The organism is Sinorhizobium prairiense, assembly GCF_029201645.2.
GTDB classification, from domain to species: Bacteria; Pseudomonadota; Alphaproteobacteria; order Rhizobiales; family Rhizobiaceae; genus Sinorhizobium; species Sinorhizobium meliloti_A.
In genome coordinates, this window is sequence record NZ_CP104131.1 from 2,865,785 (window position 1) to 2,978,463 (window position 112,679).

The following is a 112,679-nucleotide window of genomic DNA, read 5'->3' on the forward strand; positions in this document are numbered from 1 at the left end:
ATCTTACCGATGCCGAAAGGACCTCGCTCGCCGAACGGGGTTATTTCGAAGAGCCATCGGAATACAGCCCCGAACCCAATGTTTTCACCCGCGCGCTGATCGAGGATGGCCGCAACAACCTCGTCATGAAAGGGCCGATCGAAACCGGCTGCCCGGTGCACATTCTCCAGGGCATGCGCGATCCGGACGTCCCCTACACGCATGCCCTCAAGCTGATGGAGCACATGCCGGCTGACGACGTCGTCATGACCCTGATCCGCGATGGCGACCACCGGTTGTCCCGCGAGGAGGACATTGCCAAATTGAAACAGGCGATCGACGCCATGCTGACCAAGGCCTGAGCGCACGACTAGTCCATCCGGCCTAATCAAAATTTCCTGAAATTGCTTCGCAAGGCACAGCCAAACCCCTGCGCTGGCGGGCTTCTGTGTCCGTCTGCCGCGAGCCTTAACCATAAAACGGACTAGTCCGAAACAGGCGATTGACTCCGACAAGCGGAGTATATTAACTCTTTATTAACGATTAGAGCAGCGCAGGGGAAATTCCTAATAAAGCTGTCGACAACTTTTGATTGCGCGGATCGATCCGGAAGGTACGGATGCGGGCGCGTTGCAGGGGATCTGTATGCAGTCTTGGACCGGGGTTAAGGCAAGTTTCGCGGCGCTGTGTGCGCTTTTCATCTCCACGAACACGGCAATTCCCGCACAGGCGGGAGCTACTCCCTGGATGCAGACCGGCGCGGTGACCTCGCAGCCGATCGGGCATTACGAGTTCTGTCAGAAGCACAGGGGCGAGTGCAGCGTCCGTTCGAAGGCGACGGTGCCGCCGCGTGTCACCGCCGGCGGCTGGGCAGCCATTCGCCAGGTCAACGCTTCCGTCAACCGGCAGATCGCGCCGGTAACAGACATCGAGCTTACCGGCCGGGACGAGGTGTGGTCCTATCCGGGGAGACAGGGCGATTGCGAGGACTTCGCGCTCGAAAAGCGCAGACGCCTCATGCAGAAGGGCTTCTCCGCCGGCAACCTGTTGATGACGGTGGTGCGCAAGCCGGATGGCGAGGGCCATGCGGTGCTGACGGTACGCACAGCGCAGGGCGACTTCGTTCTCGACAATCTCGACGATGGGGTGAAGCTGTGGACGCACACGCCCTACCGCTTCCTCAAGCGGCAGGCGACGACCCACAGCGGCCGTTGGGTCACCATCGACAATGGCGGGGAAGTGCTCGTCGGTTCCGTTGGAAACTGATCCCGTCGAACGGTTCCTTTCAAGAAGGCCGCGTCCTGCGGCCTTTTTTTGCGTGTCGGTGAAATCGCTCGGATACCCAAAGCGGGCGTCGTGGTAACGCGTACGCGTCCCCAAAACTCCTCCCTCCTGTGCTCGTCACAATAAACCAGCCAGACCATGTCCTTGGGCTGAAAGAGCTCATCCCCGCACCGCAGGCGCGGTGCCACTGCTCGCTCTAACGAGCACGATCTAGAGCACTTCCGGGAAAAGTGTCTAACGGTTCTCCGTCCGGAAGTGCGTTGGTTCAAATGATAGAGCGCTTCAGTGTTTCTACGAAACATTGAAATGCTCTAAGCATTCCCGATGACGATGCCGGCGGCAAGAACCAGGCCGCCACCGAGCACCACCTGGAAGGCGGCCCTCAGGAAGGGCGTTTCCATGTAGCGATTCTGGATGAAGGCGATTGCCCATAGTTCGAAGAAGACGATTGCCGCTGCCGTCATTGTCGCGGTCCAGAAATGCGGAATGAGATAGGGCAGAGCGTGGCCGAGACCGCCGAGTGCCGTCATGATGCCCGAGGCAAGCCCGCGCTTGACCGGCGAGCCGCGGCCGGAAAGCTTGCCGTCATCATGCGCCGCCTCGGTGAAACCCATCGATATGCCTGCGCCGACGGAGGCCGACAGACCGACGAGAAAGGTCTGCCACGTATCCTGCGTGGCGAAGGCTGCGGCGAAGATCGGCGCGAGCGTCGAAACGGAGCCATCCATCAGTCCCGCGAGGCCCGGCTGCACGTAGGTGAGTATGAACTGGCGGCGTGAGGTCTCATCTTCCTCGTCGCGCACGTCCACCGGCGTATGCTCCTCACCGAGCCGGCGGGCGAGCGATTCATGCGACTTCTCGGCAATCGCCAGATCGCCCAAGAGCTTGCGCGTCGCCGCGTCCCGCGTGCGCGCCGCAGCCTCGACGTAAAACCGGTGCGCCGCCTCCTCCATCGCCTCGGCTTCGGCGCGCGCCTTCTCGATCGGCATCTCGGCGATCAGCCAATCGGGCTTGCGCTCCGGAAAATCGCGCACGTGTTCGCGCCGAACGAGCGGGATGCGGTTGCCGAAACGGGCGACGTGCAGGTCGATCAAGGCCTGGCGGTGGTGGCTCTCCTCCTCCGCCATTTCCTCGAAGACCCTTGCGGAATGGGGATATTTTTGGCGCAGAGCGTCGGCATAGGCGAGATAGATGCGTCCATCGTCCTCTTCCGAGGATATGGCGAGGGCAAGGATTTCCTGTTCGCTCAAGGACAGGAACGGACGTTTGTAACGGGAGAAAAGCCGGGAGAGCATCGCAAGACCTTCTTTAGAATAATTCTAAATAAGCGCCGATGCGTGAGGCGTCAAGGCGGTGGATCGGCGGCAACGCGTCCATCTTCGCGGCGCGCACTCGCCCCCTCCCCTTGGGGGAGGGATTGGAAGGGGCAACCCTGAGATTGAGTCAGACCGCCAGATCGAGCGCCTTTTCCTTCTCGATATAGGTGCGCTGCAGATCGGTGATGTAATCACGAACGATCGGCGCCGCGTCGCGTGATCGCGACAGCTGCATATGGAAGACGAGCTGGCTGCCGGTGCGGAACATCATTTCCGCGCTGATCAGGTAGAACTCCCACATGCGGGCGAAGCGCTCGTCGTACATCGCCACCACCTTGTCGCGATTCTCGTCGAAACGCGCGCCCCAATGGGCGAGCGTCGTAGCATAATGCACGCGCAGGAATTCGAGATCGGTCACCCAAAGGCTGTTGCGTTCGACCACCTCGAAGACCTCCGACAATGCCGGGGAATAGGCGCCGGGGAAGATGTATTTGCGGAGCCAGGCGCTCGCCATGCCGGGCGGGCTCATATGGCCGATCGAATGGAGCACGGCCAGCCCGTCATCCGGCATCAACGCATTCAGTTTCTTGAAGAACTCGTCATAGTGATGGACGCCGACATGCTCGAACATGCCGACCGAAACGATCCGGTCGAACGGCCCCTCGACGTCGCGGTAGTCCTTGAGTTCGAAGCGCACGCGGTCCGCCATTCCAGCCGCACGTGCCCGCTCGGAGGCGAGCGCCTGCTGTTCCTTGGAAAGGGTCACACCCAGCACCTCGACGTCTTCGAGCGAGGCGAGATAGAGGGCGAGATCTCCCCAGCCGCAGCCGATGTCGAGTACCCTCATGCCCGGCTTCAGACAGAGCTTTGCCGCAAGCAGCCTCAGCTTATTTCGTTGCGCAGCCTCTAAAGTCTCGCGCGGCTCGCGGAAATAGGCGCAGGAATAGAGCATGTTTTCGTCGAGGAAGAGCTTGTAGAAATCATTGCCGAGATCGTAATGATGCGCGACGTTCTGCTGCGCCTTGCCCTTGGGGTTGGCCTGCTGGCGCTTGCGAAAGCGCATCTTCACCGCCCGTAGCAGCTTCTGAATAGGATAGGAGCCGAGTGACAGGCGGTTGATCGAAAAGAGCGTCAGGAAGTCCCGCAGCGTCGAGCCTTCCTCGAACCGCATGGTCCCGTTCATATAGGCTTCGCCGGCGGCGAGCTCGGCATTGAAGACGAGGCTGCGATAGAGCCGCTTGTCGGTGAGCCGCATCGTCACGCTCGGCCCCGGCTCGCCGGCAAAGACGTGCCGCTTGCCGTCGGCATCGATTACCGTGAGCGTCCCCTTGCGAATGAACGACTTCATCATATGCGATAATGGAAACATGCAGTGCCGCGCCTCTCATCCCGATCCGGAGGGCGGCATCCTAAGCACTTCCAGAAAAAATGTGTAACGGTTTTCCGTGCGGAAGCGCTCGGTTTCACAGGCTTCGAGCGTTTCGCCGCTTCAAGCGAACGGTGAAACGAGAACGGGGACGGCAGTCATTGACTACCGTCCCCGTTTCGATCTCCGTCAGGACAGATCAGTCCTTGGCGCGCTCGACATAGGACCCGTCTTCCGTCGCAATGACGACGGGGGTGCCGGCCTGGATGTGCGGCGGCACCAGGGTACGAACCCCGTTCGAAAGCACGGCGGGCTTGTAGGAGGAGGAGGCCGTCTGGCCCTTGACGACCGGCTCCGTCTCGGTGATTTCGAGAGTGACGTGGCGCGGCAGGTCGATGGCGATGGCAATGCCTTCGTGGATCGACAGCATCACGGCCATGCCTTCCTGAAGATAGGCCTTCAAGTCGCCGATGTCTTCGGAGCTCATGACGAGCTGGTCGTAGCTTTCCGGGTTCATGAAGTGGAAGCCTTCGCCATCTTCATAAAGGAAGGTGTGCTCGCGGTCTTCGACGAAGGCGCGCTCGACCTGCTCGGTCGTGCGGTAGCGCTCGGAGACCTTCACGCCGTCGGAGATGCGGCGCATGTCGACCTGCGTGACCGGCGTACCCTTGCCCGGATGGAAGTTCTGCGCGGTGAGCACGACATAAAGCTTGCCGTCGACGTCGAGAACGTTGCCCTTGCGGACCGAAGAAGCGATGACCTTGACCATTAGTCTTCCTTGTAACAGAGGTATCAGCGACACGAGCGGGCCGGAGATCGGCCCGGAAGGGACGCGAAAATTCAGTTTTCGCGCCGCCACTACCCTAATTTCGCGCAAATAGCCAGCCTGAGCGGGCATTCGCGCGGAAGAAAGCCTGGACCGAACCGACCATGCCGCATGCTTCTCCCTGGTGGACACCCGATGTCCATGCCGACCGGCGCCCCTTCCTGATCGGGCGCAATCGCATCCAGTCGACGCTCCGCCGGTTCTTCGACGAACGCGGTTTCGTCGAGGTCGACACGGCAGCGCTGCAGGTATCGCCGGGCAACGAGGCGCATCTGCATGCCTTTGCGACCCAGGCGCTTGGGCTCGACGGCTCCGTCCAGCCGCTCTATCTCCACACCTCTCCCGAATTCGCCTGCAAGAAGCTCATTGCCGCCGGCGAACGGCGCATCGCCTGTTTCGCCCATGTCTACCGCAACCGCGAGCGCGGCCCGCTGCATCATCCGGAATTCACCATGCTCGAATGGTACCGCGCCGAGGAGAGCTACGAGACGCTGATGAATGACTGCGCCGGAATTCTCGCGCTCGCCGCCGAGACAGTCGCCGCGCGGTCCCTCGTCTATCAGGGAAGAGCGTGCGATCCTTTCGCCGAGCCGGAGCGGCTCTCGGTCGCCGAGGCCTTCGCGCGCTTCGCGGGGATCGACCTTCTCGCCTCGATCCGGGAAGACGGCTCCACCGACCGCGACAGCCTCGCGGCGGCCATGCGCGAGGTGGGCCTGCGTGTCGCCGGAGACGATAGCTGGGCCGATCTCTTCAGCCGCGTGCTCGTCGAAAGGGTCGAGCCCAATCTCGGCTTCGGGCGCGCCACGATTCTCGACGAATATCCGGTCGCCGAGGCAGCACTTGCCCGGCCCGCAGCCGGCGACCCTCGCGTGGCAGAGCGTTTCGAGCTCTATGCCTGCGGCGTCGAACTCGCAAATGCCTTCGGTGAATTGACCGATGCCGCCGAGCAGCGCCGCCGGTTCGAGCTGGAAATGGCGGAAAAGGCGCGGGTCTACGGCGAGACCTACCCGATCGACGAGGATTTCCTCGCGGCGCTCGCCGGCATGCCCGAGGCGAGCGGCATCGCGCTCGGCTTCGACCGTCTGGTCATGCTGGCAACGGGCGCATCCCGCATCGACCAGGTTCTTTGGGCCCCGGTCGCGGAGGCCAGGCCATGACCGCGGAACGCGCCATCAGAACAGCGCGTGAGCTCGCCGACGCCGGTCTCGTTGGGCCAGAGCAGGAAGAGGCGATTTCCCGTGTCGCGTCCCGCTACGCCGTAGCCATCAGCCCGGCAATCGCGCGCCTTGTGAACCGGGACGATCCGAACGACCCGATTGCGCGGCAGTTCGTGCCCGACATGGCCGAACTCACGCTCATGCCGGAAGAGCGTGCCGATCCGATCGGCGACGGCACGCACAGCCCGGTTGCCGGCATCGTCCACCGTTATCCGGACCGGGTGCTCCTGAAGGCGGTTCATGTCTGCCCGGTCTACTGCCGCTTCTGCTTCCGCCGCGAGATGGTCGGCCCCGAGGGTCTCGGCACGCTCACGCCCGCGGAACTCGATGCGGCGCTCGCCTATATCGCCGGGCGCCCGGAAATCTGGGAGGTGATCCTGACCGGCGGCGATCCGCTGGTGCTCTCGCCCCGGCGGCTTGGCGAAATCATGGTGCGGCTCGCAGAAATCGAGCACGTCAAGGTCGTGCGCTTCCACACGCGCGTGCCGGTGGTCGAGCCCGAACGGGTGGATGCGGGGCTGATCGCCGCCTTGAGGAGCAGCGGCAAGGCGACCTATGTGGCGCTTCATGCCAACCATCCGCGGGAACTCACCGCCGAGGCGCGCGCCGCCGCCGCGCGGCTGATCGATGCGGGCATCGTCATGGTGAGCCAGTCGGTGCTGCTGAAGGGCGTCAACGACGACCCGGACGTGCTCGCCGCGCTGATGCGCGCCTTCGTCGAGACGCGGATCAAGCCCTATTACCTGCACCATCCGGATCTTGCGCCCGGCACCGGCCATTTCCGGCTGTCCATCGAGGAGGGCCAGGCGCTCGTCGCCTCGCTGCGTGGACGCGTCTCGGGCCTTTGCCAACCCGCCTACATCCTCGACATCCCCGGCGGCTACGGCAAGGCCATCGTCAGTGCAAGCGCGATCGAGGCGGAAGGCGGCGGCTGCTACACGGTCACCGACTTCCGCGGGAACAGGCACGACTATCCGCCGAAGGGGTGAGGCCGTATCGGAACGTGAAAAGGCCGCCCGGACGATCCGTGCGGCCCTTCCCCATAACGCTGAAGCCGTTCAGCCCTGTTTGATCGGCGCGATCGAGATTTCGACGCGGCGGTTCTGGGCGCGGCCGACCTCGGTGGCGTTCGACGCAATCGGCCGCTCCAGGCCGTAGCCCACTGCCGACATGCGGCGCTGGTCGACGCCGCGGCTGGCGAGATAGTTGGCGACCGAGGCCGCGCGCCGCTCCGAAAGTCCCTGGTTATAGGAGGCGCTGCCGGTCGAGTCGGTGTGACCGTCGACGTCGATCAGCGTCTTGTTGAACTTGCGCAGCACGATCGCAACCGAGTCGAGGGTCGGGTAGAAGGCCGGAATCACCTGGTCGCGGTCGGTCGCGAAGGTGATGTTCGACGGCATGTTCAGGATGATGCGGTCGCCGGCGCGGGTGACCGAAACGCCGGTGCCCTGCAGCTGCGCCCGCAGTTCCGATTCCTGCTGATCCATGTAGTTTCCGACCAGGCCGCCGCCGAGAGCGCCGATGCCTGCGCCGACAAGAGCGGCATCACGCCGGCCCGCTGCGCTGCCGCCCACCAGAAGACCGGTCGCAGCGCCGAGACCCGCGCCGATCAAAGCGCCTCCGGCCGTGTTCGACATCTTCTGTTCTCCCGTATAGGGATCGGTGGTGGTGCATCCGGAAAGATAGACGGCCACGACAGCCAGGATGGCGCATTTCTTGATCATCGAATCAATTGTCCCCATTGGTGCTCAGGATCGGTTCATACTATCGATTGCGGCAGGAAGATGAAGGGGCCTTCTACTTTCCCCGATCGGGAGTATTGCGGTGCACCATTTCTGCCGGACCTCGCCATATTGCTGACCAGAGGGCCCGCTAACCGAAGGTTCACGCGCTTGGCGCTATGGTCTGCCGGGCCCGGTTCGGCGTAAAGAATGCGAGTCGTGGACGCCGCATGGAGCGCCCGCAAATCGTGAAGGGAAAAAATCATGGCGGTCGAGTTCGGCGATTCGCAACGCAGCCTCAGCGACACGCTCACCGGCATGATCGCGTCGATCAGAGGCAATACGATCACGCTGCGCGAGCTGATGATCGAGATCGGCGAGCAGGGCTTCCTCCTTCTTTGCGCGCTGCTGACCCTGCCGTTCCTGATCCCTGTTTCCATTCCGGGTGTCAGCACCGTCTTCGGGGCGGCCATCATTCTCATTTCGCTCGCGATCACCCTCAACCGCATGCCCTGGCTGCCGAAGCGCATCCTCGATCGGGAGATCGACACGGAAAAGCTCGTGCCGACGCTCCGCAAAGGTGCGGCACTGGTCTCGAAGCTCGACCGCTATGTGCGCCCGCGGGTCAATTTTTTGACCGAAGGCGCCCTGATGAACCGTTTCAACGGGTTGATGATCATGGCCGGCGGCGTGCTTCTCATGTTTCCGCTCGGGCTGATTCCGCTGTCGAACACGCTGCCCGGCATCGCCATCCTGCTCCTGTCGCTCGGCATCATCCAACGCGACGGGCTGATGGTGGCCGGCGGCTATTTCTTCCTGTTCGCGACCACCGTCTATTTCGCAGTTCTCGGCTATGCCGCTTTCGCCGCCGGCCAGGGGCTCTCGCACTTCTTCGTTTCGTGATTGCGACGGCAGCCGGACGGGTCCATCCGAGCCGCCCTATGTGGCAAGGTGCTTGTAGAAGAACGTCGTCGCGCAATAGCGGCCGTCCGGCATCAGCGCGTAGTCGGGAACGACACCGGCGCGCGTCCAGCCGAAGCGCTCGTAGATCGCTTCGGCCGGCTCTCCGGTCGCCGTGTCGAGGACCAGGACTCTTCTGCCGCGCCTGAGGGCTTCCGCCTCGGCTGCGTCCATCAGGCGACGCGACAGGCCGAGACCGCGGGCGTCGCGGTGCACGAGCAGTTTCCTGACATCGGCGCGATGCGGCTGGTTCGGCATGGTGCCGACGCCGAGCTGCACGGTGCCCGCCATCCGGCCATCGACTTCGGCCGCGAGGAGAACCGTTTCGCCGCGCCCGACGGCGGCGGCGACGCCCTCCCAGAATTGAACGGCGGCGTGCGGCGAAAAGGGATGCATGAAGCCGACCGAAGCGCCGCCTTCGACGCAATCGGAGAGGATTTCGGCCAGAGCCGGCAGGGCGGCCAGGGTTTCTTCTGCGGTGAGCACGCGTATATCGGCGTCGGGCATGTCAGACCTTGTTGCGGCAGAGGATGACGGCGTAATGCGCCGGTTCCTCATGGGGATTGTAAAAATGTGGGCCTCTTCAAGTCCCATGAAGAGGCAATCGCCCGGCTCCAAGAGCTGCCGTCCGCCTTCCATCGTCAGTTCGAGGCGGCCGGAAAAAAGCCAGAGGTGCTGGGTGATGCCGCGGTCCATCGGCTGTCGCTCGAAGACGACGCGGGCGCCGGGCGGAAACTCGACCTCGACGATGTCGACCGGCGAACCGACGCCTTCGGGTGAAACGGAACGGCGCAGGTAGCCGCTTTCTGGATCGCGCCACAGCCGCTGCTCCGCGCGCCGCGCCAAGGGCGAGGCTTCGCTCCTCTCGGAAGCAAAAAGCGCCGAAAGCGTCGTGCCCAACGCGCTGCATAGCTTCGCCAGAAGCTGCGCCGTCGGGCTCGCCTCGCCGCGCTCGATGCGCGAGATCATGGCGCGGCTGACGCCGGAGCGGCCGGCCAGGTCGTCAAGCGTCAGATCCCCCGCCATGCGCAGCTCGCGAAGCCGCATGCCGATGGTCTCTTCGAGAGGGGCGAGTACCTTTTCCATTATCTGAGAGTGCATTTCTCATATAATGGAGTCAAGATGATCGAAGCGAGAAATAAATTCACGCATGCCGCTTTGACGACAGCGCCGGTCCGCGTCCTGCTTTATCGTCCGGACTCTGCGCCGATTCTTAAAAAACATCCAACTTCAATAATTTAGATCATCTTCATACGATCGGCAGAAGGACAGGCAGATGCATCGATCTCCTTCGTCGCTGCTGTCGATCGCGAGCATAGTCGCCTCCATGACATCGGTCGCGGTCGGCAACGGCATGATGCTCGCCTATGTGCCCTTCGTGCTGACGCGCTCGGCGGCGCCGGATTGGGTCCCGGGAGCCGCCGTGACGGCGATTGCCTTCGGCGGGCTGATCGGCTGCCTCATGGGCGGCTCCCTCATTCGCCGCGTCGGCCACGCCCGCGCCTTTTCCTGCTCGATGGCGCTGGTCATTCTCGCGGCGCTGACGATCAGCCTCGGCGTCCACCCGCTGCTTTGGGTCGTCGCACGCGGCCTCTACGGCATTGCCGCCAACATGAATTTCATCATCACGCAGAGCTGGCTCAACCATGCCAGCGAGAACCACTGGCGCGGCCGGGCGATGGCGCTCTTCTACATGGCCTACGTCATCGGGCTCGGCGCCGGCGCCTGGCTCTTCGGGCAAATCCCGGTCGAGGGCAATCTCGCCCCGATCGTCACGATCTTCTTCACCGCGGTCGCCATCCTGCCGATCGGCCTCACGCGCCTGCCCACGCCGCCCGCCCCTGCCCGGGTCAGCATCGACATTCCCATGGTCTGGCGGATTTCTCCGGTCGCCTTCATCGGCGTGCTTGCATCCGGCGGCCTCTCCATGCTGGTGCAGGGCTTTACGCCGATCTATGCCGCCGCCAATTCCGTCAGTCAGAAAGACGTAGCGGCATTGATGTTCGTCATGCAGTTCGGCCTGCTCTTCATCCAGTATCCGATGGGCGCCCTTTCAGACCGCACCGACCGCCGGATTGTCCTCATCGCCACCTGTATGCTCGTCATCGCGGCGGGCATCGCTGCGCTCGCCGTCTCCTTCGACAACCTGCTCCTGCTCATGCTGGTTTTCGCGATGTTCGCGGGGGCGGTCGAGACGGTTTATTCGATCGCCAATGCGCATGCCAACGATCGCACCGATCCGGCAGATTTCGTGCCGCTCGCCAGCACCATGCTGGTCGCCTGGTCGGCAGCGGCGACCCTCGTTCCGATGCTCGTGACCTTGCTGACGCCGGCCTTCGGCCAACGGACCTTCATCTATGCGACGATGACGGTGGCGCTCCTCTACGCCCTTTTCGTGCTCGTTCGCCTCCGCTCTCGCGAACGCGTCCCGCCCGAGCACTGCGACAGCTTCGAATTCAAAAGCGCCCAGGTGCCGAATGCCGCGGCACTCGCCGAGACGGAAGCGCGAGCGGAACGGCCGGTCAGACGCCCGGATTTATAGTGAACGAAGCCTTCATTTCCCGCTTTGCGCCGCCTGATCGCGCTGCTATATGCGGCCCATGAGCACACCATCTTCCAAGACGCCCCTGTCGCATATCCGCAACTTCTCGATCGTGGCGCATATCGATCACGGCAAATCGACGCTTGCCGACCGGCTGATCCAGTCGACCGGCGGCCTCGCCGAACGAGAAATGTCCGAGCAAGTCCTGGACAGCATGGACATCGAGCGCGAGCGCGGCATCACCATCAAGGCCCAGACCGTGCGCCTGCACTACAAGGCGAACGACGGCGAGACCTATGTGCTGAACCTCATCGACACGCCCGGCCACGTCGACTTCGCCTACGAGGTCTCGCGCTCGCTTTCAGCCTGCGAAGGTTCGCTGCTCGTCGTCGACGCCAGCCAGGGCGTCGAAGCCCAGACGCTCGCCAATGTCTACCAGGCGATCGACAACAATCACGAGCTCGTCACCGTTCTGAACAAGATCGACCTGCCTGCGGCCGAGCCGGAGCGGATCAAGGAGCAGATCGAGGAAGTGATCGGCATCGACGCCTCCGACGCCGTGCTGATCTCCGCCAAGACCGGTCTCGGCATTCCGGATGTGCTGGAGGCGATCGTCCATAGGCTGCCCGCCCCGAAGAGCGAGGGCGGCGACGCCGCGCCCTTGAAGGCGCTGCTCGTCGACAGCTGGTACGACGCTTATCTCGGCGTCATGGTTCTGGTGCGCGTCATCGACGGAACGCTGAAAAAGGGCATGACCATCCGCATGATGGGGACGGATGCGAAGTACCAGGTGGAGCGCGTCGGCGTGCTGACGCCGAAGATGGTTGCCATGGAGGCGCTCGGCCCCGGCGAAATCGGGTTCATCACGGCTTCTATCAAGGAAGTGGCGGACACCCGCGTCGGCGATACGATCACCGAGGACAAGCGGCCGACGGCCAAGGCGCTGCCCGGCTTCAAGCCGGCCCAGCCGGTCGTGTTCTGCGGCCTCTTCCCGGTCGACGCCGCCGACTTCGAGGACCTGCGCTCGGCCATGGGCAAGCTGCGCCTCAACGACGCCTCCTTCTCCTTCGAAATGGAATCCTCCGCAGCGCTCGGCTTCGGTTTCCGCTGCGGCTTCCTCGGCCTCCTGCATCTCGAAATCATCCAGGAGCGTCTGGAGCGCGAATTCGATCTCGATCTGATCGCGACGGCACCCTCGGTGGTCTACAAGCTGTTTATGACCGATGGCACGGAGCGCGAGCTTCACAACCCTGCCGACATGCCGGACGTGGTCAAGATCGCCGAAATCCACGAGCCGTGGATCCGCGCGACGATCCTGACGCCCGACGAATATCTCGGCGGCATCCTGAAGCTCTGCCAGGACCGTCGCGGCATCCAGATCGAGCTGACCTATGTCGGCACCCGCGCGATGCTCACCTATGACCTGCCGCTGAACGAAGTCGTGTTCGATTTCTACGATCGGCTGAAGTCGATCTCCAAGGGATACGCCTCCTTCGACTACCAGATCACCGAGCACAAGGAAGGCAACCTCGTGAAGATGTCGATCCTCGTCAACGGCGAGCCGGTGGACGCGCTGTCGATGATGGTGCACCGGATGGCGGCGGAAAAGCGCGGCCGCGAAATGTGCGAAAAGCTGAAGGAACTGATCCCGAAGCACATGTTCAAGATCCCGATCCAGGCCGCCATCGGCGGCAACGTGATCGCCCGCGAAACCATCTCGGCTCTGCGCAAGGACGTGACCGCAAAGTGCTACGGCGGCGACGCCACCCGAAAGCGCAAGCTGCTGGAGAAGCAGAAGGCCGGCAAGAAGCGGATGCGCCAGTTCGGCAAGGTGGAAATCCCGCAGGAAGCCTTCATCGCCGCGCTGAAGATGAGCGACGAGTGATTTCCAATCAGGTCGACGCGCATAGAATATGCGCATCGGCCTGAAGCAAGGCGAAACGCGCGTCGTCGACCTGCGGGCCGCGTGACGAAAAGCGCCGCCGCCACGGACTTTGCGTTTCAAGGCTTCCGATCTTCTTGCGCGATCCGCCATGATCGCCACGGGCGCTGCGGTGTCTCAAGTGGCGACGCGGGCTTGACTTCGTTGGCGAAGTTTCCGACCTTCAGACCATGCCAGTGCTCGCGATCCATTTCCGCTGTTCTTTCCGGGTCTGCCCCATCGCAGGAACCTGACCCCGGCCCGGATGCGTGCGCTCTCCGGGTAAGGGGGCCTGCGCATCGGCGAGCGGAGGGCCAAGCCTCCACCCCCGAGCGGCGAGCGTAAATCATCCTCGACATTTCACTTTCGGCGCAAGCAGAGCGGTGCGCCCAGGCACAGGTATCATCATGGCGGACAAGACAACCCGCAAGAAGCTCCCCTCGATCGTCATCAATGCCGAAGACCATGCACGTCTGACGGCGATCGCCTCCTCGGCGCTCGACCGTGTCCCGGAAGTCGCGGAGGCGCTGCTTTCCGAACTCGACCGCGCGCGAATTGCCGCGCCCGGCAAGCTGCCCAAAGACAGCGTGCAGATGGGCTCGACCGTCGCCTTTGACGCCGACAACGGTTTTGCGAAGGAAGTGAGGCTCGTCTATCCGGGGGAGGCCGACATCGAAGCCGGCAAGATTTCCGTACTGACGCCGATCGGAGCGGCGCTTATCGGCCTTTCCGTCGGACAGTCGATCGACTGGGTCGACAGGGCCGGCAAGGTACACCGTATGACGATCCGCAGCGTGATGCCGCAGGCGGGCTGAGCGTGCCGCCGGTGCAATTGCTCGAAGCGGCCGGCTCGAGCCGGCCGCTTTCAAAGCGCTTCCAGGCAAAATGTGTCGTCGCCCGGAAGCGCTCCAATTCAAAGAGTGAGATCAGAATTGGCGGCCGAGCTTGGCATCGACGGACTGGCTGTTGGCGCCGCGAACGGCAAAGAAGAGCGTGATCGCCGCCCAGAGGATGGACTTCTCCGCCCCGCCAAGGCCCTGCCCCTGGACGATGCCGTGGAAATAGACGGTGACGAGCAGCACGATCGTCGCCGCGAAGGCAGCAGGCCGCGTCAGGAAGCCGATGGCAATGAAGATGCCGCCGAAGAACTCGGTCGCCGAAAGCAGGGGCGACCAGAAAACGCCCGGATAGAACCCAAGCCCCTCCACCATGCCGGCCGCGCCGAAGGGATTGAGGATCTTGCCGTAGCCGTGGGTGACGAGCAGCAGGCCTGCCACGACGCGCAGCAACGTCTCGGCGAAAGTATCGAGCGGCAGATAAATCTTTTCGAGCACCGGCAGGATCGCGCGCGGTCGATTGTTGGCAGCGGTATCGGTCATGAAATCCCTTTCGTATCCATTGCAAATCAGGGGTTTCTCTTGCCTCAGGCCTTTTGGAAAACAAGGGCTCAGCGTCAAAAACATGACCGCTCAAGCTGACATTTATGTGAGACATGCGTGAAGGCATGGATTGCGGCGCTTGCGCGACGACGCTGCTCCATGTTTGCTGTGGCGCGGAAGCCAAGTGAACAGGACATGCGAGATGAGCGAAAAGCCACGCGTCACCATCCTCTATTGCACGCAGTGCAACTGGCTGCTGCGCGCCGGATGGATGGCGCAGGAATTGCTGTCGACCTTCGCCGACACGCTTGGGGAAGTGGCGCTCATCCCCGGGACCGGCGGCAATTTCGAGATTCGCGTCGATGGCGCGTTGATCTGGGAACGCAAGCGCGACGGCGGCTTTCCCGGGCCCAAGGAGCTGAAGCAACGCGTTCGCGACGTGATCGAGCCCGAGCGCGATCTCGGCCACACGGACAGGAGCTAGAGCACTTCCAGGAAAAGTGTGTAACGGTTTTCCGTCCGGAAATGCGTTAGAGCAAATGGTTAGAGCATTTCAGTGTTTCTATGAAACATTGAAATGCTCCAGGCTATCGCAACCGGCGCCTGCTCCCGCACCGGTGGGCGCCGTAGAACTCAGCTATGGGCGAAAATGTCCGTTTCCTCCCAGCCGAGCAGATCGAGCTTGGCACGCGTCGGGAGAAACGAAAAGCAGGCCTCGGCGAGTTCCATCCGGCCATCGCGCAGGAGCCGCGCCGTCAGTTTGTCGCGCAACGCATGCAGGTGGAGCACGTCGGAGGCGGCATATTCGAGCTGCGCCGGCGAAAGAATGTCGGCGGCCCAATCGGAAGACTGCTGCTGCTTGGAAATGTCGATGTCGAGCAGTTCCTTGAGATTGTCCTTGAGGCCATGCCGGTCCGTATAGGTGCGGGCGAGGCGCGAGGCGATCTTGGTACAGAAGACCGGCGACGCGGTGACGCCGAAGGTATGGAACAGCACGGCGATGTCGAAGCGGCCGAAATGGAAGATCTTCTGGCGCGTCGGATCGGCGAGCATCGAGACGAGATTCGGCGCCTGCTTCTGGCCGGCGGCGATGCGGATCACATCCGCAGTCCCGTCGCCCGACGAGAGCTGCACGACGCAGAGGCGGTCGCGACGCGGGACCAGGCCGAGCGTTTCCGTATCGATCGCGATCGCGCCCGTATAACGGGCGGCGTCGGTCTCGGAAATGTCCCCCTCGTGGAACCTTATTGTATTCGCCATCGAAAATCCCCAGATCGTTACTTGCATGATTCCCGGAGAACGGTTCAGGAAACCTGCTGAGATACAAGTGCTGCAGCGACCCGGCCAGTCTGATCAGGCGCGCGGCGCTGTGGAGCGTAGCTGGCCTATAGCGCATGTTGGCCGGCCGCGATACCTTGTCCTTCGGCAGACGTTCCGTTTGCCGGCACCCCGAGAAAGTTCGTATATGACCTGGTTCCGTTTCGCCCTGGCGGCTCCCCTCGTCGCCCTGATGTCGACCCTCTCGCCCGGTATCGGCCTCGCCGCCGGGGCGACATTCGAGCTGGCGCAGGCCTTTCACGACCTGCCGGGCGTGCGGCCGGCGAACCCGCTGGGCGACGATAAGAACATCGTTTGCCGGCAGGTTTTCATCGACCGCTACGGCCCCTTCGAGTCGTCTCACGGCCGTCCCCGTTACGATATGGTCTACCGCTGCCGCGAGGGCAGCGGCCCGATCTTCCAGAGCGGCGAGCTGCCGCCGTCGCTCGAGCGGCAGAAGCGCGGCCTCAACTACTGAGTTCGAACCAGACAAAGGCACGCTTGCATTGCGCGCTCGGGACAGGCGAAACTGCGTCCCGGACGGCACTGACTGGAGGAAACCATGCCCGAAACCGACAGGCCGCAAAGCGACAGGCCAATTGTCATCAGCGCGCCCGCGCCGCGTACGCTCGATCTGATCTTCACGCCCGACGCGCTCGAGCGTCTTCACAGGCGCTACCGCGTGATCGAAGCCGATCCGGAGAACATCGCCGGGCTCGGCTCCGCCGTCCTCTCCGAGGTCCGCTATATCGTCGGACAGCCGCCGCTTTCCGCAGAAACGCTCGAACGCATGCCGCGGCTGCGGGCCGTTCTCAACGTCGAAAGCAATCTCATCGACAACATGCCCTACGACGTGGTTTTCCAGCGCGGCATCCACGTGCTCACCACCGGCCAGGTCTTCGCCGAACCGGTGGCGGAGATGGGGCTCGCCATGGCGCTCAACCTCGCCCGCGGCATCGTCGATGCGGATGTCGATTTCCGCGAGGGCCGCGAACGCTGGGGCGGTGAGGGCAACAAGTCCGCCCGGCTCCTCTCGGGTTCGGAGATCGGCATCATCGGCTTCGGCGATCTCGGCAAGGCGCTTAACCGCGTCCTTTCGGGATTTCGTGCGAAGATCCGCGTCCATGATCCCTGGCTGCCGGCCTCCGTTCTTCTCGACGCCGGCGTCGAACCGGCGTCGCTCGAAACGGTCCTCGCCGAGAGCGACTTCCTATTTGTTGTCGCAGCGGTCACCAGTGACAATGAGGGCTTCCTCGACGCCAGGGCCTTCGCGGCCATGCGTCCGGGCGCCGCCTTCATTCTCCTGAGCCGCGCCGGCGTCGTGGATTTCGATGCATTGATCGCAGCCGTGGAAAGCGGCCATATCCGCGCGGCAAGCGACGTCTTCCCGGAGGAGCCCCTGCCCCCTGGACATCCCGTCCGCCGGCTGGCCGGCTTCCTGCGCTCGGCGCACCGGGCCGGTGCGCTCGACATCGCCTTCAAGAGGATGGGCGAGATGGTGCTCGAGGATATGGAACTGATGGACCGCAGCCTGCCGCCGATGCGCTGCAAGCGGGCGGAGCGGGAGACGGTGGCCCGAATGCGCTCGAAGCCCGTCACCGTCAACTGAAGAGTGATGGGCCGCAAAACTGTCGTAGCCGACCAACGACAAAACACGCAGCAGATCGAAGTGCTGCAGCGATCTTTGCGCGTCCGACCGGACGCGCGGCGCTGTAGCGCAGGTCGTATACGGCCGGTGGTGCTATGAAAATGCGTTGCAATGCTGCAAAGATCGGAATCCGGATTCGAGGACATCGAAAGCATGCAAGATTCCAACGCGGACAAGCCTTCCCGGACCTGGACCAGCTCTCTGCGGTCGCTGCTCGGTCTCGTGATGGTTGCTATGCTCATCGTCGTGTCCGCGACGCTGGTGGGACTTGACTACCACCGCGCACGCAGCGCTTCGATCGCCGATGCCGAAGGCAATATGGACGCTTTCGTCGGCCGCCTGGTCGATCGGCTCGGCGCCCTTTCCGGGGACACCTCCGCGCTCGTCAGTCTCGTCGCATCGGTCGCCAATGCCTTTCTCGTGCCGCCGCCGGAGCGCATGAACGACAAGGTGGCGGTGCTGCGCGAAGGCATCGCCCGCTCGCCGCACATCGACGGCGTCTATGTCGGTTATCCGAGCGGTGCGTTCTTTCATGTGGTCGATCTGGACTCGGCCGCCTGGCGCATGGCGCTCGACGCACCGCGGGGAGCGGCCATCGCCGTGCGCTCGATGGAGAGAGACGACCGGGGCAAGCCGTTCGACCGGATCCTGTTCCTGGACGCGAGCGGCCTGCAGTTCGCCGAACGCCGCGCTGCTTCCAACGGCTTCGACCCGAGGACGCGGCCCTGGTATCGCGCAGCCGTCAACGGCAAGGCACCGGTGGCGATCGGTCCCTATGAGATGGCCACGACAGGCAATCTCGGAATGACCATATCGCAAGCGCACCGCGGCAACCCGCAGATCGTCATCGGTGCCGATGTGGTGCTCGATACGATCACGGACTTCCTCTCCCGCGAGCGGCTGACGGACGAATCCGTCTCCTTCATTCTCGATGCGGTCGGACGGCCGATCATCCATTCCGACACCGTGATGATGCGACGCATCATGGCATCGAAGGGCCGGGACCGGCCGGTGGCCACGCCGCAGGAAGATGGACTGATCGAAAGCATCCGGCGCAACCCGCCACCGGCCGGGAAGGCAACTCTCGTCGAAGTCGGAAACCGCACCTATCTCGTCACGGTGGCGCCGCTCGAATCGGCATTGCTTCTGTCCGGGCACCGGGTGGTCGTCGCGGCCCCGCTCGACGAACTGCTGGCGGCCGCAAACGAGACCCTCGTCCAGGGACTTGCCGTCTCGGGCGCCGTGGTGGTGGTCGCCGTTCTCCTGGCCCTCGTGCTTGCGCATCTGATCACGAAGTCGCTCAACCAGCTCACCGACAGCGCCAACCGCCTGCAGGACCTGGACTTCGCCACTCCGATCGACGTTTCATCGCATGTGGCGGAAATCTCGACGCTCAACGGCGCAATGAACAGAGCTCGCGACGCGATCTTCACCTTCGCGCTCTATGTCCCGAAGGAACTGGTGCGCAAGGGCATCGAATCCGGCCATTTCGGCGGCCGCGCCGCATGGCGGCAGGAAGTGACGGCGATGTTCACCGACATCTACGACTTCACCACCATCAGCGAGGGCCGTTCGCCGGAAGAAGTGGTCGCGATGCTCTCGGAGTATTTCGATCTGTTCAGCGAGGTCGTCGCCGCCCACGACGGAACCATCATCCAGTTCCATGGAGACTCGGTCTTCGCCATGTGGAACGCGCCGGTCGCCGATACCAGGCATGCCGAGCATGCCTGTCGCTGCGCACTCGCGGTCGAGGAGAGGCTCCAGGCCTTCAATTCCGCGCAACGCGCCAAGGGATTACCGGAGTTCCGCACGCGCTTCGGCATCCACACCGGAACGGCCGTCGTCGGCAGCGTCGGCGCCAGGGAACGGCTGCAATATACGGCGATGGGCGACACGGTGAACGTCGCCTCCCGGCTCGAGGGCATGAACAAGGATTACGGCACGAGCGTTCTTGCAAGCGGCGCGGTGGTCGCCCAATGCAGGGACATGGTGAAGTTCCGCCCGCTCGGCACCGCCAAGGCAAAGGGCCGTTCGACGGCGCTCGACATTTACGAAGTCGTGGGCGTCATCCGTACGGTTGACACTACCGAAGCCGGAACGGCCGCCTGAAGAAGGAAAGGCAGATGCCGCGGCAAACGACGGCCCCGGCGAATTTGCCTCGGAACTCTGAAAGCAAAAAAGCCCGGAAACCGGGCTTTTTTTGACTTCCGAACCGCAAAAGCGGTTACTGGAAAAAGGAATGGTGCCCAGAAGAGGACTCGAACCTCCACACCCTTTCGAGTACCAGCACCTGAAGCTGGCGCGTCTACCAATTCCGCCATCTGGGCGACGGACCGGCATGTAAAAGGCCGTGACCGAAGTGTCAACAGGCATTTTGAAGTTTTCGTCTCGCATCGCGAAAAAGCGCGGTAAAGCGCGTTCGGCTCCTCGATGATAGGGTAAGAATTCCAGTGACATGGGGGCCGGAGAGGCGCATTCTAGAGCAACGGCGAAGGAGCGGAATCCGGAACGCGCCCGCGCCGACACGTGGAGCGCACGCCCACGAATAAACATGCGGCGCCAAACGCCTACTGCATGTTTCGTCGGTCGACCCGATCGACGCCAAAACATGCAGCAACTTGAAGAGTTACAGCGATCTTTGCGCGTCTGATAAGTCGCGCCGCGCTGAAAGGAGCAGGGACAAAAACCGGAAAGCAACGGCTTTCGGAAAGTGAGGAGAAAATGACGAAATTTCGGAATTTCGTTGTGAGCTGCGCACTCGCCGCCGTCTCCGCGGTTCCCCCTGTAACGTCCGTTCAGGCCATGCCGCGCCCGGCGCTCGACATTGCGATCAAAGCGCCGGCCGGCATAGAGAATGCCACGCATCGCGGCCGTTACGGGTGGCGCGGCGGCTATTCTCGCCGCGGTTATTACGGAGGGTCCGGCTTCTATCCGGGCTGGAGCCCCTATTACCGACGGTCCGGGATCAGCTTCTATTTCGGACCCAGCTACCGCTACCGGCCGTATTACGGGAACCGCTATTACTACGGGCCGCGCTACTATGGCCCCGGCTATTACAGCTATCCCGGGCCCGGATATTACGGTTATCGCTCCTATAGACCACGCTACTATGGCGGCGGCTATGTCCGGAGCGGCGGCAACAGCCATGTCGGCTGGTGCCTGTCGCGCTATCGGTCCTATAACCCGGCCACCAACCGGTACCTGACCTATGGCGGGGTTTATCGGGTGTGCTATTCGCCCTATCGGTAGGGGAGCGTACCCTTTGGATTCATCGAGTTCCGCGCGTTCGATCCGACGCGCGGCTCTCCCGTCGGTCAGCGCTTTCTGACGATCCCGACGCGCGCCATGACTTCCTTCGGAATGCCGTAGCGGCGCACGGCATCGCGGCTGTCGCGAAGGCCGCAGGTCTCGCGCTGGATGAGGAAGGCCCAAACCGCGTCGGCTGCCTCGTCGAGCAGTCGCTCGCGTTCGGAAGGCGGGTGCCTGTTGCCGTCATAGGCATTCAGGGCGGCCATTGCCTTCTCGACCTTCAGGCCATTGCGCCCCAGAGCGTCGGCGCGCTCGGCCATCAGCTCGTATTCGAGAACGTTCACCCCGTTACCGGTGAGATCGAAACGGCGCAGCGATTGCGGCGGGCGAAATGTCATCGGCGGCTCCATCAAGCTCATGGCAGGATGGGCCGTGAATGAGCTTCCCGCAAGGGGCCGCGCAAGACTGCGGCGTGGCACCACGTCATCGTCATGGTTAACACTCCCTAAACTCGTTTGGCCTAAGCATTTCATCGTTTCATGGAAACACTGAAATGCTCTAACCCTTTGGTCCAACGCACTTCCGGTCGGAAAACCGTTAGATACTCTTCCCGGAAGTGCTCTAGGCTTGCGGATCATGCCCGAACTGCCCGCCTTCATCGCCATCAGGACAGCCGTCGGAACTGCCGAGGAGACGACGCAGGGCCTGCGCCGCCCGCTGCCGGCGACGGAGCGGAGCGAGGCGATCCGGAAGATCGTCGATGCGCTGACCCGCCATCTCTCCGGCAGGGAGGTCCTATCCAAGGACGCGCTGGTGAAGTTGGTCGAAGACTTGGCGCTCATCCTCAAATTTCCACCCCTGCCGCAGGAGACCGGACGCGCCTTCATTCGGCGGTTGACCAGCTTCATCGAGGCATTGCCAATGCCGGAACGCCAGCTTCTGGAGAAGCAGCTGGCAGCGCGCAACCTTGCGCAACGCGTCGCCGTCGCGGCGGCGATAACGGCCGACCGCCGGGGCGCGATGCCGCCCGATCGGACCCCGCTCCGCAGCCTGCCCCTGCCTGCACACGCCCCGCCGGCGCTTCCGGGCGCCAAGGCACCGATCCCTGGCGACCTCGCGCTCCTGCAAGCGATGCTCAGGAAGACCTACGGCGCCGATACGGATAGCGTCCGGATCGAGACGCCATCCGCAGGCGCGGCAATCGAAGCGGCGCACGAGGAGGCTCCGGCCGGCCCGCAACGTTCGCCGAAGACGCCCGTGAACGCTCCTGCAGCGCCGCGAGGTGCGGAAGTTGCAGCGAGAGATGCTTCGGCAAGCCCGCTTGAGAGCGAGATGGCGGAGATGGCGGAAACGCCGGCCGTCACGCCGGAAGGCTCCGATAAGCAGCTCCCGGATAGCGAAGCGGATTCTGCGCAACCATCGGCGCCACGCGCCAGTCAGGCGGAGGACCTGAACGGGAGTGCGCGCGCTGTGCTGAAGGATGCAAAACCTGCGACAGCCGAGAACAAGGCTGCAGCCGAGGACAAGGCTGCAGCCGCAGAAGCCGGCGCTGAAAAACTCCCTGGCGGCGAAGTCTCGGAGGGCACCGACGGCCCGTCGCGCTCCGCGAGGGACGACGACAGGCCACGCGTGCGGATGCAAAGCGCCGCGCGCATGGCGCAACCGCCGGCGGAGGCCTTGAGAACGATCATACGCGACAGCCTTGCGTTGCCGGGGACGATCAAGAGCTGGCAACCTCGGGATACGGGAGACACAGCACCGGCCGTGCCCCTGACGCCGAAAAACGAGACGCCGGCGCGGCCACGGGAGACCACCGGCGCGATCAGAAGCGCAGCAGCAGCCGGCGAACCGCCGGTGGATATCGCACCCGACGCCGAAACGGGCGCACCGCTTCGCGACCTGCCTCCTCCTCAGGCAGAACGTCGGACCGGCGAGGACGCGATGGCGCCGCAGGGCTTCGCCCGTGTCCCCGAAAGCGGACTTCCGCGCGAAATGTTTCCCTTCGCCCTGGTTCCCTACCCGCCGGCCGAAGAAAGCGATGCCGACGAGGTGAACCGGCGCAAGCGGGAAAGCGAGAGCGAGCCGGAGAAAGACGCAAGGGACGACGAGGGAGAAACGGAAAGCGACGACCGGCAGCAGGGACATGGCGCCGGCGGCGAAGGGGATCAGACCGAAGAGCCACCGGCAGCCGACGCCTATGACCTCTACCGAAAGCTCGGCGGCCTGGCTTAGATCAAGATGTCTTCAGGTCGGGTCGACCTAAGGCCTGTTGAGATTCGGGCACCTGCCGCCGCTTGTGTGATTCCCTCATTCCTGTGCTCGTCACAGGGATGAGAGCAGCGCCGCGTCTGCGGCGCGGGAAGCGTTCTTTCAGCCCAAGGACTTGGTCTGGCTGGATTCCTGTGACGAGCACAGGAATGAGGGACCGGGATGTGCGGCTACTACAACTTCCGTTGCGAATATGGGATTGGTCAAACCTGTCACGCAATGAAAGGTTACGTCTACATTCTCGCGTCCAAACGAAGCGGGACGTCGTATACGGGCGTGCCCCGGGGCCTGCCGCGCCGCCTAACTATCTTATCTTCACGGTTTATGAAGCGCGCCGAGGGACCGCACCCTCTCCGCCCTCATTCCTGTGCTCGTCACAGGAATCCAGCAGCGCCGCGTCTGCGGCGCGGGAGAGCCTTTCCAGCCCAAGGACTTGGTCTGGCTGGATTCCTGTGACGAGCCAGGAATGAGGAATCAAACAAGCGGCGGCGGGTGGCCCGAATCTCAACAGGCCGTAGAGCACAAAGTGTAACGGTTTTTCCCACTGCGCCGCGCGTCTCATAAGACGCGCAGAGGTCGCGGTAGCCCACAAAAAAGCCCGCGGAGATCGCTCTCCGCGGGCTTATCATTTCAAGTCCGTCAACGATTACTCGTTGTTCTGGCGGTTCTTGAGCGCAGCGCCCAGAATGTCGCCGAGCGAAGCACCCGAGTCGGAAGAGCCGAACTGAGCGACGGCTTCCTTCTCTTCCGCGATTTCCAGAGCCTTGATCGACAGCTGGATCTTGCGGTCCTTCTTGGAGAAGTTGGTGACCCGCGCGTCGACGGTCTGGCCGACCGAGAAACGCTCCGGACGCTGTTCGTCGCGATCGCGCGAGAGATCGGCGCGACGGATGAAGGCGGTGACGTCCTCGTGGTTGACGAGCCGCACTTCGATGCCGCCATCGTTGACGCCGATGACTTCTGCCGAAACGACGGCGTTCTTGCGCAGTTCGCCGGAAGCGGCAGCTTCACCGACCGCATCGCGACCGAGCTGCTTGATGCCGAGCGAGATGCGCTCCTTGTCGACGTCCACGTCGAGAACGACAGCACGAACGACGTCGCCCTTGTTGAACTCTTCGATGACCTGTTCGCCCGGACGGTTCCAGTCGAGGTCGGAGAGGTGGACCATGCCGTCGACATCGCCATCGAGGCCGATGAACAGACCGAATTCGGTCTTGTTCTTGACTTCGCCTTCGACTTCCGTGCCAGCCGGATGGCTATGCGCGAAGGCCTGCCACGGGTTCTCGAGCGTCTGCTTGAGGCCGAGCGAGATGCGGCGCTTGGTCGGGTCGACTTCGAGAACGACCACGTCGACTTCCTGGCTCGTGGACAGGATCTTGCCGGGGTGAACGTTCTTCTTCGTCCAGGACATTTCGGAGATGTGTATCAGGCCTTCGATGCCCGGCTCCAGCTCGACGAAGGCACCGTAGTCGGTGATGTTCGTGACGGTACCGGAGATCTTCTTGCCGACCGGATACTTCGCACCGATGCCGTCCCACGGATCGGACTCGAGCTGCTTCATGCCGAGCGAGATGCGGTGGGTTTCCTGGTTGATGCGGATGATCTGAACCTTGACCTGCTGGCCGATGTTCAGGATTTCCGACGGATGGTTGACGCGGCGCCACGCCATGTCGGTGACGTGCAGCAGGCCATCGATGCCGCCGAGGTCGACGAACGCACCGTAATCGGTGATGTTCTTGACGACACCCTCGACAACCTGGCCTTCCTCGAGGTTCTGAACGATTTCAGAACGCTGCTCGGCGCGGGACTCTTCGAGAACCGTGCGGCGCGAAACGACGATGTTGCCGCGGCGCTTGTCCATCTTGAGGATTTCGAAGGGCTGCGGGTTGTGCATCAGCGGCGTCACGTCGCGGATCGGACGGATGTCGACCTGCGAACGCGGCAGGAAGGCTACGGCGCCGTCGAGATCGACGGTGAAGCCGCCCTTGACCTGGTTGAATATGATGCCTTCGACGCGTTCGCCGGCTTCAAACTTGACTTCCAGGCGCTGCCAGCTCTCTTCGCGGCGGGCCTTCTCGCGCGAAAGGACTGCTTCGCCGAGTGCGTTTTCAATGCGCTCGACATAGACTTCGACTTCGTCGCCGACCTTCAGCGTGCCGTCCTTGGCCTTGGCGCCGAATTCCTTCAGCGGTACGCGGCCTTCGACCTTGAGGCCGACGTCGACGATTGCGACGTCTTTTTCGATCGCCGTGACGATGCCCTTGGCGACATAGCCTTCGGCGAGGTCCGTCTTGGCGAAGGACTCTTCCAGAAGCGCTGCGAAATCATCACGGGTGGGGTTGGTTGCAGACATATAATCTCCTGCTGCGTCTCCTGCCGGAAACGCATGTGCGCCGGGGGTTGGTGTTAGACAGGCCTGAACCCAGTCCGCTCCTGTCATGGAGCAATCCGGCGCGTGGACGGAATTTCAGGCTATTTTCAAGAAGGAGACCGGCTGGGCCGGATCAGGCCTTCTTCAAATCTTCTCTTTCAGGGCGGCGTCGACCAGCGTCTTCGCCGCCTGGAATGCCGCCTCTATACTCATTTCGGAAGTATCAAGCAAGTGCGCGTCCTCGGCAGGTCTCAAAGGACTGTCGGCACGGCCCATGTCGCGCTCGTCGCGCTTCTTCACGTCCTCGAAAACCGCGGCGTAGTCAGCCTTTCCGCCGCCGGCGATGATCTCGTCATGGCGCCGTTTCGCCCGCACTTCGGGGGAAGCGGTCACATAGAGCTTCACCGCCGCATCAGGGCAGACGACCGTGCCGATGTCGCGTCCGTCGAGGACGGTACCCGGCTCCTTGCGCGCGAAGGCCCGCTGCGCCTCGACCAGTGCCCTGCGCACGGCCGGCATGACGGCGATCTTCGAGGCCGCCTCGCCGATCGAATGCTCCGAAAGCACGGCGCGATCGAGCCCGGAAAGGTCCACCTCGCGCGCCATCGTCTCGGCCACCGCCTCGTCGCCGAGCGGCAGTCCGGCATCCATGAGCGCCTTGGCGGTGGCGCGGTAGGTGAGCCCCGTGTCGAGATGGTGGAAGCCGTATTGCTCGGCGATCCGGCGCGAGAGCGTTCCCTTGCCGGCGGCCGCAGGCCCATCGATGGCGATTACGAAGGTCATCAGGCTGCCTTGTTCTCTGCCTCTTCGATTTTCGCGCCCAGTCCGGTCATCAGGCCCATGAATTCGGGGAAGGACGTCGCGATCATCGTCGCATCGTCGACCGTCACCGGATGCTCCGAGACAAGTCCCATGACAAGGAAGCTCATGGCGATGCGGTGGTCGAGATGGGTCTTCACCTGGCCGCCCGAGTTATTGCCCAGGCCCTTGCCGCCGGGCCGGCCGCGCACGACCAGCGAGGCCTCGCCCTCGTCGCAATCCACCCCGTTGAGCTTCAGGCCGTCCGCAACGGCGGACAGGCGGTCGGACTCCTTGACGCGGAGCTCTTCCAGCCCGTTCATCACGGTTGTGCCCTCGGCGAAGGCGGCGGCGACGGCGAGCACCGGATATTCGTCGATCATCGACGGGGCGCGCTCCTCCGGCACGGTGACGCCCTTCAGCTCCGAATAGCAAACGCGCAGATCGGCGACATCCTCGCCGCCGGCAAGCCGCTTGTTCATGACCTCGATATTGGCGCCCATCTCCTGCAGCGTCAGGATGAGACCGGTACGGGTCGGGTTCATCAGCACGTTGAGGATGGTGATGTCCGAGCCCGGAACGATGAGCGCCGCCACCAGCGGAAAGGCCGTGGAGGACGGATCGCCCGGCACGTCGATCACCTGGCCCGTCAGCTTGCCGCGGCCCTCGAGGCGAATGGTGCGCACACCCTCGGCATCGGTCTCGACCGTCAGCTTGGCACCGAAGCCCTGCAGCATCTTTTCCGTATGGTCGCGGGTCATCACCGGCTCGACGACGGTCGTGATTCCGGGCGTGTTGAGGCCGGCGAGCAGCACGGCGGATTTCACCTGGGCAGACGCCATCGGCACGCGATAGGTGATCGGGTTCGGAGTCTTCGGCCCGCGCAGGGTCACCGGCAGCCGGTCGCCCTCCGCCGAGTTCACCTGAACGCCCATTTCGCGGAGCGGATCGAGCACGCGGCCCATCGGGCGCTTGGTCAGCGAGGCATCGCCGATGAAAGTGGAATCGAAATCATAGACGCCGACAAGGCCCATCGTCAGCCGGCAGCCGGTGCCGGCATTGCCGAAGTCGAGCGGCGCCTCCGGCGCGAGCAGCGCGCCGTTCCCGACACCGTCGATGAGCCAGGTGTCGCCCTCCTTGCGGATCCTGGCGCCCATCGCCTGCATGGCCTTGCCGGTATTGATCACGTCTTCGCCTTCGAGGAGACCGGTGATGCGCGTCTCGCCCGCGGCAAGGCCGCCGAACATGAAGGAGCGGTGCGAGATCGACTTGTCGCCCGGAATGCGCAAAGTACCCTTGAGGTCGGAAGACTTGCGTGCGGTGGCGGGCCGCGGGTTCGAGCCGTGAGACATCGTGGTTTTCCTCTGACAATCCGGCTGACGGCTGGCGCGGAAGGTGGTGCTTTCCGGCGCGTTGGTGGCGGACCGCCGGTCTCGCCGGCTCCCTAACACAATGCGCGAAAAGGGTCATCCTCCTGCTGTGAAGAAAATGACGGCCGGAGCTCGCGGAAGTTTATCTTTGACAGAACTCGCCAAGATGATTATGGGGACCGGCTAATCATCATAAGCTTGATACGTTTCTAACCGCCGGCTTTCCGGCAAGAGCCGGCTCGCCGGCCATTCAAGAGGCTTTGACTGTGGCAAAACCGGAACTTGGAACAAAGCGCATCGACCCGGAAACGGGGCGCAAATTCTACGATCTGAACCGTGATCCGATCGTCTCCCCCTACACGGGCAAGTCCTATCCGCTGTCCTTCTTCGAGGAAACCTCCGTCGCCAAGGTGCTCGAGAAGGAAGAAGAGGAAGACGTCAAGGAAGTCGATACCGAGAACACGGAAGTCGAACTCGTCTCGCTCGAGGAAGCGGACGACGAAGCCTCGGGCGGCGACGATCTGCCGGATCTCGGCGACGACGATGTCGAGATCGAGGGTGACGACGACGACACCTTCCTCCAGACCGACGACGAAGACGATGACGACGACATGAGCGACATCATCGGCGTTTCCGACGAGGACGACGACGTCTGAACAGACTGGCGGCGCGGGCGGATCAGCGCCCGCATGCCTGCCCGCAAGCGTTTCGAAAGGCGCACGAAACCGCCCCATCCGTCGAACGTGATCGGCATCGAAGCATCCGGCCGGAACCAAAAATAATTCGTCCCGGCCCTCACTTTTCGGCTTGCCATCTGCACCGAGCAGAAGTAATAAGCCGCCACTCGCCGGGCGCAACGCGCCTCGCGATCTTCCCGGACCGGCAAAGCCGGACCCTGATGGGGCTATAGCTCAGCTGGGAGAGCGCTTGCATGGCATGCAAGAGGTCAGCGGTTCGATCCCGCTTAGCTCCACCAAAATCTTTTCGATCCCCGACGTAAAGAATTCAGGCGCTTGAAGCCTGCCTCGCAATCCGCGCCGTAGAAAAGCCTTGCCGTGCAGCAACCGGCGCGGCGCACCGGGCTATCGTCCTGTACTGTGGACGCCGATAGACGCGGCGCCGTCATTCATGAAATCTTTACCGGCCGAGGCCGAAGAACGATCTGCCCATGTTTCTCGTCTCGAAAATCTTCTGGCTCGTAGCCCAGCCGCTGTCCCTCGCCTTCCTCGCCCTGTTCGCCGGCGTGCTGCTTATGCTCGGCCGTTTCCGCCGCAGCGGCGGTACTTTGAGCACCTTCGGGCTCGCCATCCTCTTCGTCACTCTCTTCACCACCGCCGGCTCCTATTTCCTGCAGATCCTCGAGGACCGGTTTCCCCGCCCCGCGACGGAGCCCACGGAGCTTGCCTGCATCATCGTGCTCGGGGGCGCCTTCGAGAATGTGGTAATGGCGAGCCGTGGCGGCATGGAGCTGAACCAGGCGGCCGAACGCTTCGTCGAAACCTTGAGGCTCGCGCGGGCCTATCCGCAGGCCCGCATCCTTGTCTCGGGCGGAGACGGGTCGCTCAGCGGCATCTACGAGGGCGACGCGCATGCCTCGCAGAAATTCTTCGGGAGCTTCGGCATCGGTTCCGACCGGCTGATCCGCGAGGGAGAATCGCGGACGACCTTCGAAAACGCACGCTATACCAGGGATTTGCTGGCCAGGAACGGGCTTGAGCGTTGTGCGCTCGTGACCTCCGCCTACCACATGCCGCGCTCGATCGGCCTTTTTCGGGCAAACGGCATGGAAGTCACGCCCTGGCCGACGGATTATCGCACGAGCGGCAAGGTGCGGCTCGGCTTCGATTTCACCCAGCCCTCGCTCAACGCCCAATTGGCGACGACGGCCGCCAAGGAGTGGACAGGGCTCGTTGCCTATTATCTCCTCGGCCGGACTGAGACGCTGCTGCCGCGGTAGCCTACCGCATGTTTTCTTTAATAGGTTACGATTAGAGGAGACTTGCAGCCAAGCGGAGCAGCCATGCCGATCCTCGAATTCCTCGACTATGCGGGCGTCGCAATCTTTGCGGCGACCGGCGCGCTGTCGGCCTCCCGCAAGCAGCTCGACATCATCGGCTATCTGTTTCTCGCTTCCGCGACGGGCATTGGCGGCGGCACCATCCGCGACCTCGTTCTCGGCGCGACGCCGGTGTTCTGGGTGGTGAACCCTAATTTCATCATCGTCTGCGCGGCAGTGGCGGTGGCCGTCTTCCTCACGTCCCATTTGCTCGAATCGCGCTACCGGATGCTCGTATGGCTCGACGCGCTCGGCCTCTCGGCCTATTGCGTGATGGGCGCGGCAAAGGGGCTGGCGGCGACCGGCTCGCCTATCGTCGCCCTGGTCACGGGCGCCCTGACGGCGACCTTCGGCGGGGTTCTGCGCGATCTTCTGGCCGGCGAGCCCTCTGTCCTCCTGAGGCCGGAGATCTACGTCAGCGCCGCCCTCATCGGCGCCGGCGCCTTCGTCCTGGCCAGCCTGGTCGGATTGCCGCTCGTCGCAGCGTCCGCACTCGGCGTCGTCACGGCCTTCGCCGTGCGGGGCGGCGCGCTTCGATACGGCTGGACGCTGCCGACGGGCAAGGCCGGGCCCGGCCGTGACCCGAAGGACGTGATGTGACGAAACTTCGTGGCGCGAGAGCGACGACGCTCAGCGCTCGCTCTTGTGACGCAGCCGGATTACCACGTCGACATGGGAGATTTCCATGCCTTCCGGCGGTTCGGGGAGATTGTCTATCTGAATATTGCTCACCGGAATGTCGAGGACTTCGTTTTCGCCCTCGATGAAGAAATGGTGGTGATCCGAGACATTCGTATCGAAATAGGTCCTGGCGCTCTCGACGGCGAGGACGCGGATCATGCCGGCTTCGGTGAACTGGTGGAGCGTGTTGTAGACGGTCGCGAGCGAAACGGGAACGCCGGCCGTGACGGCCTCTTCATGGAGTTCCTCCACCGTCAGGTGACGGTCGCCCTTGGCGAAGATCAGATCGGCAAGCGCAACGCGCTGGCGCGTCGGGCGCAAACCCGAACTGCGCAGCCTCTCCTGTGAGGACATGTGCGTTGCTTTCGTCATCGACAGCCGTTCCGATATACCTGCGGGATCCGTGGATTATCAATTTGCGATATAACTTCTGGCGCCGCGGCTTTCAATAGATTCCGCACGTGCGAAGGCCGCAAACGCCTGAAAATCGGCCCAAAGCGGGGGAAGGCGGGCATTTAACTCTGGCCGCCGCCACATTCATACTGTAAGCGACGGCGGAATGATGTCACCATTCCGAGCGGTTCGGCGACGATGAGAGAGCTTTCCTACACCCGCATGCCGCCCTATTTGGAACGTCACGAGCCGTAGCCCGCATCGCAGCCGCGGATGACAGGTTGCGCTTCAAATCAGACCGAACTTGCACTAAAGCAGGTCGGAGAACACATAATAGACTCGGGAAGCAACCATTCATGACCACCAGACAATCCAGCTTCAGCTATGAGGAAATCCTGATCTGCGGCCGAGGCGAAATGTTTGGCCCCGGCAATGCGCAGCTGCCGCTGCCGCCGATGCTGATGTTCAACCGCATCACCGACATTTCGGAAACGGGCGGACCAAACGACAAGGGTTATGTCCGCGCCGAATTCGACATTACGCCGGATCTCTGGTTCTTTCCCTGCCACTTCATGGGCGATCCGGTCATGCCCGGCTGCCTCGGTCTCGACGCAATGTGGCAATTGACCGGTTTCTTCCTCGGCTGGCTCGGCGAGGCCGGCAAGGGCCGCGCCATCTCGACCGGGGAGGTGAAGTTCACCGGCATGGTGACGCCGAAGACCAAGCTGGTAGAATACGGCATCGACTTCAAGCGCGTCATGCGCGGCCGTCTGGTTCTTGGCATCGCCGACGGCTGGATGAAGGCCGATGGCGAAACGATCTACAAGGCCACCGATCTCAGGGTCGGCCTCTTCCAGGAAAAGGCCGACTGAACTGCGGGCAATCCCCGCACGGTTCCAATCGAAGAAAAGGTCATCTGACATGAGACGGGTTGTTGTAACGGGCCTCGGCATCGTTTCCTCGATCGGCAGCGATGCCGACGAAGTCACCGCGTCGCTCCGCGATGCGCGGTCGGGCATCACGTTTTCTCCGGATTTTGCCGAGCACGGCTTCAAGTGCCAGGTCTGGGGAGCGCCGACGCTCGATCCGAGCGACCTCGTCGACCGCCGCGCCATGCGCTTCCTGTCCCAGGGCGGCGCCTGGAACCATGTGGCGATGAAGCAGGCGATCGCCGATTCCGGGCTCGAGGCCGGCGACATCACCAATGAGCGCACCGGCATCATCATGGGTTCGGGCGGCCCTTCTACCCGCGCGATCGTCGAAGCGGCGGAGATCACCCGCAAGAACAACAGCCCGAAGCGGATCGGCCCCTTCGTGGTGCCGAAGGCGATGTCGTCTACGGCTTCGGCGACGCTTGCGACCTGGTTCCAGATCCACGGCGTCAACTACTCGATCTCGTCGGCCTGCTCGACTTCGGCGCATTGCATCGGCAATGCCGCGGAAATGATCCAGTGGGGCAAGCAGGACGTCATGTTCGCGGGCGGCCACGAGGATCTCGACTGGACCATGTCCAATCTCTTCGACGCCATGGGCGCCATGTCGTCGAAGTACAACGACACGCCATCCGTCGCCTCACGTGCCTATGACGCGAACCGCGACGGCTTCGTCATCGCCGGCGGTGCCGGCGTTCTCGTTCTGGAAGAACTGGAGCGCGCCAAGGCGCGCGGCGCCAAGATCTATGCGGAAATCGTCGGTTACGGCGCCACTTCGGACGGCTACGACATGGTCGCGCCTTCCGGCGAGGGCGCGGTGCGCTGCATGCGCCAGGCGCTGGCCACGGTGAAGGGCGAGGTCGACTACATCAATACCCACGGCACTTCGACGCCGGTCGGCGATCAGAAGGAGATCGGCGCCATCCGCGAGGTCTTCGGCGAAAAGATGCCGCATGTGCAGTCCACGAAATCGCTGACCGGCCACTCGCTCGGCGCCGCCGGCGTGCAGGAATCGATCTACGGTCTCCTGATGATGCAGGCCGGCTTCATCGGCGAAAGCGCTCACATCACCGAGCTCGACCCCGAATTCGAAGGCGTGCCGATCGTCCGCAAGCGCATCGACAATGCCAAGATCGACACGGTTCTTTCGAACTCCTTCGGCTTCGGCGGCACGAACGCGACGCTCGTCTTCCAGCGCTATAACGGATAACACGATGAACGGACTGATGAACGGAAAGCGCGGCCTCATCATGGGCGTCGCCAACAACCATTCTATTGCCTGGGGTATCGCCAAGTCTCTCGCCGCTCAGGGCGCCGAGCTCGCCTTCACCTATCAGGGCGAAGCTCTCGGCAAGCGCGTCAAGCCGCTGGCTGCGGAGGTCAATTCCGACTTCCTGCTCCCCTGCGACGTCGAGGACCTCGACTCCGTCGACGCAGTCGTCGACGCCATAAGGGAGCGCTGGGGCAAGCTCGATTTCGTCGTCCACGCCATCGGCTTCTCGGACAAGAACGAGCTAAAGGGTCTCTATGCCGACACGACGCGGGACAATTTCAGCCGCACCATGGTGATCTCCTGCTTCTCCTTTACCGAGATTGCCAAGCGTGCAGCGGAGCTGATGAGCGAGGGCGGCACCATGCTGACGCTCACCTATGGCGGCTCGATGCGGGTCATGCCGAACTACAACGTCATGGGCGTCGCCAAAGCCGCGCTCGAAGCTTCGGTCCGCTACCTTGCCGCCGACTACGGAGCGCGCGGCATCCGCGTCAATGCGATCTCGGCCGGTCCGATCCGGACGCTTGCAGGCGCCGGCATTTCCGACGCGCGCGCGATGCTCTCCTGGCAGCAGAAGAACTCGCCCCTGCGCCGGACCGTCACCATAGAAGACGTCGGCAGTTCCGCACTTTATCTGCTCTCGGACCTCTCGCGCGGCGTCACCGGGGAAATTCACTATGTGGATTCCGGCTACAACATCACTTCGATGCCGACGCTCGAAGCCTTGCGGGTCGCAGACGCGGATTAAGCAGGGATTGCCCCTTACCTAACCCTCTCCCCGCTTTCGGAGACGGGCAAGGGGGTCAGAACGGACGCCGCACCTCCCTTCGCCCCGCTTGCGGGGAGAAGGCGGCCGGCAGGCCGGATGAGGGGCTGTTCACTGGGTCAGCGTTTCGCCCAGAGCACCTTGAAGCGCGCATTGCGGCAGGTCTCGCCGATTTCCTTGAAATTCTCCGCCAGGACCGGCTCATAGGGAAGTCCGCGATTGGCGACGAGCATCAGCCGGCCACCATGCTTCAGCGACTTGGCGGCCGCCTTGATCATTGCCGCGCCGAGCGCGGGCTCGGCAGCATGGCCCTCGTGGAAGGGCGGGTTCATGACGATAAGGTCGTATTTGTCGCGCGTCTCTTCCGCCGTCAGGTCGTGCCAAAAGAAGCGAGCCGCCGTCGAAGGCGCATTCGCCGCCATATTTGCCCGTGCCGCCTCCAGTGCTTCGAAATCCGCTTCGAACAGATCGATGCCCTTGAGGTTCGGCGAAGCCTCGGCAAGCTTGACGGAGAGATAACCCCAGCCGGCGCCGAAATCCGCCGCGTGACCGGTGAAATCGCGCGGCAGCCGCGACGCGAGCAGTTCCGAGCCGGCATCGACGCGGTCATGCGAGAACATGCCGGGCGATGCCACGAACAGGCCGTCGACGCGCACCGGGACCTTGGCGAGCGCCGAGATGGCCTTGGCAACCTCCTCCGGGCGCGTGAACCAGAAGGCAACGCCGTGATATTTGGGCATCGAGTCACCATCCCAGCCGAACTTGTCGATCCGCTTGCGCAGCGACTGAATGCCGTCCTCCTTGCCGCCGGCGACCACGATCAGCGCGCCCGCGCGGGTGCGTTTCAACGCCTGCGCAATGCGGTCTTCGTTCTCGCCCTTGTGCCTGCCGCACAGAACGAGCGCGGCGTCGTAGCCGTCGCCCACGGCGACCGGCGCCACATCGGCGCGAGCTGCCGTCAGCGCGCGGTAGAGGGGCTTCAGCGGCTGTACGGCCGAGACGTCCGCAGCAAAGCCCTCCGGCAAGCGGTAGCCCGCCTCGGCGCCGAGGAAGAGCACCCGCTCGCCCTCTCCCGGCGGATCGATGATCCCCGTTGCGAAGGGATGGAACAGTGTTTTCAGCGCGTCGCGGCTCATGGGTTCGATTCCGTTTTCGTCACGAGAAAGGGCGCGAAGCGATCCGCTCCGCGCCCTGAATGGTTTCAGCCGAGGGCGGCTTACTCGGCGGCTTCGCCGCCGTCCTTCTTTTCGCCCTTCTCGGCAACGATCTCCTTGCCGGTCGCCTGATCGACGACCTTCATGGAGAGGCGAACCTTGCCGCGCTCGTCGAAGCCCATCAGCTTGACCCAGACCTTATCGCCTTCCTTGACGACGTCGGTTGTCTTGGCAACGCGCTCGGAAGCGAGCTGCGAGATGTGAACGAGACCGTCGCGGGCGCCGAAGAAGTTGACGAAGGCGCCGAAATCAGCCGTCTTGACGACGGTGCCTTCATAGACCTGACCGACTTCCGGCTCGGCGACGATCGAGTGGATCCACTTGCGGGCGGCCTCGATCTCCTTGGCGGAAGCCGAGGCGATCTTGACGGTGCCGTCGTCGTCGATATTGATCTTGGCGCCGGTCTTTTCGACGATCTCGCGGATGACCTTGCCGCCCGAGCCGATGACTTCACGGATCTTGTCGACCGGAATGTTCATGACTTCGATGCGCGGCGCGAACTCGCCGAGCTGGCCGCGGCTCTCGGAGATGGCCTTGGCCATTTCGGCGAGAATATGCAGGCGGCCTCCCTTGGCCTGGTTGAGGGCAACACCCATGATCTCCTCGGTGATGCCTTCGATCTTGATGTCCATCTGCAGCGAGGTGATGCCGGTGTCCGTGCCCGCGACCTTGAAGTCCATATCGCCGAGGTGGTCTTCATCGCCGAGAATGTCGGAGAGGACGGCGAAACGGTCGTCTTCCTTGATGAGGCCCATGGCAATGCCGGCAACCGGCTTGGCGAGCGGAACGCCCGCATCCATCAGTGCAAGCGACGTGCCGCAGACGGTTGCCATGGAGGAGGAACCGTTGGACTCGGTAATCTCGGAAACGACGCGCAGCGTGTATGGGAACTGTTCCGTGGTCGGCAGCATCGGATGGATGGCGCGCCAGGCGAGCTTGCCGTGGCCGATCTCGCGGCGGCCCGGAGAACCCATGCGGCCCGTTTCACCGACCGAATAGGGCGGGAAGTTGTAATGCAGCATGAAGTTCTCCTTGTACATGCCGGTCAAGGAATCGACATACTGCTCGTCTTCGCCGGTGCCGAGCGTGGCAACGACGATCGCCTGCGTTTCACCGCGGGTAAAGAGCGCCGAACCGTGCGTGCGCGGCAGGATGCCGACTTCGGCGACGATCGGGCGAACCGTGACGAGGTCGCGGCCATCGATGCGGCTCTTCGTGTCGAGGATGTTCCAGCGAACGATCTTGGCCTGCAGGTGCTTGAAGACAGCGGCGATCTCTTCGGCGGTATGGGCCGGGTTCTCGACGCCTTCCGGCAGGAAATGTTCTTTGACCTTTGCCTTTACCGCGTCCACGGCGGCATAGCGTGCGGCCTTCTCGGTGACCTTATAGGCGTTGCGCAGCTCGTCTTCGGCGATCGAAAGCATCGCGTTTTCGAGAGCGGAATGATCTTCCGGATTGAATTCGCGCGGCTCCTTGGCGGCAACTTCTGCGAGCCTGATGACAGCGTCGATCACCGGCTGGAAGCCCTTCTGGCCGAAAACGACGGCGCCGAGCATGACATCTTCCGGCAGCTCTTTCGCTTCCGACTCCACCATCAGCACGGCTTCCTGCGTGCCGGCGACGACGAGGTCGAGCGTGGATTCGTCCATTTCGTCGAGATGCGGGTTGAGAACGTATTCGCCGTTGATGTAGCCAACGCGGGCACCGCCGACCGGGCCCATGAAGGGAACGCCGGAAAGCGTCAATGCAGCGGATGCCGCGACCATCGCGACGACGTCCGGGTTGTTCTCGAGGTCATGCTGCATGACCGTGACGATGACCTGGGTATCGTTCTTGTAGCCCTCCGGGAAGAGCGGGCGGATCGGCCGGTCGATCAGACGCGACACCAGCGTCTCGTTTTCGCTGGGGCGGCCCTCACGCTTGAAATAGCCGCCGGGAATCTTGCCGGCAGCGTAGGTCTTTTCCTGATAGTTGACGGTGAGCGGGAAGAAATCCTGGCCTGGCTTCGGTGCCTTCGCCGAAACCACCGTGGCGAGCACGACGGTTTCGCCGTAGGTCGCGAGAACGGCACCATCGGCCTGCCGCGCGATTTTTCCGGTTTCGAGCTTGAGCGGACGCCCCGCCCATTCGATTTCTACCTTGTGTGTCTCGAACATGTTCTGTCCTTCGTGTGCGACAGACCTTCCGCGGCTCAAAAAGCGCGGGCGATCTCAAAGCCGCATGGTGGCGCATCACGGGCAAGACAACGGGAGGCTTCAAAGAAAACCGGCCGCATACCGCTTTGCCGCGCTGCGTATAGCAGCCGCTTCGGCAAGCAGGCGCCGAAGCATCCTGCAATCCTGCCCCATGACGGGCCATTGGTTGATCCGCGATCCCGGCCCATCCGGTCCGCTGGACGTTGCGCGTCCGATAGGACGCGCGGCGCTGTGGCGCCCTGTACAATACCCTAGGCCTTTTGAAGAGCGCACGGGCTGTAGAAAAAGCCGGCGGGTTGCCGAGGCAACCCGCCGGACCAGTCGTTTAGCGACGGATGCCCAGGGCACCGATCAGCTTGGTGTAGCGCGCCTCGTCCTTCTTCTTCAGATAGTCGAGGAGCGACCGCCGGCTGGAAACCAGCGCGAGGAGGCCACGTCGGGAGTGATTGTCCTTCTTGTGGTCCTTGAAGTGTTCGGTCAGGTTGTTGATCCGTTCCGTCAGGATGGCAACCTGAACTTCCGGAGAACCGGTGTCGCCTTCTACGGTTGCGAATTCCTTGATGATCTGAGCTTTGCGCTCTGCAGTAACCGACATCGTTTGATCCTTTCGTTCGAGGATTTGAGGGTCGCCGGCAGCCGGGATGTCGTCCAGCTACGGCCGTTCGCACGAAGAGGCGGCGCCTTTCGCTGGCGTGCCTATAACCGAATCCGTTCCAAAAGGAAAGGGTCATGAAACCGCTGCGCGGCACCGCCTCCCGCGCACCGTCAATTCCGGTTGCGCACGGATGCTCCGGCATCCATTTGCGGTGGTTTGCTCAGGACGATCCGCCCCTCAACCGCCTGGCTCCTGCGAGGAAAGTTCCTCGCCGCGCGGGATGCGTATCCGCCATTCGATGCCATCCGCATGCATCGTCCTTTCGAGCTCCGCACGAAGCGCAAGGCCGAGCATGCGCTCGAGCACGACCGTGCCGAAGCCTCGGCGGGCCTTCTTTCCGGAAGGCGCGACGATATCGGCACCCCTCTCGCGCCAGCGAATGTCGATCGCACCCTCCGCCACCGACCACTCGACCTGGATCATGCCGGTCTGGTTGGCGAGCGCTCCATGCTTTATGGCATTGGTAGCCAGTTCATGCAGCGCCATGCCAAGGGTCTGCGCCATCTGGGCGTCCAGCCGCAGAGCAGGTCCGCTGAGCACGACGCGGTCGGACTCGGCCGGCATGAACGGCTGAAGCTGGTTGCGCACGAGTTCGCGGAAGTCGACTCCGGAGGCGGCGTTGGCCACCATGAGGTCGGTCGAGCGCGCGAGGCCCGCAAGGCGCTTGCGAAACGCCTCGACGAAATCCGACGGCTCCTCGGCCGAATTTGCCGACTGCGCCAGCATCGACTGGATGACGGTGAGCTGGTTCTTCGCGCGATGCGCGACCTCCCGCATCAGCAGGCGAATCTCGCCTTCGGCCTTGGCCCTGGCCGTCGCTGCGCTTGCGAGCGCGGTCGATACCGCCTCGACCTCGGTGATCATGTAGCGGCGCGCTTCGACGGGCTCGCCCGCTCCCAATCGCCGTGCATCCATGGCCAGCAACCGGACGCCCTGTGTGAGCAGCCGCGCGATGGTTAGTGAACCGGCGACCGCGATGCTTGCGAAAATGATCCCGCCGAAGGAGAGCCAGAGGAAGGACCATAGCATCGGCTGATCGACGATGGCGCTCGGCGCCCAAGCGACGATACGCCACCCGGTCACCACCGAAAACTCGGACGCGACGCGATAGTCCACACCCCTCGCGGTGGTATTGCTGACGCCGATGCTGAGCAACGGCAATTCGTCGAGAAAGAACGGGTCGCCGGATTTCACCGACGAGTCCGAGGAGACGATCACCTTGCCTTTTCCGTCGACGAGCGCGGCATTCCACCCGGGCGAAAGCGTGTCGCGGTTGACGGCTTTCGTCATGCGCTGGGCATCCTGCCTAAGACCCAGCAGATACTTCTTTCCGTCGGGCGTCGTGACCGGCAGATACACGGTGAAGACCCAGCCCTTTCCGATTTCGGCCGGGAAAGCCCCTGAAACCAGCGGTGCGGTACTCTGCAGGGCGAGATCGACCTCCGGATCCTTCGCCTGCCCGAGCGGCGTCCCGAAGGGAACGCGGGTGCTCAGGAGAAGATCATGGTCGGCGTCGACGATGATCAGGTGGGAATCGGTGTTGGCCAATGCGACCGATGCACGGTCGTATAAGCCTCGCATGTCGGCGAGGTCCACGGCGCCGGATTTCGCCAGCACCCGGAGCGTCGTCAGCATGCCGTCGACCTCGCGCTCGACGATGCGCGTGACCGAGCCGGTGGAGGCGCGCAGCAGAGACGTGACTTCCTCCCTCTGCGCGTCGAGATTGCGCTGCAGGATCACGAAGGAAAAGATGAAAGGCGGTATGATGGCGATCAGCAGCAGCGAGATCAGGTAGAAGCTGAAGGGCCTGCGAAGATAATCGCGGACGAAGCCGGCGGCGGCCTGCAGGCTGCCGGATGAAGCATCTTCCCGGCTCTTCTCTGACGCTTCCACCATATGTACGCCTCTTGCCGATTCCCTGCCGCATTACCGGAGCGGGTGCCGTGTGCTTCCGGGCCGCCCGTCCATGATTCGAGCGCGGCCGGCAGGCCCACAATGACAATATGGGCTTCGGCGCACAACGAGTATACGCCGCGCGTGCCGCGCCGCTCGACTTTAAACGCGCAAGATCGATTTTCGACCAGCAGAATTATTGGGAGGCGAAAACGCGCTTCGGCCGGAACTCGCCCTGCGCGATCTCACCGATCGCCACGAGCTTGCCCTGAACGGTGGCATAGGCCTCGGGCGCGGGCAGCGGTGCGTCACGCCCGCGCAGGATGATCGGATTGCCCATTTTGAGCCGGTGCGCCTGGTCGTCGCTGACCGCGATATGCGGCAGGTCGGACAGGGCCTCCCCCGTGTCGATCAGATAGGCGTCGAGCGCGGCGAGACGCTCCGCCTCGTCCTCGATCTTTTCCAGTGCCACGAGGTCGGCGAGCGGCACCATGTCCTCCTCGCCGAAAGGAGCGACGAAGGTGCGGCGCAGCGACGCGATATGACCGAAGCAGCCGAGATCGCGGCCCATGTCTCGGGCAAGCGAACGGACATAGGTGCCTTTGCCGCACTCGATCTCGAAGTGAGCGAGATTCGGAGCCGAACCGATGAGCGACAGGCGGAAGACCTCCACCTCCCGCGCCGGGATCTCGACGGTTTCGCCGTCGCGGGCGAGATCGTAGGCGCGCTCGCCGCCGATCTTGATCGCGGAGAACTGCGGCGGCACCTGCGCGATTACGCCGGTATATTTCGGCAGCAGGGCGCGGATCGCCTCTTCCTCCGGACGCGCGGCGGAAGAGCGGACGGCTTCGCCTTCGAGATCGTCGGTGGAGCGCTCCTCGCCCCAGGCCACCGTGAATTCGTAGATCTTGCGGCCGTCCATGACGTAGGGAACGGTTTTCGTCGCGTCGCCGAGCGCGATCGGCAGCATGCCGGAGGCGAGCGGATCGAGCGTGCCGGCATGGCCCGCCTTCTGCGCCTTGAACAGCCACTTGATCTTGGATACGGCCTCGGTCGAACCGAAATCGAGGGGTTTGTCGAGGATCAGCCATCCCGAAATCGGACGGCCCTTTGGTTTACGGGGTCTGGACATCGGTTCTGTCGCTTACTCTTCGTCGTCGGCGTCGCGATCGAGGTCGCGACTGACCTCCGGCGAGCGCAGCAGCGAGTCGATCTTCTGATAGTTGTCGAAGCTGGTATCGTCCCGGAACCGGACGTCCGGCATGTATTTCATCTGCCGCAATTGCGGGCCGAGCCGCCCGCGAATGAATTTCGCATGCCTGTTCAGCGCTTCGATAACCGCCGCGTGATCGGCGACCCCGAGTGGGGTCACATAGGCCGTGGCGATCTTCAGATCGGGCGACATGCGCACCTCGGAAATGGAAATCACCGTGTTTTCGATCAGCGGATCGAGTACTTCACCGCGTTGCAGCACCTGCGTGATCGCTGCGCGCACCTGTTCGCCGACGCGCAGCATGCGCTGGGACGGAGCGGAGGATGTGGATTTGGCCATCGTTTCACCCTGGACCGCGCCGATCGGGCGTATCAAACCCTCATCGAAACGCGATCGGTTCCAACATGCGAGAGGCGGGCGGCGTCGCGCGCCTTCTCACTCAAAAAAAGCGAGCGCCGGAGCCGATCCGGCGCTCGCCAATACCCTGCCGGATCGGATCAGAGCGTCCGCGTGACGTGTTCGACGCGGAAGCACTCGATCGTGTCGCCGGCACGGATGTCCTCGTAGTTCTCGAAGGCCATACCGCATTCCTGGCCGGACTGAACCTCGGAGACTTCGTCCTTGAAGCGCTTGAGCGTCTTGAGCTTGCCTTCGTGGATGACGACGTTGTCGCGTACCAGACGGACGCCGACGCCACGTTCGACCTTGCCCTCGGTGACGCGGCAACCCGCGACCTTGCCGACCTTGGTGATGTTGAACACCTCCAGGATCTCGGCATTGCCGAGGAAGGTCTCGCGCCGCTCCGGCGACAAGAGACCGGACATCGCCGCCTTCACGTCATCCACCAGGTCGTAGATGATGTTGTAGTAGCGGATCTCGATGCCGGCACGCTCGGACGCATCCCGCGCCTGCTTGTTGGCACGGACGTTGAAGCCGATGATGGCTGCGTTCGAAGCTTCCGCAAGCGAGACGTCCGACTCGGTGATGCCGCCGGCACCCGAGTGAACGATGCGGGCGCGCACTTCGTCTGTGCCCAGCTTGTCCAGAGCGCCGGAGATCGCTTCGATCGAGCCCTGCACGTCGCCCTTGATGACCAGCGGGAACTCCTTGACGCCGGAGGTCTGGAGCTGGGTCATCATCTGCTCGAGCGAACCGCGCGAACCGGACTGGCGTGCAACCGCCTTCTCGCGGGCGAGCCGCTGGCGATATTCCGAAATCTCGCGCGCCCGGCTCTCGCTCTCGACGACGGCGAAGCGATCGCCCGCCGCCGGCGTTCCGGAGAGGCCGAGAACCTCGACCGGCGTCGACGGCCCGGCGGCCTTCACATGTTCGCCCTTGTCGTTGACGAGTGCGCGCACACGGCCCCACTGATCGCCCGCGACGATGATCTGGCCCGGAGTGAGCGTACCCTTCTGCACGAGGACGGTCGCAACCGCACCGCGGCCGCGGTCGAGCTCGGCTTCCACCACCGTGCCTTCGGCCGTCCGGTTCGGATTAGCCTTGAGGTCGAGGATTTCGGACTGCAGCAGGATCGCCTCGAGAAGCTTGTCGAGGTTGGTCTGGTTCTTGGCCGAAACCTCGACGTCGAGAACCTCACCGCCCATGGATTCGACGAAGACTTCGTGCTGCAGCAGCTCGGTGCGGACCTTCTGCGGATTCGCGGACGGCTTGTCGATCTTGTTGATCGCCACGATGATCGGAACGCCGGCCGCCTTGGCATGGTTGATCGACTCGATCGTCTGCGGCATCACGCTGTCGTCGGCCGCGACGACGAGGACGGCGATGTCCGTCGCCTGGGCGCCGCGGGCGCGCATGGCCGTGAAGGCCGCGTGGCCGGGCGTGTCGATGAAGGTGATCTTCTGGCCGTTCTGCTCGACCTGGTAGGCACCGATGTGCTGCGTGATGCCGCCTGCCTCGCCGGCAACCACGTTGGCGTGGCGGATGGCGTCGAGCAGCGACGTCTTGCCGTGGTCGACGTGACCCATGATCGTCACGATCGGCGGCCGCGACTGCATGTCGTCGTCCACGTCGGAGATATTGAAGATGCCTTCCTCGACGTCCGATTCGGAAACGCGCTTGACCGTGTGGCCGAATTCGCCGGCGATGAGCTCCGCGAGATCGGCGTCGATCAGGTCGCCGGGCTTCATCATCTGGCCTTCCTTCATCAGGAACTTGATGACGTCGACCGCGCGCTCGGACATGCGCTGCGACAATTCCTGAATCGTGATGGTTTCCGGCAGGACGACTTCGCGGGAGATCTTCTCGCGCGTTTCCTGCATCTGGCTGCGCTTGAACTTCTCCTGGCGGCGGCGCATCGCCGAAAGCGAACGGCCGCGCTGGCTGCCATCCTCGTCCACGGCAGCCGTCGTAAGCGTCAGCTTGCCCTGGCGGCGGCCCTCGTCACCCTTTGCGCGGGGAGCGGGCTTGGCCGGTTCCGGACGCACGACCTTGCCGCGGGGAGCACCGGCACCGCTGCGGCGGCGTTCGTCTTCCTCGCTCTCGGTCCCGCGGCGGCCGCGAAGTGCTGCACCGTCCGGCCCCGCCGGCGTTGCAGCCGGAGCCGGGCGTCCCGGCTGCGGGCGCGTCTCGACACGGCGTTCGCCGACGGCGGGACTTGCAGCCTCGACCTTCTCCTCGATCTTTTCAGCCTCTACCGGGGGGCGTGCAGCCTCTTCGGCGGCACGGCGCGCAGCCTCTTCCTTCTCGCGGGCGAGGCGCTCTTCCTCCTCGCGCCGGCGGCGCACTTCGTCCTCGGCGCGACGCTTGGCTTCCTCGGCGTCGCGAATCTGGGCTTCCGCCAGGGCGCGGCGGCGGGCTTCCATCTCACCGGCAGAGAGGTCGTTCAGGACGACACCGCCGCGAGGGCGGTTCTGTTCCTGGCGCGGCTGGTGCGGCTGCGGCTGAGGAGCCGGACGACCCGAGGGCTGCGGCGGCATCGGACGCTGCTCAGCCGGGCGGGCGGCAGGCGTGGCGGCAACCGGCGTGATCGGGCGCTCGTCCTTGTGCTTCAGCGGGCCGCGCGTTCTCTTGGTCTCGACCACGACCGCCTTGGTGCGACCGCGACCCATATCCTGACGCACCGTGCCCTGCGTCACCCCGGAGGGCTTCAGGGTCAGCGTCTTCTTGCCCGCTACGCTGAGTGTCTTGTCGTCTTTGTTGTCCGTCATTCCGTTCCGTTCCTAGCGATCAGGGCCGGATACGAAACCCCTGACCCTGTCTTCCAAATTGTCTCAAACAATGCTCGCTATGCCGGTCTCTGCCGGTGACGCGCTTCATTGCTGTGGCTTGCCAGCGCCGCCTTCGGCCCGGACCGGGACGGATCCTCGGTACTTTTCGAGCATGATTGCGCGCTTCACTACACCTTCACCTGCCTGCCCTGCAAGCGCTGCGGCATGGATAAAGGCATTACTTCCCAAAAGTCCCTCCATTTCCGCCCCCGTGAAGGGGCGGAAAGCGGGTATTTCCGTTTCGTCCTCGCTGACGAAGCTCATCGCCTTGCGGGCCTGATCGATCTTGCGGACGCCATCCGCGGCCGCATCGATCGCATGAAAGACGGCCAGCGCGGCAAGGCCGCGCACCGCCTGCTCCGTCTTCGTCGCGCCGGAGATGAACTGGCCCGCCTTGCGCGCCATGTTCATCATGCCCGCGAGCTGCTCGGCGAGAAGTCTCTCGACCTCGTCCGCGAGCCCGGCATTCGCCTTCACTTCGGCGCGAAGAGCGCGGGCGAAGAGCTTCTTCGCCACCGCTTTTTCCACGAGCTGCCGCTCGGACTTGACCCAACATCCGCGCCCCGGGAGCTGCCGCTTCAGATCCGCAACGACGACGCCGTCGGGGCCGGCGACAAAGCGGATCAACTCTTCAGGAGAGCCGCTCTCACGCGTGACGATACAGGTCCGGTTGTTGCCGTTCCGGTCCTTCGGACCCTTGTCCGCAGGCAGGCTGTCGGCATCGATCTCGACGATCATCGCGATCAGGCGTCCTGATCCGCGCCTTCGGCGACCTCGATCGTCTCATCCTGCTCCTGCTCCTCCTCCTGCTGCTTGACCAGATCCTCTTCGGTGATCCAGCCGGCGGCCAGGCGAGCCTGCACGATCATGGTTTCGGCCTCTTCCCGGGTGACTTCGAACTTCGAGAAGATGCCCTCGAAGCGCTTGGTCTCTCCATCCTTGCGCTCGGTCCAGCCGACGAGGTCGTCGGCGGCGCAGCCGGCAAAGTCCTCGATCGTCTTGATGCCTTCCTCGCCGAGAGCGACCAGCATCTGGCTGGTGAGGCCATCGATTGTCCGCAGCTCGTCGGAAACGCCGAGCTCCTTGCGCTTGGCATCCATTTCCGCCTCGATCTTTTCGAGATATTCGCGGGCGCGGGTCTGGAGCTCGTTTGCCGTATCCTCGTCGAAGCCCTCGATGGAGGAGATTTCGTCGAGTTCGACATAGGCGAGCTCTTCGACCTGGGCGAAGCCCTCGGAGGCGAGCACCTGACCGACCATCTCGTCGACGTCCAGCGCATCCATGAAGAGCTGCGTGCGCTCGTTGAATTCCTTCTGGCGACGCTCGCTTTCCTCCTGCTCGGTGAGGATATCGATGTCCCAGCCGGTCAGCTGCGAGGCAAGGCGCACGTTCTGGCCGCGGCGGCCGATCGCGAGCGAAAGCTGCTCGTCCGGAACCACGACCTCGATGCGTTCCGCGTCCTCGTCGAGAACCACCTTGGCCACTTCCGCCGGCTGCAGCGCATTGACGATGAAGGAAGCCGGATCCGGCGACCAGGGAATGATATCGATCTTCTCGCCCTGGAGCTCGCCGACCACGGCCTGCACGCGCGAGCCGCGCATACCGACGCAGGCGCCGACCGGATCGATCGACGAATCGTTGGAGACGACGGCGATCTTGGCGCGCGAGCCCGGGTCGCGGGCAACCGACTTGATGTGAATGATACCGTCATAGATTTCCGGCACCTCCATGGTGAAGAGCTTCACCATGAACTGCGGATGCGTGCGCGACAGGAAGATCTGCGGTCCGCGCTGCTCGCGGCGGACGTCGTAGACGAAGGCGCGGACGCGGTCGCCATAGCGCATGTTCTCACGCGGGATCATCTCGTCGCGGCGGATGATGCCCTCGCCACGGCCGAGATCGACGATGACGTTGCCGTATTCGACGCGCTTGACGGTGCCGTTGACGATCTCGCCGACACGATCCTTGAACTCCTCGTACTGACGATCGCGCTCGGCTTCGCGCACCTTCTGCACGATCACCTGCTTGGCGGACTGGGCGGCGATGCGGCCGAAATCCATGGGCGGCAGCGGATCGGCGATGAAATCGCCGAGCTTTGCATCGGGATTGCGGTCGCGGGCGAGCTCGATCGGGATCTGGGTCGAATAGTCCTCGGCCTTCTCGACCACTTCCAGGAGACGCTGGAGACGGATTTCACCGGTCTTCGGATTGATGTCGGCGCGGATGTTCGATTCCGAACCGTAGCGCGAACGAGCCGCCTTCTGGATCGCGTCCGCCATCGCGGCCAGAACGATCTCACGGTCGATGACCTTTTCGCGTGCCACAGCATCTGCGATCTGCAGAAGTTCGAGCCGGTTAGCACTGACTGCCATGTCTTGTCTCCGTCTGTTGCAGGCGCATCGAAAGCGCACCCAGCCTTATTCGTTGTCTGTGTCTTCGTCTTCGAAGTTTTCGTTGGCGGCGCGCGCGGCCTTGGCTTTCTTGTCGGCCGTCAGCGCGTCGCGGATGAGCTCGTCCGTCAGGATCAGTCGCGCCTCCGAAAGCGCCGTGAACGGGATCGCGACTGCCGCCTCTTCACCATAGGCGGGCTGGTCGCGCTCGAGCCGGAAGCCATCCTCGTCCACCGAAACGATCTTGCCGCGAAAGCGCTTGCGCCCGTCGACCATGACCGAGGTCTCGCACTTCACCAGATGGCCCTGCCAGCGGATGAAGTCGGACCTGCGCACCATGGGGCGATCGATCCCCGGGGACGACACTTCGAGATGATACGCCTTGTCGATCGGATCTTCCACATCGAGAACCGGCGAGATCGCTTTGGAGACCTCCTCGCAATCCTCGACGGTCATGGTGCCGTCGTTGCGTTCGGTCATGACCTGCAGCGTCAGGCCGTTCTGACCGGACATACGCACGCGCACCAGGCGGAAACCCATATCCACGAGCACCGGCTCGATGATGTCGGCAACACGCCGGTCGAGGCCGGTTTCGGTAATCAGCCGGGGTTCATTCGTATTTTCAGCCGTTGTCGTATCGGACAAACGATCCTCTCCTCGTCGGACCGGCTAATAAAAAGAGCGGGTCCTCACGGCCCCACTCTTCATCTAACCGATCAAGAATTTGAGGCTCATATACGCTTCATTGCCGTAAATTGCAAGGGTCGCGCAGGCGCCGGGTCGGACCTTTCGGCCCGAACGCAAGTTTCAGCGTCTGGCGCATCGCGTTCCGAGGTTTATAACGAAGCAATCCACATGACGAGCAACCGAAAGAGATCAGAGGTGACGAACCGCATATCGCCGTTGGCGCCCTTCAGGCACGACATCTTCCGCACCATCTGGATCGCGAGCCTTGCCTCCAATTTCGGCGGGCTGATCCAGGCCGTGGGTGCGGCCTGGCTCATGACGTCCATTTCGCAATCGGTGAACATGGTGGCGCTGGTGCAGGCGTCGACCTCGCTGCCGATCATGCTCTTCTCGCTGGTTTCCGGCGCACTTGCCGACAATTTCGACCGGCGGCGGATCATGCTCGTCGCGCAGAGCTTCATGCTCGCCGTCTCGGCGCTGCTCACGGTCTGCGCCTATTACGGTATCGTTACGCCGTGGCTACTGCTCATCTTCACCTTTCTTCTCGGCTGCGGCACCGCTCTCAACAACCCGTCCTGGCAAGCCTCGGTCGGCGACATGGTTCCGCGCGACGACCTGCCGGCTGCAGTCGCGCTGAACAGCATGGGATTCAATCTTACCCGCAGCGTCGGTCCGGCGATCGGCGGCGCCATCGTGGCGGCCGCGGGTGCGGCGGCTGCCTTTGCCGCCAACACGCTCAGCTATTTCGCGATCCTTTTCGCGCTCGCGCGATGGAAACCGGTCGCTCCCGAAAACCGGCTGCCGCGCGAGACGCTCGGGCGCGCGGTTTCTGCGGGGCTGCGCTACGTGGCGATGTCGCCGAATATCGGTAAAGTGCTCGTGCGCGGCTTCGCCTTCGGCCTTTCGGCGAGCGCCATACTTGCACTGCTGCCGCTGGTGGCACGCGACCTCGTCGGCGGCGGCCCGCTCACCTACGGCGTCATGCTCGGCGCCTTCGGCGTCGGCGCGATCGGCGGCGCGCTCCTGAGTGCAAGGCTGAGGGAATTCCTCACCAGCGAGGCAATCGTGCGCTATGCCTTCGCCGGCTTCGCCTTCAGCGCCCTGGTCACGGCCATCAGCTCGCAGGCCTGGCTGACCTGCCTCGTGCTCGCCGTGTCCGGTGCCTGCTGGGTGCTGGCGCTGTCGCTCTTCAACACGACGGTGCAACTCTCCACGCCGCGCTGGGTCGTCGGCCGGGCGCTTTCGCTCTACCAGACCATGACCTTCGGCGGGATTGCCGGCGGCAGCTGGCTCTGGGGCGTCACTGCCGAACAATACGGCGCGGCCAACGCACTCATCGGCTCCTGTCTTCTGATGCTCGCGGGAGCGGCAATCGGACTGCGCTTCGCCCTGCCGGAGTTCAAGTCGCTCAATCTCGACCCGCTCAACCGCTTCAACGAGCCGCTGCTCGAGCTCGACCTGAAGCCGCGCAGCGGCCCCATCGTCGTCATGATCGACTACGAGATCGCCGATGAGGACATCCCCGAGTTCCTGAAAACGATGGCGGAGCGGAGGCGTATCCGCATCCGCGACGGAGCCGGCCACTGGGCGCTGATGCGCGACCTCGAAAACCCGACCACCTGGACCGAGACGTACCACGTGCCGACCTGGGTCGAATATGTCCGCCACAATCAGCGGCGCACCCAGGCCGACGCCGCCGTCGGCGACAAGCTGACCGCGTTCCATCGCGGCCCGAACCCGCCGCGTGTCCATCGCATGATCGAGCGCCAGACGATCGTTCCCGATCACTACGAGCGCTACAAGCGATCCGTCGAGATGCATTGAGGAGAGTCGGGGCGTGATCGCTCCCTGAAAAACTCCCCCCACCCCCTCCGCTCATGAGGAGGGATTGGGGAGGGGCGATCGATGGGATCGTGAAAGGCGGAACCGCCCATCGGCCACGTCACTCACCGAAGCTTTGCTTTCAGCGAAACATCCGGAAAGCATGTCGGCTCGAGGCCGCTCTTCGCCTGCCAGTCGCCGAGCGAGCGGCGCGTCTTGTAGCCCGGCAGCCCGTCGGCCTTGCCGACGTCGTAGCCTTTCGCGACCAGCGCCTTCTGCATTCCGAGCACATCGGATCGCAACATGCCGCCGACATCGCCCCATCTGCCGCGGAAGGCACCGCCGCCGGAAGCGATGCGATCGGCCAGATTGCCGATATACAGCGCGTAGAGATCGGAATTATTGTATTCCTTGATCACGTAGAAATTCGGCGTGACGATGAATTGCGGTCCATGGGTCCCCGCCGGCACGAGCATCATGCCTGCCGCGGCACGCTCTGCCGCCGGGAAGGCCTTTCCCGAAATGCGGCCGATCCCCATGCCGGCCCATTCGGCGATCGGGCGGGCAAGGTCAGGGCCTTCCTGGGCGCAGGAGACGCCCGAGGGGATCGCGACCTCGAAACCCCAGTCGCGCCCGCTCTGCCAACCCTTCTGCGCCAGATAATTGGCAATCGAAGCGAGGCTGTCCGGCACGGAATTCCAGATGTCGCGGCGTCCGTCCCCGTCGAAATCGACGGCGTATTTCAGAAAGCTCGAAGGCAGGAACTGCGGCTGGCCCATGGCACCTGCCCAGGAGCCGCGCATCTGTGCCTCCTTGACGTCACCGCTGTCGAGAATATGCAGCGCCGCGATCAGTTCGCGCCGGAAAAGCTCGGGCCGGGTCGACATGAAAGCCTTGGTCGCCAGCACATCCATGATCGGATGCGGGATCTTCGCCCGGCCGAAGCCGGATTCCTTGCCCCATATGGCAAGGACGATCGGACCGGGAACACCATAGGTCCTCTCGATCCGCTTCAAGGTCGAGGCGTGGGCGGAGGCGAGGCTGCGGCCCGTCGCAGCAAGACCCTGCAGGCGCTTTTCCGAGAAATAGGATCCGGGAGAGGAAAATTCGGCCTGGCTCTGCTTGCGCTGCTTCGGTTTGGGAAAGCCGGGCGGCGCGAGGTCGGGCAGGTCCCAGTCGAGCCGGACGTCCTCGAAGGCTGCTTCGAAGGCCGCATTCGATACGCCGGCCTTCTGCGCCTCCGGCCAGAGATCGTTTCGAAGCCACTGCCGGAACTGCGCTTCGACGTCGGCCTTGGAAGCGGCGAAGGAGAAGGTAGCGAAAGACAGGCAGGCCAGGAGCAGAATGGAAAGGAATCTCAGCATTTCTTTTCCTTGAAACTGAAGCTGCGGAGGCGAATGCTCAAATCGCCGTTCTCGCCCGGAGCGCGGCGGCCAGCGTTCCCTCGTCGAGATAGTCGAGCTCGCCGCCGACGGGCACGCCGTGGGCGAGGCGCGTGATCCTCACCGGCATGCCCTCGAGTCGATCGGTGATGTAATGCGCCGTCGTCTGGCCCTCGACGGTCGCGTTGACGGCGATGATCAGCTCGCGCACGTCGCCCTTGGCGACGCGGTCGATGAGGCCCCTGATGTTCAGATCCTCCGGCCCGATGCCGTCGAGCGGCGACAGCGTGCCGCCGAGCACGTGATAGGCGGCGTTCATGGCGCCGGCGCGCTCCAGCGCCCAAAGATCGGCGACGTCTTCGACCACGATGATCACCGCCTGGTCGCGCTGTTCGTCGGTGCAGACGGTGCAGGGGTCGATAGTGTCGACATTGCCGCAGCAGGAGCAGATCTTGACCTTGCGATGGGCCTCGCCCATGGCCTCGGCAAGGGGGCCGAGCAACTGTTCCTTCTTCTTGACGAGATGCAGCGCCGCGCGGCGGGCGGAACGAGGCCCGAGGCCCGGGACCTTCGCCAGGAGCTGGATCAGCTTTTCGATTTCGGGGCCGGTGACTCGCTTTGCCATGCCCGGCTTTTAGACCAACCGTCTATCGCCGCCAATCGGAATCGTAGCGCTTCAGCGCGTGGCGATGGCCACCGCCGCGCCGGCCATCGTGCCTGCGCTAGCACGGTTCACGATCCTTACCGCCCGGCGGCTCTTGAGGAACTGCCGCGCCTTTGCGGCCATAAGCACCCAGGTGACATCGATCGCGACGAGGACTACGAACATGGTCGCGACCAGTTCGGCCCAGCCGAAGAGGGTGACGGAGCCGAGATCGATGATCGAGGGCAGCAGCGCCACATAGAACATCATGATCTTGGGATTGCCGAGCGTGATCGTCAGCCCGGCGAAGAACATCTTCGATGCCGATCGCGCCTCCGGCAGGCTTTCGCCGGGCGTTTGCGGCTCGGCCGACCACATCTTCCAGGCGAGGAAGAGGAGATAGGCGACGCCCGCCCATTTGATCGCGACGAACATCCAATGGAACGTCTCGGCGATCGCCGCGAGACCGGCAACCGCAAAGGAGAGCCAGATCGCCTCACCGATCCACATGGCCGCGAGGAACGGCAAGACGTCGCGGGCGCCCTTGGACAGCACCCGGGCGACGAGCGCGGCAATGCTCGGCCCCGGCGACCCGGCGGCAATCAGCAGCGCCCCGGCAAAGACGAGCAGCGTTGCGACGGTCATGTCACTCCCTCCTCCGGAAAACGGTCCGCAAGATAGCACGCATCTCGGCTGGCGCCAGCCTCTGCGGGGCCGAGGATCAGAACGGCAGCTTCATGCCCGGGGGATCGGCAGACCGGCGGTCAGTTCGCGGGTTTTTTCCGCCTGCACCGCCTCGGCTTTGTCCTTGGCATCCTTATGGGCCGCGACGATCAGATCTTCGAGGATCTCGACATCGTCTTCCTTGAAGAGCGAGGGATCGACTTTAAGGCTTTTCATGTGGCCCTTGCCGTCGAGACGGACGGTGACGAGCCCGCCGCCGGAGGTGCCGTCGATTTCGAGCGCGGCGATTTCCGCCTGCATCTTCTCCATCTTGGCCTGCATTTCCTTGACCTTGCCCATCATGCCCATGATGTCGCGCATCGTCGTCTCCTGTTCTCTGGTATTCTTTGGCCCTACGCACTTCCGGACGAAAACCGTTACACGCTTTTCCTGGAAATACTCTGAAGCGCCGCGCCTGTGCGACGCGGCTACTCGATGTCGTCGCCCGGGACGATGTCGCCGTCCTCGGATTCGGCCGCGGCCGGAGCGAGGCTCTCGACCTCCTCTACCGCCGCTCGGATGCGCACGTCGGTGATCCTTGCCCCTGGAAAGCGCGCAAGAATGGCAGCGACGTCCGGGTCCTGGCGCGCATCGTTGACGCGCTGCTCCTGCGCGCGCTGCTCGGCCTCGACCAGCGTCGGTTCGCCCTGCTCCCGGCTGTAGCTCACGACCCAATGGATACCCGTCCATTCCTTGAGCTTGACGGCGAGTTCGTTCAGCAGCGTCTTCGGTGCGTCGTCGGGCAGATTGACGTCGAGCCGGCCGGGTTCGATATGCACGAGCCTCAGGAAACCGCGCACCATCGTCTTCAGCTTGATGTCGCGGTTTTTGGCGCAGAGATCGGCGATGTCGCCGATGGAATTGACAGCAACCTTCGGTTCGGGTTTAGGAGCGGCACTCGCCACCGTGCGCTCTTCGATGCGGCCGATACCGATCGGCTGGGCCGCGGAGCTCGGCACGGCGCGCAGCATGGTCGCGCCATTGCCGCTTGGACGCGAAACGGCCGTCTCCACGGCGCGAGCCTCGACCGGGGTGCCTGCAGGCGCCTGCGCACCGCCGCCGCCACCACCGCCGTTCGGGGCCGGGCGCCCGCCGCCTTCGCCACCCGAAAGATCGAGAAGCCGCCGCGCGGCCTCTTCGGGCGAAGGCAGATGGGCGGCATGGGCGAGCCTGATCAGCACCATCTCGGCAGCACCTGCGGGGCGCGCCGAGCTCTCCGCCTCGGGAATGCCCTTGAGCAGCATCTGCCAGACGCGCGACAGCGTCGTCACCGCAACGCTGCCGGCGAATTCGGCCCCGCGCGTGCGCTCGATCTCGCTCAGCGACTGGTCGTTGACCGCGTCGGGCACATATTTCAGCCTTGTCACGAGGTGGGTGAAGTCGGCAAGGTCGGTGAGGACCACGGTCGGATTGGCGCCGGCTTCGTATTGCGCGGCGAACTCGCCAAGCGCGGCGGCGACGTCGCCCTTGATGACATGCTCGAACAGATCGACGATCCGCGCCCGATCGGCAAGGCCGAGCATCGAACGCACGGTTTCAATCTCGACCGAACCGCCGCCATGGGCGATCGCCTGATCGAGCAGCGACAGGCCGTCGCGCGCCGAGCCTTCCGCTGCCCGCGCCACCATCGCCAGCGCCTCCGGATCGAAGGGCACTCCCTCCTTGCCCAGAATGGTGGAGAAAAGGCCGACCAGATCGGAAGCGCTGATGCGCCGGAGATCGAAGCGCTGGCAGCGCGACAGGACGGTAATCGGAACCTTGCGGATTTCGGTCGTCGCGAAAATGAACTTCACATGCTCCGGCGGCTCCTCGAGCGTCTTCAGCAAGCCATTGAAGGCCTGCGTCGAGAGCATGTGCACTTCGTCGATGATATAGACCTTGTAGCGCGCGGAGACCGGCCGATAGCGTACCTGCTCGATGATCTCGCGGATATCGTCGATCCCGGTATGCGAGGCGGCGTCCATCTCGATCACGTCGACATGGCGGCCGTCCATGATCGCCTGGCAATGTTCGCCGGGGACGCGAAGGTCGATGGTGGGCTTGTCGATCTCGGCGGCCTTGTAGTTCAGCGCCCGTGCCAGGATTCGCGCCGTCGTCGTCTTGCCGACGCCGCGAACGCCGGTCAGCATATAGGCCTGGGCGATGCGGCCGGTTTCGAAGGCGTTGGTGAGCGTGCGCACCATCGGCTCCTGGCCGACCATCAGGTCGGAGAAGTCCTTGGGACGGTATTTGCGCGCCAGAACACGGTAGGCGGCCGGTTTCTCGACGGGTAAAATCGGGGATGAAGTGGGCGCTTCGTCGCTCATCGACCCTGCCGCTGTTCGAACTCTTGTCCCGACAGGGACAAAGAAAGTGGTGCCCCGACAGGGACGAAGAAGGTGGTGTCCCGACAGGACGGAGAAGGTGGGAGGCTGGCACGATGACCCGTGCCGGGGCTCGTTAGGGCTGCTTCCTTCCGGACCTGACCCGGTTGGCGAGTGGCTCGTCCACCACCAACCTCCCGGCTTTCATATCGGCAATATCCGCAGCAAATGCAAGCCAAGCCTTTAAAAAACTGGTATCGATATGCAAAACAAAGCGAATCCGTTTGATGCCGAGGAGAGTTTCTTGACGACCTTCACGCTTGACGAGCGACTTGAGCGCGACGGCATACCGATCGGCACGCTCGGGCTGTGCCAGATGCGGCTGATGAACGATCGGCGCTGGCCCTGGCTGATCCTCGTACCCCAGCGCGCCGACATAACGGAGGTCTTCGAACTGACGCCGCTCGACCAGGCGATGCTCACCTTCGAGACCAATCTGGTAGCGGCAGGCCTGAAGAAGGCGACCGGCGCCGAAAAGATCAATATCGGCGCGCTCGGCAACATCGTCCGGCAGCTTCACGTGCATATCATCGCCCGTCGTGAAGGCGATCCGAATTGGCCGGGCCCGGTCTGGGGCTTCGGCAAGGCCGAGCCATGGCCGGAGGAGGAGCACAGGGCATTCGCAGCACGCATCATGGAAAATCTCTGAGCATGACGAAAACGATCTTCGATCTTCACAGCCCGCACCCCGAGCCGAGCACGCTCGTCGCCTTCGCGGAGAACCACCTGGACCGCCGGTCCGAGCACCGCCCCGACGACTGCATCGAGGCGGCGCTCAAGCATCCCGGCGCGCATTTCCTGGCTTTTTCCGGGGCGAAGCTGATCGTCAAGCACGACGAGAAGGTCATCGATCCGCTTTTCGCACCCTATGAACTGGCGGGGCTCGAGCCGACCATGGACGATGCGGTCCTGCTCGGCTTTCTGCCGAACGGCGAGCCGCGTCTTGCCGTGCCTTCGGGGCTGACGGAGGAGACGGTGCCGGAGCCCTTCAAGATCGCCGATGCCCGCATGCTCTATCGCCAGCAGATGCTGCCGGAAAACCTGCTGGGGCAGTTTGCGCAGGCGTCGAGCCTGATCGTCTGGAACGCCGGCAACCGGTTCTGCGGCCGCTGCGGCGGCCCGATGGACGGTGCGGCTGGCGGCTATAGGCGCATCTGTACGGCCTGCGGGCACATGGTCTTCCCGCGTACCGATCCGGTCGTTATCATGCTGACGATCGATGTCGAGCGCGATCAATGCCTGCTCGGCCGCAGCCCGCATTTTACGCCGGGCATGTATTCCTGCCTCGCCGGTTTCGTCGAGCCGGGCGAGACGATCGAAAACGCGGTGCGCCGGGAAACGCTCGAGGAGTCCGGCATCCGGATCGGCCGCGTGCGCTATCATGCGTCGCAGCCCTGGCCGCTCCCCCATTCGCTGATGATCGGCTGCTATGCGGAAGCGAAGTCGACCGCCATCAAGCGCGACGAACAGGAACTGGAAGACGTCCGCTGGTTCACGCGGGCGGAAACCGAGGCGATGCTGGAGCGCGCCACGGGCGTCGCCGACACCGGAGACGAGCACATTCCGCCGCCGAAGGGCGCCATTGCGCACCAGCTCATGCGCGACTGGCTGGCCTGGCCCGAGCGCAGCTGAGGTGCCATGTCCCGATCGGAACGCCTGCTCGATCTCATGCAGGTGCTGAGGCGTTATCGCCAGCCGGTCAGCGGCCGGCGGCTCGCCGAGGAGACCGGCGTCAGTCTCAGAACCCTCTACCGGGACATAGCCAGCCTGCAGGCGCGGGGCGCGCATATAGAAGGCGAGCCCGGCGTCGGCTACGTGCTCAGGCCCGGCTTCATGCTTCCCCCCATGATGCTTTCCGAGGAGGAGATCGAGGCGCTGGTGCTAGGGTCTCGCTGGGTCGCCAAACGCGGCGACCCAAGGCTCGCGACCGCAGCCGCCGATGCGCTGGCAAAGATCGGCTCGGTGCTTCCGGCGGACCTGAAAGAGAAACTCGAGCATTCGACCCTTCTGGTGGGCCCGCGAAAGCCGGGTGCCGAAACGATCGACCTCAGCCTCTTGCGCAAAGCGATCCGCAGCGAACACAAGGTCGAACTGCACTATCTCGACAATGACGGCCGCGACAGCCGCCGGACGGTCTGGCCCTTCGTGCTTGGTTTCTTCGAAGAGGTCCGGGTGCTCGCGGCGTGGTGCGAGCTGAGGCAGGATTTCCGCCATTTCCGGACGGACCGGATTGCAGAAGCGGCGATGCTCGACAATCGCTATCCGCGCCGCCGCCAAGCCCTGCTCAAGGACTGGCGCGCCGTGAACGGCATCGATCCCGCCTGAATCCGATGCGCGGATGTTTCTTTGCCGCCTCGCAGACTGCTGACAAAAACTGGCAGCATGCCGGGCTAGACTTCAGGTCTCGAAACAAGGAGACCATCATGGCAACACCCAATCTCATCGTCCTCTATGTCATGGACCCACCGGCCAGCGTCGAATTCTACAGGAAGCTTCTGGCCAAAGAGCCGACCGCCACCTTTCCGACCTTCTCGTCCTTCGAGGTGCAGGACGGTTTCGTTCTCGGCTTGTGGGCAAGGGAGAAAGTGCAGCCTCAGCCTATCGGTGACGGCGCCCGAGCCGAAGTCGCCTTCATGGTAAAAGGGGAAGAGGCTGTGCGTGCGCGTTACGAGGAATGGCGCGCAATGGGCCTGCCGATCGCCCAGGAACTGACACGGATGGATTTCGGACCGACTTTCGTCGCACTCGATCCGGACGGGCATCGCCTGCGTGTCTGCCTTTACGACGAATAGCCATGCCGCGTGAGAAACGTTGAACGCCCGTAATCAAACGTGTGTATAAAACGCTCACACCCCGCACGGAGGCGGGGTGTGGAAGACTTCGGATGTCGCGCGGTCAAATGCGGCGCGGGGTCATCCCGGTATTAACGGCCGAAAACGGCTGCCTGAATCTGGGAACGGGAAATACCGATATCGCTCAGGGCGTGATCGTCGAGAGCGTTCAGCTCGCGGACCGCACGGCGCATCTTTACGTATTCCGTAATCTTCTGACGGATTTTCATCTTTTTAGCTCCTTCTTTGTACGAGAGCTAAATAGGCATTTGCCTAAGATTTAAGTAGTTCCATGATTGCAAATTAGGCATGCACTGGACGCGTAGCCGGTTAACGCGTTTTGCCGTTTTCTCGTGCCGTCCGGGGTGATGCGGGTCGGCCGAAGCCGCACCGCATGGTTAGAGCACGCCGCGCATCGGATGCGCCGGATAGGTGCCGAGGATGCGCACATTTTCCGAGAAGAAGCGCAGCTCGTCCATCGCGTGGCGCACGCCTGTATCGTCGGGATGCCCCTCGATGTCCGCATAGAACTGGGTCGCCACGAACTTGCCGCCGAGCTGGTAGCTCTCGAGCTTGGTCATGTTGATGCCGTTCGTCGCGAAGCCGCCCATCGCCTTGTAGAGCGCCGCCGGGATATTGCGCACGTTGAAGACGAAGGTCGTGATGATCAGTTCGTCCTTCGAGGTGCGGGCAACCCTGCTCTCCTCTCTGGACAGCACCACGAAGCGCGTGACGTTGCTGTCGGTGTCCTCGACGTTCTCGGCGATGATGTCGAGGCCGTAGAGGTCGGCGGCAAGGCGCGGAGCAAGCGCCGCCATCGAGCGGTCGCCCACTTCCTTGACGAGCTTGGCGGCGCCGGCCGTATCGCCCGCGACCACCGGCTTCCACCCGTTGGCACGCACGATCTTGCGACACTGGCCGAGCGCATGGATATGGCTGTGCACGGTGCGGATTTCGTCGCGCCCGACGCCGGGCAGCACCATCAGCTGGAAGCGAATCGGCATGAAATATTCGCCGACGATATGCAGGCGCGATTCCGGCAGGAGGTGATGGATGTCGGCGACGCGTCCGGCAATCGTGTTTTCGATCGGGATCATGGCGAGATCGGCCTCGCCGTTTTCAACCGCCAGGAAAGCGTCCTCGAAGGTCTGGCACGGCAGCGGCTCCATCGACGGGAACATGTCGCGGCAGGCCATGTCGGAATTGGCGCCGTAGTCGCCCTGGAATGAAATCCGGTTGGTCTTGGCGGTCACTTTGGTCCCCTTGATGTCGGAATGTCAGACGCGGGCGGAAAGGATGCGGCGGGCCTTGTCGAGATCGGCCGGCGTGTCGACCCCGAGCGGCACGGAGTCCACGATCTCGACATCGATGCGCATGCCCGCTTCGAGCGCCCGCAACTGCTCGAGCGATTCGCGTTTCTCGAGCGTCGACGGCTTCAGCGAAACGAAGCTTTCCAGCGCCTTGCGACGATAGGCGTAAAGCCCGATGTGGTGATAGAGGGGGCCTTCGCCGTAGGGTGCGGTGGCGCGGGTGAAATAGAGCGCGCGAAAGCGGCTTTCGGAAAGCGGCGAGCCGACGACCTTGACGACGTTGGGATTGGTCTTTTCGTGTTCGTCGGTGATCGCCACGGTCAGCGTGGCGATGTCGGTCGAGGCATTTTCCAGCGGCTTCAGCGCCGCACGAATAGGACCCGGCTCGATGGTCGGAAGATCGCCCTGAACGTTGATGACGATTTCCGCTTCGCCATGCGGATCAGCTTTCAGGAGCGCCTCGTGGATCCGGTCGGAGCCCGACTGGTGATCGACGCGCGTCATGATCGCTTCGAAGCCGGCGCCGGTCACGGCCGCGAAGACATCGGGATGATCGACTGCCACCACGATCCGCCCGACCTCGGCCTCCGCCGCCCGCCTTGCCACCTGCACGATCATCGGCAGGCCGCAAATGTCGGCAAGCGGCTTGCCGGGAAGGCGCGTCGACGCCATGCGCGCGGGAATGAGTACGAGGGTTTTGCCCGATTGTTCACGATTCATCGTTCGGCCTTCGAAAACCCGGAGAAAGTGTCAAAACGTCTCACTCCGGGGTTGATAATCTCTGTTGCAACGCAGAGCCAAAAGACATAGGTTCCGCGCGATTTCAAGATGGGCCGGTTTTTTGTTTGCCGGTGGCTAAGGGAGCGTTTGCAGATGAATCCATATGTGAACATGGGTGTGGGTGCCTTGTTGGGTACGGTCTTCGTTCTGATGTCCGTATCCATTGCGTCGGAAGGCATTTTCCATTCCGAAGCTCCCGAGAAGGAAGGTTTCGCCATCGTCGCCGAGGAAACGGCAGGCGAAGCGGGGGCTGCCGGCGGCGAGGAAGCGAAGTCCGAACCGATCGGGCCGCTGCTCGCCAGCGCCGATGCCTCCGCCGGCGAGGCCGTGTTCAAGAAATGCGCAAGCTGTCACACCATCGAGAAGGGCGGACCGAACAAGGTCGGCCCGAACCTCTGGGGCGTCGTCAACCGCCCGATCGCCTCGCATGAGGGCTTCAGCTATTCCGCGGGCATGCAGACCTTTTCCGAAGGCGGCAAGGTCGTGTGGGACTACGATCATCTGAGCTACTTCCTCGAAGCGCCGAAGAAGCACGTGCCGGGCACGGCCATGGGCTTCGCCGGCCTCAAGAAGACCGACGAGCGCGCCAACCTCATCGCCTGGCTGCGTGAGCAGGCCGACAGCCCGGCCCCGCTGCCGGACGCCGGCGCGGCAGGCTCCACCGAGGCGGCACCCGCTGCAGGTCAGGAGGCTCCCGCCGCTGCTGAAGCTCCGGCTCCTGCCGAGGGCGGTGCGGCCCCCGCAGCCACTGAAGCCAGCCCGGCCCCTGCTCCTGCCGAAGGCGGAGCAGCTCCGGCAGGTCAGACCGGCGCTCCGGCGCCGGCTCCGGCAAACTGACTGCGGTCAGCACACGGCCAGTCTTCTCCCTGAAAAACCCGGTCGGTCGATCGGGTTTTTCACATCCCGCAGATGTGATGAGCCTGGCCGCATCATGATATAGAATGGCCTTCACCATTCGACATATGCAACGCGAGCGACACCAACCGCTCGGAACGAAGGAGCAGACGACAGATGACCGGTAGCGGTGAGCAGACTTTCCTGTTCGAGCAGAACCCGACCAGAGTGGCGACCGGCGAGCGCGATGCGCTGCTTGCCAATCCGGGCTTCGGGCGCGTGTTCACCGATCACATGGCGACGATCCGCTATTCCGAGGGCCGCGGCTGGCACGATGCGAAGATCGGCCCGCGAAAGGCGTTCGATCTCGATCCGTCGACACTCGTGCTGCATTACGCCCAGGAGATCTTCGAGGGCATGAAGGCGTATCGCCTGCCCGACGGAGGCGCCACGCTGTTTCGCCCCGACGCCAATGCGCGCCGTTTCCGCAATTCCGCGCTTCGGCTCGCAATGGCGCCGCTGCCGGAGGAGCTGTTCGTCCAATCCGTGCGCGAACTGGTTCGTATCGACCGCGACTGGATTCCCGCCGGTGAAGGAGCCGCGCTCTATCTCCGGCCGTTCATGATCGCGACGGAAGTGCTCCTCGGCGTGAAGCCCTCGGCTGAATATCTCTACTGCGTCATTGCTTCCTCGGTCGGTTCCTACTTCAAGGGCGGCGCCCCGGCCGTCACCATATGGGTTTCGGAGAATTACACCCGGGCAGCGCCCGGCGGCACCGGCGAGGCCAAATGCGGCGGTAACTATGCCGCGAGTTCTTGCGGCGCAGGCGGAGGCGATGCAGGAGGGCTGCGAGCAAGTGGTGTTCCTCGACGCGGTCGAGCGCCGCTTCGTCGAAGAGCTCGGCGGCATGAACGTCTTCTTCGTCTTCCGCGACGGCTCGCTGCAGACGCCGCCGCTGACGGGCACGATCCTGCCGGGCATCACGCGCGATTCGCTGATCACGCTCGCCCGCGATATGGGGCTTACGGTGCGTGAAGAGCCCTATGCCATCGATCAATGGCAGGCGGATGCGGAAAGCGGCCGCCTCACCGAGGCCTTCGCCTGCGGGACGGCTGCGGTCGTAACGCCGATCGGCAAGGTCAAGGGCCGCGAACACAGCTTCACCATTGGCGACGGCGGAGCCGGTCCGGTTGCCGGCCGCCTGAAGACAGCCTTGCTGGACATCCAGAACGGGCGCGCGCCGGACCCGCATGGCTGGCTCGACCGGCTGTTTTGAGCGCAGCCTTCGGTCAGGACTCCCGCCCCGTCACATCAGCAGATAGGCCCACACCGACACGCTGACCACGCCGAGCGCAGTGGTCAGGGTGATGGTCGAGGAGGCGAGCGCATGCCCGACATTGAAGTGGTTGGCGATCAGCCACGCGTTGACGCCGGTCGGGACCGACGAGGTCAGCACCAGCGCCGCGGTCCAGCTGTCGCTCAGCCCTAACAGATGGCAGGCGGCGAAGACGGCGCCGGGGAGCACCAGGAGTTTGAGGGTGCTCGTCACGGCCGCGAGCCCGGTATTGCCGGCAAGACCGTATTTGTCGAGGGCCATGCCGATCGAGACGAGCGCCGCAGGCGCTGCCACGCCCGCAAGCTGGTCGACGACGATCTTCACCGGTCCGCCGAGCGGTTGTCCGAGGAGATGGAACAGAGCGCCGAAGGCAAGGCCGATCACGAGGGGATTGCGGACGAGGTTGCGGGCAACTCCGCCCATGAGCTTCCAGATGCCCTGCCCCGGTGCGCCGGTCGTCTGACGTTCCGCGCGCTCCATCATCACCGTTCCGGCAATCATCATGACCGGCAGATGAACGGAAAGCAGGATCGACAGCGCAACGATACCGTCTTGGCCGACAAGGCGGGAAACGAGCGGCAGGCCGATGAACACCGTATTGGCGAAGGCGGACGAAACGCCGGCAAGCACCCCCATGCGCGCGTCCCGGCCGAAGCCGAGCGTCGCCGCCAGATGGCCGATGGTCCAGGTCACCGCGACGCCGGAGAAATAGGCAACCCAGAGCGGCCAGGGCGACCCTTCCTTGAAATCCGCCTCTGCGATGGTACGGAAGAGCAGCACCGGCACTGCGACGCGGAAGACGAAATCGCCGAGCGCTTCGCCGACGGCCGGCTTCAGGTAGCCGAGCCGGACGATGAGCCAGCCTGTCAGGATCAGGACGAAAATCGGTAGAACGTTCAGGAAGACGTCGGACATGGAAGAGCCTTGATGGGTTTCCAAGCCATAGCCCTGTTCGGGCTATGGAGGCAAGGGAGACGCATGCTGCGGGCCTTCTTGATTAGAGGCCAACATGCAGCAATTACAGAAGAATCAGCGCGAACGCGGCCATGCGCGACCGGAACATTCCGGCGCTGCCAAGCGTTGCGATCGAGGACGGGAATGACCAGAAATGCCGAGCGAATACCCGAACTACTCTCACAAGGACGACGATCCTCATCTGACCGATGACGATCTGGCGGAGAAAGTTCTGCACTTCCTTCGCTACGCAACTACGATCGATACGAGCGACATGGAGGTGATCGCTTTAGGCAATATCGTCGTGCTCTCCGGTACGGTTGGAAGCGAAGCGGACATTGCCTCTGCCGGCGAAGCAGCCGCCTCGGTCATCGGTGTTTCGAGCGTGGAGAACGGACTAAGGGCGCGCGAAGATTCAAAGTGAAGGCGTCGCGTCTCAACTGGCTAGGGCCGGCATGTCTGAGCCTTGCGCCGTGCAAACCTCGCGGATGCAGCCGCGCAGCCAGCGATGCGCCGGATCGGCATCGAGCCGCGGATGCCAGAGCAGCGACACCGTGATCTGCGGCAGGGAGAAGGGCAGCGCAAAGCTGTGCATTCCCTCACGCAAGGCGCTGGTGTGGCGTTCTGGAACGCTGGCGATCAGGTCCGTGGAGCGAGCCAGCGCCAGGGCGCTCGAAAAGCCGCCCACAATGGTAACGACCTCGCGCTCCAATCCGATCGACCTCATTGCATCATCGATGCCGACAGCCGTCTTCTCCGGCCCCCGCCTTGAAACAAGGATGTGCCTGCCGGCTGCGTAGCGGGCCGGTGTTACCTCGCCCCCGCTCAAAGCGTGGCCATTGCGCACGACGCCGATGAACCGGTCCCGGAACAGAGCCTGAGTCCGCAACTCCGGCCCTGTCGCCTCGCCCACCACACCAGTTTCGAGATCGACGCTCCCGTCCCGAAGCGGGCCGCTGTCCTTGTCCGATTTCTGCACGAAGGCCAGGCGTACCCCGGGAGCTTCCGCGCCGAGCCGGGCAAGGAGGTTCGGCCCGAAGTTTTCGACGAAGCCGTCGCTGGTGCGCAGCGTGAACGTCCGAGCGAGCCGTTTCAGGTCGAGTTTCTCCTGCGGCCGCAGGACGGATTGCGCCTCCTCCACCAGCCGGCCGACCTTCTCGCGCAGATCGAGCGCACGCGGCGTCGCAACGAGGCCGCGCCCGGCCCGAACCAGAAGCGGGTCGCCGGTCGTCTCGCGCAATCGCTGAAGCGCCCGGCTCATTGCCGAGGGGCTCAGGCGCAGCCGCTTGGCAGCGCGCGCGACGCTGCCTTCCGTGAGCAGCACGTCGAGGATGACGAGGAGATTGAGATCGGGTTTCGCCATGCAGCGACAGTAGCACAGATTTCATTCTGACATGGCGTGAAACGCACGAATCAAGTGCAAATCGTGCGTGTTCCGCCATGATGGTCGAGCGGCTAGCTTCTCCTCGAACGCTTCAGGGTCCAGGGAAGGAATGTTCATGCCGAAACCAGCCGTTGCCGCGCCAGACGATGCCGCAGGTGCAAATCCGCACAGGGCTTCGGCCCGATGGGCGCTCGTCAGCCTTTCGCTCTCCGTGCTGCTGTCCTCGCTCGGCACCAGCATCGCGAATGTCGGCCTGCCGAGCCTCGCCACGGCGTTCTCCGCCTCGTTCCAGCAGGTCCAATGGGTCGTCCTTGCCTATCTCCTTGCCATTACCACCCTCATCGTCGGTGTCGGCCGGCTCGGCGACATGGTCGGGCGCCGGCGGCTGCTGCTTGCCGGGATCCTGCTCTTTACCGTGGCTTCGGGCTTGTGCGGCGCTGCACCGAGCCTGCAGCTCCTCATTGCCGCCCGGGCGGTTCAGGGGCTCGGTGCGGCGGTCATGATGGCGCTCGCCACGGCCCTGGTCGGAGAGACGGTGTCGAAGGAAAAGACCGGGGGCGCCATGGGCCTGCTGGGCACCATGTCGGCGATCGGAACCGCGCTGGGGCCGTCGCTCGGCGGCGTCCTAGTCGCCGGTCTCGGCTGGCAGGCGATCTTCCTCGTTAACGTGCCGCTCGGCGCTTTGGCCCTTCTTCTCGCTCATCGCTCGCTGCCCGCCGATCTCCAAAGGCCTGCGGCCAGGCATGCAGATTTCGACGTTCCGGGCACGGTGCTGCTCGGCCTGACGCTGGCCGCCTATGCACTGGCCATGACCGTTGCGCGCGATCGTTTCGGTCCGCTCAACATGGCTCTCCTGGCCGCCGCCGTCGTCGGCGCCGGCCTCTTCGTACTGGCCGAGCGGCGAGCGGCGACCCCCTTGATCCGGATCGAGGCTCTGCGGGACCCGGTGCTCGGTGCGGGGCTTGCCATGAGCGCACTTGTCTCCACGGTGATGATGGCAACGCTGGTGGTCGGGCCGTTCTACCTTTCGCGCTCGCTCGGCCTCGGTGAAGCGCTGGTCGGGATCGTCATGTCGGCGGGTCCGGTCGTCTCCGCCCTGAGCGGTCTGCCGGCCGGCCGTGCCGTCGACCGCATGGGAGCCCCGTTCATGATCGTCGCAGGTCTCCTCGCAATGGCCGCCGGCTCATTCGCCCTGTCGGTGATTCCTGAGATGTTCGGCGTCGCCGGCTACCTGGCCGCCATGCTTATCCTGACGCCGGGTTACCAGCTGTTCCAGGCAGCCAACAATACGGCCGTGATGGTGGAAGTCCGCCCGGACCGGCGCGGCCTCGTCTCCGGAATGCTCAATCTCTCGCGCAATCTCGGGCTCGTCACCGGCGCATCGGTCATGGGAGTCATCTTCGCCTTCGCATCGGCTACACCCGAGATCGCGTCCGCACCACCCGTGGCCGTTGCCGCCGGCATGCGGATCACTTTCACAGTCGCGGGCGTCCTGGACATGGCAGCACTCGTCATCGCGCTCCGGAGCCGCGCTCTCTTGATGCGCGCTTCCGCCGGCGCGGCACTACGCGATGAAGATCGGTGAGGTATGGTTGCCGGCACCATCTTGCTTCGTCAGTGGCGGGAACCCTGCCGGCTGCGTTCGACGACTGGTCCGTCACCGACACCACGGTCGAACACGAACGTCGCAGACGTCGGGCTGTAGCATAGGAACGGCGGTCGTTGGCGATGTGCGTATGCAGCTTGATGATGATGCGGTGATCGGCGGCAATATCGCGCTGAGGACAATCGGCGGCTGATGGCGGACAGAGAGGGATTCGAACCCTCGATACGCTTTCACGTATACACGCGTTCCAGGCGTGCGCCTTCAACCACTCGGCCACCTGTCCATCCTTCTGCAGCCGGCGGTCGATCCGGCTGGATGGGGAAAAGCGAAGCTTCTCCGCGTCACCGGTGAAACCGGGAGACGGGCGCGATATATACCGATGATGTGCGCGGGATCAACTGGTTTCTGACATATTATTGACAGGCCGTGAAAGCTGCTGCGGATGACCCGCCATTGCGCTTGCCCGCCCTTGCGCCTATCTCTTGCGCAGGACGAGCCGAAAGGGGGGAGCGGATGCGGTTGCTGCTTCGGTTTGCGAGCTTTCTGGCGCTGATGGCTGCGGTCTTTGCAGGGACGATCGATTCCATTCAGTCGGTAGCGGCGTCGGAGCCGGTCATCACTTCGCTTGCCGACGGCATAGCGGCGATCGGATCCGACCAGCTGAACTGGATTCAGTCGCTGCAGCGGACCGGCGCCGGGCCTGCAATGTGGCTCAGGGCGCTGCACTGGATTCTGGCGCAGCCCGCCTTTGCCGTATTCCTCGCCCTCGCCCTCCTCCTGTGGATGGCCGGATACAGGAAGAAACCCGCTGCCGGGCGCTTTGCCGCCTGAGCGCCGGAGCCGCGCGGCTTGCTCCCACGAGCGCTGACGAAAGGAGCCTCAGATGTTTCTGATCGACATGTTCAACAAGAAGACCATCTTGCCCGATGCTGCAACGGCGCTGCCCGGCCGAGAGGAGGAAATCCCGACCGCGACGACGCATTTCGTGTCCGGACGGCCGCTCAAGGGCCCTTATCCGGAGGGCATGAAGAAGATCCTCTTCGGTATGGGCTGCTTCTGGGGCGCCGAGCGTCTCCTGTGGCAGATCCCCGGCGTCTACGTGACGGCTGCCGGCTACTCCGGCGGGCTCACGCCCAATCCGACCTATCAGGAGACGACGACGGGGTTGACCGGCCACACGGAGGTGGTGCTGGTGGTCTACGATCCGGCCAAGGTCTCGCTTCAGCGCCTGCTGAAGACATTCTTCGAGGAGCACGACCCCACCCAGGGCATGCGCCAGGGCAACGACGTCGGCACCACCTACCGCTCGGCGATCTATGTCTATGACGAGGAGCAGCTCGCCGAGGCGAATGCTGCGCGCAACGCCTTCCAGAAGGCGCTGCGGGTCGGCAAGCATGATCGCGAGATCACCACCGAAATCGCGAAGGCGGGACCTTTCTACTTCGCCGAAGACTATCACCAGCAATATCTCGCCAAGAATCCGGACGGCTATTGCGGATTGCGCGGCACCGGCGTCAGCTGCCCGATCGGCGCCTGACCGTTCCGCGGCGCGTCGAAGCCGACGCTCTCGACATGCTTAGGATCGAACGGGGTGCGGACATATGTCCGCACCCCTTTTTGCACCGTGAGCCGGCTCCGCCGGCCAGTTCAGCGGCCGGATCGCTTTTTTACCATCCGAAAAAATTTGGATGTTTTTTTGCCGAAGCCGTGCAAGGATGCGCCCACCCAAGCCTTAAAGAGAGGGGCGGGTTCCGCGGTGGGGGCCCCGTTCGGGACCGGCGGAAGACCCGAAAAGATCAATAGCGACAACAGGGCTTTACAATGAAAAAAACCATTCTCGGTCTCCTTGCATTCTCGATGATGTCCGCGACGGCATTGGCCGCCGACATCAAGCCGGCGATCATCTACGACCTCGGCGGAAAGTTCGACAAATCCTTCAACGAAGCGGCCTTCAACGGAGCCGAAAAGTTCAAGGCCGAAACCGGCATCGAATATCGCGAGTTCGAGATCGCCAACGACGCCCAGCGCGAACAGGCGCTGCGCCGCTTCGCCAGCGACGGCAACAGCCCGATCGTCATGGCCGGCTTCAACTGGGCCGCGTCGCTCGAGAAGCTCGCCGGCGAATATCCGGACACCAAGTTCGCGATCATCGACATGGTTGTCGAAAAACCCAACGTCAAATCGATTGTCTTCAAGGAGCAGGAAGGCTCCTATCTCGTCGGCGTTCTTGCCGGCCTCGCCTCCAAGACCAAGACGGTCAGCTTCGTCGGCGGCATGGACATCCCGCTGATCCACAAATTCGCCTGCGGCTATGTCGGCGGCGCCAAGTCGACCGGTGAGGACGTAAAGGTGCTCGAAGCTTACACCGGCACCACGCCCGATGCATGGAACGACCCGGTCAAGGGCGGCGAGATCGCCAAGTCGCAGATCGATCAGGGCTCCGACGTCGTCTATCATGCTGCCGGCGGCACCGGCGTGGGCGTGCTGCAGGCGGCAGCGGATGCGGGCAAGCTCGGAATCGGTGTCGATTCCAACCAGAACATGCTGCAGCCGGGCAAGGTGCTGACATCCATGCTGAAGCGCGTCGACGTCGCCGTCTACGACTCCTTCATGGCCGCGAAGGACGACAAGTTCGAATTCGGCATCTCCAATCTCGGTCTCAAGGAAGACGGAGTCGGCTACGCGCTCGACGAGCACAATCAGGCGCTGATCACGCCGGAAATGAAGGAAGCGGTCGAGAAAGTGAAGGCAGACATCATCGCCGGCAAGGTCCAGGTTCACGACTATATGACCGACGAGACCTGCCCGTACTGATCGTCGCACATCAGACCTTATTCAAAAGCCTCCGGTTCATGCGACCGGAGGCTTTTTTTGTCGGATCAAGAAGCATCAATAATGCGGCGGGCGCGTCACCGGAGTCGCATCTTGCGCCTGTTCTTCGAGGCTCAGGAACCGTTCCGTCAGACGATCGAGCTTGGCGCGCGTCTGCTCGACCACCTTCCATTGCTCCGCCAGTTGGTCCGAAAGCTCCTCGATGGTCTTCAATTGATGAGCCACCGTCTCTTCGAGCCGGGTGATCCGCTCTTCTGCTTCGCGCATCATGCTTCTCCGTGGGTCGGATTTAAAGTCGGGCGCAGAATGTCGGCGCGCAGCCGGGTGTCAAGGGAGCGCGGTGCGATCAGCTTCTCGCAGCCGCGGTCGTGCCCGCAAAACCGGTGTCCCGCGCCGAGAGGATCTTGTGCAGGTGCACCATCATGCCGGCAGCAAAGAGCGGCGTCAGCAGGTTGAGCAGAGGCACGGCTAGGAAGGCCGCCAGCACGAGGCCGGCGAGGAATACGGTCGAGCGATGTTTGGCACGGAAGAGCCGCGCCTCCGCGGGCGGACGATGGCGCATGGCGGCGAACTCGAAGAATTCCCGGCCGAGCAGATAGCCGTTGACGAGGAAGAACGCGACAAGATTGACGCCCGGCACCAGCAGGAGGAAGAGCGCGACGATGTTGCCGAGAATGACGACGCCGAGGAATTTCGCCGAACCGGTGATAGCCTCGGCGAGAGGCAGCGGCGTGCCGGGCGCCTCGCCGGGATAGTCCCGTTTCTCGACCACCTCGGCGACATCGTCGAGGAAGAAGCCGGCAATCAGCGCCGTCACCGGCGCCAGCAGCAGCGCCAGAGCGAGCGCGAGTCCCAGGCTCGCAAAGATCCCGACGACGAAAGTGAGCCACCCCGCCCAGTCGGGTGTGCCCGGCATCAGCGCATCGATCCAGGGCAGGGCAAGCCAGACGAAGAGCTCGCGCAGCGCGAACCAGAGCGCGACGAGCGCCAGCAGCGTCAGCCCGATGACCTTCCAGAAGACGGTGCGGGTCTCCGTCGCGAAAAGATTGGCGAAGGCAAGGCGCGCCGCATCGAGAATCATGACCGTCTCCCTGGCCGATAAGTGCAACCGAAAGGCATGTAGGCAGAGCGGCCGGCAGGGGCAAGCCGGCCGGAGGCGGTTTTCGGGCGTGCTGCTGTTTCCTTTTGTAGCGACAGCCCCCAAGTCGCCGATTGCTTTACCATCGCAGAAGCACCCCGCCTGCTCTATCGGAATAACGAGGAGGGCATTGTCGTGTGCGTCGAACGAATGCGATATGCTGGAGCGGGACGAGGAAAAGTGTGTGCGGTTTTCCGCCCGGATCCCGCGTCTCAACCTCCTGGAAACGATCACGCCCATGTTTTCAGGTCGCCCGACCTAAAAACATCGTGATCCAGGGGAAGGAAAGTCGTATCCGAGCGCTGGAACGCCAGCGGGAAAAGGTACCATGATCAACCAACGAACACTTGCGAGCCTCGCCGTGCTCGCGCAGTCCGGCAAGCTCGATCCCGTCGCACTTGTCGCGGAAACCCTGACGCGGATCGAAAACCACCCCGACCGATCGATCTTCGTCGCGCTCACGCAGGAGCGTGCGGCGCGCGAAGCGAAGGCGGCCTCCGAGCGCATCAAGACCGGCCGCTCCCTCGGGCTGCTCGACGGCCTGCCCGTCGCCTGGAAGGACCTCTTCGATCTTGCCGGCGATGCCACGACCGCAGGTTCCGTCGCTCTCGCTGAAGGGCCGCCGGCCGCGGCCGACGCAACGGTGGTCGCCAACCTCGGAAGCGCCGGCATGGTCAGCGTCGGGCGGACCAATATGAGCGAATTCGCCTTCTCCGGGCTCGGCATCAATCCGCATTACGGCACGCCGCGCAATCCGAGGTCCACGGATGTCCATCGCATTCCCGGCGGCTCCTCCTCCGGTTCCGCCGCTGCGGTCGCTGCCGGCCTTGTGCCGCTGGCGATCGGCACCGACACCGGCGGCTCGATCCGTATCCCGGCGGCGATGACCGGCATCGTCGGCTACAAGGCGACACGCGGCCGTTACGCGATGAAGGGCGTCTTCCCGCTCGCGCAAAGCCTCGATTCGCTTGGCCCTCTTTGCCAGACGGTGCAGGATGCAGTCTGGGCGGACGCCGCCATGCATGGACTGACCGCCCCGGTGATCCGCCGCGCCGAGATCGCCGATCTTTCAATCGTCGTTCCCGAGACGATCGTCTTCGACGACGCCGAACCGGAAGTCGTGACCGCATTCGAGGAAGCGATCAAGCGCCTCGAAGCGGCGGGCGTGAAGGTCCGCCGGCAGGCCTTCCCGAGCTTTGCGGAAATTTTCGAGCTTACCGCCCGCCACGGCGCTCTTGTGACGGCAGAGGCCTACGCGCTGCACCGGGAACGCTTGGCAGGGCCTGACGCGGAGCGCATGGACCCGCGCGTCGTCGCCCGTAGCCGCCTCGGCGAGAAGATCACCGTCAGCGATTACATCGCCATCCTCGACGCCCGCGACCGGCTGATCCATGAAGCGGGCGAGAGCATCAGGGCCGGCGAGCTGATTGCGCATCCGACCCTGCCGCATGTGGCGCCGCCGCTCGATCCGCTTCTTGCCGACGACGATCTCTTCTTCAAGGTCAATGCCAGGACGCTGCGCAATACATCGATCGGCAACTTCCTGGATTTCTGCGGCGTCTCTCTTCCCTGCGGCACGGGTGCGGCCGGCATGCCGGTCGGCTTCCAGCTTTCGGCGCCTCATCACCAGGACGACCGCCTGCTTTCCGCAGCACTCGCCGCCGAGGCGACCATCCGGGGCGATGTATGATCGTCTGTTTCGACATCGGCGGCTCGGCGATCAAGGGCGCGATCACCCATTCGCCGGAGCGGATATTCCCGCTGCCCCGACGCGCGACGCCGCTCACGGATTTCCGCCGCTTCGTCGAGGCGATGGAATCCGTGCTCGACGAAGCGGGCGGCCTGCCCGAAAGGGTGGCGATCTCGATCACCGGGGTGATCGATCCGGAGACGCGCCGGATCAAATGCGCCAACATTCCCTGCATCGACGGGCGTGAGCTCGTCGCCGAACTCGAAGCGGCGCTGCACCTGCCGGTGGTGATCGCCAACGATGCCGATTGTTTCGCGCTTGCCGAGGCCGGTATCGGCGCCGGGCGCGGCCATCGCATCGTCTTCGGCGCCATCCTCGGCACCGGCGTCGGCGGCGGGCTGGTGATCGACGGCCGGCTGATCAATGCCGATGGCGGCTTTGCCGGCGAGTGGGGTCACGGCCCCGCCGTCGCGGCCGCCGCCGGAAACCCGCCCATGGACATACCGGCCTTTCCCTGCGGCTGCGGCCAGAGCCGCTGCGTCGATACGGTCGGCGGTGCACGCGGGCTGGAAAGACTCCACGAGACGGTCCACGGCAAGGCGCTCTCCAGTCACGACATTATCGAAGGCTGGCAGAACGGAAATGCCGAGGCGGCGCGCACGATCGACGTCTTCGTCGATCTGGTGAGTTCGCCGCTGGCGCTCGTGATCAACATTACCGGGGCGACGATCGTGCCGGTGGGCGGCGGCCTTTCCAATGCCGAAGCGCTGCTGACCGAAATCGACCGGGCGGTGCGGGCGCGCATCCTCAGGCGTTTCGACCGGCCGCTCGTCGTGCGTGGCGAGTGCCGGGTGGAGCCCGGCCTGATCGGCGCCGCCCTGCTCGGCTTCGCTGGGAGATCGGCATGAGCCGCATATTGCTCGAGGTCTGCGTCGACGATCCGGATGGTCTGGAGGCAGCCGTTGCCGGGGGCGCCGACCGTATCGAACTTTGTTCGGCGCTTGGGGCGGGAGGGCTGACACCCAGCCCCGGCCTGATGGCCGCCGCCGCTCCACCGCCGGTGCCAGTCTATGCGATGATCCGGCCGCGGGCGGGCGATTTCATCTATGACAGGGCCGACCTCGAGGTCATGCGACACGACATCGACGCGGCGCGGCATGCAGGACTCGCCGGCGTGGTTCTCGGCGCATCGCTCGCCGACGGCCGCCTGGACGCGCGCATGCTGACGAAACTCGCCGGCCATGCGTCAGGTTTGGGGCTCACCTTGCACCGCGCCTTCGATCTGGTGCCGGATTTCGCCGAGGCGGTGGAGATCGCCGCCGATCTCGGCTTCGAACGCATCCTGACTTCGGGCGGCGCGAGAACGGCACCGGAAGCGGCCGATACGCTGGAAAGACTGATCGAACTGGCGGCGGGACGGCTCTCGATCATGCCCGGATCGGGCATCACCATCGACACAGTTGGAGCGATCGTGCCGAGGCTTGCTGTCGCCGAGGTTCATTCGTCCTGTTCTGTTTCTGAGGCGGCTAAAGACAGGCGCCTCGTCGAGATGGGATTCGCCGCGTCGGAGCGTCGCCGCACGGACGCAGCAACAATCAGGGCGATGCGGGCGCGGCTCGATGCCATAGGGGCGAAGATGCAAGCCTAGGTTGTGATGCTTCCTTCCGGCGTCGGCCCCTCATCCGGCCCGCCGGCCACCTTCTCCCCGCAGGCGGGGCGAAGGGCCGAGCGGAGACTGCCTGCCCAGCCACAACCGCCCGTGTTTCATAGGGCAAGTACCCTCTCCCCGCCTGCGGGGAGAGGGTTAGGGTTAGGGGCATCTTGCCGTGTATCGCGCCGCCAAGCTGCCTCAAACCGCGAAAACCGCCTCCCCGGCGATCCAGGTCGATTTCATTGCGAGTTCCGGCGTGAGCAGCACGAAGTCCGCATCCGTACCAGGCAGGAGCCGGCCCTTGTGCGAGGCGATCCCCATGGCGTCGGCGGGATAGGCGCAGGCCATGCGAACCGCCTCTTCGATCGGCAGACCAAGCCTTTGGTGGACGAAGCGGACCGACGACAGCATGTCGATATCGGCGCCGGCAAGGGTGCCGTCGGCAAGCGTCAGGCGCCCGCCCTGGCGCAGGATTTCCCGTCCGTTCAGGAAGAAACTCGTCTGGTCGGTGCCGATCGGCGACATGGCGTCGGTGACCAGGAAAATCTGACCCGGGCCTTTCTTGCCGCGCAGCGCGATACCCATCGACGCCGGGTGAACGTGAAAACCATCGGCGATCATGCCCGCGTGGAGCGTGCCGGTCGAAAGCGCCGCGCCGACAACGCCGGGCTCGCGATGGCCGAGCCCGCTCATGGCGTTGAAGAGATGTGTGACGGTCCGGGCACCCGCTTTGGCATAGGCGCAGGCGGTATCGTAATCCACGTCGGTATGGCCGAGGCTCACCACGACGCCGGCATCGGCCAGCGCCCGCACCTGCTCCCTGGTGGCGTTTTCCGGGGCCACGGTGAGCATCAGACGGCCGAGCGCCTTTGCGCAAGCGAGTATCTCGGCAAGATCGTCATCGCCCATCGGGCGGATCAGCGCCGGATCGTGAGCCCCCTTGCGCGCGACGGACAGATGCGGGCCTTCGAGATGCAGGCCGAGGAAGCCCGGAACCGCCGCGGCTTTCGCCTCGACGCCTGCTGCAATGGCCGCGGTCCTGACCGCGCGCGTGTCGGTGATCAGCGTCGGCAGCAGCGCCGTCGTGCCGAATTTCGCATGCGCCGCGCAGATCTGCCGGATGCTTTCGAGGGTCGGCGCTTCGTTCAGAAGCGCGCCGCCGCCGCCATTCACCTGCAGATCGATGAAACCGGGCACGAGAAGCAGGCCACGCGCGTCGACGGTCTCGCCGCCGGCGGGGACGCTTCCCGCCGGCGCAATCGCCTTGACGTGTCCCGCCTCGATCACGAGGGCTGCCCCGTCGTGCCAGTCGATGCCGTCGAAAATCCGCGCTCCGCTGATCGTCTTCTTCGCAGTCATCGTGTCTCCGTCACCTTCTTGAGGTTCTCCGGTGCGTCGGGATTCAGACCGCGCGAGCGGGACCAGGCCTCGACGAAGCCATAGAACGGCAGGATCAGTGCCAAGGCGTCGGTGAGCGGGTGCCCGGTCTCGACGAAGGGCAGGCGCTTTGCCTTGCTCGCCCGTGCCGAGGTCACGTGCACCACCGCGCCCTTGGCGCTCATGCCGTCCGCGATATCGGCGACAGAGGCCTCGGCAGCATCGCGGGCGGCCAGCACAAGCACCGGGAACCGGGGCCCGACCAGCGCCACCGGTCCGTGCAGCACCTCCGCCGCGGAATAGGCCTCGGCATGCATGCCGGACGTCTCCTTGAATTTCAGCGCCGCTTCGCTGGCGATGGCCAGCGCCGGACCGCGGCCCAGCACATAGAGCGATTCCGCTTCTGCAAGATCGTCGGCGAAGTCCTGCCAATCGAGCTTCACGGCCTTGGCAAGCTGGTTCGGCAGATCGGCGACCGCATGCTTGAGCGTCGCGTCGCCGGTCCACTCGCCGAGCACGGCAAGACCGGCGACGATCGAGTTAACATAGGACTTGGTCGCCGCAACGGCAATTTCGGGCCCGGCGAGAATGTCGAGCGGGTGGGTGCAGGCCTCGGCGATCGGCGACGGCAGCGTGTTCGTCAGCGCGATCGAAACGGCGCCGGCGCGTGTCGCGGCTTCGGCCATGGCCACGATGTCCGGGCTCTTGCCGGACTGCGAGATCGCAATCGCCGCCGCACCGCCGAGTTTCAGATCGGCACCGTATATCGACGCCAGCGATGGTCCGAGCGAGGCGACCGGACGACCGATCGTGAGCTCGATCGCGTATTTCAGGAACAGCGCGGCATGGTCGGAAGAGCCTCTGGCGATCGTTACCAGAAAGGCCGGATCCTTGGCGCGTAGCGCCGCGCCTGCTTGCGCCAGCCCCGTGGCCGAACGCTCCAGCAACCGGGCTGCGGCCTCGGGAATCTCGTCGATTTCTCGCCGCATGTTGGTCTGCATCGTCATGTCCTTTCATCAAACAGGCGGGATGCGGGCGGAAAACCGCTTTACACTTTTCCTTGGTCCCGCCCTTCCCTCGTCCGGCCCCGCCGGCTCAATTTTCCGGGATCGTCAGCTCCGCGACGAAATCATAGGCATCGCCGCGGTAGAGCGACCGCGTGAATTCGACCACACGCCCCGAAGCAAGATAGGAGACGCGCTCGATCGAAAGACCGGCGGCGCCGACCGCGACGCCGAGCATGGCCGCGTCCGGTTCCTTGATATTGCAGGCGGAGATCCGCTGCACCGCGCGCACCGGCCGGGCCTGTTTCTTCTCGAGCTCTGAATAGAGCGAGGAGGCGACGGCGAGCGGATCGGGAACGAATTCCGCCGAAACGCAGGCGCGTTCGATCGCAAGCGGCATGTCGTCGGCAATACGGAGCCGCCCAAGGCGCGCCACCAGCGCGTCGGCCGCAAGCCCGAGGGTCATCATCTCGTCCGGCGAGGGATGGAAGAGACCGCGCTCCAGCCATTCCGCACGCGTGTTGAGGCCGCGCCGGGCCATGTCCTCGGTGAAGGAGGTCAGGCGCGAAAGCGACTGCTCGACGCGCGAAACCGGCCGGACGACGAAGGTCCCGGAACCGTGGCGGCGCACGAGGAGCCCGTCACGCACGAGATCGTCGACCGCTTTGCGGACCGTGACTCGGCTGACATTGGCGTAATCCGCAAGATCCCGCTCCGGCGGCAGCGCATCTCCGTGATTGAGCTTGCCCGACAGGATCGCCTCTTCGAGCGATTGTCTGAGCTTCAGATAGAGCGGGCCGGCGCCCCCCGACTGCAGGGTTTCGAGCGGCAGAATGGCGGCGAGCTGCTGGTTCATGCCGATACCCCGGAATGGGAGCCGAAACGGGCCGCCGCCAGCGCGACGGCGCCGGTCAAAGCATCGGCCTGCGCCTCGACGAAGCGCGGCTGATGCCGGTCGGCGAGCCAGCGGCGATAAAGCGGCGCCAATCCTCCGAGGAGGCACAGCTTCTCGCTTCCCCTCGAAACCACCACGTCGAGCGCCTCGTCCACCGTCGCGGCGGCAGCCTCCAACAGGCTGACTGCCACAGGGTCGCCGCGCTCGGCATATTCGAAGACGCGCGGCGCATAGCGGCCGAACTCGCCGGGCTTGGCGAGGCGTGCGAAATCGACGATGTCGCGCGGGTCGTGGTTGAACTCGGCAAGCACGGCATCGGTCACGCGCGAGCCTTCATGTATGCCGTCATAGGCGAGCAGGCTCTCCTGCAGCAGCGCGTGACCGATGCGTGCGCCGCTGCCGTGATCTCCGATAGTGAAGCCCCAGCCGCCGACATAGCTGATCTCATCGCCCCGGCGCGCGATATAGATCGTGCCCGTCCCGAGTATCGCGACGGCCCCGTCCCCGTCGCCGAGAGCGCCCTGCAGCGCGATCAGCCCGTCGGACTCGATATCGGCCTGAGCAAAGGGAAGCCGCCTCTTCACGTAATGAACGGCATCGCCCACATTGTGGCCGGCGACGCCGACGATAGCGCGCGATGCCGCAATTGCGGCCTGGTCGAGGCCCGCATCCCCGAAGGCGTTGCGCGCCGCATCGGTTATGTTCTGCAGCGCCGTTTCCGGATCGGTAAGGATGTTCGCGGCGCCCGCCTTGCCGCGGCCGAGAATGCGGCCGTCGAGGGCTGCCACAGCCGCGCGGCAGCTCGTTCCGCCGCCATCAATTCCGATCAGGTAAAACGCCATGGGTACCTCCGTCACCACAAGATACCAAAAAAATACCATTAACCAAGCGAGATTTCTGACTACTGATCATTCCCCAGCCTACTTCTTTGAAAACTATGGATTTATTTCTTTTTTCAGTGGTTTCTTGCGGTAAAAGTTAAATTTCTCCTAGACAAGTGGTATTTTTTTGGCATTAATTCCAGAAGAGGAGGACGATGCCATGCCGCCAGCCAAGACCGAAGAACGCCGCGACAATGCCAAGGGCCTGGACGTCATGCGTCCGGAGCTGGCCCTTCGCTTGCTCGCAGCCGGTCAGCAGGAGGCGGCAAGGTCGGTGGAACAGGCGATCGAGCCGATTTCCGCCGCGGCCCGCCTTGCGGCGGACAGCCTTGCCTCGGGCGGCCGGCTTGCCTATGCCGGCGCAGGAAGCTCCGGGTTGATGGCGATGGCGGACGCGCTCGAGCTGCCAGGCACCTACGGCATAGCTCGGGAGCAGATCGTCATTCTCATTGCCGGCGGCGCCGAAAGCCTCACCGATCTTGCCGGCGGCTATGAGGACGACATGGAGCTCGCGCGCACCGATGTGCGCAACGCCGGAATCGGGGCGGGCGACTGCCTCATTTCGGTTTCTGCCAGCGGTTCCACGCCCTATGCGATCGCCGCTGCCGACGAGGCCGGGCAACGCGGCGCCCGCGTCATCGGCATGGCCAACAATGCCGGCGCACCGCTCCTTCTGAACGCCGACGTCTCCATCCTCCTGGAGACGCCTCCGGAAGTCGTGTCCGGCTCGACCCGCATGGGCGCTGGGACGGCTCAGAAGATCGCGTTCAACATGCTTTCGACCATGGTCGGCATCCATCTCGGCCACGTGCTCGATGGTCACATGGTCAATCTGCGTGCCGACAACATCAAGCTGCGCGGCCGGGCGATCCGGATCGTCTCGGACATAACCGGCATCGGCGCCGCCGAGGCGGACAGGCTTCTCGGCCTTGCCGCCGGGTCGGTCAAGCTGGCGATCCTGCTCGCATCCGGAGCGAGGGACATCGCCCATGCCGAGGACGCGCTCGAGCGCGCCGATCAGAATTTGCGCCGGGCGATCGCCATCGTCGGGGCGTGAGAGATAAACTGGGAATTCAAAACCGCGCGACACGCGCCTAAAGGGGAGAAACTGCATGACCCGCACAACAATGAAAGGCTTGCTGCTCGCATCGAGCATTCTCGGCTCGACCGGGCTTGCACAAGCCCAGGAGGCAACGCTGACGATCGAAAGCTGGCGCAATGACGACCTGGCGATCTGGCAGGAAAAGCTGATCCCCGCCTTCGAGGCGAAGAACCCGGGCATCAAGGTGGTATTCGCGCCCTCGGCCCCCACCGAATACAACGCCGCCCTCAACGCCAAGCTCGACGCCGGCTCCGCGGGTGACCTCATCACCTGCCGTCCCTTCGACGCCTCGCTCGAACTCTACAGCAAGAAGCATCTTGCCGACCTGACCGGTCTTCCCGGCATGGAGAATTTCTCCGACGTCGCCAAATCAGCGTGGACGACCGACGACGGCAAGGCGACCTTCTGCGTGCCGATGGCTTCCGTCATTCACGGCTTCATCTACAACAAGGATGCCTTCGACCAGCTCGGCCTTTCCGTTCCGACGACCGAGGAGGAGTTCTTCGCGGTCCTCGAAAAGATCAAGGCGGACGGCAACTACATCCCGATGGCGATGGGCACCAAGGATCTCTGGGAAGCCGCCACGATGGGCTACCAGAACATCGGCCCGAACTACTGGAAGGGCGAGGAAGGCCGTCTGGCTCTGCTGAAAGGCGAGCAGAAACTGACCGACGAGCCGTGGGTCGAGCCTTTCCGCGTGCTGGCGAAGTGGAAGGATTATCTCGGCGACGGCTTCGAGGCGCAGACCTATCCGGACAGCCAGAACCTCTTCACGCTCGGCCGGGCGGCGATCTACCCGGCCGGCTCCTGGGAAATCTCCGGCTTCAACACACAGGCCGAATTCAAGATGGGCGCCTTTCCGCCCCCGGTGAAGAAGGCGGGCGATACCTGCTACATCTCCGACCACAACGACATCGGCATCGGCCTCAATGCCAAGAGCAAGAATGCGGATGCCGCTAAGACCTTCCTCACCTGGGTCGCCTCGCCGGAGTTCGCGGAAATCTATGCGAACGCCCTGCCCGGCTTCTTCAGCCTGAATTCGACGGCGGTGAAGATGTCCGATCCGCTCGCTCAGGAATTCGTCTCCTGGCGGGAGAAATGCAAGCCGACCATCCGCTCGACCTATCAGATCCTTTCGCGCGGAACCCCTAACCTCGAGAACGAAACCTGGGTCATGTCGGCCAATGTCATCAACGGCACGGACACGCCGGAGGCGGCGGCCAAGAAGCTCCAGGACGGCCTCGACAGCTGGTTCAAGCCGGTAAAGTAAGACCGAAACGGGGTGCGTGGACGCCGTCTGCGCACCCTCCCCGACATGTGCAAACGTATCGCATGCGGGACGGCGTCATGGATTGCTCGGGCACCGGCGCTACGGCGCCGCGCCTGTGACGGGCGGATCGAAGCGGCTTGCCGGCTCTCCGCGACCCCGGGACGCCAGACGGAAGCACGGTGCAAGGCAGGAAGCCGCGCCGCATTTCGAAAGAAATCGAGGCTGCGCCCTTATGGCCAGCCGGTTTGAGAACGGGCCAGAGGCCGATGAACCCACGTGAAATCACGACCGACGTCACCGAGATCAGGCGCCCGCGGCGCTGGCACATCCTCGTCTTTCTGCTGCCGGCGCTCGTCGTCTATACGGCGGTGATGATCCTTCCGCTCTTCGAGACGCTGCGCCAGTCCTTCTACAACACGGTTGACGGCCAGTTGACCTTCGTGGGCCTCGGCAATTTCAAGGTTCTGTTCGGCGACCCGCGCTGGGCGGCGGATTTCTGGAACGCGCTCAAGAACAATTTCGTCTTTTTCCTGATCCACATGGCCGTGCAGAACCCGATCGGCATCGCGCTCGCCGCCATGCTGTCCGTCCCGAAGCTGCGCTTCGGCGCCTTCTACCGCACGGCGATCTTTCTGCCGACGCTGCTCTCCTTCGTCATCGTCGGTTTCATCTGGAAGCTGATCCTGTCGCCGATCTGGGGCGTCGCCCCCTATCTTCTCGACACGGTCGGCCTGCGATCGCTGTTCGGGCCCTGGCTCGGCAAGCCCGACACCGCGCTTATCGCCGTTTCGCTCATTTCCGTCTGGCAATATATCGGCATCCCGATGATGCTGATCTATGCGGCGCTGCTCAACATTCCAGACGAGGTGACCGAGGCGGCGGAGCTCGACGGCGTCACCGGCTGGAGCCAGTTCTGGAAGATCAAGCTTCCGCTGATCCTGCCTGCCATCGGCATCGTGTCGATCCTCACCTTCGTCGGCAATTTCAACGCCTTCGATCTGATCTATACGGTGCAGGGCGCGCTGGCCGGCCCGGACAAGTCGACCGACATCCTGGGCACCCTGCTCTATCGCACCTTCTTCGGTTTCCAGCTTCAGCTCGGCGACCGTTCGATGGGCGCGACGATCGCCGCGATCATGTTCCTGATCATTCTCGCCGGCGTCGCGCTCTATCTCTTCGGCATACAGCGCCGCATGCGCCGCTATCAGTTCTAAGGAGGATAGAAGATGTCGAAAACACGCGCCTCCTTCGTGCGCATGGGCGCCGTTCACGCGGCCCTGATCGCCTATACGCTCGTTGCACTCTTTCCGGTGTTCCTGACGATCGTAAACTCGTTCAAGAGCCGCAACGCGATCTTCCGGGAGCCTCTGGCGATCCCGACACCCGAGACCTTCAGCCTGATCGGCTACGAAACGGTGCTGAAGCAGGGTGACTTCATCGGCTATTTCCAGAACAGCATCATCGTCACCGTGGTCTCGATCGCGCTCGTCCTGCTGTTCGGCGCCATGGCCGCCTTCGCGCTTTCCGAATACCGCTTCCGCGGCAATACGCTGATGGGGCTCTATCTGGCGCTTGGGATCATGATCCCGATCCGGCTCGGAACGGTGGCGATCCTGCAGGGTATGGTGGCGACTGGTCTCGTCAACACGCTGACCGCGCTGATCCTCGTCTATACGGCGCAAGGCCTGCCGTTGGCGGTATTCATTCTGTCCGAGTTCATGCGCACCGTATCCGACGACCTGAAGAATGCCGGACGCATCGACGGCCTGTCGGAATATGCGATCTTCCTGCGGCTGGTGCTTCCTCTCATCCGCCCGGCCATGGCGACGGTCGCCGTCTTCACCATGATCCCCATCTGGAACGATCTCTGGTTCCCCCTGATCCTCGCGCCCGCCGAGGCGACCAAGACCGTCACCCTCGGCTCGCAGATCTTCATCGGCCAGTTCGTCACCAACTGGAACGCGGTCCTCTCGGCGCTGTCGCTGGCGATCTTCCCGGTCCTCGTCCTTTACGTCATCTTCTCGCGGCAGCTGATCCGCGGCATCACGGCAGGAGCAGTCAAGTGAATTCATCCGCACCCCCGATCCGCGTGCTCAGCGCCGGGCTCGGCAATATGGGCCGCAGCCACGCGCTCGCCTATCATCAGAACCCTGGCTTCGAAATCGCCGGGCTGGTCAACCGATCGAAGGTGGCGCTGCCCGAGGCTCTGGCAGGATACGAGATCCTGCCGTCGTTCCCGGAGGCGCTGGCCGCGCTGAAGCCGGAGCTCTGCTCGATCAACACCTATTCCGACACGCATGCGGACTATGCGGTGATGGCGATGGAGGCGGGAGCCCATGTTTTCGTGGAGAAACCGCTGGCAACGACGGTCGCCGACGCCGAGCGCGTCGTCGCCTGCGCGCGGGCCAACGGCCGCAAGCTGGTCGTCGGCTATATCCTGCGCCACCACCCGTCCTGGATGCGGCTGATCGCGGAAGCCCGCAAGCTCGGAGGGCCCTTTGTCTTCCGCATGAACCTGAACCAGCAGTCGAGCGGCCCGACCTGGATGACGCACAAGTCGCTGATGCAGACGACACCGCCGATCGTCGATTGCGGCGTCCACTACGTCGACGTCATGTGCCAGATCACCGATGCCAGGCCCGTCGAGGTGCGCGGCATGGGCTTGAGGCTCTCGAACGAGATCGCCGCGGATATGTACAATTACGGGCATCTGCAGGTGATCTTCGAGGACGGCTCTGTGGGCTGGTACGAGGCGGGTTGGGGCCCGATGATCTCCGAGACGGCCTTTTTCGTGAAGGACGTGATGTCTCCGAACGGCGCCGTGTCGATCGTCATGGATCAGAACGCCAAGTCGGACGACATCGACGTGCACACGAAAACCTCCGTCATCCGCGTGCACAGCGCCGCGACGGGACCGGACGGCCGGTTCCTGAAATCCGACGAGGACCTGGTGATGGAGGGCGAGCCCGGCCACCAGGAGCTTTGCGACCGCGAGCAGGCCTTCGTGCTCAAGGCCATCCGAGAAGACATCGATCTCGGCCGGCACATGGACGATGCGGTGCAGTCGCTGAAGATCTGCCTCGCCGCCGACGAGAGTGTGCGCACCGGCAAGCCGGTCGAGCTTTAACCCAAGAGGGCGACACGTGGGATCACTTCAACTCAAAACCATCCGCAAGGCCTTCGGCAGTCATGAGGTGCTGAAGGGCATCGACCTGGACGTGAAGGACGGCGAGTTCGTCATCTTCGTCGGTCCGTCCGGCTGCGGAAAATCGACGCTTCTGCGCACTATCGCCGGCCTCGAGGACGCGACGTCGGGCAGCGTTCAAATCGACGGCGTCGAGGTCGGCCATGTGGCGCCGGCCAAGCGCGGCATCGCCATGGTGTTTCAGTCCTACGCGCTCTATCCGCACCTGACCGTCAAGGACAATATGGGCCTCGGGCTGAAGCAGGCGGGTGTGCCGAAGGCGGAGATCGAAGAAAAGGTCGCCAAGGCGGCCGGCATGCTGTCGCTCGAACCCTATCTCGCCCGCCGTCCGGCCGAACTTTCCGGCGGCCAGCGTCAGCGCGTGGCGATCGGCCGCGCGATCGTGCGCGAGCCGAAGCTCTTCCTTTTCGACGAGCCGCTGTCGAACCTCGACGCGGCGCTGCGCGTCAACACGCGGCTCGAAATCGCCCGCCTTCACCGCAGCCTCAAGGCGACGATGATCTACGTGACCCACGATCAGGTCGAGGCGATGACGCTTGCCGACAAGATCGTCGTGCTGAATGCCGGCCGGATCGAGCAGGTCGGCTCGCCGATGGAGCTCTACAATCGCCCGGCCAACCTTTTCGTCGCCGGCTTCATCGGCTCGCCGCAGATGAATTTCATCGAAGCCGCAAAGCTCGGCGACGGAGAGGCAAAGACGATCGGTATCCGTCCGGAGCATATCGGCCTCTCCCGTGAAAGCGGGGACTGGAAGGGCAAGGTGATCCATGTCGAGCATCTTGGCGCCGACACGATCATCTATATCGAATCGGAGACGGTCGGCCTGCTGACGGTGCGCCTCTTCGGCGAACACCGCTACGCCGCCGACGACATCGTCCACGCGACGCCGGTAATCGGCAGCATGCATCGCTTCGATGCGGACGGGCGGGTGATCAAGTCGGGTCAGTGAGAGACGACGCGCGGGTGTGATTGCCCCTCACCCTAACCCTCCGCACGCGGGGCGTGGCATCGTGGCGCAGGCGGTCCCGTGTTTTCCTTCTCCCCGCCGGCGGGGAGAAGGTCGCGGCAGCCGGATGACGGGCCGATTTGCACTCTGAAACAGCTTCGGCCCGAATCACACCTGTGTGATCACCACGCGCCGCAACGCCGAAACCGTTGCGACTCCCCCTTTTGCCTCCCCGGCCGGCGCGTCAAAACTCTGTTGCACTGCGGCAGAAATTAACATACATTGGCGTCTGTATATTAGCTTTCCGGTATTTTCCACGCCGATACCGGCTCCGCTTCACCTCACTTTTGGACCGCGCAGCGCTTGCGAAACGCCGCGACTGCGGCCGGTCCTTTGACAATATGGACATTGCGATGCGCATGAACCGACCGATATTGGCCGCCGCGCTGGCATCCGTGATTTTTCTCGCGGGTTGCCAGAAGAATGAAGAACAGCAGGCCGCGGCTGCCGCCCCTCCGCCGTCGCCGGTCGCCGTCTTCACGACGAAGGCGGAACCGCTGCCGATCACCAACGAACTGCCCGGCCGCATCACCGCCACCCGCATCGCCGAGGTCCGCCCGCGCATCTCCGGCATCGTCGTCGAGCGCGTGTTCGAGCAGGGCACCATGGTCAAGGAAGGCGACGTGCTCTACCGCATCGACCCGGCACCGTTCCAGGTCAAGGTGGACAGCGCCGCGGCGACGCTGAAGCGCGCCCAGGCGGTGGTCGATCAGGCCAAGCGGACGGCCGACCGCCAGTCGCGCCTGAAGGAGGCGCAGGTCACCGCCGTGCAGCAGTACGACGATGCGATCGCGGCCCTCGCCCAGGCCGAGGCCGATGTCGGCATCGCCGAGGCAGGGCTCGCCGAGGCCAAGCTCAATCTGCAATATACGAACGTCACCGCTCCGATCAGCGGCCGGATCGGCCGGGCGCTGATCACCGAAGGCGCGCTCGTCAACACCAATGACACTCAGAACCTTGCAACGATCCAGCAGCTCAACCCGATCTACGCCGATTTCACCCAGTCGGCGACGGATCTGATCCGCCTGCGCAAGGCGCTCAAGGACGGCCAGTGGATGAGCGCCAACAACGAGGCCGAGGTTCAGCTGATCCTCGACGACGGGACGCCCTACGCTCTCAAGGGCAGGCTGCTCTTCTCCGAAGCCGCCGTCGACGCGACCACGGGCCAGGTGACGCTGCGCGGCGAATTCCCCAACCCGAACAACGATCTGCTGCCGGGCATGTATGTCCGCGTCCAGATCCAGCAGGGTTTGGAAAAGGACGCGATCACCGTCCCGCAGCAGGCCGTGCAGCGCAACAATGCCGGGCAGTCGCAGGTCTATGTCGTGAATGCCGACAACAAGGTTGAATTCCGCAACGTCACGCTCGGACGCACCGTCGGCGAGCGCTGGCAGGTGACCTCCGGCCTGAAACCCGGCGAAAAGGTCATAGTCGAGGGCTTCCAGAAAGTCGGCCCGGGCGCGCCCGTGCAGCCTTCCGACTGGAACCCGAACGCAAAGCCCGCGCCCGAACAGGCCAGCGCTTCGGCCGATGCCGGCGAAAAGCCCGGCACCGAAGTGAAGTGAGACCGATATCATGCCCAGTTTTTTCATAGACAGGCCGATCTTTGCCTGGGTGGTGGCGATCTTCATCATGATCGCCGGCATCATCGCTATCCCGCTCCTGCCGGTTTCGCAGTATCCGGATGTCGCACCGCCGCAGATATCGATCAATACCAACTATCCCGGCGCCTCCTCGCAGGACACCTATCAGAGCGTCACGCGGCTGATCGAGGACGAGCTGAACGGCGTCGAGGGGCTGCTTTACTTCGAATCGTCGACCAGCTCCTCCGGCTCGGTCTCGATCGACGCCACCTTCCAGCCGGGCACCGATCCAAGCCAGGCCTCGGTCGACATTCAGAACCGGGTGCAGCGCGTCGAACCGCGCCTGCCCGATCCCGTCAGGCAGCAAGGCGTGCAGGTGGACGAGGCCGGCGCCGGCTTCCTGCTGATCATCTCGTTGACTTCGACCGACGGTTCGATGGACGCGATCGGGCTCGGCGACTATCTCAGCCGCAACGTGCTCAGCGAAATCCAGCGCGTGCCCGGCGTCGGACGCGCCCAGCTCTTTGCGACCGAGCGCTCGATGCGCGTCTGGCTCGACCCCGACAAGATGCTCGGCCTCAACCTGACGGCGGCCGACGTCACGGCAGCGATCCAGGCTCAGAACGCCCAGATCGCCTCGGGCTCGATCGGCGCCCAGCCGAATCCGATCACGCAGCAGGTCACCGCTCCGGTCGTCATCAAGGGTCAGCTTTCGAGCCCGGAGGAATTCGGTGCCATCGTGCTCAGGGCAAATGCCGACGGCTCCGCCGTGCGGCTGCGCGACGTCGCGCGCCTCGAGATCGGCGGCGAAAGCTACACCTTCTCCACCCGCCTCAACGGCAGCCCCTCGGCGGCCATCGCCGTGCAGCTTTCTCCGAGCGGCAACGCGATGTCGACCTCGGCAGCGATCAAGGCGCGCATGGACGAGCTGGCGGAGTTCTTCCCGGAAGGGCTCGAATATTCGGTCCCCTATGACACCTCGCCCTTCGTCGCGGTGTCGATTGAGAAGGTGCTGCACACCCTCGTCGAGGCCGTCGGCCTCGTCTTCCTGGTAATGTTCCTCTTCCTGCAGAACGTCCGCTACACGATCATTCCCACCATCGTCGTGCCGGTCGCCCTGCTCGGCACCTGCGCCGTCATGCTGGCGATGGGCTTCTCGATCAACGTGCTGACGATGTTCGGCATGGTGCTGGCGATCGGCATTCTCGTCGACGATGCGATCATCGTGGTCGAGAACGTCGAGCGTATCATGTCGGAAGAAGGGCTCACTCCGAAGGATGCAACCCGCAAGGCGATGAAGCAGATCACCGGTGCGGTGATCGGCATCACCCTGGTGCTGGCTTCGGTGTTCATCCCGATGGCCTTCTTCCCGGGCGCCGTCGGCGTGATCTACCGCCAGTTCAGTCTTACCATGGTCGTCTCGATCCTGTTCTCGGCGCTGCTTGCGCTCTCGCTGACGCCGGCGCTTTGCGCAAGCTTCCTCAAGCAGGTTCCGAAGGGTCACCATCACGCCAAGCGCGGCTTCTTCGGCTGGTTCAATCGCGGTTTCGACCGGACGTCGCACGGCTACACGCGCGCCGTCGGGGGCATCGTCAGGCGGACCGGCCGCTTCATGGTCATCTATCTAGCGCTGCTTGCCGGCCTCGGCTGGGCCTTTCTCCAGCTTCCTTCGTCCTTTCTGCCGGACGAGGACCAGGGCTTCGTCATCGTGATGATGCAATTGCCTTCGGAAGCGACTGCAAACCGCACCACGGAGGTGATCGAGCAGACCGAGACCATCTTCGGCCAGGAAAAGGCGGTCGACACGATCGTGGCGATCAACGGCTTCTCCTTTTTCGGCAGCGGGCAGAATGCGGGGCTCGCATTCGTGACGCTCAAGGACTGGAGCGAGCGCGATGCTGACAACTCCGCCCAGTCGATCGCCGGCCGCGCCACGATGGCCATGAGTCAGATCAAGGATGCGATCAGCTTCGCTCTGTCGCCTCCGGCGATCCAGGGACTCGGGACGACCGGCGGGTTTTCTTTCCGCCTGCAGGACCGTGCGGGTCTCGGTCAAGAGGCGCTGGCGCAAGCGCGCGATCAGCTGCTCGGCCTCGCCTCCCAGAGCAAGGTCCTGACCGGGGTCCGCTTCGAGGGCATGCCCGATGCGGCGCAGGTCAGCGTCAATATCGACCGCGAGAAGGCCAATACCTTCGGCGTGACCTTTGCCGACATCAACTCGACCATCTCGACCAATCTCGGCTCGTCCTATGTCAACGACTTCCCGAATGCCGGCCGCATGCAGCGCGTGACGGTGCAGGCGGACGAGACGAAGCGCATGCAGACGGCGGATCTCCTGAACCTGAATGTCCGCAACTCCAATGGCGGCATGGTTCCGCTTTCGGCCTTTGCGGATGTGGAATGGGTCAAGGCGCCGACGCAAACGGTGGGCTATAACGGTTATCCGGCGGTCCGCATCAGCGGCGAGGCCGCTCCCGGCTACTCCTCCGGCGATGCGATCGCCGAGATGGAGCGCCTGGTGGCCCAGCTTCCCGCGGGCTTCGGCTACGAGTGGACGGGGCAGTCGCTGCAGGAAATCCAGTCGGGCTCGCAGGCGCCGCTCCTGATTGCGCTCTCCTGCCTGCTCGTCTTCCTGTGCCTGGCCGCACTCTATGAGAGCTGGTCCATTCCGGTCTCGGTCATCATGGTCGTGCCGCTCGGCGTCATCGGCGCCGTGCTTGCCGTGACGATGCGCGACATGCCGAACGATGTGTACTTCAAGGTCGGCCTGATCGCGATCATCGGGCTTTCGGCGAAGAACGCGATCCTGATCATCGAGTTCGCCAAGGAACTCCGCGAACAGGGCAAGTCGCTCATCGACTCGACACTGGAGGCTGCGCATCTGCGCTTCCGGCCGATCCTGATGACCTCGCTCGCCTTCACCCTCGGCGTCCTGCCGCTGGCGATCGCGACGGGCGCAAGTTCCGGCAGCCAGCGCGCCATCGGCACGGGAGTCATGGGCGGCATGATCTCGGCGACGGTGCTGGCGATCTTCTTCGTCCCGGTCTTCTTCGTGTTCGTGATGAAGATCTTCGAACGCGGAAGAGCGGCGCCGGAGGCGGCCAAGCCAGCATCCGAAACCGCCAGCCCGGCCGAATAATATCGAAGACGGCCCGCCCGCCTACGGCGGCGGGCGGGCCGTCGCCGAAGGAGAATTTGAATAGATGCGCCGAACCAAGGCCGACGCCGAGGCTACAAGACAGAAGATTCTGTGTGCCGCCGAGCGGATGTTCTACAAGAAGGGCGTTCCCAATACGACGCTCGAGGAAGTGGCGAAGGAGGCGGGCGTCACCCGCGGCGCCATCTACTGGCATTTCGCCAACAAGACGGATCTCTTCCTCGCCCTTTACGAGGCCGTGCCGCTGCCTCACGAAGACATGATCGCACGCGAGATCGAAACGGAAGCCTTCGACACGCTCGCCATCGTCGAGAGCGCGACCAGCGACTGGTTGACGACCCTGGCCGCGGACGAGCAGCGGCAGCGCATTCTCGCGATCATGCTGCGCTGCGACTACGACAATGACATGTCCGCCGTTCTCGTGCGCCAGCGCGAGATCGAGGAGCGCCACGATGCCCTTCTGGAGCTTGCCTTCGCCCGGGCACTGGAAAGGGGTCAGTTGCAGGAGCACTGGGCGCCGCCGACCGCGGCGCGGGCCCTGCGCTGGATGATGATGGGGCTCTGTACCGAATGGCTGCTGTTCGGCCGCCGCTTCGACCTCGTGGCCCAGGGGAGCGAAGCGCTCCAGTCTCTCTTTGCGGGCTTCCGGCGGGTGCCGGCGCGCGGCGATACCTCCCCACACCTCGGCCCTGGAGCGGGATGAGGAAAAGAGCGGGATGAGGAAAAACGTGTGCGGCTTTCCGCCCGCATCCCGCGTCTCAACTTCCTGAAACCGATCACGGTCGTGTTTTAGGTCGACCCGACCCAAAAGCATCGTGATCTAGCTGAGCACTTTGCGCATATCGACCGAGGTCGGGCGGGTGAAGCCTGGGTGGGCGGTTCGCGCCGTCTCCACGAAGCCCAAAGCCGCAAAAGCGGCCTGGTTCCCGGTGAGTTCGATGCGTGTCTGAAGCCTCAGCGCAGGCAGGCCCAGACCGCGCGCCGTTTCCTCGGCGGCGGCGATGAGCATCCGCCCTACTCCCTTTCCCTGGAAGCCGGGAGCGACGGCGAGTTTGCCGATATAGAGACAGTCCGCTTCCGGCTTGCAGAAGATGCAGCCCAGGAGGTCACGCCCGGCGACGGCCGCGAAGGCGATCTCGTCTCTTGCTTTCCGGTTAAGGGAGGCCGCCGTCAGCGCATGGGCCGAGGAGGGCGGATCGATGCGGCCGTCCATATAGGCGAAGGACGCACGGATCAGCGACAGCAACTCCTCGTAACGATCGAAGCTGGCGTCGATGCGAACCGTCTCCATGGCGTCCTCAGCGCGTGCCGCGCCGATAGCGGATCGTGTTGAACCGGGCGGCGAGCGCATCGTAGAGCAGCAGACGGCCGACCAGCGGCTCGCCGATGCCGGTGACGAGCTTGATCGCTTCCATCGCCTGCAGCGTGCCGATGACGCCGGTGAGCGCGCCCAGGACGCCCGCTTCGGCGCAGCTTGGCACGGTGCCCGGCGGCGGCGGCTCCGGGAAGAGATCGCGGTATGAGGGGTTCGGGTGCCCCTCGGCATCGGTCTCGTAGGGCTTCAGCACGGTGACCGAGCCGTCGAAGCGTCCGACGGCACCGGTGACGAGCGCCACGCCTGCCGCCGCGGCCGTATCGGCGGCGAGATAACGCGTATCGAAATTATCCGACCCGTCGACGACGAGATCGTATTGGCGCATGAGCGCATCTGCATTTTCGGCGTCCAGCCTGAGCGCGTGCGTCATGACCTTCACATGCGGATTGAGGGCGTCGATCGCCGCGGCGGCGCTCTCGACCTTCGGCCGCCCGATATCTGCGGTGGCGTGGATCACCTGACGCTGCAGGTTCGACAACGAGACCACGTCATCGTCGACGACCCCGAGCGTGCCGACACCGGCGGCCGCGAGATATTGCAGAGCCGGCGCGCCGAGCCCGCCCGCGCCGATGACGAGCACGCGCGCGGCCTTGAGTTTCTGCTGCCCCGGGCCGCCGATCTCCGGCAGCACGATGTGGCGTGCGTAGCGCGCAATCTCCGAAGGAGCGAGCGTCGCATCGGTCGTCATATGCGTCTCCATTTAATTTCCGCGGACGGCGCTCTATGTCACCCGGAAACGCGGCCGTTTGCAACGGCCAGATATTGAGCCCGCTCGCCAAGGGCGTCGAACATCGCCCGGTCGGTGCCCGTCATGAAGGCCTGGCCGCCGAGCCCATCGACCAGATCGAAGAGGGCGGCACGGCGTCCCCGGTCGAGATGGGCGGCGATTTCGTCGAGCAGCAACACCGGGGCGTGGCCGGTCATATCCCCGACGAGCCGTGCATGCGCGAGAACCAGACCGACGAGCAGCGCCTTCTGCTCGCCGGTCGAACAGCGCTCTGCCTCCATGTCCTTTTCCCGGTGGCGGATCAGAAGATCGGTGCGGTGCGGCCCGTCGAGCGTGCGGCCGGCGGCCGTATCGCGGGCACGGCCTTCGGCGAGCATTGCCAGATAACGCTCTTCGAGTTCAAAGGCGGGAATACCTGCACAGTCGTCGAGAAAGCCGGCGAGCGACAGGCTTGCGGACGGAAAGGTCCCATCGCTCCGGCTTCGCTCGACGAGGGCCGAGAGCAGGCCGAGCATCTCCTGACGGGCGAGCGCCATGGAGATGCCGAGCCCGGCCATTTCGCGCTCGATGGCCGACAGCCAGGCGGGATCGGGTCGGAATTCCGAGAGTAGCCGGTTGCGGCTGCGCATGGCGCGCTCGAACTCGCTGGCGCGCCGGCCGTGCCCGGGATCGAGCGACAGTACCAGCCGGTCGAGAAAACGCCTGCGGTCGGCGGAAGGGCCGGTGAAGAGGCCATCCATCGCCGGCGTGAGCCAGAGCACCCGGAGGTGATCGGTGAGTTCGTCGACCGTGCGGGCCGCAGTGCCGTTGAGTCTGAGGCGCCGTGATTGCCCCTCCTCGGCCCCTTGAGTCCCCGTGCCGATCTCCACCGACCCTTCCATGCCGTCGACGGCGGCGAAGATCGAGAAACCATCGGCGGCGCCGACGCGGGCGATATCGGCATAGGCAGCGCGCCTCAAGCCGCGCCCGGGCGAAAGAAGGGAGACCGCCTCCATCAGATTGGTTTTGCCCGCGCCGTTCTCGCCGGTCAGCACCACATGGCGCTGGTCGAGGTCGAGCGCCAGCGTCGCATAGTTGCGGAAGTCGCTCAGTTTCAGACGTGTGAGAAAGACCTTGTGGGGCATTGCGGGTCCGAATTCGACGTTGCTGTCAGGTAGGATGAAAGCCGGGCCAAGGCAAGGCGGAAAGGGGTGTTCCGTCTGCCTCTCTCCGGCCCGCGGCGATTCCGTGTCCGGGCTGCGCATTTCCGCCCAATCGCCTGTGGGAAAGCCCTTTTTTTCGGCCGCATCGGAACTTTCCCCGAGCGCGCAAGTACAATATGACAACTGCGTGACAATCGACAGTTGGATGGATCGCTGATGCTCGGCCTGTTTCGCAAGCTCCTCCCCGGGAAGACCGTTTCTTCGACCTCTTCGCCGACCATTCGCGCACCGTCATGGGTGCGGCGGAGGCGCTGAACGCGCTTCTTGCCGGCGGCCCTGACATCGAAAGCCATTGCGACCGCATCGTCGCGCTCGAGAACGAGGCCGACGAGATCACCCGCGAGGTTCTGCTGGCCGTCCGCCGCAGCTTCATCACCCCCTTCGACCGCGGCGACATCAAGGATCTCATCCAGTCGATGGACGATGCGATCGACATGATGCACAAGACGGTGAAAACGATCCGGCTCTATGAACAGAAGAGCTTCGACCCCGGCATGCAGTCCATGGGCGCGGCGGTCGTCGAGGCCGCCCATCTGGTCGCCGAGGCCATTCCGCTCCTCAGTCGCATCGGCGCCAATGCCCACCGCCTCGGCGCCATCGCCGAGGAGGTGACGCATGTCGAGGATAGGTCCGACCAGCTCCACGAGCAGGGCCTGAAGGATCTCTTCCAGCGCCACGGCGCTTCCAACCCCATGGCCTATATCATCGGCAGCGAGATCTACGGCGAACTGGAAAAGGTCGTCGACCGCTTCGAGGACGTGGCGAACGAAATCAGCGGCATCGTGATCGAGAACGTCTGATGGATGCGACGCTCGCCTTCCCGCTGCTCGTGGGGCTCATTGCCGTCGCGCTTTTCTTCGACTTCCTCAACGGGCTGCACGATGCGGCCAATTCGATCGCGACCATCGTTTCGACCCGCGTGCTCCGGCCGCAATATGCGGTTTTCTGGGCGGCGTTCTTCAACTTCATCGCCTTCCTCTTCTTCGGACTGCACGTCGCCGAAACGCTCGGAACGGGCATCATCGATCCGGGTATCGTCACGCCGCAGGTGATCTTCGCGGCGCTGATGGGCGCAATCACCTGGAACATCGTCACCTGGGTCTTCGGCATCCCGTCGAGTTCCTCGCACGCGCTCATCGGCGGCCTCGTCGGTGCCGGGCTGGCCAAAACCGGTTTCAGCTCGATCGTCTGGCAAGGACTGCTGAAGACCGCCGGCGCCATCGTCATGTCGCCGGGCATCGGCTTCGTTCTGGCACTGCTGTTGATCCTGATCGTCTCCTGGGTTTTCGTTCGCCAGACGCCCTTCGCCGTCGACAGCACCTTCCGGGTGCTGCAATTCGTTTCGGCTTCCCTCTATTCGCTCGGCCATGGCGGCAACGATGCGCAGAAGACCATGGGCATCATTGCCGTGCTTCTCTTCTCGCAGGGCTATCTCGGCTCGGAATTCTACGTGCCCTTCTGGGTGGTCATCACCTGCCAGGCGGCGATCGCGCTCGGCACGCTCTTCGGCGGTTGGAGGATCGTCCACACGATGGGCTCGAAGATCACCAAGCTCAACCCGATGCAGGGCTTCTGCGCCGAGACGGGCGGCGCCATCACGCTGTTCGCGGCGACCTGGCTCGGCATTCCGGTTTCGACCACCCACACGATCACCGGCGCGATCATCGGCGTCGGCGCGGCGAGGCGGGTGTCGGCGGTGCGGTGGGGGCTCGCCGGCAACATCGTCGTCGCGTGGGTGATCACCATGCCGGCGGCAGCGTTGATCTCGGCGCTCTGCTATTTCGCCGTGGACCTCATCGCCTGACGCTTTCGCCAGGCACCCCGTTGGCATTGCCGTCGGCGGGGAGTATATTCCCGCTATCTAATGAAATTGCATTCGGAGGAGAGTGAAACTTCCATCGTATCTGGGGAGGAAACGATGACGGACGTCGAGTGGACGATCAAGGGCCGCGAATTCATCCATTGCAACTGCGCCTATGGCTGCCCGTGCCAGTTCAACGCACTGCCTACCGAGGGGCATTGCCGCGCGATCGGGGTCGTCGATATCGACGAGGGACACCATGGCGACACCCGGCTCGACGGCTTGAGATGCGGCATGATCGTATCCTGGCCCGGCGCCATTCACGAGGGCAGGGGCGCGGTGGTTCCGATCATCGACGAGCGTGCCTCCGACGAGCAGCGGGAGGCGCTGCTACGGATCATGAGCGGCCAGGACACCGAGCCCGGCGCCACCTTCTTCCAGGTGTTCGCGACGACTTTCGAGACCTTCCACGAACCGGTTTTCGCGCCGATCGATTTCGAGATCGACGTCGAAAGGCGCTCCGCGCGCGTCAACATTCCGGGATGGATGGAGGCTCGCGGCGAGCCGATCGTCAATCCGGTGACCGGTGAGGAGCACCACGCCCGCATCAACCTTCCGCACGGCTTCGAATACGACCGCTGCGAGGTGGGGCGCGGCTGGGCCGAGACGAGCGGGCCGCTGGCGGTTTCGCTCGCGGATTCGCACGCCCACTTCGCCAGACTGCACATGACCGGAAGCGGCGTGGTTCACTGACGTCATGCCGGCCGACACCGCGCTTGAAAGCCTGCTCAGACGGGATCGCGTCATCGTGGCAGCGTCGCTCGCCGCATTGACGGTGATCGCCTGGACATACACTCTTTGGCTGGCAGCAGCCATGAGCGGCGACGGCATGAGCATGTCCGGTCCCGGCATGGGAGCGGACATGCGGATGGACCCTGCCATGGAGATGGACGGCATGGAGATGGACGCCGGCGACGCCCCGTCGCTCGGCACCGTCCTCGGCATTTCACCGCGTCCCTGGAGTTCCGTAGAGGCCGGCGTCACTCTGACCATGTGGGTCGTGATGATGGTCGGCATGATGCTGCCTTCGGCAACGCCGATGATCCTGCTCTATGCCCGGGTCGGCCGGCAAAGCCGGAAAGAGGGCAAGCCCTTTGCGGCGACCGGTTTTTTCGCCGGCGGCTATCTCCTTGCCTGGGTGGGATTTGCGCTTGCCGCGACGCTTGGGCAATGGCTCATGGAGGGAACCCTGCTGTCGCCGGCGCTGGCAAGCGCCAGTCGCATCTTCAGCGGTGCCGTGTTGATCGTCGCGGGTCTTTACCAATGGACGCCGCTCAAGGATGCCTGCCTCAGCCAGTGTCAGACGCCGATCGTCTTCCTGCAGCGCCACGGCGGCTTTCGCCGCGACCCGGCGGGAGCCGTCGGACTGGGCTTGCGCCACGGGCTCTATTGCATCGGCTGCTGCTGGGCGCTGATGACGCTTCTTTTCGTCGGCGGCATCATGAATGTGCTCTGGATTGCGGCAATCGCCATCTTCGTGCTGGCGGAGAAGGTGTTCTTCCCGGGCCGCCTCCTCTCCCGTATTGCGGGCACGCTACTCATCGCCGCCGGCCTGTGGCAATTGGTTTCAGCTGCAATATAGGTGGATGGTGCCATGCAGGGAGACCGCCGAACAGGCCCTATCGGGCTGCCGCCGCCTTCTCCCAATTTCACGGGAGAAGGGACAAGCCGCGCAGTCCCGGGCCCCTTCCCCGAGCGGCCGCATAGGGGAAGGCACAACATCCGAGACGTTACCTCAATCGCTCAACGTATCGAAGAAATCCTTCATCCGGGAGAAGAAGCCCGTCGATTCGGGATTGTTCTCCTTGGACGAGATCTGCTCGAATTCCTGCAGCAACTCGCGTTGGCGCTTGGTGAGCTTCTGCGGCGTTTCGATTTGAATCTGGATATAGAGATCGCCCGTCTGGCTGGAGCGCAGCACCGGCATGCCCTTGCCCTTGAGGCGGAACTGCTTGCCGGCCTGCGTGCCTTCCGGCACGGTGACGCGCGATTTGGTACCGTCGAGCGTGGTGACGTCGAACTTGCCGCCGAGCGCCGCCGTCGTCATGGAGATCGGCACGGCGCAATAGAGATCCGCGCCGTCGCGCTGATAGAACTCATGCGGCTTGACCGAGAGGAAGATGTAGAGGTCGCCCGCCGGGCCGCCGCGAAGGCCGGCCTCGCCCTCGCCGGAAAGGCGGATGCGCGTGCCGTCCTCGATACCGGCCGGAATGTTGACCGAGAGCGTCCGCTCCTCCACGACGCGGCCCTGGCCGTGGCATTTGGTGCAAGGGTCGGCGATCGTCTGGCCACGCCCGCCGCAGGTCGGGCAGGTCCGCTCGATCGAGAAGAAGCCCTGGGCCGCGCGGACGCGGCCGGTGCCCTGACAGGTGCCGCAGGTCTTCGGGCTGGTACCGGGCTTGGCGCCGGTGCCGGTGCAGACGTCGCAGGTGATCGACGTCGGCACGCGGATCTGCGCCGTCTTGCCGGAATAGGCCTCCTCGAGCGAAATCTCCATGTTGTAGCGCAGGTCCGCGCCGCGCTCGCGTCCGCCGGACGAGCGGCGCTGACGGCCACCCATCATTTCGCCGAAGATGTCCTCGAAAATATCGGAGAAGCCGTGCGCTCCGCCGCCGGCGAAGCCGTTGCCGAAGCCTCCGCCCATGCCGCCCTGCTCGAAGGCCGCATGGCCGTAACGGTCATAGGCTGCGCGTTTCTGCGGGTCCTTCAGCGTTTCATAAGCTTCGTTGATTTCCTTGAAGGACTTTTCCGATTCCTGGTCGCCGGGATTCCTGTCCGGGTGATATTTCATCGCGAGTTTGCGAAAGGCGCTCTTCAGCTCCTTTTCGTCCGCGTTTTTTGAACGCCAAGCGTTTCGTAAAGATCACGTTTCATGCTTCAAAGATCGTCCTGTTATCAGCGACAGGGCTTGCCAGCGCGAAGGATCCGACGGCTGCCTGATTATCTTGCCACAGGATTTAGTAAACCTTTAAGCGCGATACCATAGCCAAGTCGGGGCCGAAGCCGTTTTTTGTCGGAAAACGGCGGTTTCGCAGCCACTTTCCTCCGCAGGGTCGGTTCGCTTCCACGCCTGGGGCCGCAGCCCATGAACTATCTATGAAAAAGCCCGGGATTGCTCCCGGGCCCGTTCATCGAAAGGCGAAGCCGTCAGGCCGACCGCTTACGGTCGTCTTCGTCCTTGACTTCCTCGTAGTCGGCGTCGACCACGTCATCGCCGGAGCGCTTGGCGTCGGCGGCGGCATCCGCATGGGCGGCGTCCGTCTGCTGAGCCTCATAGATCGCCTGACCGAGCTTCATGGAGACTTCCATGAGGGTATTGGTCTTGGCCTTAATGTCCTCGGCGTCCGGCTCGGAAGCTTCGACGGCGCTCTTGAGCGCTGCGATCGCATCCTCGATCGCCTTGCGGTCCGTCTCGGAAACCTTGTCGCCATGCTCCTGGAGCGACTTCTCCGAAGAATGGATCAGGCTTTCGGCCTGGTTCTTGGCCTCTACGCCTTCGCGGCGCTTCTTGTCGGCTTCCGCATTGGCTTCGGCATCCTTGACCATCTTCTCGATCTCGGCGTCGGAAAGGCCACCCGATGCCTGGATGCGGATCTGGTGCTCCTTGCCCGTGCCCTTATCCTTGGCGGACACCTGGACGATGCCGTTCGCATCGATGTCGAACGTGACCTCGATTTGCGGCACGCCGCGCGGTGCCGGCGGAATGCCGACGAGATCGAACTGGCCGAGCAGCTTGTTGTCGGCCGCCATTTCACGCTCGCCCTGCGAGACGCGGATCGTCACGGCGGACTGGTTGTCGTCGGCCGTCGAGAAGACCTGGCTCTTCTTCGTCGGGATCGTCGTGTTGCGCTCGATCAGGCGGGTGAAAACGCCGCCGAGCGTTTCGATACCGAGCGAGAGCGGGGTGACGTCCAGCAGCAGCACGTCCTTGACGTCGCCCTGCAGAACGCCCGCCTGGATCGCGGCGCCCATGGCAACCACTTCATCCGGGTTGACACCCTTGTGCGGTTCCTTGCCGAAAAGCTGCTTCACCGTTTCCTGAACCTTCGGCATGCGGGTCATGCCGCCGACGAGAACGACTTCGTCGATCTCGGCAGCCGAAACGCCGGCATCCTTGAGCGCGGCCTTGCAGGGTGCGATGGTCTTCTGGATCAGGTCTTCGACCAGGCTCTCGAATTTGGCGCGGGACAGCTTCATCGTCAGGTGCTTCGGACCGGAAGCGTCCGCCGTGATGAACGGCAGGTTGATTTCGGTCTGCTGCGAGGACGAGAGTTCGATCTTCGCCTTTTCGGCAGCTTCCTTCAGGCGCTGCAGCGCGAGCTTGTCGTTCTTGAGGTCGATGCCCTGCTCCTTCTTGAACTCGGAGGCAAGATATTCGACGAGGCGCATGTCGAAGTCTTCACCGCCAAGGAAGGTGTCGCCGTTGGTCGACTTCACTTCGAAGACGCCGTCGCCGATTTCCAGGACCGAGATGTCGAACGTGCCGCCGCCAAGATCGTAGACGGCGATCGTCTTGCCTTCCTTCTTGTCGAGGCCGTAGGCAAGGGCCGCTGCGGTCGGCTCGTTGATGATGCGCAGCACGTCGAGACCGGCGATCTTGCCGGCATCCTTCGTGGCCTGGCGCTGGGCGTCGTTGAAGTAGGCCGGAACGGTGATGACGGCCTTTTCGACCTTTTCACCGAGATAGGACTCGGCCGTTTCCTTCATCTTCTGAAGGATCATCGCGGAGATCTGCGACGGAGAGTAGCTGGTGCCATGGGCTTCGACCCAGGCGTCGCCATTGTCTGCCTTGACGATCTTGTAGGGGACCATCCCCTTATCCTTCTGGGTCGTGGGATCCTCGAAGGTGCGGCCGATCAGGCGCTTGATCGCAAAAAGCGTGTTCTCGGGATTGGTCACCGCCTGGCGCTTGGCCGGCTGGCCGACGAGACGTTCGCCGTCTTCGGTGAATGCCACCATGGAGGGGGTCGTGCGCGCGCCCTCCGCATTCTCGATCACCTTCGCGTCCTTGCCGTCCATGACGGAGACGCAGGAGTTGGTCGTTCCCAGGTCAATACCAATAACTTTAGCCATGTCGTTCTCTCCTTGCAGCGGACTGTCGGAACCCGGTCAGGCATTCGTGGGACAGCCCCTAACGGGATGGTCTTTGTCTTTCATCGCAGCCGCGGCTGCATCGATGCGGCGTATATAAGGACCGGCGTTTCGGACTGCAAGGCATTCTGCGGGGGGAACGACGGCAAATGCAAGGCGTCATCCACAAACACCCGACGGGGCCCCGCTGCCGCTGGTTCAGCCGCCGGTCAGCAGATCGAACAGCGTCGTTCGGCGGGTCCCACCGGTGGTCTCTCCGACGCCGGCCGGCGGGACTGGTCCACCGGCCTGTTCTGCAGGCCGGACCTGATCGACCGCGGCCATGCCGTCCATGCTTTCGACGCCGTCCATGCCTGCCGGGCGCTCGGGAAAGACGTCGGGATTACCCGTGCCGAAACCCTCGGCCGGCATTTCGTCGGCAGCAGCGATGCCGCCCTCGTCGAAGACCGGCTGCACGCCCGTCGTGCCGAAGAGCGGCGACGGCGAAAGGCCCTCATGCGCCGCAACCATGAAATCGTGCCAGGCCCTGGCGGGAAGGCCGCCGCCGGTGACCTTCTTCATGAATTTTCCGTCGTCGTTGCCGAACCAGATGCCGGTCGCGAGGTTGGAGGTGTAGCCGACGAACAGCGCGTCGCGGAAGGACTGCGTCGTTCCGGTCTTCCCGGCCGCCTCCCAGCCCGGCAGGCGCGCATTTTTGCCGGTGCCATCCGTCAGCACGCGCACCATCATCCGGTTCATTTCGCTGACGATCGCCGGATCGAGCACCCGCGGCGGATTGTCGTAGGTGTTTTCGTAAAGCACGGTGCCGTCGGCGGCGGAGATGCGCCGGATGACGTGCGGCGTCGCCTTGAAGCCGCCATTCATGAAAGGCGCATAGGAGGACGTCAGCTCCACCAGCGTCACTTCCGACGTGCCGAGCGCGATCGATGCATTGGCCTGCATCTCGGAATCTATGCCCAGCCGGTGCGCGAGCTTGACCACGTTCTGCGGCCCCACCTCCATGACGAGCTGGGCGGCGATGGTGTTCAGCGAATTGGCGAGCGCATCGGCGAGCGTCACCTCGCCGCGGTATTTCTGATCATAGTTTTCAGGTGTCCAGTTGCCGATCCGGACCGGCGCGTCGTTGCGCACGGACATCGGCGTGCGGCCGATCTCGAGCGCCGCCGCGTAGACGAAGGGCTTGAAGGCCGAGCCCGGCTGGCGCTTCGCCTTGGAGGCGCGGTCGAACTGGCTTTCGGCATAGTCCCTGCCGCCGACGAGCGCGCGGATGGCGCCTGTGCCGTCGATCGAGACGAGCGCGGCCTGGGAGGCGTTGAGCTTGCCGCCCTCGGCCTCGAGCCTCTCGGCGAGCACCTCTTCCGCCTTCTTCTCGAGCGCAAGGTCGATGGTCGTATCGATGACGAGGTCTTGCGTGACTTCGCCGATCATGCCGGGGAGCTGGTCCATCACCATGTCGGCGACATAGTGCTCGGCGCCGGACCAGAAGCTCTTTGCCCGCGTCGGCGCCTGCGACATCGCCGTCTTGATCTCGGAGTCGCTGATGAAGCCTTCCTCGCGCATTGCGCCGAGCACGAGCTGTGCGCGCTCCTCCGCCGCTTCGGGGTCTCGGGCCGGCGACAGCCGTGAGGGAGCTTTCAGAAGGCCTGCGAGCAGCGCCGCTTCGCCGAGATTGACGTCGCGCGCCGACTTGTTGAAGTAACGCCGGGAGGCCGCCTCGACGCCATAGGCGTTCGACCCGAAGAAGACGCGGTTGAGATACATGGCCAGGATCTGGTCCTTGGTGTATTTCTGCTCCAGCCAAAAGGCGAGCAGCACCTCCTGCACCTTGCGCTCCAACGTCCGCTCCGGCGAGAGAAACAGGTTCTTGGCAAGCTGCTGGGTGAGCGTGGAGCCGCCCTGGACCATGCGGCCGCTCATGACGTTCGTGAGCATGGCGCGCGCCAGCCCCAGCGGATCGACTCCGAAATGCGAATAAAAGCGGCGATCCTCGATGGCGATCACCGCCTGCGGGATATAGGGCGACATGTCTTCGAGAGCGACCGCCTCGCCGCCGGTCGCGCCCCTGTTGGCAATGATGTCGCCATTCGCCGCGAGAATCTTGACGTTGGGCGGCCGTTCGGGAATCGACCAGCTCGTGGCGCTCGGCATGCGCGCCCCGTAATAGAGCACGAGCCCGCCGACGCCGATCGCGCCCCATATGCCGAGCACGATGCACCAATAGGCGAGCCGCCGGACGAGGCCGAAGAACCCGCCGCCGGAGCCGCTTCTTCCGGAGCCGCGCCCGCCGGCGCGCCTGCCGGGCTTTTCTCGCCTCGCACCGCGTTCGGGCGGCTTGGCGCGCTTCGGCTTGCTGCCGCCGCCCGAGACGCGGTCGCTCGCGTCGACGCGCAGGTCGCCGCCGTCGTCGCTACTGCCGAAGGAAGGCTCGATCCGCTGTCCTGATTTGCCGCTCGCCATGCCGGAAGGAAATATCCCCTTTGGGGGCCAAACCGGTGCCCATCGCCCGCAGGCGATCCCGGCCGTGCCGTTGTCGTGCGGTAGGCTCCACCCCGTCCGCTGGTCCCGATGCGTTGTACTTTAAATGCGGCAATTTAAGGGGGAGTTAAGAGCTCTCTTGCGAAAAAGGCAGATTGTTCAAAACCTTGCATCGGCCCCCGGCCTCCTGGTTCCTCACCTTCGGAAGGCTGAACGCCGCCTTGCATCCGGCGCAATGCTGCAATGCAACATTCGCACTATTACCTCAACGAAAATAATCTATTCTCCTCCTTGTCGAAGCGCTGTACCTCCTCCCACGGCGCCCGGCATTCGGTCGGTTCACTCCTCCTCCCAGAACCGATCAAGTTTAAGACCCCGAGCCACCTCCTCCCGGCTCGGGGTCTTTCTGTATCTGGCGATACCTGAAAACGCATCGCATTCGCGCGACGCGCTTCGGATCTGGCCAGATGCACAGGGCGAAAAACTCGTGGCTGCGGCCGCAAAGCGCGTGTATCACCACCCCATGAGATCCAAGGCAAACGGTTACGTCTTCGCGCTTCTGGCGATCGTCATCTTCTCGATCCAGGACGGCATCTCCAAGCATCTGGGCGCCATCTACCCGCCGGTCTTCGTGGCAATGATCCGCTACTGGGCATTTGCCGGCTTCGCTGCGGTGATCGCGGCGCGGGCGCCGGGCGGATTTGCCGCGACCGCGGTGACGAGAAAGCCGCTCATTCAGCTCCTGCGGGGCGTCCTGTTGCCCGTGCAGATCGTCGTGGTGATCACGTCCTTCACCATCGTCGGGCTGGCGCATTCGCAGGCGATCCTCGCGGCCACTCCGCTCTTCGTGGCGCTCCTGTCGATGCCTCTGCTCGGCGAACGGGTCGGGTGGCGGCGCTGGTCGGCGATTGCCGTCGGACTCATCGGCGTTCTTCTGATCCTGCGGCCGGAAGACGGGTCGTTCGACGTGAACTTTCTGCTGCCGCTGGCGGCAGCCGTGATGTTCGCCTTCTATGTCATCACCACCAGGCTTGCTAGTCGCGACGATTCGGCGATGACCAGCTTCTTCTATACCGGCATCGTCGGCGCCTTCGCGATCAGTCTCGTCGGGCCCTTCTTCTGGGCGACGCTTTCCGGGGCGGACTGGATCTGGATGGTGCTGCTCTGCATCACCGGCACGTCGAGCCACTATTTTCTGATCCGCGCCTACGACATGCTCGATGCCGCCGCGGTTCAGCCGCTTACCTACCTGCAGCTCGTCTTCGCCTCCGTCATGGGCGTGACCATCTTCGGAGAGACGCTGACGACGAACATGATCATCGGCTCGGTGCTGGTGGTCGCCGCCGGCATCTTCACCATCTGGCGCGAGCATGTCGTCGGCCGGCGAAAGGCCGGTCTGCCGCCGCGGTAAGCCTCTCCTTCGACTCAAAATCGTCGGGATCGTACCGGACACTCGCGAGCGCGCCGGCTTCTCGGCCGGCCGGCTCATCCGTTCGAAAGGAGAGAGAATGAGGGTTCGTTGCACCGTGCTGATCGCCCTTGCCGCCCTTGCCGCGCAGGGGATCGGGGCCAGGGCACAGGAGGAATTTCCCTATGTCGACGACCGCTCCGACGGCGCGGCGCTCGTCCGCTCGCTCTACAACGCGATCAACCGGAGGGAATATGCCAGAGCCTACGGCTACTTCGGAGCGTCGAAACCCGTCGGCGAGTTCAAGGCCTTCGCCGACGGTTACGCCAAGACGGTGTCGGTGGAAGCGAAGTTCGGCAAGGTCGTCACGGAGGGCGCTGCCGGCAGCATCTATTCGGCCGTTCCGGTTGCGATCAAATCCATCGAAGAAGGCGGAAAGACCCGCTTCTTCTCCGGCTGTTACGTGACGAGGATCATCAATCCGTCCCTCCAGGTGCCGCCCTTCACGCCCTATCAGATCGAGACGGCCCGGCTCGACGAAGCGGAAGGCCCCATCGAGAAGGCGATCCCCGCCACCTGCAACGCCCCCTGAGGTCCGGACGGAAAAGCGTTACACACTTTTCCTGGAAGTGCTCCAGCGAAACTCTACGGCTCCTTCGCGGCACGCTCGGCCAGAAAGCGGGAATGCTCGAAGACGAGAATGACGACGAGCGCCAGCACGAAGGGGACGAGGAGGTAGAGCAGCCGAAAAATGGCAAGCGCAGCCAGAACGTCGGCCGGGTCCATTTCCGGAAGCGCCGCGATGAAGACGAATTCAAGCACACCGATGCCGCCCGGCGCATGGGAGAGCAGCGCGGCGGAGAAGGATGCGAGGAAGATGCCCAGAATGACCACATAGCCGGGATTGCCGGCTTCGGGCAGCGCGAAATAGATGATGCCGGCAGCGCCCAGAAGCTCGACGGGGGCGATGATCAATTGCCTCAGCACGATGGAGGGCCGCGGGTAATGCAGCTGGAACCAGCGCGTGCGCAGCGGCCGCATGCCGACCAGGCTGCCGAGGACGTAGAGCGCGATGAGCGCGAGAATGAGGCCGCCCGTCGTCAACGACATTTCGATGGGCAGGAACTCCGAAAATCTCTCGATGATATTCGGCCTCAGGAGCAGCACGATGGCCGAGAGCATCAGCGTGCCGAGCGTGAAGGTGAAGGAGCAGAAGGCGACGAGCACGCCCACCTCTCCGGGCGTCAGGCCTTTCGACCGATACGCTCGATAGCGCACCACCGCGCCGGAAAAAACCGAGGCGCCGAGATTGTGCGAAAGCGCATAGGTGGTGAACGAGCAGAGGGTGATGAACCACAGCGAGATGCGGTGGCCGAGATGATCGAGCGCCAGCCGGTCATAGGCGGCAAGCGCCGCATAGGCGACAAGCGTCGAACCGATGGCGAGCAGCCAGCTTTCGAGCGATATGGCCTGGAAGCTCGCCAGGAACTCGTTGAGAGACAGGCCGCGCAGTTCATCGACGAGCGCGCGCACCGAAACCAAGATCGCGGCAAGCCCCACAACGGGCCAGAAATATGCCTTGAGCCGTTTCATGCCGGGGCTTCTGCGTGATTTTCCGGCGGAAATCGATTCACGAGCGAAGCGTCGCGGCGATGCGGGTGCCCATCAGCAGCGGCCGGTTGAAGGCACGCCAAGCGCTTCGCGGTTCTGCCGAGGTGGCGATGCCCATTCTGCGTAATGAAAGAAACATGCTCGGGACGAGGCGTCCCGATCCTTGCACTTGCCAACAGCCCATTTCCCACTTTGATTTGTTTTCAAAAAGGGAAGCATCCCAAGGCAGGCAGGTCAAGCAAAGTCGACTTGATATCCGTCAAGCGGGTGCGATTTGTCATTCATGGCCGAAGGCGGTGGACAATGGCCGAACGGTGTTCACCATAGCCCCCCGCCTGCAAGGCGTTACCGCGTGCCGAGTGCGTCCAGAATGCGGACCCACGAGCGGATGCCCTTGTGGAAGGACGCGAGCTCGTATTTCTCATTGGGCGAGTGGATGCGGTCGTCGGAAAGACCGAACCCGACCAGCAGCGATTCCATGCCGAGCATCCGCTGGAAATCGCCGACGATCGGTATGGAGCCGCCCATGCCGATGACCACGGCGGGCTTCGGCCATTCATCCGAAAGTGCCGCCTTCGCCGTGCTCAGCAGCGCCGAATCATAGGGCAGATGAATAGCCGGCGAACCGCCGTGCGCATGAAATTCGACGGAGCAGTCCGCCGGAATTTTCGAGCGCACATAGGCGCGGAAGCTCTCGCGGATCTTTGCCGGGTCCTGCTTGCCGACCAGGCGGAACGAAACCTTGGCGGAGGCTTCTGCAGCGATCACCGTCTTGAATCCTTCGCCGGTATAGCCCCCGGTGATGCCGTTGATCTCCGCCGTCGGCCGTGCCCAGGTGAGTTCGAGCACGGAGCGGCCCCTTTCGCCGGAGGGGATAGAGAGGCCGATCTCGCCGAGGAATTTCTCGGCGGTCTGTCCGAGCGTTTCCCAGCCAGCCTTGATCTCGGCCGGCGTCTCCTCGACGCCTTCGTAGAAATCGTCGAGCGTCACGCGGCCGGTCTCGTCGTGAAGGCCGGCGAGAATCTCGGCCAGGATATGGATCGGGTTCGCCGCCGCGCCACCGAAATAACCGGAGTGCAGGTCGCGGTCCGCCGCCTTGACGACGACCTCCTCGCCGACGAGGCCCCGCAAGCCGGCCGAAATCGCGGGCGTGTCCCGGTCCCACATGCTGGTATCGCAGACAAGAGCGTAGTCGGCCTTGAGTTCACCGGCATTGGCTTCGAGGAAGGGCTTGAGCGACGGAGAGCCGGATTCCTCTTCGCCCTCGAAGAGAATGGTGATGCGGCAGGGCAAGCCGCCACGGGTCTCCTTATAGGCGCGCACTGCCTCGACGAAGGTCATCAACTGGCCCTTGTCGTCGGCCGTACCCCGGCCGGTGATGATTTTGCGGCCGGGCTCGACCTCCTTGACGGAGGGCTCGAAGGGCGGGGTCTCCCAGAGGTTCAGGGGATCGACCGGCTGCACATCGTAATGGCCGTAGAAGAGCAGGTGCGGAGCGTCCGCCTTCTCGGCAGAGTGATGGGCGACGACCATCGGATGGCCGGGCGTGTCGCGTACCGAGGCTTCGAAGCCGATCGCTCCGAGTTCCGCCACCAGCCACTCCGCAGCCTTGCGGCACTCCTCCTTGAAGGCGGGATCGGTGGAAATGGACTTGATGCGGACGAGGTCGAAGAGCCGCTCGAGGCTTTTCGGGAGATTTGCGTCGGCGCGCTCGAGAACCGGGGTGATATCTGCCATTATGCGAATCCTTTTTGGGTTTCGCGGCGAAACTGAGAATCGAAACCCGGCGGCTTTAAGCGAAAACTTTTGATGCAACGATAAATTGTCGGGTGAAATCAGGAGGCGTCGCCGTGGCGCGCCGTATTCGCCAGCGCCATGCGCATATATTCGAGCATCAGTTCTTTCTCGAAGCGGCGAAAGCCGGAAAGCAGCGACTGCTCCGCTGCAGCAGCAGCCTCCTTCGCAGCGGCCTCCATCTTGCGGGCTCGTTCGGTCAGGAATATCTGCTGCGAACGCTTGTCGTTCGGATGCTTGCGGCGGACGATGAGGCCGTCTCGCTCCATTCGGGCGAGCGTATTGGCCATGGTTGCCTGCTCGATGTCGAGCCGGTCGAGAAGCTGTCTCTGAGTCAGCCCTTCCTCGGACCATAATTCCAGGAGGACCGGGAATTGCCCGGGGGCAAAGCCGAGTTTCTGACCGCGCTCCTGCAGGGCGCGCGAGAAACCCCTCGCCAACAAGCTGGCCAGGTAAGTCGCAGATTCCATACGATTGAAGGCCATGTCTATGCCTACGCGGGAAGGAGCGCGAAGACAAGTTACAATGCCTGCAATGAAGCCGAACCCGCGCCGACTTCACGGGGATTTGAGACTGTGTGGCGATACGCTTTCGACTGACGGGCATAGGCAACAAAAAACCGCCACGGCGCGGAGGCTGCGCCGTGGCGGCTCTTTGAAAGCGGGACAAAGGCCCGGAGAGGGGGATGAGGCCTTTGTCCTCATCTGGTGCGGGCGGGGGACAGGCCAATCACCAGACTCACGGCATTGAATGATTGCCGCTCGACATGATTTGTGGAGTCAAATGTGGCATTTCAAGGATAGGGAGACTGAATCGCGCATTACAAATGCGTAACGTTTGCGTGAGTGTTCGGCACCCGAATATCAGGGTTCCGGGAGGCCTTTGTCGCTCCACTTAAATGGGGTAGCGCCGGAAAAGCGCAATGGACCTTTCCCCTGCCTCGCGCTATCCATGGCCGCATGAAAAACGGTGATCATCTCTTCCTCGTCGACGGCTCGGGCTTCATCTTCCGGGCGTTCCACGCCATCCCGCCGCTCAACCGCAAGTCGGACGGGCTTCCCGTCAATGCAGTTGCGGGATTCTGCAACATGCTCTGGAAGCTTTTGACCGACGCGCGCGACACCTCCGTCGGCGTGACGCCGACGCATTTGGCCGTGATCTTCGACTATTCCTCGAAGACCTTCCGCAACGGGCTCTACGACCAGTACAAGGCCAACCGTACGGCGCCGCCGGAGGATCTGATCCCGCAGTTCGGGCTCATCCGCCACGCCACCCGCGCTTTCAACCTGCCCTGCATCGAGAAGGAGGGCTACGAGGCCGACGACCTCATCGCGACCTATGCGCGGCTTGCCGAGGAGGCGGGCGCCGACGTGACCATCGTTTCCTCCGACAAGGACCTCATGCAGCTCGTCACGCCGAAAGTGTCGATGTACGACAGCATGAAGGACAAGCAGATCACCGTTCCGGACGTGATCGAAAAGTGGGGCGTGCCCCCGGAAAAGATGATCGATCTCCAGGCCATGACCGGCGATTCGACCGACAACGTGCCGGGCATCCCCGGGATCGGGCCGAAGACGGCAGCCCAGCTCCTCGAAGAATATGGCGATCTGGACACGCTGCTCGAACGGGCTGGCGAGATCAAACAGCAGAAGCGGCGCGAGTCCATCATCGCCAATGCCGATCTGGCGCGCCTTTCGCGTGAGCTCGTGACGTTGAAGAAGGACACGCCGCTCGACGTTCCGCCCGAGGACTTCAGGCTCGATTCGCAGGACGGCCCGAAGCTCATCGCATTCCTGAAGGCGATGGAATTCACCACGCTCACGCGCCGCGTCGCAGCGGCGACCGATACGGATGCGGAAGCGATCGAACCGGCTCATGTGCCGGTCGAATGGGGCGCGCAGGCGCATGGACCGGATCTGGACGTCGGCGAGGCCGGCGGCCCGCCGCCGTCGCCGCAATCATCGAGCGCGACGCCGCCCAGGGGAAATGCGGCCAGGGCGGCTGTCTCGTTCCTCTCCTCCGGCCAGGATGCCGATACGACCGGCGCGACGCCCGCGGGCCTCGCCGAGGCGCGTGCGGCCTATTTCGGCAAAGCCGCGTTCGATCATTCCGGATATCTCACCATCCGCGATCTCGATACGCTCGAGCGTTGGATCGCCGACGCCCGCGAGGCGGGGCTCGTCGGCTTCGACACTCAGGCGACGTCGCCCGACGCCATGCGCGCCGACCTCGTCGGCTTTTCGCTCGCGGTCGCCGATTACGCAAACGACCCGTCGGGCTCCAGGATCAGGGCGGCCTATGTGCCGCTCGCGCACAAGAGCGGCGTCAGCGACCTCCTGGGGGGTGGACCTGTCGACAGCCAGGTACCGGTCCGCGAGGCCCTTAGCCGGATAAAGGACCTGCTGGAGGACCCGTCCGTCCTGAAGGTCGGGCAGAACCTGAAATACGGCTATCTCGTGATGAAGCGGCACGGCATCGCCATGCGAAGCTTCGACGACACGATGCTGATGTCCTATGTGCTCGATGCCGGCAACGGCGCCCACGGCATGGATTCGCTTGCCGAGCGGTGGCTCGGCCACAAGCCGATCGCCTATAAGGACGTCACCGGCACCGGCCGGTCTTCGCTCACCTTCGACTTCGTCGACATCGACAAGGCGACGACCTATGCGGCCGAGGATGCGGATATCGCGCTGAGGCTTTGGCACGTGCTGAAGCCCCGGCTCGCCGCCAAGGGGTTGACGCGCGTCTACGAGCGACTGGAGCGGCCGCTGATTTCTGTCCTTGCCGGGATGGAGGAACGCGGCATAACCATCGACCGGCAGATCCTGTCACGCCTTTCCGGCGAGCTGGCACAGGGGGCGGCGGCGCTCGAAGACGAGATCTATCGCCTCGCCGGCGAGACATTCACCATCGGCTCGCCGAAGCAGCTCGGCGACATTCTCTTCGGCAAGATGGGCCTTCCGGGCGGCTCCAAGACCAAGACCGGGCAATGGTCGACCTCCGCGCAGGTGCTCGAAGACCTCGCGGCCGCCGGGCACGACCTGCCTCGCAAGATCGTCGACTGGCGGCAGCTGACCAAGTTGAAATCGACCTACACCGACGCCCTTCCCGGCTTCGTGCATCCGGAGACGAGGCGCGTCCACACCTGTTTTGCAATGGCTGCGACGGCGACCGGGCGGCTTTCCTCCTCCGATCCGAACCTGCAGAACATTCCGATCAGGACCGGCGAAGGCCGCAAGATCCGCACGGCCTTCGTGGCGGCGCCGGGACACAAGCTGGTCTCGGCCGACTATAGCCAGATCGAGCTGAGAGTGCTCGCCCATGTGGCCGAGATCCCGCAGCTGCGCCAGGCTTTCGCCGATGGCGTCGACATCCATGCGATGACGGCTTCCGAAATGTTCGGCGTGCCGGTGGACGGCATGCCGAGCGAGATCCGCCGCCGCGCCAAGGCGATCAATTTCGGCATCATCTACGGCATCTCCGCCTTCGGGCTAGCCAACCAGCTTTCGATCGAGCGTTCGGAGGCGGGTGACTACATCAAACGCTATTTCGAACGCTTCCCCGGCATTCGCGACTATATGGAGAACACCAAGGCTTTTGCCCGCGAGAACGGCTATGTCGAGACGATCTTCGGACGCCGGGCCCACTACCCGGACATCCGCTCGTCCAATCCGTCGATGCGCGCCTTCAACGAGCGCGCTTCGATCAACGCCCCGATCCAGGGCTCGGCCGCCGACATCATCCGCCGCGCGATGGTCAAGATGGAGCCGGCGCTCGAAGCGGCAAAGCTCTCCGCGCGAATGCTGCTTCAGGTGCACGACGAGCTGATCTTCGAGGTGGAGGATGGCGAGATCGAGCGCACCATTCCGGTCATCATCTCGGTGATGGAGAACGCCGCTATGCCCGCGCTCGACATGAGGGTGCCCCTCAAGGTCGATGCGCGCGCGGCACACAACTGGGACGAGGCGCATTAAGGCCTTTTGGGATCTGGAATACCCGGCGCCGCTTTGACCGCCTCACCCCTTTGCTCGTCACGGGAATTCAGCCAGACCAGGTCCTTGGGCTGAAAGAACGCTTCCCGCGCCGCAGACGCGGCGCTGCTGGATCCCTGTGACGAGCACAGGGATGAGGGTAGAGAGGGTGCGACCCCTCGGCAAGCTTCATAAACCAGGCTGACCCTTCCCCCGCATATTCGCAAGCGAAAGTTGTAGGAGCCGCACATCCCCGGTCCCTCATTCCTGTGCTTGTCACAGGAATCCAGCCAGACCAAGTCCTTGGGCTGAAAGAAAGCTTCCCGCGCCGCAGACGCGGCGCTGCTCTCATCCCCGTGACGAACACAGGAACGAGGCAGAGAGGATGCGGCCCCTCGGTGGATAGCGCCGCGGCTTTTGCCAAAGTGGTGGTGTTTCAATCCCGTCCCGGAAGGACCCGGTCCGGCGGGCGATGGCCGTCGAAGAAGGTGCGGATGTTGATCACCACCTTCTCGCCCATGTCGATACGGCCTTCCAGCGTCGCCGAGCTCATATGCGGCAGGAGAACGACCTTTCCCTCGCCGGCGAGCTTGATGAGCTTCGGATTGACGGACGGCTCGTTCTCGAACACGTCGAGCCCGGCGCCGGCGATCTTGCCCTCGCGGAGGCTCTTGATCAGCGCCGCCTCGTCGATGATGCCGCCGCGCGCGGTGTTGACGATGTAGCTGTCGGGCCGCATCAGCGCCAGCCGCCGGGCCGAGAGCAGATGATAGGTCGCCGGGGTCGACGGGCAGTTGACGGAGACGATGTCGACGCGGGCGAGCATCTGGTCCAGGCTGTCCCAGTAGGTCGCTTCCAGCATCTCCTCGGTTTCCGGTTTGACGCGGTGGCGATTGTGATAGTGGATCGAAAGCCCGAAGGCCTTGGCACGGCGGGCGACGGCGGTGCCGATTCTCCCCATGCCGACGATGCCGATGCGTTTTCCGGCAATGCGCCGGCCCAGCATCCAGGTGGGAGACCAGCCTGCCCACTCCCCCTTGCGGTCGGTCAGCACCTGTGCACCTTCGGCGAGCCGGCGGGGCACCGCGAGGATCAGCGCCATGGTCATGTCGGCCGTGTCCTCCGTCAGGACGTTCGGCGTGTTGGTGACGGTTATGCCCTTGCGCGCGGCCGCATCCACATCGATGTTGTCGACGCCGTTCGAGAAGGCGGCAATGAGCTTCAGCTGCGGCCCGGCCTGCTCGATCAGAGCCGCATCGATCCGGTCCGTCACCGTCGGCACGAGCACGTCGGCCCGTTTGACCGCGGCGACCAGCTCCGGCTGGCTGCGCGGCGTGTCATCGATGTTCAGCTCCGCGTCGAAGAGCTCACGCATCCTGGTTTCGACGACATCCGGCAGTTTGCGGGTGATGTAAACCGTTGGCTTTTTCTTGCTTGTCATTGCTGTGAGCGGCGCCCTCGTTGACGGGTCCTTAACCAAGTCGGGTGATAGTTCTCCCTACAGCCGCAATTTCTACCAGACCCGGTGGGGAACACAATTGAAACTCGCCGCCCCGTGCGGGGATTTGAAAAGTGCGGGAATCTGCGAGCGCCTGGCCGGTCAGCACCGCAAGGGCTTGCGCCAAGCCCTGCTTACCTTCGGAAGATGAGCTTCGTCATGCGTCACTTCATTTCACGAGTTTCCACCCTCACGATGGCAGCCTTGCTCGGAGCGGTCTTGACGGCCGGCACCGCCCAGGCGCAGGCGGCGAAGGGGCCGAGCGGCCTTCCCCTCCCCCGCTTCGTCAGCCTGAAGGCGAAAAGCGTGAACTTGAGAATCGGCCCGAGCGTCGACTATGCGGTGGCGTTCCGCTATCTCAAATCCGGCGTGCCGGTCGAGATCATTCAGGAATATGACAACTGGCGCCGTATCCGCGACGCCGACGGAACCGAGGGCTGGGTCAACCAGGCGCTCCTCTCCGGCGACCGCACGGCGCTGGCGGCCCCGTGGATGCGCAGCAAGGGAGAGGGTGTTTTCGTCAACATGCGGCGCGATCCGCAGAGCACGGCGCCGATCGTCGCGCGCGTCGAACCAGGCGTCATGCTGCACATCGGCGAATGCAACGGCGACTGGTGCCATGCCGACACGCAAGGGGTCGAAGGCTGGATTGCCCAGAGCGAGATCTGGGCGCCTATCCCGGCGAGGCCTTCAAGTAAGCGGTGCGGGAGGGCGTCAACTCCCCGGTTTTTGGCGTTCGAGCTTCGAAATGAGATCTGCGACAAGCTCGTCGGGGCTCTTCTTCGCGGTGTCGATGACGAGGGGTCGCGATCCCCAATCTTCGTAAACGCGATCGCTAATCTCCTCCCAGCTTGGTTTCGTCAGACCCGGTACGTCGGAAAGCCGCGTTTCCGCGCGCCGGCGATGTTCCGCCTTGTCCGAGCAGACGACCTCCACCTCGACCGCCCGTACCGCCGATCGGTCTGCCACCGCGAGCCAGGCGTCCCGCGTCACGCCCAGGCCATTGACGGAATCCGCGATGACGGTGTGGCCGAGCGTGAGGTTGTCTTCAGCCACCCCGTAGGCCGCTACATATCCTGCGGCCCCGACGACGGAGCCCGGGACGCCCGAAACCCGAATGCATTGCTCGATCGTATCGACGCGCACATGCACCGCGCGCAATCGCTTCGCCAAAGCGCGAGCAATCGTCGTCTTCCCGGATCCGGGCAAGCCTCCCAAGATGATGAGCATGAACGCGCGCTTTCGATTGGCCGGTGGGACGAGCGCCTCAGACGAGAGCTGCCTGCCGGGCAGCGGTTGCAAGCGAGACCAGCGGCCGCGGGCCGATCTGACCTATGACGATACCGGCTGCCAGATTGCCGAGCCTGCTGCACTCCTCGAGCGAGCGGCCGCTGGTATAGCCGAAGAGGAAGCCGGCGGCATAGAGATCGCCGGCGCCGGTGGTGTCGACCACCTGCTCCAGAACGCTCGCGCCGACGCGTACGCGCTCAGCGCCGCGCACGACGACGGAGCCTTCCTCGCTCAGCGTGACCGCCGCAAGCTTGCAGTCCTTGGCCAGCAGCTCGAGCGCGCGGTCGAAGTCCTCGGTCTCGTAAAGCGCGAGCGCCTCCTGCCGGTTGGCGAAGACGATATCGACCGTGCCCGAGCGCATGAGTTCGAGAAACTCGCTCCGGTAGCGATGCACGCAGAAACTGTCGGACAGCGTCATCGCCGTTTCCCGCCCATGGGCGTGGGCGATGCGCGCCGCTTCGCGGATCGCATCCTTGGCACGTGGCGGGTCCCACAGATAGCCTTCGAAATA

At 63.8% G+C, this 112,679-nt stretch carries 99 protein-coding genes, 3 tRNA genes, 1 other RNA gene and 6 pseudogenes (2 of these 109 running past the window's edge); 54 read left to right on the forward strand and 55 right to left on the reverse strand.

Translation table 11 applies throughout. From position 1 onward, the window contains the following. Together N0Q91_RS16560 and N0Q91_RS16565 are read left to right on the forward strand one after the other, a co-directional pair. Positions 1-341 carry the 3' end of an alpha/beta hydrolase gene (locus N0Q91_RS16560; RefSeq protein ID WP_100669842.1) on the forward strand. Its footprint begins 511 nt before the window's first position, so the window shows 341 of its 852 coding nt (coding positions 512-852); the start codon falls outside the window, past its left edge; it ends in the stop codon at positions 339-341. 283 nt (positions 342-624) lie between these two features. Further along, positions 625-1,245 carry a transglutaminase-like cysteine peptidase gene (locus N0Q91_RS16565; RefSeq protein ID WP_026168499.1) on the forward strand — a complete coding sequence of 207 codons (621 nt, stop codon included), beginning with the start codon at positions 625-627 and terminating at the stop codon, positions 1,243-1,245. A gap of 329 nt (positions 1,246-1,574) precedes the next feature. Here N0Q91_RS16565 and mbfA read toward each other — a convergent pair whose 3' ends face one another. The 3 genes from mbfA to efp all read right to left on the reverse strand — a co-directional run bounded on the left by mbfA (position 1,575) and on the right by efp (position 4,714). After that, positions 1,575-2,558, reverse strand: a complete 984-nt coding sequence (mbfA, locus tag N0Q91_RS16570; protein ID WP_018093892.1) for an iron exporter MbfA — start codon at positions 2,556-2,558, stop codon at positions 1,575-1,577. A 148-nt stretch (positions 2,559-2,706) separates the two neighbouring features. Further along, complete coding sequence (gene cfa1 / locus N0Q91_RS16575; RefSeq protein ID WP_275596957.1) at positions 2,707-3,948, reverse strand: cyclopropane-fatty-acyl-phospholipid synthase; 1,242 nt, start codon at positions 3,946-3,948, stop codon at positions 2,707-2,709. 196 nt (positions 3,949-4,144) lie between these two features. After that, a complete protein-coding gene (gene efp, locus N0Q91_RS16580; protein ID WP_275596958.1) occupies positions 4,145-4,714 on the reverse strand; it encodes an elongation factor P in 570 nt (189 codons plus the stop codon). Positions 4,715-4,875: 161 nt separating this feature from the next. On the opposite strand from efp, the gene epmA reads away from it, so the two are divergent. Together epmA and N0Q91_RS16590 are read left to right on the forward strand one after the other, a co-directional pair. After that, a complete protein-coding gene (gene epmA / locus N0Q91_RS16585) occupies positions 4,876-5,928 on the forward strand; it encodes an EF-P lysine aminoacylase EpmA (RefSeq protein WP_275596959.1) in 1,053 nt (350 codons plus the stop codon). After that, positions 5,925-6,977, forward strand: a complete 1,053-nt coding sequence (locus tag N0Q91_RS16590) for a lysine-2,3-aminomutase-like protein (RefSeq protein WP_275596960.1) — start codon at positions 5,925-5,927, stop codon at positions 6,975-6,977. The genes epmA and N0Q91_RS16590 overlap by 4 nt, the downstream gene beginning before the upstream one ends. Positions 6,978-7,046: 69 nt before the next feature. Here N0Q91_RS16590 and N0Q91_RS16595 read toward each other — a convergent pair whose 3' ends face one another. Further along, entirely contained in the window at positions 7,047-7,712 is a 666-nt protein-coding gene (locus N0Q91_RS16595; protein WP_033047230.1) for a YiaD family glycine zipper/OmpA-like lipoprotein, read from the reverse strand. A gap of 261 nt (positions 7,713-7,973) precedes the next feature. On the opposite strand from N0Q91_RS16595, the gene N0Q91_RS16600 reads away from it, so the two are divergent. Next, entirely contained in the window at positions 7,974-8,612 is a 639-nt protein-coding gene (locus N0Q91_RS16600; protein WP_100669845.1) for an exopolysaccharide biosynthesis protein, read from the forward strand. A gap of 36 nt (positions 8,613-8,648) precedes the next feature. Here the strand turns inward: N0Q91_RS16600 and N0Q91_RS16605 are convergent, their stop codons facing one another. Next, positions 8,649-9,176 carry a GNAT family N-acetyltransferase gene (locus tag N0Q91_RS16605; RefSeq protein WP_100669846.1) on the reverse strand — a complete coding sequence of 176 codons (528 nt, stop codon included), beginning with the start codon at positions 9,174-9,176 and terminating at the stop codon, positions 8,649-8,651. A gap of 1 nt (position 9,177) precedes the next feature. Beyond that, positions 9,178-9,755 (reverse strand): annotated as a pseudogene (locus N0Q91_RS16610) (helix-turn-helix domain-containing protein). A gap of 190 nt (positions 9,756-9,945) precedes the next feature. Here N0Q91_RS16610 and N0Q91_RS16615 point away from each other — a divergent pair. From N0Q91_RS16615 to rnk, 3 genes are all read left to right on the forward strand, one after another. Then, a complete protein-coding gene (locus N0Q91_RS16615) occupies positions 9,946-11,211 on the forward strand; it encodes an MFS transporter (RefSeq protein WP_275596961.1) in 1,266 nt (421 codons plus the stop codon). 49 nt (positions 11,212-11,260) lie between these two features. Further along, a complete protein-coding gene (gene lepA, locus N0Q91_RS16620) occupies positions 11,261-13,096 on the forward strand; it encodes a translation elongation factor 4 (RefSeq protein ID WP_275596962.1) in 1,836 nt (611 codons plus the stop codon). A gap of 443 nt (positions 13,097-13,539) precedes the next feature. Further along, positions 13,540-13,947: a nucleoside diphosphate kinase regulator gene (gene rnk, locus N0Q91_RS16625; protein ID WP_018093881.1), complete on the forward strand. Its 408-nt coding sequence runs from the start codon at positions 13,540-13,542 to the stop codon at positions 13,945-13,947. A gap of 111 nt (positions 13,948-14,058) precedes the next feature. On the opposite strand, the gene N0Q91_RS16630 is transcribed toward rnk, so the two are convergent. After that, complete coding sequence (locus N0Q91_RS16630; protein WP_275596963.1) at positions 14,059-14,511, reverse strand: DoxX family protein; 453 nt, start codon at positions 14,509-14,511, stop codon at positions 14,059-14,061. A 202-nt stretch (positions 14,512-14,713) separates the two neighbouring features. On the opposite strand from N0Q91_RS16630, the gene N0Q91_RS16635 reads away from it, so the two are divergent. Continuing rightward, a complete protein-coding gene (locus N0Q91_RS16635) occupies positions 14,714-14,995 on the forward strand; it encodes an Rdx family protein (protein ID WP_275596964.1) in 282 nt (93 codons plus the stop codon). Between the two features lie 149 nt (positions 14,996-15,144). Here N0Q91_RS16635 and N0Q91_RS16640 read toward each other — a convergent pair whose 3' ends face one another. Next, positions 15,145-15,771: a ribonuclease D gene (locus tag N0Q91_RS16640; RefSeq protein ID WP_100669850.1), complete on the reverse strand. Its 627-nt coding sequence runs from the start codon at positions 15,769-15,771 to the stop codon at positions 15,145-15,147. Positions 15,772-15,976: 205 nt separating this feature from the next. On the opposite strand from N0Q91_RS16640, the gene N0Q91_RS16645 reads away from it, so the two are divergent. From N0Q91_RS16645 to cya1, 3 genes are all read left to right on the forward strand, one after another. Continuing rightward, positions 15,977-16,306, forward strand: a complete 330-nt coding sequence (locus N0Q91_RS16645; protein ID WP_275596965.1) for a hypothetical protein — start codon at positions 15,977-15,979, stop codon at positions 16,304-16,306. A gap of 84 nt (positions 16,307-16,390) precedes the next feature. Next, positions 16,391-17,437: a hydroxyacid dehydrogenase gene (locus N0Q91_RS16650; protein ID WP_275596966.1), complete on the forward strand. Its 1,047-nt coding sequence runs from the start codon at positions 16,391-16,393 to the stop codon at positions 17,435-17,437. A gap of 150 nt (positions 17,438-17,587) precedes the next feature. Beyond that, positions 17,588-19,585, forward strand: a complete 1,998-nt coding sequence (gene cya1, locus N0Q91_RS16655; RefSeq protein ID WP_275596967.1) for an adenylate cyclase Cya1 — start codon at positions 17,588-17,590, stop codon at positions 19,583-19,585. 131 nt (positions 19,586-19,716) lie between these two features. Here cya1 and N0Q91_RS16660 read toward each other — a convergent pair. Continuing rightward, positions 19,717-19,803 (reverse strand) — tRNA-Leu (locus N0Q91_RS16660). Positions 19,804-20,197: 394 nt separating this feature from the next. On the opposite strand from N0Q91_RS16660, the gene N0Q91_RS16665 reads away from it, so the two are divergent. Continuing rightward, positions 20,198-20,725, forward strand: coding sequence for a BA14K family protein (locus N0Q91_RS16665; protein WP_100669853.1), 528 nt, complete (start codon positions 20,198-20,200; stop codon positions 20,723-20,725). Between the two features lie 65 nt (positions 20,726-20,790). On the opposite strand, the gene N0Q91_RS16670 is transcribed toward N0Q91_RS16665, so the two are convergent. After that, complete coding sequence (locus tag N0Q91_RS16670) at positions 20,791-21,123, reverse strand: DUF6665 family protein (protein ID WP_026168498.1); 333 nt, start codon at positions 21,121-21,123, stop codon at positions 20,791-20,793. A gap of 238 nt (positions 21,124-21,361) precedes the next feature. Here N0Q91_RS16670 and N0Q91_RS16675 point away from each other — a divergent pair, with 238 nt between their 5' ends. Both N0Q91_RS16675 and N0Q91_RS16680 read left to right on the forward strand, forming a co-directional pair. After that, on the forward strand, positions 21,362-22,957 hold the full coding sequence (locus N0Q91_RS16675; protein ID WP_275596968.1) for a hypothetical protein: 1,596 nt from the start codon (positions 21,362-21,364) through the stop codon (positions 22,955-22,957). 255 nt (positions 22,958-23,212) lie between these two features. Next, a pseudogene (locus N0Q91_RS16680) lies at positions 23,213-23,296 on the forward strand (GIY-YIG nuclease family protein); the annotation flags it as partial. 343 nt (positions 23,297-23,639) lie between these two features. Here the strand turns inward: N0Q91_RS16680 and rpsA are convergent. From rpsA to aroA, 3 genes are all read right to left on the reverse strand, one after another. After that, the gene (gene rpsA, locus N0Q91_RS16685) at positions 23,640-25,346 is read right to left on the reverse strand and encodes a 30S ribosomal protein S1 (protein ID WP_003534399.1); all 1,707 of its coding nucleotides are present in this window, start codon (positions 25,344-25,346) and stop codon (positions 23,640-23,642) included. A 162-nt stretch (positions 25,347-25,508) separates the two neighbouring features. Then, positions 25,509-26,147 carry a (d)CMP kinase gene (gene cmk / locus N0Q91_RS16690; protein ID WP_018093873.1) on the reverse strand — a complete coding sequence of 213 codons (639 nt, stop codon included), beginning with the start codon at positions 26,145-26,147 and terminating at the stop codon, positions 25,509-25,511. Then, entirely contained in the window at positions 26,147-27,514 is a 1,368-nt protein-coding gene (gene aroA / locus N0Q91_RS16695; RefSeq protein WP_275596969.1) for a 3-phosphoshikimate 1-carboxyvinyltransferase, read from the reverse strand. The genes cmk and aroA overlap by 1 nt, the downstream gene beginning before the upstream one ends. A gap of 284 nt (positions 27,515-27,798) precedes the next feature. Here aroA and N0Q91_RS16700 point away from each other — a divergent pair, with 284 nt between their 5' ends. From N0Q91_RS16700 to N0Q91_RS16715, 4 genes are all read left to right on the forward strand, one after another. Then, entirely contained in the window at positions 27,799-28,188 is a 390-nt protein-coding gene (locus N0Q91_RS16700) for a TIGR02300 family protein (protein WP_003534381.1), read from the forward strand. A 244-nt stretch (positions 28,189-28,432) separates the two neighbouring features. Further along, positions 28,433-28,508 (forward strand) — tRNA-Ala (locus N0Q91_RS16705). Between the two features lie 192 nt (positions 28,509-28,700). Further along, on the forward strand, positions 28,701-29,489 hold the full coding sequence (locus N0Q91_RS16710; RefSeq protein WP_275596970.1) for a YdcF family protein: 789 nt from the start codon (positions 28,701-28,703) through the stop codon (positions 29,487-29,489). A 63-nt stretch (positions 29,490-29,552) separates the two neighbouring features. Then, complete coding sequence (locus tag N0Q91_RS16715; RefSeq protein ID WP_018093870.1) at positions 29,553-30,188, forward strand: trimeric intracellular cation channel family protein; 636 nt, start codon at positions 29,553-29,555, stop codon at positions 30,186-30,188. 30 nt (positions 30,189-30,218) lie between these two features. On the opposite strand, the gene irrA is transcribed toward N0Q91_RS16715, so the two are convergent. Beyond that, positions 30,219-30,641, reverse strand: coding sequence for an iron response transcriptional regulator IrrA (gene irrA, locus N0Q91_RS16720; RefSeq protein ID WP_018093869.1), 423 nt, complete (start codon positions 30,639-30,641; stop codon positions 30,219-30,221). Between the two features lie 377 nt (positions 30,642-31,018). On the opposite strand from irrA, the gene fabA reads away from it, so the two are divergent. Genes fabA through fabI form a run of 3 tightly spaced genes read left to right on the forward strand, consistent with a single transcriptional unit; the run spans position 31,019 to position 33,615 of the window. Then, on the forward strand, positions 31,019-31,534 hold the full coding sequence (gene fabA, locus N0Q91_RS16725; RefSeq protein WP_003534377.1) for a 3-hydroxyacyl-[acyl-carrier-protein] dehydratase FabA: 516 nt from the start codon (positions 31,019-31,021) through the stop codon (positions 31,532-31,534). Positions 31,535-31,583: 49 nt separating this feature from the next. Continuing rightward, positions 31,584-32,804 (forward strand): beta-ketoacyl-ACP synthase I, encoded by a 1,221-nt coding sequence (gene fabB, locus N0Q91_RS16730; RefSeq protein ID WP_018093868.1) that lies wholly within the window; start codon positions 31,584-31,586, stop codon positions 32,802-32,804. A 4-nt stretch (positions 32,805-32,808) separates the two neighbouring features. Continuing rightward, positions 32,809-33,615, forward strand: coding sequence for an enoyl-ACP reductase FabI (fabI, locus tag N0Q91_RS16735; RefSeq protein WP_018093867.1), 807 nt, complete (start codon positions 32,809-32,811; stop codon positions 33,613-33,615). Between the two features lie 137 nt (positions 33,616-33,752). Here fabI and N0Q91_RS16740 read toward each other — a convergent pair whose 3' ends face one another. The 10 genes from N0Q91_RS16740 to rimP form a co-directional block, all read right to left on the reverse strand. Beyond that, positions 33,753-34,769, reverse strand: a complete 1,017-nt coding sequence (locus N0Q91_RS16740; RefSeq protein WP_275596971.1) for a class I SAM-dependent methyltransferase — start codon at positions 34,767-34,769, stop codon at positions 33,753-33,755. 80 nt (positions 34,770-34,849) lie between these two features. Continuing rightward, on the reverse strand, positions 34,850-37,003 hold the full coding sequence (gene pnp / locus N0Q91_RS16745; RefSeq protein ID WP_275596972.1) for a polyribonucleotide nucleotidyltransferase: 2,154 nt from the start codon (positions 37,001-37,003) through the stop codon (positions 34,850-34,852). Between the two features lie 364 nt (positions 37,004-37,367). Beyond that, the gene (rpsO, locus tag N0Q91_RS16750; protein WP_003534369.1) at positions 37,368-37,637 is read right to left on the reverse strand and encodes a 30S ribosomal protein S15; all 270 of its coding nucleotides are present in this window, start codon (positions 37,635-37,637) and stop codon (positions 37,368-37,370) included. A 237-nt stretch (positions 37,638-37,874) separates the two neighbouring features. Next, complete coding sequence (locus N0Q91_RS16755) at positions 37,875-39,593, reverse strand: sensor histidine kinase (protein WP_275596973.1); 1,719 nt, start codon at positions 39,591-39,593, stop codon at positions 37,875-37,877. A gap of 193 nt (positions 39,594-39,786) precedes the next feature. After that, a complete protein-coding gene (truB, locus tag N0Q91_RS16760; protein ID WP_275596974.1) occupies positions 39,787-40,722 on the reverse strand; it encodes a tRNA pseudouridine(55) synthase TruB in 936 nt (311 codons plus the stop codon). 12 nt (positions 40,723-40,734) lie between these two features. Then, the gene (gene rbfA / locus N0Q91_RS16765) at positions 40,735-41,142 is read right to left on the reverse strand and encodes a 30S ribosome-binding factor RbfA (protein ID WP_100670045.1); all 408 of its coding nucleotides are present in this window, start codon (positions 41,140-41,142) and stop codon (positions 40,735-40,737) included. 158 nt (positions 41,143-41,300) lie between these two features. After that, a complete protein-coding gene (gene infB, locus N0Q91_RS16770; RefSeq protein ID WP_275596975.1) occupies positions 41,301-43,970 on the reverse strand; it encodes a translation initiation factor IF-2 in 2,670 nt (889 codons plus the stop codon). A 105-nt stretch (positions 43,971-44,075) separates the two neighbouring features. Beyond that, entirely contained in the window at positions 44,076-44,768 is a 693-nt protein-coding gene (locus N0Q91_RS16775; protein WP_003534364.1) for an RNA-binding protein, read from the reverse strand. Positions 44,769-44,773: 5 nt separating this feature from the next. Further along, positions 44,774-46,402, reverse strand: a complete 1,629-nt coding sequence (gene nusA / locus N0Q91_RS16780) for a transcription termination factor NusA (RefSeq protein ID WP_275596976.1) — start codon at positions 46,400-46,402, stop codon at positions 44,774-44,776. Between the two features lie 45 nt (positions 46,403-46,447). Then, complete coding sequence (rimP, locus tag N0Q91_RS16785; RefSeq protein WP_003534362.1) at positions 46,448-47,065, reverse strand: ribosome maturation factor RimP; 618 nt, start codon at positions 47,063-47,065, stop codon at positions 46,448-46,450. A 210-nt stretch (positions 47,066-47,275) separates the two neighbouring features. On the opposite strand from rimP, the gene N0Q91_RS16790 reads away from it, so the two are divergent. Further along, positions 47,276-48,931, forward strand: coding sequence for an MFS transporter (locus N0Q91_RS16790; protein WP_018093857.1), 1,656 nt, complete (start codon positions 47,276-47,278; stop codon positions 48,929-48,931). Positions 48,932-49,053: 122 nt separating this feature from the next. Here the strand turns inward: N0Q91_RS16790 and N0Q91_RS16795 are convergent, their stop codons facing one another. The 6 genes and pseudogenes from N0Q91_RS16795 to ffs form a co-directional block, all read right to left on the reverse strand. Then, positions 49,054-50,292, reverse strand: coding sequence for a lytic murein transglycosylase (locus N0Q91_RS16795; RefSeq protein ID WP_275596977.1), 1,239 nt, complete (start codon positions 50,290-50,292; stop codon positions 49,054-49,056). 37 nt (positions 50,293-50,329) lie between these two features. Beyond that, on the reverse strand, positions 50,330-50,935 hold the full coding sequence (gene recR / locus N0Q91_RS16800) for a recombination mediator RecR (RefSeq protein ID WP_275596978.1): 606 nt from the start codon (positions 50,933-50,935) through the stop codon (positions 50,330-50,332). Between the two features lie 51 nt (positions 50,936-50,986). Beyond that, positions 50,987-51,598, reverse strand: coding sequence for a LysE family translocator (locus N0Q91_RS16805; protein WP_275596979.1), 612 nt, complete (start codon positions 51,596-51,598; stop codon positions 50,987-50,989). A gap of 76 nt (positions 51,599-51,674) precedes the next feature. Continuing rightward, positions 51,675-51,997: pseudogene (locus N0Q91_RS16810) on the reverse strand (YbaB/EbfC family nucleoid-associated protein). 107 nt (positions 51,998-52,104) lie between these two features. Next, positions 52,105-53,982, reverse strand: a complete 1,878-nt coding sequence (locus N0Q91_RS16815; RefSeq protein ID WP_275596980.1) for a DNA polymerase III subunit gamma/tau — start codon at positions 53,980-53,982, stop codon at positions 52,105-52,107. A gap of 97 nt (positions 53,983-54,079) precedes the next feature. Then, positions 54,080-54,177, reverse strand: an RNA gene (gene ffs, locus N0Q91_RS16820) — signal recognition particle sRNA small type. A 64-nt stretch (positions 54,178-54,241) separates the two neighbouring features. On the opposite strand from ffs, the gene N0Q91_RS16825 reads away from it, so the two are divergent. The 4 genes from N0Q91_RS16825 (at position 54,242) to N0Q91_RS16840 (ending at position 56,831) form a co-directional block, all read left to right on the forward strand. Continuing rightward, positions 54,242-54,688 (forward strand): HIT domain-containing protein, encoded by a 447-nt coding sequence (locus N0Q91_RS16825; RefSeq protein WP_275596981.1) that lies wholly within the window; start codon positions 54,242-54,244, stop codon positions 54,686-54,688. A 2-nt stretch (positions 54,689-54,690) separates the two neighbouring features. Then, positions 54,691-55,671: an NAD(+) diphosphatase gene (gene nudC / locus N0Q91_RS16830; RefSeq protein WP_018093851.1), complete on the forward strand. Its 981-nt coding sequence runs from the start codon at positions 54,691-54,693 to the stop codon at positions 55,669-55,671. Positions 55,672-55,677: 6 nt separating this feature from the next. Beyond that, the gene (locus tag N0Q91_RS16835) at positions 55,678-56,364 is read left to right on the forward strand and encodes a helix-turn-helix transcriptional regulator (protein WP_275596982.1); all 687 of its coding nucleotides are present in this window, start codon (positions 55,678-55,680) and stop codon (positions 56,362-56,364) included. A 98-nt stretch (positions 56,365-56,462) separates the two neighbouring features. After that, positions 56,463-56,831: a VOC family protein gene (locus N0Q91_RS16840; protein WP_100669868.1), complete on the forward strand. Its 369-nt coding sequence runs from the start codon at positions 56,463-56,465 to the stop codon at positions 56,829-56,831. A gap of 131 nt (positions 56,832-56,962) precedes the next feature. Here N0Q91_RS16840 and N0Q91_RS16845 read toward each other — a convergent pair whose 3' ends face one another. The 3 genes from N0Q91_RS16845 to N0Q91_RS16855 form a co-directional block, all read right to left on the reverse strand. Continuing rightward, positions 56,963-57,100 (reverse strand): DUF1127 domain-containing protein, encoded by a 138-nt coding sequence (locus N0Q91_RS16845; RefSeq protein WP_018093850.1) that lies wholly within the window; start codon positions 57,098-57,100, stop codon positions 56,963-56,965. A gap of 168 nt (positions 57,101-57,268) precedes the next feature. Further along, positions 57,269-58,123, reverse strand: coding sequence for a prephenate dehydratase (locus N0Q91_RS16850; RefSeq protein ID WP_275596983.1), 855 nt, complete (start codon positions 58,121-58,123; stop codon positions 57,269-57,271). A 24-nt stretch (positions 58,124-58,147) separates the two neighbouring features. Beyond that, positions 58,148-58,900, reverse strand: a complete 753-nt coding sequence (locus N0Q91_RS16855; protein WP_018093848.1) for a 3-deoxy-manno-octulosonate cytidylyltransferase — start codon at positions 58,898-58,900, stop codon at positions 58,148-58,150. 153 nt (positions 58,901-59,053) lie between these two features. Between N0Q91_RS16855 and N0Q91_RS16860 the strand changes: the two genes are divergently transcribed. Beyond that, positions 59,054-59,797, forward strand: a complete 744-nt coding sequence (locus tag N0Q91_RS16860; protein WP_275596984.1) for a c-type cytochrome — start codon at positions 59,054-59,056, stop codon at positions 59,795-59,797. 111 nt (positions 59,798-59,908) lie between these two features. On the opposite strand, the gene N0Q91_RS16865 is transcribed toward N0Q91_RS16860, so the two are convergent. Next, entirely contained in the window at positions 59,909-60,337 is a 429-nt protein-coding gene (locus N0Q91_RS16865) for a hypothetical protein (RefSeq protein WP_345774900.1), read from the reverse strand. A gap of 259 nt (positions 60,338-60,596) precedes the next feature. On the opposite strand from N0Q91_RS16865, the gene N0Q91_RS16870 reads away from it, so the two are divergent. Next, positions 60,597-61,070 carry an aminotransferase class IV gene (locus N0Q91_RS16870; protein ID WP_375341877.1) on the forward strand — a complete coding sequence of 158 codons (474 nt, stop codon included), beginning with the start codon at positions 60,597-60,599 and terminating at the stop codon, positions 61,068-61,070. A gap of 30 nt (positions 61,071-61,100) precedes the next feature. On the opposite strand, the gene N0Q91_RS16875 is transcribed toward N0Q91_RS16870, so the two are convergent. Next, positions 61,101-62,045, reverse strand: coding sequence for an AEC family transporter (locus N0Q91_RS16875; RefSeq protein WP_100669871.1), 945 nt, complete (start codon positions 62,043-62,045; stop codon positions 61,101-61,103). 193 nt (positions 62,046-62,238) lie between these two features. On the opposite strand from N0Q91_RS16875, the gene N0Q91_RS16880 reads away from it, so the two are divergent. Further along, positions 62,239-62,508, forward strand: coding sequence for a BON domain-containing protein (locus N0Q91_RS16880; protein WP_275596985.1), 270 nt, complete (start codon positions 62,239-62,241; stop codon positions 62,506-62,508). Between the two features lie 12 nt (positions 62,509-62,520). Here the strand turns inward: N0Q91_RS16880 and N0Q91_RS16885 are convergent, their stop codons facing one another. Beyond that, positions 62,521-63,447 (reverse strand): LysR family transcriptional regulator, encoded by a 927-nt coding sequence (locus tag N0Q91_RS16885; protein ID WP_275596986.1) that lies wholly within the window; start codon positions 63,445-63,447, stop codon positions 62,521-62,523. A gap of 130 nt (positions 63,448-63,577) precedes the next feature. Here N0Q91_RS16885 and N0Q91_RS16890 point away from each other — a divergent pair, with 130 nt between their 5' ends. Further along, the gene (locus N0Q91_RS16890) at positions 63,578-65,053 is read left to right on the forward strand and encodes an MFS transporter (RefSeq protein ID WP_275596987.1); all 1,476 of its coding nucleotides are present in this window, start codon (positions 63,578-63,580) and stop codon (positions 65,051-65,053) included. A 214-nt stretch (positions 65,054-65,267) separates the two neighbouring features. On the opposite strand, the gene N0Q91_RS16895 is transcribed toward N0Q91_RS16890, so the two are convergent. Next, positions 65,268-65,357: transfer RNA gene (locus N0Q91_RS16895), tRNA-Ser, on the reverse strand. Between the two features lie 230 nt (positions 65,358-65,587). Here N0Q91_RS16895 and N0Q91_RS16900 point away from each other — a divergent pair. The 3 genes from N0Q91_RS16900 (at position 65,588) to N0Q91_RS16910 (ending at position 67,888) form a co-directional block, all read left to right on the forward strand. Continuing rightward, the gene (locus N0Q91_RS16900) at positions 65,588-65,905 is read left to right on the forward strand and encodes a membrane protein (RefSeq protein ID WP_018093841.1); all 318 of its coding nucleotides are present in this window, start codon (positions 65,588-65,590) and stop codon (positions 65,903-65,905) included. Positions 65,906-65,957: 52 nt separating this feature from the next. Beyond that, the gene (msrA, locus tag N0Q91_RS16905; protein WP_275596988.1) at positions 65,958-66,611 is read left to right on the forward strand and encodes a peptide-methionine (S)-S-oxide reductase MsrA; all 654 of its coding nucleotides are present in this window, start codon (positions 65,958-65,960) and stop codon (positions 66,609-66,611) included. 284 nt (positions 66,612-66,895) lie between these two features. Continuing rightward, on the forward strand, positions 66,896-67,888 hold the full coding sequence (locus tag N0Q91_RS16910; RefSeq protein WP_018093839.1) for a BMP family lipoprotein: 993 nt from the start codon (positions 66,896-66,898) through the stop codon (positions 67,886-67,888). Positions 67,889-67,963: 75 nt separating this feature from the next. Here N0Q91_RS16910 and N0Q91_RS16915 read toward each other — a convergent pair whose 3' ends face one another. Continuing rightward, a complete protein-coding gene (locus N0Q91_RS16915; protein WP_033047208.1) occupies positions 67,964-68,176 on the reverse strand; it encodes a SlyX family protein in 213 nt (70 codons plus the stop codon). 76 nt (positions 68,177-68,252) lie between these two features. Beyond that, positions 68,253-68,987: a sulfate transporter family protein gene (locus tag N0Q91_RS16920; RefSeq protein ID WP_275596989.1), complete on the reverse strand. Its 735-nt coding sequence runs from the start codon at positions 68,985-68,987 to the stop codon at positions 68,253-68,255. Between the two features lie 385 nt (positions 68,988-69,372). Between N0Q91_RS16920 and N0Q91_RS16925 the strand changes: the two genes are divergently transcribed. Genes N0Q91_RS16925 through N0Q91_RS16935 form a run of 3 tightly spaced genes read left to right on the forward strand, consistent with a single transcriptional unit; the run spans position 69,373 to position 72,382 of the window. After that, on the forward strand, positions 69,373-70,734 hold the full coding sequence (locus N0Q91_RS16925; RefSeq protein WP_275596990.1) for an amidase: 1,362 nt from the start codon (positions 69,373-69,375) through the stop codon (positions 70,732-70,734). Then, complete coding sequence (locus N0Q91_RS16930) at positions 70,731-71,642, forward strand: ROK family protein (RefSeq protein ID WP_275596991.1); 912 nt, start codon at positions 70,731-70,733, stop codon at positions 71,640-71,642. The genes N0Q91_RS16925 and N0Q91_RS16930 overlap by 4 nt, the downstream gene beginning before the upstream one ends. After that, positions 71,639-72,382 carry a copper homeostasis protein CutC gene (locus tag N0Q91_RS16935; RefSeq protein ID WP_275596992.1) on the forward strand — a complete coding sequence of 248 codons (744 nt, stop codon included), beginning with the start codon at positions 71,639-71,641 and terminating at the stop codon, positions 72,380-72,382. The genes N0Q91_RS16930 and N0Q91_RS16935 overlap by 4 nt, the downstream gene beginning before the upstream one ends. 201 nt (positions 72,383-72,583) lie before the next feature. On the opposite strand, the gene nagA is transcribed toward N0Q91_RS16935, so the two are convergent. The 4 genes from nagA to N0Q91_RS16955 form a co-directional block, all read right to left on the reverse strand. After that, entirely contained in the window at positions 72,584-73,744 is a 1,161-nt protein-coding gene (gene nagA / locus N0Q91_RS16940) for an N-acetylglucosamine-6-phosphate deacetylase (protein WP_275596993.1), read from the reverse strand. Beyond that, complete coding sequence (locus N0Q91_RS16945; protein WP_275596994.1) at positions 73,741-74,763, reverse strand: SIS domain-containing protein; 1,023 nt, start codon at positions 74,761-74,763, stop codon at positions 73,741-73,743. The genes nagA and N0Q91_RS16945 overlap by 4 nt, the downstream gene beginning before the upstream one ends. Positions 74,764-74,857: 94 nt before the next feature. Further along, positions 74,858-75,622: a GntR family transcriptional regulator gene (locus N0Q91_RS16950; protein ID WP_018093830.1), complete on the reverse strand. Its 765-nt coding sequence runs from the start codon at positions 75,620-75,622 to the stop codon at positions 74,858-74,860. After that, positions 75,619-76,503: a glucosamine kinase nucleotide-binding domain-containing protein gene (locus tag N0Q91_RS16955; protein ID WP_100669879.1), complete on the reverse strand. Its 885-nt coding sequence runs from the start codon at positions 76,501-76,503 to the stop codon at positions 75,619-75,621. The genes N0Q91_RS16950 and N0Q91_RS16955 overlap by 4 nt, the downstream gene beginning before the upstream one ends. A 199-nt stretch (positions 76,504-76,702) precedes the next feature. Between N0Q91_RS16955 and N0Q91_RS16960 the strand changes: the two genes are divergently transcribed. From N0Q91_RS16960 to N0Q91_RS17000, 9 genes are all read left to right on the forward strand, one after another. Continuing rightward, positions 76,703-77,599 (forward strand): N-acetylmuramic acid 6-phosphate etherase, encoded by an 897-nt coding sequence (locus N0Q91_RS16960; protein ID WP_275596995.1) that lies wholly within the window; start codon positions 76,703-76,705, stop codon positions 77,597-77,599. Between the two features lie 55 nt (positions 77,600-77,654). Next, positions 77,655-78,914, forward strand: a complete 1,260-nt coding sequence (locus N0Q91_RS16965; RefSeq protein WP_275596996.1) for an ABC transporter substrate-binding protein — start codon at positions 77,655-77,657, stop codon at positions 78,912-78,914. A gap of 266 nt (positions 78,915-79,180) precedes the next feature. Further along, positions 79,181-80,128, forward strand: a complete 948-nt coding sequence (locus N0Q91_RS16970) for a carbohydrate ABC transporter permease (protein WP_018093826.1) — start codon at positions 79,181-79,183, stop codon at positions 80,126-80,128. Between the two features lie 12 nt (positions 80,129-80,140). Further along, complete coding sequence (locus tag N0Q91_RS16975) at positions 80,141-80,980, forward strand: carbohydrate ABC transporter permease (RefSeq protein WP_275596997.1); 840 nt, start codon at positions 80,141-80,143, stop codon at positions 80,978-80,980. Continuing rightward, positions 80,977-82,041 carry a Gfo/Idh/MocA family protein gene (locus tag N0Q91_RS16980; RefSeq protein WP_275596998.1) on the forward strand — a complete coding sequence of 355 codons (1,065 nt, stop codon included), beginning with the start codon at positions 80,977-80,979 and terminating at the stop codon, positions 82,039-82,041. Before N0Q91_RS16975 ends, N0Q91_RS16980 begins: the two co-directional genes overlap by 4 nt. A 16-nt stretch (positions 82,042-82,057) precedes the next feature. Then, on the forward strand, positions 82,058-83,068 hold the full coding sequence (locus N0Q91_RS16985; RefSeq protein WP_018093823.1) for an ABC transporter ATP-binding protein: 1,011 nt from the start codon (positions 82,058-82,060) through the stop codon (positions 83,066-83,068). 410 nt (positions 83,069-83,478) lie between these two features. Then, positions 83,479-84,690, forward strand: coding sequence for an efflux RND transporter periplasmic adaptor subunit (locus N0Q91_RS16990; protein WP_527230039.1), 1,212 nt, complete (start codon positions 83,479-83,481; stop codon positions 84,688-84,690). Positions 84,691-84,700: 10 nt separating this feature from the next. Continuing rightward, a complete protein-coding gene (locus tag N0Q91_RS16995; protein WP_100669887.1) occupies positions 84,701-87,847 on the forward strand; it encodes a multidrug efflux RND transporter permease subunit in 3,147 nt (1,048 codons plus the stop codon). A gap of 64 nt (positions 87,848-87,911) precedes the next feature. After that, positions 87,912-88,568: a TetR family transcriptional regulator gene (locus tag N0Q91_RS17000; protein WP_275597000.1), complete on the forward strand. Its 657-nt coding sequence runs from the start codon at positions 87,912-87,914 to the stop codon at positions 88,566-88,568. A gap of 117 nt (positions 88,569-88,685) precedes the next feature. Here the strand turns inward: N0Q91_RS17000 and N0Q91_RS17005 are convergent, their stop codons facing one another. Genes N0Q91_RS17005 through recF form a run of 3 tightly spaced genes read right to left on the reverse strand, consistent with a single transcriptional unit; the run spans position 88,686 to position 91,091 of the window. Then, positions 88,686-89,156 carry a GNAT family N-acetyltransferase gene (locus N0Q91_RS17005; protein ID WP_100669889.1) on the reverse strand — a complete coding sequence of 157 codons (471 nt, stop codon included), beginning with the start codon at positions 89,154-89,156 and terminating at the stop codon, positions 88,686-88,688. 7 nt (positions 89,157-89,163) lie between these two features. Next, positions 89,164-89,940: a molybdopterin-synthase adenylyltransferase MoeB gene (locus tag N0Q91_RS17010; protein ID WP_275597001.1), complete on the reverse strand. Its 777-nt coding sequence runs from the start codon at positions 89,938-89,940 to the stop codon at positions 89,164-89,166. 26 nt (positions 89,941-89,966) lie between these two features. Next, positions 89,967-91,091 (reverse strand): DNA replication/repair protein RecF, encoded by a 1,125-nt coding sequence (recF, locus tag N0Q91_RS17015; protein ID WP_275597002.1) that lies wholly within the window; start codon positions 91,089-91,091, stop codon positions 89,967-89,969. A gap of 234 nt (positions 91,092-91,325) precedes the next feature. Here recF and N0Q91_RS17020 point away from each other — a divergent pair. From N0Q91_RS17020 to N0Q91_RS17035, 4 genes and pseudogenes are all read left to right on the forward strand, one after another. After that, positions 91,326-91,969 (forward strand): annotated as a pseudogene (locus N0Q91_RS17020) (DUF47 domain-containing protein). Beyond that, complete coding sequence (locus tag N0Q91_RS17025; RefSeq protein ID WP_018093815.1) at positions 91,969-92,973, forward strand: inorganic phosphate transporter; 1,005 nt, start codon at positions 91,969-91,971, stop codon at positions 92,971-92,973. Before N0Q91_RS17020 ends, N0Q91_RS17025 begins: the two are co-directional and overlap by 1 nt. A gap of 114 nt (positions 92,974-93,087) precedes the next feature. Beyond that, the gene (locus N0Q91_RS17030) at positions 93,088-93,723 is read left to right on the forward strand and encodes a DUF1326 domain-containing protein (protein WP_100669891.1); all 636 of its coding nucleotides are present in this window, start codon (positions 93,088-93,090) and stop codon (positions 93,721-93,723) included. 4 nt (positions 93,724-93,727) lie between these two features. Then, positions 93,728-94,612, forward strand: a complete 885-nt coding sequence (locus N0Q91_RS17035) for a DUF2182 domain-containing protein (protein ID WP_100669892.1) — start codon at positions 93,728-93,730, stop codon at positions 94,610-94,612. 153 nt (positions 94,613-94,765) lie between these two features. Here N0Q91_RS17035 and dnaJ read toward each other — a convergent pair. From dnaJ to N0Q91_RS17050, 3 genes and pseudogenes are all read right to left on the reverse strand, one after another. Further along, a pseudogene (gene dnaJ, locus N0Q91_RS17040) lies at positions 94,766-95,904 on the reverse strand (molecular chaperone DnaJ). A gap of 273 nt (positions 95,905-96,177) precedes the next feature. Then, positions 96,178-98,103: a molecular chaperone DnaK gene (dnaK, locus tag N0Q91_RS17045; RefSeq protein ID WP_100669893.1), complete on the reverse strand. Its 1,926-nt coding sequence runs from the start codon at positions 98,101-98,103 to the stop codon at positions 96,178-96,180. 216 nt (positions 98,104-98,319) lie between these two features. Next, complete coding sequence (locus N0Q91_RS17050) at positions 98,320-100,578, reverse strand: transglycosylase domain-containing protein (protein WP_275597003.1); 2,259 nt, start codon at positions 100,576-100,578, stop codon at positions 98,320-98,322. Positions 100,579-101,083: 505 nt separating this feature from the next. Between N0Q91_RS17050 and N0Q91_RS17055 the strand changes: the two genes are divergently transcribed. Then, entirely contained in the window at positions 101,084-102,007 is a 924-nt protein-coding gene (locus N0Q91_RS17055) for a DMT family transporter (RefSeq protein WP_275597004.1), read from the forward strand. Positions 102,008-102,104: 97 nt separating this feature from the next. Then, the gene (locus tag N0Q91_RS17060; protein ID WP_275597005.1) at positions 102,105-102,596 is read left to right on the forward strand and encodes a hypothetical protein; all 492 of its coding nucleotides are present in this window, start codon (positions 102,105-102,107) and stop codon (positions 102,594-102,596) included. Between the two features lie 53 nt (positions 102,597-102,649). Here N0Q91_RS17060 and N0Q91_RS17065 read toward each other — a convergent pair whose 3' ends face one another. The 3 genes from N0Q91_RS17065 to N0Q91_RS17075 all read right to left on the reverse strand — a co-directional run bounded on the left by N0Q91_RS17065 (position 102,650) and on the right by N0Q91_RS17075 (position 105,894). Beyond that, positions 102,650-103,597: a lysylphosphatidylglycerol synthase transmembrane domain-containing protein gene (locus N0Q91_RS17065; protein ID WP_275597006.1), complete on the reverse strand. Its 948-nt coding sequence runs from the start codon at positions 103,595-103,597 to the stop codon at positions 102,650-102,652. 363 nt (positions 103,598-103,960) lie between these two features. Further along, the gene (locus N0Q91_RS17070; RefSeq protein WP_275598147.1) at positions 103,961-105,355 is read right to left on the reverse strand and encodes a M20/M25/M40 family metallo-hydrolase; all 1,395 of its coding nucleotides are present in this window, start codon (positions 105,353-105,355) and stop codon (positions 103,961-103,963) included. Between the two features lie 95 nt (positions 105,356-105,450). Next, positions 105,451-105,894, reverse strand: coding sequence for a MarR family winged helix-turn-helix transcriptional regulator (locus N0Q91_RS17075; protein WP_018093804.1), 444 nt, complete (start codon positions 105,892-105,894; stop codon positions 105,451-105,453). Positions 105,895-106,368: 474 nt separating this feature from the next. Here N0Q91_RS17075 and polA point away from each other — a divergent pair, with 474 nt between their 5' ends. Then, on the forward strand, positions 106,369-109,383 hold the full coding sequence (gene polA, locus N0Q91_RS17080; RefSeq protein WP_275597007.1) for a DNA polymerase I: 3,015 nt from the start codon (positions 106,369-106,371) through the stop codon (positions 109,381-109,383). A 433-nt stretch (positions 109,384-109,816) separates the two neighbouring features. Here polA and N0Q91_RS17085 read toward each other — a convergent pair whose 3' ends face one another. Then, complete coding sequence (locus tag N0Q91_RS17085; protein WP_003531928.1) at positions 109,817-110,821, reverse strand: 2-hydroxyacid dehydrogenase; 1,005 nt, start codon at positions 110,819-110,821, stop codon at positions 109,817-109,819. 252 nt (positions 110,822-111,073) lie between these two features. On the opposite strand from N0Q91_RS17085, the pseudogene N0Q91_RS17090 reads away from it, so the two are divergent. Beyond that, a pseudogene (locus N0Q91_RS17090) lies at positions 111,074-111,576 on the forward strand (SH3 domain-containing protein). A gap of 16 nt (positions 111,577-111,592) precedes the next feature. On the opposite strand, the gene N0Q91_RS17095 reads toward N0Q91_RS17090, so the two are convergent. Both N0Q91_RS17095 and N0Q91_RS17100 read right to left on the reverse strand, forming a co-directional pair. Further along, positions 111,593-112,108, reverse strand: a complete 516-nt coding sequence (locus N0Q91_RS17095; protein WP_275597008.1) for a P-loop nucleotide/nucleoside kinase family protein — start codon at positions 112,106-112,108, stop codon at positions 111,593-111,595. A 37-nt stretch (positions 112,109-112,145) separates the two neighbouring features. Beyond that, positions 112,146-112,679: the 3' portion of an adenosine kinase gene (locus N0Q91_RS17100; protein WP_275597009.1), read on the reverse strand. Its footprint extends 459 nt past the window's final position; 534 of the gene's 993 nt are visible here — the last part of the coding sequence; its start codon lies off the right edge, out of view; the stop codon is at positions 112,146-112,148.

Excerpts from the sequence above, each read along its gene's own strand:
- N0Q91_RS16565 (WP_026168499.1), top strand. The coding sequence starts at position 625 with ATGCAGTCTTGGACCGGGGTTAAGGCAAGTTTCGCGGCGCTGTGTGCG.
- mbfA (WP_018093892.1), bottom strand. The coding sequence starts at position 2,558 with ATGCTCTCCCGGCTTTTCTCCCGTTACAAACGTCCGTTCCTGTCCTTG.
- cfa1 (WP_275596957.1), bottom strand. The coding sequence starts at position 3,948 with ATGTTTCCATTATCGCATATGATGAAGTCGTTCATTCGCAAGGGGACG.
- efp (WP_275596958.1), bottom strand. The coding sequence starts at position 4,714 with ATGGTCAAGGTCATCGCTTCTTCGGTCCGCAAGGGCAACGTTCTCGAC.
- epmA (WP_275596959.1), top strand. The coding sequence starts at position 4,876 with ATGCCGCATGCTTCTCCCTGGTGGACACCCGATGTCCATGCCGACCGG.
- N0Q91_RS16590 (WP_275596960.1), top strand. The coding sequence starts at position 5,925 with ATGACCGCGGAACGCGCCATCAGAACAGCGCGTGAGCTCGCCGACGCC.
- N0Q91_RS16595 (WP_033047230.1), bottom strand. The coding sequence starts at position 7,712 with ATGATCAAGAAATGCGCCATCCTGGCTGTCGTGGCCGTCTATCTTTCC.
- N0Q91_RS16600 (WP_100669845.1), top strand. The coding sequence starts at position 7,974 with ATGGCGGTCGAGTTCGGCGATTCGCAACGCAGCCTCAGCGACACGCTC.
- N0Q91_RS16605 (WP_100669846.1), bottom strand. The coding sequence starts at position 9,176 with ATGCCCGACGCCGATATACGCGTGCTCACCGCAGAAGAAACCCTGGCC.
- N0Q91_RS16615 (WP_275596961.1), top strand. The coding sequence starts at position 9,946 with ATGCATCGATCTCCTTCGTCGCTGCTGTCGATCGCGAGCATAGTCGCC.
- lepA (WP_275596962.1), top strand. The coding sequence starts at position 11,261 with ATGCGGCCCATGAGCACACCATCTTCCAAGACGCCCCTGTCGCATATC.
- rnk (WP_018093881.1), top strand. The coding sequence starts at position 13,540 with ATGGCGGACAAGACAACCCGCAAGAAGCTCCCCTCGATCGTCATCAAT.
- N0Q91_RS16630 (WP_275596963.1), bottom strand. The coding sequence starts at position 14,511 with ATGACCGATACCGCTGCCAACAATCGACCGCGCGCGATCCTGCCGGTG.
- N0Q91_RS16635 (WP_275596964.1), top strand. The coding sequence starts at position 14,714 with ATGAGCGAAAAGCCACGCGTCACCATCCTCTATTGCACGCAGTGCAAC.
- N0Q91_RS16640 (WP_100669850.1), bottom strand. The coding sequence starts at position 15,771 with ATGGCGAATACAATAAGGTTCCACGAGGGGGACATTTCCGAGACCGAC.
- N0Q91_RS16645 (WP_275596965.1), top strand. The coding sequence starts at position 15,977 with ATGACCTGGTTCCGTTTCGCCCTGGCGGCTCCCCTCGTCGCCCTGATG.
- N0Q91_RS16650 (WP_275596966.1), top strand. The coding sequence starts at position 16,391 with ATGCCCGAAACCGACAGGCCGCAAAGCGACAGGCCAATTGTCATCAGC.
- cya1 (WP_275596967.1), top strand. The coding sequence starts at position 17,588 with ATGCTGCAAAGATCGGAATCCGGATTCGAGGACATCGAAAGCATGCAA.
- N0Q91_RS16665 (WP_100669853.1), top strand. The coding sequence starts at position 20,198 with ATGACGAAATTTCGGAATTTCGTTGTGAGCTGCGCACTCGCCGCCGTC.
- N0Q91_RS16670 (WP_026168498.1), bottom strand. The coding sequence starts at position 21,123 with ATGACATTTCGCCCGCCGCAATCGCTGCGCCGTTTCGATCTCACCGGT.
- N0Q91_RS16675 (WP_275596968.1), top strand. The coding sequence starts at position 21,362 with ATGCCCGAACTGCCCGCCTTCATCGCCATCAGGACAGCCGTCGGAACT.
- rpsA (WP_003534399.1), bottom strand. The coding sequence starts at position 25,346 with ATGTCTGCAACCAACCCCACCCGTGATGATTTCGCAGCGCTTCTGGAA.
- cmk (WP_018093873.1), bottom strand. The coding sequence starts at position 26,147 with ATGACCTTCGTAATCGCCATCGATGGGCCTGCGGCCGCCGGCAAGGGA.
- aroA (WP_275596969.1), bottom strand. The coding sequence starts at position 27,514 with ATGTCTCACGGCTCGAACCCGCGGCCCGCCACCGCACGCAAGTCTTCC.
- N0Q91_RS16710 (WP_275596970.1), top strand. The coding sequence starts at position 28,701 with ATGTTTCTCGTCTCGAAAATCTTCTGGCTCGTAGCCCAGCCGCTGTCC.
- N0Q91_RS16715 (WP_018093870.1), top strand. The coding sequence starts at position 29,553 with ATGCCGATCCTCGAATTCCTCGACTATGCGGGCGTCGCAATCTTTGCG.
- irrA (WP_018093869.1), bottom strand. The coding sequence starts at position 30,641 with ATGACGAAAGCAACGCACATGTCCTCACAGGAGAGGCTGCGCAGTTCG.
- fabA (WP_003534377.1), top strand. The coding sequence starts at position 31,019 with ATGACCACCAGACAATCCAGCTTCAGCTATGAGGAAATCCTGATCTGC.
- fabB (WP_018093868.1), top strand. The coding sequence starts at position 31,584 with ATGAGACGGGTTGTTGTAACGGGCCTCGGCATCGTTTCCTCGATCGGC.
- fabI (WP_018093867.1), top strand. The coding sequence starts at position 32,809 with ATGAACGGACTGATGAACGGAAAGCGCGGCCTCATCATGGGCGTCGCC.
- N0Q91_RS16740 (WP_275596971.1), bottom strand. The coding sequence starts at position 34,769 with ATGAGCCGCGACGCGCTGAAAACACTGTTCCATCCCTTCGCAACGGGG.
- pnp (WP_275596972.1), bottom strand. The coding sequence starts at position 37,003 with ATGTTCGAGACACACAAGGTAGAAATCGAATGGGCGGGGCGTCCGCTC.
- rpsO (WP_003534369.1), bottom strand. The coding sequence starts at position 37,637 with ATGTCGGTTACTGCAGAGCGCAAAGCTCAGATCATCAAGGAATTCGCA.
- N0Q91_RS16755 (WP_275596973.1), bottom strand. The coding sequence starts at position 39,593 with ATGGTGGAAGCGTCAGAGAAGAGCCGGGAAGATGCTTCATCCGGCAGC.
- truB (WP_275596974.1), bottom strand. The coding sequence starts at position 40,722 with ATGTCCAGACCCCGTAAACCAAAGGGCCGTCCGATTTCGGGATGGCTG.
- rbfA (WP_100670045.1), bottom strand. The coding sequence starts at position 41,142 with ATGGCCAAATCCACATCCTCCGCTCCGTCCCAGCGCATGCTGCGCGTC.
- infB (WP_275596975.1), bottom strand. The coding sequence starts at position 43,970 with ATGACGGACAACAAAGACGACAAGACACTCAGCGTAGCGGGCAAGAAG.
- N0Q91_RS16775 (WP_003534364.1), bottom strand. The coding sequence starts at position 44,768 with ATGATCGTCGAGATCGATGCCGACAGCCTGCCTGCGGACAAGGGTCCG.
- nusA (WP_275596976.1), bottom strand. The coding sequence starts at position 46,402 with ATGGCAGTCAGTGCTAACCGGCTCGAACTTCTGCAGATCGCAGATGCT.
- N0Q91_RS16790 (WP_018093857.1), top strand. The coding sequence starts at position 47,276 with ATGACGAGCAACCGAAAGAGATCAGAGGTGACGAACCGCATATCGCCG.
- N0Q91_RS16795 (WP_275596977.1), bottom strand. The coding sequence starts at position 50,292 with ATGCTGAGATTCCTTTCCATTCTGCTCCTGGCCTGCCTGTCTTTCGCT.
- recR (WP_275596978.1), bottom strand. The coding sequence starts at position 50,935 with ATGGCAAAGCGAGTCACCGGCCCCGAAATCGAAAAGCTGATCCAGCTC.
- N0Q91_RS16805 (WP_275596979.1), bottom strand. The coding sequence starts at position 51,598 with ATGACCGTCGCAACGCTGCTCGTCTTTGCCGGGGCGCTGCTGATTGCC.
- N0Q91_RS16815 (WP_275596980.1), bottom strand. The coding sequence starts at position 53,982 with ATGAGCGACGAAGCGCCCACTTCATCCCCGATTTTACCCGTCGAGAAA.
- N0Q91_RS16825 (WP_275596981.1), top strand. The coding sequence starts at position 54,242 with ATGCAAAACAAAGCGAATCCGTTTGATGCCGAGGAGAGTTTCTTGACG.
- nudC (WP_018093851.1), top strand. The coding sequence starts at position 54,691 with ATGACGAAAACGATCTTCGATCTTCACAGCCCGCACCCCGAGCCGAGC.
- N0Q91_RS16835 (WP_275596982.1), top strand. The coding sequence starts at position 55,678 with ATGTCCCGATCGGAACGCCTGCTCGATCTCATGCAGGTGCTGAGGCGT.
- N0Q91_RS16840 (WP_100669868.1), top strand. The coding sequence starts at position 56,463 with ATGGCAACACCCAATCTCATCGTCCTCTATGTCATGGACCCACCGGCC.
- N0Q91_RS16845 (WP_018093850.1), bottom strand. The coding sequence starts at position 57,100 with ATGAAAATCCGTCAGAAGATTACGGAATACGTAAAGATGCGCCGTGCG.
- N0Q91_RS16855 (WP_018093848.1), bottom strand. The coding sequence starts at position 58,900 with ATGAATCGTGAACAATCGGGCAAAACCCTCGTACTCATTCCCGCGCGC.
- N0Q91_RS16860 (WP_275596984.1), top strand. The coding sequence starts at position 59,054 with ATGAATCCATATGTGAACATGGGTGTGGGTGCCTTGTTGGGTACGGTC.
- N0Q91_RS16870 (WP_375341877.1), top strand. The coding sequence starts at position 60,597 with ATGCCGCGAGTTCTTGCGGCGCAGGCGGAGGCGATGCAGGAGGGCTGC.
- N0Q91_RS16875 (WP_100669871.1), bottom strand. The coding sequence starts at position 62,045 with ATGTCCGACGTCTTCCTGAACGTTCTACCGATTTTCGTCCTGATCCTG.
- N0Q91_RS16880 (WP_275596985.1), top strand. The coding sequence starts at position 62,239 with ATGCCGAGCGAATACCCGAACTACTCTCACAAGGACGACGATCCTCAT.
- N0Q91_RS16885 (WP_275596986.1), bottom strand. The coding sequence starts at position 63,447 with ATGGCGAAACCCGATCTCAATCTCCTCGTCATCCTCGACGTGCTGCTC.
- N0Q91_RS16890 (WP_275596987.1), top strand. The coding sequence starts at position 63,578 with ATGTTCATGCCGAAACCAGCCGTTGCCGCGCCAGACGATGCCGCAGGT.
- N0Q91_RS16900 (WP_018093841.1), top strand. The coding sequence starts at position 65,588 with ATGCGGTTGCTGCTTCGGTTTGCGAGCTTTCTGGCGCTGATGGCTGCG.
- msrA (WP_275596988.1), top strand. The coding sequence starts at position 65,958 with ATGTTTCTGATCGACATGTTCAACAAGAAGACCATCTTGCCCGATGCT.
- N0Q91_RS16910 (WP_018093839.1), top strand. The coding sequence starts at position 66,896 with ATGAAAAAAACCATTCTCGGTCTCCTTGCATTCTCGATGATGTCCGCG.
- N0Q91_RS16915 (WP_033047208.1), bottom strand. The coding sequence starts at position 68,176 with ATGATGCGCGAAGCAGAAGAGCGGATCACCCGGCTCGAAGAGACGGTG.
- N0Q91_RS16920 (WP_275596989.1), bottom strand. The coding sequence starts at position 68,987 with ATGATTCTCGATGCGGCGCGCCTTGCCTTCGCCAATCTTTTCGCGACG.
- N0Q91_RS16925 (WP_275596990.1), top strand. The coding sequence starts at position 69,373 with ATGATCAACCAACGAACACTTGCGAGCCTCGCCGTGCTCGCGCAGTCC.
- N0Q91_RS16930 (WP_275596991.1), top strand. The coding sequence starts at position 70,731 with ATGATCGTCTGTTTCGACATCGGCGGCTCGGCGATCAAGGGCGCGATC.
- N0Q91_RS16935 (WP_275596992.1), top strand. The coding sequence starts at position 71,639 with ATGAGCCGCATATTGCTCGAGGTCTGCGTCGACGATCCGGATGGTCTG.
- nagA (WP_275596993.1), bottom strand. The coding sequence starts at position 73,744 with ATGACTGCGAAGAAGACGATCAGCGGAGCGCGGATTTTCGACGGCATC.
- N0Q91_RS16945 (WP_275596994.1), bottom strand. The coding sequence starts at position 74,763 with ATGCAGACCAACATGCGGCGAGAAATCGACGAGATTCCCGAGGCCGCA.
- N0Q91_RS16950 (WP_018093830.1), bottom strand. The coding sequence starts at position 75,622 with ATGAACCAGCAGCTCGCCGCCATTCTGCCGCTCGAAACCCTGCAGTCG.
- N0Q91_RS16955 (WP_100669879.1), bottom strand. The coding sequence starts at position 76,503 with ATGGCGTTTTACCTGATCGGAATTGATGGCGGCGGAACGAGCTGCCGC.
- N0Q91_RS16960 (WP_275596995.1), top strand. The coding sequence starts at position 76,703 with ATGCCGCCAGCCAAGACCGAAGAACGCCGCGACAATGCCAAGGGCCTG.
- N0Q91_RS16965 (WP_275596996.1), top strand. The coding sequence starts at position 77,655 with ATGACCCGCACAACAATGAAAGGCTTGCTGCTCGCATCGAGCATTCTC.
- N0Q91_RS16970 (WP_018093826.1), top strand. The coding sequence starts at position 79,181 with ATGAACCCACGTGAAATCACGACCGACGTCACCGAGATCAGGCGCCCG.
- N0Q91_RS16975 (WP_275596997.1), top strand. The coding sequence starts at position 80,141 with ATGTCGAAAACACGCGCCTCCTTCGTGCGCATGGGCGCCGTTCACGCG.
- N0Q91_RS16990 (WP_527230039.1), top strand. The coding sequence starts at position 83,479 with ATGCGCATGAACCGACCGATATTGGCCGCCGCGCTGGCATCCGTGATT.
- N0Q91_RS16995 (WP_100669887.1), top strand. The coding sequence starts at position 84,701 with ATGCCCAGTTTTTTCATAGACAGGCCGATCTTTGCCTGGGTGGTGGCG.
- N0Q91_RS17000 (WP_275597000.1), top strand. The coding sequence starts at position 87,912 with ATGCGCCGAACCAAGGCCGACGCCGAGGCTACAAGACAGAAGATTCTG.
- N0Q91_RS17005 (WP_100669889.1), bottom strand. The coding sequence starts at position 89,156 with ATGGAGACGGTTCGCATCGACGCCAGCTTCGATCGTTACGAGGAGTTG.
- N0Q91_RS17010 (WP_275597001.1), bottom strand. The coding sequence starts at position 89,940 with ATGGAGACGCATATGACGACCGATGCGACGCTCGCTCCTTCGGAGATT.
- recF (WP_275597002.1), bottom strand. The coding sequence starts at position 91,091 with ATGCCCCACAAGGTCTTTCTCACACGTCTGAAACTGAGCGACTTCCGC.
- N0Q91_RS17025 (WP_018093815.1), top strand. The coding sequence starts at position 91,969 with ATGGATGCGACGCTCGCCTTCCCGCTGCTCGTGGGGCTCATTGCCGTC.
- N0Q91_RS17030 (WP_100669891.1), top strand. The coding sequence starts at position 93,088 with ATGACGGACGTCGAGTGGACGATCAAGGGCCGCGAATTCATCCATTGC.
- N0Q91_RS17035 (WP_100669892.1), top strand. The coding sequence starts at position 93,728 with ATGCCGGCCGACACCGCGCTTGAAAGCCTGCTCAGACGGGATCGCGTC.
- dnaK (WP_100669893.1), bottom strand. The coding sequence starts at position 98,103 with ATGGCTAAAGTTATTGGTATTGACCTGGGAACGACCAACTCCTGCGTC.
- N0Q91_RS17050 (WP_275597003.1), bottom strand. The coding sequence starts at position 100,578 with ATGGCGAGCGGCAAATCAGGACAGCGGATCGAGCCTTCCTTCGGCAGT.
- N0Q91_RS17060 (WP_275597005.1), top strand. The coding sequence starts at position 102,105 with ATGAGGGTTCGTTGCACCGTGCTGATCGCCCTTGCCGCCCTTGCCGCG.
- N0Q91_RS17065 (WP_275597006.1), bottom strand. The coding sequence starts at position 103,597 with ATGAAACGGCTCAAGGCATATTTCTGGCCCGTTGTGGGGCTTGCCGCG.
- N0Q91_RS17075 (WP_018093804.1), bottom strand. The coding sequence starts at position 105,894 with ATGGCCTTCAATCGTATGGAATCTGCGACTTACCTGGCCAGCTTGTTG.
- polA (WP_275597007.1), top strand. The coding sequence starts at position 106,369 with ATGAAAAACGGTGATCATCTCTTCCTCGTCGACGGCTCGGGCTTCATC.
- N0Q91_RS17085 (WP_003531928.1), bottom strand. The coding sequence starts at position 110,821 with ATGACAAGCAAGAAAAAGCCAACGGTTTACATCACCCGCAAACTGCCG.
- N0Q91_RS17095 (WP_275597008.1), bottom strand. The coding sequence starts at position 112,108 with ATGCTCATCATCTTGGGAGGCTTGCCCGGATCCGGGAAGACGACGATT.